The sequence below is a fragment of the Vogesella perlucida genome (assembly GCF_979366545.1).
The window spans coordinates 56,004-162,609 of record NZ_CEETRO010000005.1; the positions used below are offsets into that span (position 1 = coordinate 56,004).

Consider the following 106,606-nt stretch of genomic DNA (forward strand, 5'->3'; position numbering starts at 1 on the left):
CCGTCCTTGATGGCCACGGCCAGCGAGCTTTCAAGTACCTGTTTGCCCTGTACTTCGTAAAAGAACGGCTCGGTAATGGTGTCGCGGCCACGGGTTTTCGGCACGTAGTAAAAGTCACCCCAGCCCGGCTTGTCGTAGTCCGGTACGTATTCGGTGAGTTTGTCTTTCCATTCCGGAAACTTCTCGACCCGGTCTTTGGACATCATCACGTCTTGCGCCGCTTTGCCGTCTGCGCCCCGCGTCATGTAGGGGCTGTAGCGCCCGGACGGGTCGTGCCGTGGCCAATCCAGACGGAACTGGTCGTCTTTGCCATCCAGGGCATTGGGTTCGTACAACATCCACATGCCGATGATTTGTGGCTCGGCATCCAGCACGCTAAGGATGGTGTTATCGATGACTTTGCGGTCTACCACGCCGGCACGCTGCATGCCGGCTACCGCATCTGCCAGGTGTTTGGGCGTGGCAAAGCCGCGGCTCAGGTCCCCCGTGACGGCATCGGCAAAGCGCCCGGCTTGCTCGGACGCCAGCTGGTAGCCCTGGTTCTTGGCCGAGTCGTAGCTTTGCTTGGCGATGAGCCCGATCATGCTGCTGAAACCTACCGCAATTGCCACCCCGGCGACCAGGATAATGCGGTTGCCCAGGTGTCCCCACTTGGCTGTTTTTCCCATATGGCATTCCTTGTGCTGAGTCAGGGCGGTACTTGGCTTGAAGAATAGGAGCCCGCCGTAGGTATTTCTACGTATTCTTTTAGAAATACCTTACGCCTGACCGTTGCGGTTGGATAGAAAATGATCAGCACCGGGCGGGGCCGGGTGGACAATGCACATGAAATACAACAGACTTTGTCGGGTCTGCCCGTGCATTCGTCTGCGCAAAGTCTTAAATGAGACTTGGCATTACGTGCCGATGGCTTCGATAATTAACTACTGCGATGCAGGTAGCTGTTTCGGTTTGATGCCTGTAGCCTTGGCGACCCGTTTGGTGCGCCGCTTCACTCTTTTTATAGCTGCCAGTAATTAAATGATTAAGTGTATAGATGTCTCGGATCTGAAAGTCGGCATGTTCGTGCATGACCTGAACTGCGACTGGGCTTCTCACCCCTTTTTTCGCAAAAGCTTTTTGCTGAAGCAGGACAGTGAGATAGCCAAGATTATCGAAGCCGGCATCCATGAGGTGTATATCGACACCCAAAAGGGGCTGGACGTTCGGCACGCCCGTACCGAGCAGGAAGTCAAAGAAACACTGCAACAAGAGATGCTGGAGATCGCCAGCAAAGAGCCCTCGCCCATCATCCAGGTGTCTTTTGCTGACGAAATGGGCCGCGCCGCCCGCATCAAGACACAGGCGCAGACGCTGGTAAAAACAGTGATGCAGGACGTGCGCCTGGGCAAGGCGGTGGAGCTGGAGCAGGTGGACCCGATGATCGAGTCCATTACCGAGTCGGTACTGCGCAACGGCGGCGCACTGACGACCCTGCTGCGCATCAAGAACAAAGACGATTACACCTTTTTGCACTCGGTCAGTGTCGGCACGCTGATGATTGCCTTTTGCCGCTCGGTAGGTATGGACCGCGAAGCCATCCGCCAGGCGGGCCTGGGCGGCCTGCTGCACGATACCGGCAAGGCACTGGTGCCGGACGAGGTGCTGAACAAGCCCGGCCGGCTCACCGACGAAGAGTTCGATATCATCCGCCGCCACCCTGGCGATGGCCATGCCATTTTGTTGAAGACACCAGGTATTGGCGAGATTCCACTGGATATCACCTTGCATCACCACGAGCGGGTGGATGGCAGTGGCTACCCGCACAAGCTGCCGGGCGAGCAAATCACCACCATGGCCAAGATGGCCGCCATCGTGGACGTATACGACGCCATTACCGCCGACCGTTGCTACCACAAGGGCATGTCGGCTACCGACGGCCTGCGCAAGCTGTACGAGTGGAGCAAATACCATTTCGACCCCAAGCTGGTGCAGGCTTTCATGCGCTGTGTGGGGATCTATCCTGTAGGGACGCTGGTGTTGCTGGAGTCTGGCAAGCTGGGTGTGGTGGTGGAGCAGAATGAAGGCAACCTGCTGCAGCCGACGGTGAAAACCTTTTTCAGTACCCGCAGCGGCGTGTATCAGTCCCCCGAACTGGTGAACCTGGCCAAACCACTGGGCTTTGGCGGGGGCGACAAGATTGTCAGCCATGAAGACCCGGCAAAATGGAAGGTAAACCCGCTGCGCTTTTTATAAGCGCGCAATAGCGTTTGCCAAGACAATGCGGCCAACCTTGTTACCAGGGTTGGCCGCATTGTCTTGGGGCGTGCCGGCTTACAGTCTGACCAGCTCGCGGTCGTTGCCGCCACGGCGTTTGGCGCGGTACATGGCGCTATCGGCCTGGGTCAGGATATCGCGTGGCATGACACTGCCGCTGGTAAACAGGGTAATGCCCACCGAGGCGCTGACGCTGTTGGGCAGGCTTAGCCCCTCTACCGGGCCGGACAGCGTGGCGATGATCTTGCTGGCGACGGCGCGGGCGCCGCTCTCATTGGTGCTTTCCAGCAGGACGGCAAACTCGTCACCGCCTACACGGATCAGCAGGTCACTGGTGCGGACGACACCGCGCAGGCGCGCGGCCATGGTAGACAGCACGCGGTCGCCAATGACGTGACCGTGCACGTCGTTAATGGCTTTGAAACGATCCAGGTCCAGAAACAGCAAGGCGCACAGCCGTGATGCGGTGTCCTTGGCCAGGTTGTCCAGCTTCAGTTCCAGGTAACGACGGTTGGCCAGGCCGGTGAGCGAGTCACGGTGGGCCAGCTCGGTCAGGTGGCCTTGCAGCAGCTGCAGGCGCTGGGCTTCCTGGCGGCGGGCGGTGACATCGTGGTGCGTTTCCAGCAGGCCATCCAGCTCGCCTTGTGCATTGAATAGCGGCGCCAGGGTAATCTCAAAAAAGCGTTGCTGGCCAAAGCTGTCGGTACAGGTTTGTTCGGTGGTGACAGGTTTGCGCCATTCGATTACCTGCTGGCGCGGGCAGGGTTTGTCGTCGTCACAGGGTTGGCTGCTGCCGTGGATATAGTGATGGCATGGCCCGTGTTTTGGCTCGCCATACTGGCGACGGGCTTCGGCGTTGGCGTATTCCACGGTATGGTCTGGCCGGAACAGCATGACGGGATGGGGCAGTAAATCCAGGATTTGCTGCAGCCGTGCTGCGTCCGGGTGGAGCTGGCCGGTTGGCGGGGTAAGCGAGTGGTCAGATAGCGTCATGTCCGCTCAAGTGGCTGTCTACAAAAAGAAATAGGTTAACAGTTGCTTGAAATCGTCATGACTTGTGTTTTAAATTAAATGACAATTAGTGGCTATTTGGTAAAAAACAGCTGCATGCTTTTATAAAAAAGGCTGATCAATAGACCAGCCTTTTGTCATTTATGCAACACTGCTATTTGATCAGCTCGATACTGAGTGAGCCGTCGCCGTTATCGCTTGCCAGGGTGAGTTCCGGGTGGCGTGCCAGCACGGCGCGGGCACCGGCACCCGTACTAAAGCGCAGGCCGACACCGGCTACCGGCAAAATGCGCCAGTTGTTGTCGCGGCTGGGGTTCACGGTACCTTTACTGGCCAGGTAGCGCGCCAGTGCTTCACGGTTTTCATCTGGGGCATCAATGACGATTTGCTTGCCGTTGAGGCCGGCGAAGTTGCCACCGCCGCTGGCGCGGTAGTTGTTGGTGGCCACCAGGAAGGTCTGGTTGTCGTCCAGCGGCTGGCCGTTGTAGCGCAGGTTCACGATGCGGCGGGCTTCTGCCGCGACCAGCTTGCCATCCATGTCATAGCGCGAGGGCTGGGTGACGTCGATGTCGTAGCTCACGCCGTCGATGGTATCGAAGTTGTACGAGCGGAAGTCCGGGTTGATCAGCGCCTGGGTGGCCGGGCCTTGCGGGTTGATGCGGTTGAACTGGCCGGCGGAGCGTTCCAGCCATTCGCGTACGTCGCTGCCTTTTACCTTCACCACTTTCAGGGTGTTGGGGTAGATGTACAGGTCGGCCAGGTGCTTGATGGCCAGCGGGCCGGCCGGAATATCGGTGTAGTAGCCCCAGCCCTGGCGGCCACCCGCCTTGAACGGCGCGGCGGCAGACAGCAGCGGCAGCTTCTCGTATTCGGTGCCGCGTACGGCGTTTTGCACATACCACAGCTGGGCTTGCGACACGATCTGTACCGACGGGTCATCCGCTACCTGGGCAAAGTAGCTGTAGATGGGGGCGGTGCTCTCGGCCACGCGGCCGCGCACGTAGGTCAGGGTATCGTCGTGCACATGACCAATCAGCTCGCGCACCATGGGGTCGGCATCTACGGTGGGCTTTTTGGCTTTCTTGTCGAAGATGGGGCGCAGGCTGGCTTGCTGGTCGACCACTTTCCAGCTGCGGCCAACCTTGTCCAGGGTGAGGTCGATGACGCCCAGGTGGTCGCCCCAGCGGCCGGGCATGGTGGCGGCCACGCCGTTGATGGTGCCTTTGTCGATATTCACTTTGGGGTAGTCGGCAAACGCCTTGGATGGAAACTCGGCGTGGGCGTGGCCAAACAGGATGGCGTCAATGCCCGCTACCTCGGCCAGGCCGGCTACCGAGTTTTCGGCAAAACGCGGCTGTTCACCCTTCTCGAAGCCGGAGTGCGCCACCGCTACCACGATGTCGGCGCCCTTTTTCTTCATTTCCGGCACGTAGCGGCGGGCGCTGTCCAGGATGTCCTGCGCCTGCACGCGGCCTTCCAGGTTGGCTTTATCCCACATCAGGATCTGCGGCGGTACGAAGCCGATCACACCGATGGTCAGCGTGTGCGTCTTGCCGTCTTCGTCCTGTACCTTGCGCTTGAGCAGGGTGTAGGGCTGTACCAGCGGCTTGCCGGTTTTGGCGTCGGTGACGTTGGCCGACACATAGGGGAAGGCAGCACCTTTCAGCGCCTGCTTCAGGAAAGGCAGGCCGAAGTTGAACTCGTGGTTGCCGATATTGCCGGCGTCGTAGCGCAGCGCGTTCATCACGGTGTAGGCCGGGTGGGTTTCACCCTTTTTCAGCGGTTTGACCTTGGCCACCAGGTCGCCCATCGGGCTGCCCTGCAGCAGGTCGCCGTTGTCGATCAGTACGCTGTTTCTGGCTTCGCTACGCGCGGTCTTGATCAGGCTGACGGTTTTGGCCAGGCCAAAATCATCGGTGGCTTTGTCCTGGTAGTAGTCGTAGTTCACCAGGTTCATGTGGATATCGCTGGTTTCCAGCAGGCGCAGCTTCACCGGGGCGGCCCAGGTGGTGCTAACGGCCATGGCCAGCAGGCTGGCGGCAAACAGTTGGCGTGTCATGGTGTGCTTACTCGTGTTGGTAGCCGGTCGGGTGCCGGCTGATGGCGCGAGTGTGCAATAAGTGCCGCCTGCCTGACAACGCAGCTTTAGCCCAGTGCGCGGCTGCCGTCGGCCGGGTACTTGCGGGCGTTCTTCTGCAGCTTGTCTGCCACGGCGGCGTTCAGGTCTACGCCTGTCACATCGGCCAGTCGCACCAGGTACATCAGCACATCGGCCAGCTCTTCCTGCAAGTGGGTGTAGTCGGCTGGGTTGGCCGCAAGGTTGGCGGCCTCGGCGTCGGTTTTCCACTGGAAGATCTCGGCCAGCTCGCCGACTTCGCCGGTGAGCGCCAGCATCAGGTTGCGCGGGGTGTGAAACGGCTGCCAGTGGCGGGCGGTGGCAAACTCGCGCTGGGCGGCGATCAGGCCGTCTACGTTCACAAGGTGGGTCATGCGGTGTCCTTCATGGGGCGGGTACAAGGCAAAACGCCCTGCACAGGCAGGGCGTGGTGGTGTCGGCCAAGTTGGCCGCTTACAGCAGGCCTTCTTCCTTCATCGCTTGTTGCACTGCCGGGCGGGCAAAGATGCGGGCGCTGAACGCCTGCAGCGCCGGCCAGGCGTCCAGGTTGCGGCCAACGTATTTGGTCCACGACAGGCATACGAACAGGTAGCCGTCGGCCACGGTGTAGCTGTCGCCCAGCAGGTAGTCTTGCTGGCCCAGCGTGGCGTTGAGCGCGTCAAAGCGGGTGGTCAGGCGCTGCCAGGCGGCTTCTTTGACCGCCTCGTCCTGGCTGTAGAACATGGGCGAGAAGCCCTTGTGCACTTCGGTGGAAATGAAGTTCAACGCTTCTTGCAGGCGGTAGCGTGCCAGCGTGCCGTTGGCCGGAGCCAGGTTTTTCTCGGGGGCCTGGTCGGCAATGTACTGCACCAGCGCCGGGCCTTCGGTAAGGATCTCGCCGCTGTCCAGCTGTAGTGCCGGTACATAGCCCTTGCTGTTGATGGCGCGGAAGTCGGCGCCGCTTTCGGTGAGGCGTGGCTCGGCGCGCAGGTTCACTTTTTCGAACTGGTACGGCAGGCCGCTCTCGGCCAGGGCAATGTGCGGGGACAGCGAGCAGGCACCGGGGGAGTAGAACAGTTTCATCTTGTATCCTCAACGAAGGGGGCCGTATTGCCCTCCCGACCGGGCGGGCAATGGACTAACCCATCATGGTGATGGCTGTGGCCGATTTCAAGTCTCGTCCATCTCCACGTGGCGCAGGTCGTGGTATTCGTGCTCGGCCAGGCCTTGTTTCCAGTAGCCAACCAGCCGCGTACGGGCACGGCTCGTACGGCCGGCGGCGATGAAGTGCGCGCGGATGGCTTTTACCACGCCGGACTCGGCCGCGGTCCACAAGTAGGCATCTTGCCACTGGCTGGCGGGCAGCGCCGCCAGCGCCGGTAGCAGCGCGTCTACAGCGGGGTTCACTACCCATTGCACGGTAATACCGGCCGGGTGTTGCAGCGCGATGATCTCGTCCTCGGCCGGTACTGCCAGCAGCGCGTGGCCGCAGGTGTCGGCGGGCAGGCTTTCCAGCAGCGCGCTGGCCGCAGGCAGTGCGCACAGGTCGGCCAGCAGCAGTAGCTGCTGTTCGCCGGCCAGGTCCAGCGGTGCGCGCGGGCCCATCACCGACAGCGGGTCGCCGGGCTGGGCGTGGCGCGCCCAGTGCGAGGCGGCGCCGTCCGGTTCGTGCAGCAGGAAGTCGATGTCCAGCTCCAGCGCATCACGGCGAAAGTGGCGCACGGTATAGGCGCGCGAGGCGCGGCCGCCGCCGGGTAGCGCAAAGTACAGCTTGATGTTGGGGCCGTTTTCCACGTGAAACACGGCCAGTTCCGGGCAGCTTACCGTGATGCGGCGCATGCGCGGTGTGAGCTGCGCCACACGCAGCACGCGTGTATCAAAGTGGTACAGCGGCATGCTGTGGCTACTCATGGTGTGATCCTGTGCACGTCTGGCGTGGGCCTAGACGTCGTTCTTCTTGCCAAACAGCACGCGCGGCGCATTGCCCTGGCTGGTGTGTGTGCGTGGCGGGCGGGCGGGTTTGGGGGTTTTCAGCTGGATGTACAGCGCCTCGACTTCGGCTCGTGCCCATGGCGTGCGGCGCAGAAAGGTGAGGCTGGACTTGATGCTGGGGTCGCTGTTGAAGCAGCGGATTTTCACCAGCCTGCCCAGCTGCGGCCAATCATAGTGCGCCACCAGCTCGTTCAGCAGCGCTTCCAGGGTAACGCCTTGCAGCGGGTCTTTAGGGGCGGGTTTGTCGCTCATCAGGTGCTCCGGCGGCCGTGATTGGGGTTTTTGGTATAGGCGCAGTAGCCCGGGCGCGGGCCGACCTTGGGGTGGTTGCGGCAGGTGTTGGGGCGCAGTTCGTAGATGGTGCACAGCCGGGTTTTCTGGTCCAGGTACATGCAGTCGCCGTTGGCGCGGCGGCTGAGGGTGAATACTTCGTACTTGAAATTGAAATGCTGGATGATGCGCTGCTTTTCCAGACGTTTGGCGATGTTCTTCACCGGCTCTTGCAGCTCGAACTCGTCCACAATGCCCATGCGCACCAGGTCTGGCAGCTTTACCTCTACCGGCATGCTGCAACAGGATGCCATGCAGTCGCTGCACAGCCCGTTTTTGTATTTCACCCAGGTATCCAGGCGCTCGATATCAGACACACATCACCCTTAAAGCATTGAATTCAAAAAACAATCCGCCAGCTGGCGAAAGCTGCGCATTCTACGGGCTGGGGTGGCGGGTGGCAAGACGACGGGCTGGAGACCACCTGATAGTGGGGAAATCCCACATTGCTCATGGGGCATTTTCACCGTATTTCTGGCAGGGCTTGCACAATAAAAATCAGGCAATAGCCATTCCGGTGAGAGAAAACATGAAAATCGTATCAAAAATAATAGCTATTATTATCAGTAGTAGTCTGGCATTAGCACTAGTGGGTAGTTTGGGTGTCTGGAAAATCAATGAGGCCGAAAAACGCTTTGATTATTTTACAGACAATATCTTGCCCAGCATTCATATTCTTAATGATTCAAAAAATGATATCTGGCAAGTACGCGTATTGTTCTGGAAACACCTGGCAGAGCCTGATGTGAATAGAAAAAAGCAATACGAATCAGATATTTATGCACTGTTTGATGATATAGACAAAAACTTTTCGCAGTATGCCGCTTATGTGGTGGATGAGCAGGACAAAAACCTGTTCGAGCGCAGCAAAGCCATTTATGCAGTATATAAGGCGGAACTCAAACCCATGCTGGACTTATCACGCGCTGGCAACATGCAGGCGGCAGTGCAGATTGCCAGTGGTGGCCACGGGAATGACCTGATCAAGGTATGGGAAGAACATATTGCGTATAACGACCAGCTCAGCAAGCAGACCGACGATGCCAATGCCGATGCCACCCAGCGGGCAAAGCTGCAATTTGCCTTGATCGTGCTGGCGGCGATTGTGTTGCTGGCGACAGCGGGTGGTTTGCTGTCACGTTCCATTCGTCTTGGCTTGGCCCGCTTGCAAGGCGCGATCAGTGATATTAGCCGCGACCTGGATTTCCGCCGCCGTGTGGGCTGCGATGGTCGCGATGAGGTCAGCCTGGCGGCGGGTGATTTTGATGGCCTCACTGCCCGACTGCAGCAAAGCTTGCAAAGCCTGCAAAGCGGTATTGTGCAAGTCTCCGCAGCCTCGCAACAGTTGCAAGATGCTTCGCAGCAGGTGGCCAGTAGCGCCAGCCAGCAAAGCCATGCCTCAGCGCAGATGGCTGCCGCTGTAGAGGAAATGACGGTCAGCCTGAGCCACGTGGCAGACCGGGCCAGTGAAGCACAAGCCTTGTCTGCGGCTGGCGCGCAGCAAGCGAGCGAGGGCGAGCGCGCGATCGAGCAGGTAGTCAGCGATATCGGCACCATTGCCAGTACGGTGAGTGATACTGCCACGCAGATGACGGTTTTGGCCGAGCGTAGCCAGAATATTGCCTCGGTGGTCAGCGTGATTCGCGATGTCGCAGACCAGACCAACCTGTTGGCCTTGAACGCGGCGATCGAGGCTGCCCGCGCTGGCGAAAGCGGTCGCGGCTTTGCCGTGGTAGCGGATGAGGTGCGCAAGCTGGCGGAACGTACGGCGGCGTCTACGCAGGAAATCGGCCAGATAATCCAGGCAATTCAACAAGTCAGCGGTAATGTGGTGACACAGATGGACCAGGCAGTAACGCAGGTCGCACGCGGCCAACAGGGTGTGGTGTCGGCCCGCGTCAACATACTGCAGCTGCTGGAGGGCGCCCGTCAGAGTGCCTGTCTGGTCACGGACATCAGTAATGCCATCCTGGAGCAAAGTGCGGCGACCAATAGCATCGCCAGACAGGTCTAGCAGGTAGCACAGGGTGCTGAAAGCAATAGCGAGGCGGCGGGCAGGGCCGCAGGCCTGGCCGACACGCTGGGCACGGTGGCGGTGCAGATGCGCGAAGAGGCCAACCGCTACCGCGTGTAGTGTACGCAGCAGGCTGGTGGCGACTGGCCAGCCATATTGTTTCTCTTTCCACTCATCAGGCCGGTGCGCATGCACCGGCTTTTTCACGCCTACCTGCCTGGGTTGTTACGACGTAGTGTGCGTTGAAGCCACAACGGTCTGTCTGCTTAAATCTTTGAAAGAACAAGGTAAAAGCAGACGGGTGTGCTGCGGCGCTTCTTCACACACCTCTGCGCGCTGGCCACACCTGCATCTAGTTCGATAAATGAACACTTCATGACATGATATATTCCTTACGCTTTTTTGCGCCTTATAAGATATGCAATAAGAATCAATAGCCTATAGCGGCACATGGCGGCGCAAACAGGCAAACCTGTCGTATCTACTCAAGGGCACTGCAATGAAGATCGTATCGAAACTTATCCTGGCGTTTGTCTGTAGTTGTTGTGTGGTGATTGCGGTGGGGCTGGCTGGGGTATTCAAGCTGAACCAGGCTGACGAGCGCTTTGATTCTTTTACCGGCAACATCCTGCCCAGCGTTGAATTGCTGGGCAAAATCGGCAACCTCACCTGGTCTGCCCGCAATGAGGTGTGGAAGCATTTGGCTAACGCGGATGCTGACGCCAAGCTGAAGTCGGAGCAGGTCATCAACACGCGGCTGGATGAGGTGGAGCAATCGCTGAAAGCGTACGAGCCCATGGTGGTGGATGCCGAAGACAAGCGCCTGTTGGAACAAACCCGCCAGTCCCTGCGAGTCTATCGTGACGGCCTGGCGCCGACATTGGCGCTGTCGCGTAACGGCGAGCAGCAGGCAGCGGTGGCCCGTGCGCTGCAAGGGCGCGGTAATGCACTGGTAGCGGCACTGGACGAGCACGTAGCGTACAACCGCAAGCTGGCTGAACAGCTGCAACAAGCCAACCGCAATGATGCCCGCACAGCACTGATCCAGCTGGCCGTGGCGCTAGCGGTTGTGGTGGCTGCGATGGCTGTGGCTGGCACGCTGCTGTGTCGCAATATCTCCGGTGGCCTGGGCCGCATGCAGCAGGCGATTGAGGGGATTAGCCGTGACCTGGACTTTACCCGCCGTGTCAGCCTGAGTGGTCAAGATGAGATCGGTAGCGCAGCCAGTGCATTTAACCGCTTGCTGGAGCGTTTACAGCACAGCCTGCACACCGTTCAGGCTGGCATCAGCCAGGTGTCCGGCACCGCCGGCCAGTTGCAGCAAGCCTCCGGTAGCGTGGCCACCAGCGCTAGCCAGCAGAGCAGTGCTTCGTCGCATATGGCGGCCGCGGTAGAAGAAATGACGGTCAGCCTCAGCCATGTTGCTGACCGAGCACGTGAAGCCCACGCCCTGTCGGCAGAAGGGGCCAGCCAGGCTACCCAGGGTGGCCTGGCTATCCAGCAAGTGGTGAACGACATCGGCAGTATTGCCACCACGGTGAGCGATACCGCTGGCGAGATTAGCCAGCTGGTAGAGCGCAGCAAGAATATCGAGTCGGTGGTGAATGTGATTCGCGAGGTGGCCGAGCAGACCAACTTGCTGGCCTTGAATGCCGCGATCGAGGCTGCGCGTGCTGGCGAGAGTGGGCGCGGTTTTGCCGTGGTAGCTGACGAGGTACGCAAGCTGGCCGAGCGAACAGCGTCGTCTACCCAGGAAATCGGCCAGATCATCCAGTCTATCAGTCAGGTGACAGACAATGTCGTGAACCGCATGGACCAGGCTGTGGCGCAGGTAGCGCGTGGTCAGCAAGGTGTGGAGGCGGCGCAGCAAAACATCGCCCGCCTGTTGCAGGGGGCGCATGACAGCGCACAGGTGGTGCAGGAAATTGCCGAAGCCATCCGCGAGCAGAGCATGGCCACTAACAGCATTGCCCAGCAGGTCGAGCAGGTAGCACAAGGTGCCGAGGCCAACAGCAGCGCTGCTTGCCAGACTGCCAACCAGGCTGAGACGCTGGATCAGCTGGCAGCACGGATGCAGCAGGAAGTACGCGCCTACCGGGTGTAAGCGGGGGCAAACAAAAAAGCCGGCACGCGATGCCGGCTTTTTTGCGCCTGTGCCCTAGGCTTGGGGCTCGTCCGGGATTAGCCGCTTGCCCAGGCTGACCGCCTCGTCCTGCGCGTAGCCCAGCTGCCGGTAAAAGGCCAGTACGGCGGTGTTGCTGCTGCGGACCTGCAGGTTGAGCTTAGGGCAGCCGCGTGCCAGCAGTGCCGCTTCGATATGCGCCATCATGGCGCGACCGTAGCCCAGCCCCTGCGCGCCGGGTTGCACGGCCAGGTAGTTTACCCAGCCACGGTGGCCGTCGTAGCCGGCCATGGCGCTGGCCACCAGCCGGCCATCCGCCACACCTACCAGAAACAGCTCGCGCTGTACGGTGAGCTTGCGCTGGATGTCGCGCAGCGGGTCGTTCCACGGCCGTGTCAGGCCGCAGGCCTGCCACAGGGCGATGACGGCGTCGGTATCGGTGTCGGTAAACGGGCGAATCTGCATGGCGGTATCCCTGCGCTATGGATACGGCATCATGGCATGTGGGGCGGCGTGCGGCCAACCTTAGCCGATGGGGGCATCAAAGCGGCGGGCAAAGGTAAACGCGGTCGGGCCGGGGCCGTGTTGTGCCAGCTGCGCCAGTCGGTCGGCAGCTTCTGCCAGCGTGGGGCGGTGGCCGTGCGGTACCCACCACAGTACTTGGGCGGGGGTGTCCATGCGGGCAAACCACTCGCGGCGGCGGCGGAAGAAATCCACGTGTTCGCTGCGGTAGGCAAAGTCGGCCAGCGTATCGATGCTGTCCCACACCGACATATTCACGATGACCTCGTCGCCAAACGGGCGGAAGGCAGTAGCATCGCCGCCCTCGTCTTTCAGCCGCCACACAAAACCGGGCGAAGCCTCGCCCAGCGCATTGATGCGCTCAAGGTTGGCCACAAAGTCGTGCAGCGGCGGTGAATCGAGCGGTGCCAGCAAGGTGGCGATATTGAGCTGGGCGAGCTGGTAGGCGGGCATGGCAGTCTCCGGTGGGGGATGCCATGCAGATGATGCCGGGCGGGCAGGTTTCAAGTGCATCTGGCCAGCAAAATCAATGACCTGTACTGCATTGCCGCATCAGCCCGGCGCTTTGCTGCTTGTTGTGGCGCCGGCTTAGTCGTCGCGCGTCAGTACGCTGAGTAGCTCGATTTCGAACAGCAGGTTGCTGTTGGGCGGGATCATGTCGCCCACCTGGCGCTCGCCGTAGGCTAGCGCTGCCGGTACCCACAGCTTGCGCTTGCCGCCCACGCGCATGCCGGCCAGGCCGATGATCCAGCCCTGGATCACGCGTTTGTTGCTGAGGATGCACTCGAACGGCTGGCCCTTGCGCTGCGAGCTGTCGAACTCGGTGCCATCTTCCAGCCAGCCGGTGTAGTGCGCGGTAATCAGCGCGCCGCGCTCGGCGGCTTTGCCCTCGCCCACGATGATGTCTTCGATTGTTACGCTGTCGCTCATGGTGGCCTCCCGTTAAGTGAAGGCGGCATTTTAGGCGCAGTTGGCCGCGCTTTCACCTGCGGCGTGCCCGCTGCCGTGTTTCGCCACGCGCCTCGCGCTCGAACGGGTTATCCACGTATGGCCGCCGCCCGCGTAGCCACAGCCACAAGCTGGCCGCCGGGTAGGCCAATAGCAGTAGGCCGCCCCAGCGCTCGTACTGGCGCACATGGATATGCTCGTGTTGCCGCCAGTGCGCCAGCACCGCCGGGCTGATGCCCACGACCACATGGCCCAGGGTGATGGCGCAAAACGGCAGCCGGGCGAGCGGGCGCCACGGCGGGGCGGCTACCTCCAGCACGCCGTTTTCCCGCTGTGCGCGGCCGCCGGCCAGCAGCAGGGGCAGCGCCAGCAGCAGGCCGACGGCGCTGGCGGGGGCGGCCCACAGGTAGCGTGCAAGGCGGCGCATGCTTAGTAGCGCTCCACTGCCACCCGCCGCGCGGGCGGGTGGTAGTCTTCCGGCCACCAGTCTTCTATGCGCCAGATCAGGCCGTCTTTCAGCGTAAAAAAGGCGATGCCGGTCAGCGTGTGCTGTTCCACGTGGAACGCGGTGGAGGTCACGGCGCTGTCGCCGTCAGCGATCAGCCGGGTAAGGCTGACTGTCCAGTCTCCCGGGTAGGTGGCGTAAAAGGCGACGAAGGCGTCGATACCGCGTATCAGCTCGCGCGTTTGCGGCACGCGGTATTCGATGCCGGGGTGCAGTGTGCTGGCAAACGCCGCCCAGTCGCGAGCATTGGCCAGCGCCCAGTGGCGGGTGATCAGGTCTGCTGTGGATGACATGGTTTTTCTGTACAAGGTTGGCCGCAGCGGGCGCTGCGCCTTTGCGGCTTAATCGACAATAAACAGCGTGGCGCCCACCGGCGTGGACGAGCGGTGCGGCTCGGCGTGGTCGGCTACCTGGTAGCTGGTGCCCGGTGTCAGCATGTAGCGGCGGCCGTCTGCCAGCTCGGTGTGCAGCTCACCGCTCAGGCACAGCAGGATGTGGCCTTTGTGGCACCAGTGGTCGGCCAGGTAGCCGGGGCTGTATTCCACCATGCGCACGCGGATGGCGCCGAACTGTGCCGTACGCCACCAGGCGGTGCCGCTTTCGCCCGGGTGTTCGGTACGCGGGATGGCGGCCCAGTCGGTGGTGCCGAAGGGGATGTTGTCTAGTTGCATGTGGGTTCCTGGCTGGCTTGCGCGGCGTGGTTTTCGCGCAGGTGGAAGATATTGCCCTCCGGGTCGTGGCCGTTGCACACGGTAAAGCCCGGCCCCTGGTAGCGTTCGCGGTACAGCGCCCCGCCCTGTGCTGCGGCCAACTGTGCGGCATCGGCCAGGCTGGGCACGGTAAAGAACAGCTTGATGGCTTGTTCGCTACGCGGTTGCGGCGGGGTGTCGATGTGCACCTTGGCCGCAATTTGCGGCGGCATGGCGTGCACGATGAGCTGGAAGTCGGCGTTGGCCAGCACCTGGTGCTCGGCATCGCCGTGCAGCAGCTGCATCCCCAGTAGTTGCTGGTAGAAGGCGGCCAACTGTGGCAGATGGCGGGCGTAGATCAGCGCGCCGGCGCGGGCGGGACCTGGCATGGCAAGCTCCTGTCATGGGCAAGCCTGTACCCTACCCCAGTTGCACCGGCTTTGTCCTCTGCCGCGCAGGCCTAGGTGGCCACGCTGCCGGCGGTGGGTAGCGGCTGCTGGTAGCCCACCGGGGCGTCCAGCTCGGACAGCCACACCACCAGCATTAGCAGTAGCAGCACCAACAGCATTTGTAGCGGCCAGCGGGTGGCCGGGTCGCGCCACAGGCGTTGCCAAAGCTTGCGCATGACCGTGCCTATTTCAGCGGTGGCAGGCCGCGTGCCAGTCCGGCGGGCAGGCGTGGCAGCAAGGCGCGGCGGCAGTGTTGCCAAAAAGCAGACAAGGTGAGCAGGCCGCCACCGATCAGCAGGCCGGCCACGGCAAAGCCATCGGCTGCTAGGCCCGCGGTTTGCAGCAGGTGGCTAAAGGCGTACAGCACGTAAGCCAGGGCCGACACCATCAGCGCGCGGCGGTCGATGGCCAGCGATACCAGGGCAAACAGCCCGTACAGCCCCAGTACCACCACCAGTGCCGGCAGCCCGGCGGTGCCTTGCAAAATGCCCAGCATGTCAAAGAAAGAATGCACCATCAGCGGCGCAGCCAGCAGGTGCAGCCAGAAGGCCACGTCGGACTGGCGCTGCAGGCGCGCCGGGTCTTGTTGGTCCCAGTACATGGCCAGCACAAAGGTGGCCACGCCACCGGCCAGTATCATGGGCGCGGCGTACAGCCGCAGGCCCGGCATGGCGCTGATCAGCAGGCCAATGATCATCACCAGCAGTGCGCCGGTACCGGCGGCCACGGTGAGCGGTACGCGAAAGCGGCGCCAGTGCAGCCAGGCCGCCAGCGCGGCACTGCTGCCGCCGGCCAGCACCATCAGCTCGTCCGGCCGGTTTGCTTGCCCCAGCAGCGCGAGGATGGCCACCGGGCAGGCCGCCACAAACGCGCCCAGCAGGGCAATGGCCGGCAGCGCCATACGGCGGCGGCGGACAAAGTACTCGGCCAGCCCCCATGCCACGGCGGCTACCGCCACGGCACCGGCGGCGGGTGCCAGCAGGCTGCCCAGCCAGGCGACCGAGCCCAGCAGCAGGATGCAGGCGATCACCACAAAAATATCGTTAAAGCCGGACAGCAGGCGGAAGTGTTCTTCATCCGCCAGCACGGTGTGCTGGCGCTGTGCTACCAGGCTGCGGAAGTCGCGCACGGCATCCTGGCTGAAGATGCCGGCGTTTACGGCGGCGTTCAGGTCGTCATCGCTATACATGGAGGGGCCCGGGCGGCGTAGCCGCGTGATGGTGGGCACCCATTATTTGGCCAGCATGGCCTGGCGGCAAGCCTGTGTGCCGGTTCGATAGTGGCGGCTTGTCGTGGCAGGCCTGGCTGGCAAAGGTTGGCCGCAGGGGCGGCTTAGCCCAGGCCGGGTAGCCCGCCGGCCAGCTCCAGCAGGATGGCGATGCTCACCAGGCCAAACAGCAGTGCCGTCACCGCGTTGACTGCCCGCTGGCTGCGCGCCAGCAGAGCCTGTGCGCGCGGTGTGGACAGGCACAGCGCCAGCACGCCAAACCACAGTAGCGACAGCAGGCATAGCTCGGCGGCCAGCAGCGCCCGGCTGCCCATGCCGACCTGTGGCGACACCATGGCCGCCAGCAAGCCCATGAAATACACCAGGGCTTTGGGGTTCAGCAGGTTGGTTGCCAGCCCCATGCGCACCCCCTGCCCCAGGCTGCCCTGGCCACGGTGGCCGCCGTGCTGGCGGCTACCTGCGCCCGCCTGTACCGCCTGCAGCGCGCCCCAGGCCAGCCAGCCCAGGTACAGCGCGCCCGCCAGCTTGATGGCATTGAACAGCCACGGCGCACTGGCCACCAGCAGGCTGATGCCGGTGAGGCTCAGCAAGCTGTGCAGCAGGATCGCCAGCGCAATGCCTACTGCCGCACCCAGCGCCAGCGCGCGATCGTGGCAGGTACGCAGCATCAGCGCAAAGTCGGGGCCGGGGCTGGCCAGCATCACCAGGTGCAGCGCACCCAGGGTAAAAAACAGTTCGGCAGGCATGGTGTGTTCCACGGTTCAGTCAAGGTGCCCAGTGTGCAAGCCGCGTGGTGCCCTTGGCTTGTAAACCATTGCACGCTGGCCGCGGGCTTGTGTTGCCGCATGTTTCCGGTTGTATGCCAGGCAGACAAACTGCCGATACACCGGCGCTGCACACTGTCTGGCTGGCGATGCCGCAGGAGACTCATCATGAACGCCGTTTTACCCATGCTCTGGCCGGTAGCGCTGCTGGCCGCCTGCACTGCTACGGTACCGCCGCCTGCACGGGTACCCACGGTGAGCGTGATGCCGGGCAAGCGCCAAAGCTTCGAACAATTCTTGCTGGATGAACCACGCTGCCGCCGCCACGCCGCGGCTCAGGGCGGCCAGGCCGGCGCACCCGTATTGGCCGATAGCGCCGTAGCCGGCACGCTGATCGGTGCCGCAACCGGTGCGCTGCTAGGCGGCCACCGGCAAGCTGCGGCCAATGGTGCGGTGGCGGGTTTGCTGGCGGGTGTGGTGTCCGGGCAGCGCGCCAGCCAGGATGACGAGGTACGCCAGCAATACCAGTACAACCTGGCGTACCAGCAGTGCATGGTGGCCAAGGGCCATACCGTGGAAACCGCCTCGTCGGCGGCCTGGCGCAGCGGCCATGCCCCGCCGTGGTATGTGCAGCCAGCCGCCGCGCCAGCGCAACAGGGCTGGTATGTGTTACCTGTGGCGCCGGCCAACGCCCCGCCAGTGGCACCGGGCTGGGTCGTGGTACCCGTGCCCCCGCGTGCCCCGTTGCCGGGGTCGCATTAGGGCCGGCTGCCCGTCATCTGCTGGCGGAACTGTGCCGGGGTCAGGCCGTAGGCCAGGCGAAAGCCATGGTGAAAATGGCTCTGGTCAAAAAAGCCCACCGCCAGCGCCACCTCGCTCACCGGTAGGCCGCTGGCCAGCAGCTTTTTGCCCTGCTCCAGCCGCAGGCGTTTGAGCCAGGCATACGGGGTAATGCCGGTACGCTGTTTGAACTGGCGCAAGAAGGCAAAGCGGCTTAGCCCCAGCTGGGTGGCGAGGTCTTCCAGCGTGTGACGGGCGTCCAGCTGCGCCATCAGGTAGTCGCGCAGCTGGTGCAGCTGTGGCGTAGACAAACTGTGCGGCTGGCCCGGCAGGCTGAACAGCGTGGCCAGCAGGCGCAGTGCTTCTTCTTCGGCTTGCAGCGGGTCGGTGGCGGGCTGCTCCAGCCAGGTGTGCAGGCGGGCAAAGCCGGCGTACAGGTCGGGCCGGGCCAGTAGCGGTGTGGCAAAAAAACGGTTTTCCGCCTGCGGCAGCAGAGCGGCCAGCTGGGCTGGCGGCAGCGAAAACACGCGTACCTCGTAGCCTTCCGGCAGCAGGCTCAGGCCGTCGTGCACCTCGTCCGGGTTCACGGTGGACAACGTACCGGCTACCAGCGCGTGGCTATTGCCCTTGTGGATAAAGCGCTGGCCGCCGAACTGTACCAGGCCGATGTGGTAGTCCAGGTGCACGTGGCGGCCGTAGCTGAAATCCAGATGGCGCGCGCGGCATAGCTCCACCCCGGGCAGCAGCGGGGTTTGCCAGTAGCGGATGGTGGAGGCGGCGGTAGTCATGCCTTACTGATAGCGCAAATCACCGCCGTGCGCTTGTAGATTATTGCGGCCAACCCTGTGCCGGACCTTGCCCGCGCGCTTACAGCGGGGGGATCAGCATCAGCATGCGGATCAGGTCTGGCTGGCGGCTTTCCCCTGTTTTCTCCAGCACCTGGCGCAGCTGGGTGCGCACGGTATTCACCGATACGCAGTTGGCCGCAGCGTAGTGTTCTACTGTCTGGCCGCTGCCCAGCGCGTGTGCCAGCCGGGCTTCGGCGGGGCTGAGGCCAAACAGCTCGCGCAGCTGGCTGGCCGGGGCCACCCGTTGCTGGCGCGTATGGTTGAGGATAAGCAGATAGCGGGTGTGACAGCTTTCCCAGTCGGTTTCCGGTAGCCACATGACGCTGCGGCTCACCGGCAACAGCAGGCAGTGCAGTGCGCCACTGGCCTGTGGCTGACGGTAGCTCACGGCATGGCCCAGTAGCCGGCATTGTTGTAGCAGCCGGTACAGCTGCCCATCGCGCTGCAGGCCGCTGGGCCTGACGTCGTCTGCCAGCTGCGGTAGCAGGGCCTCGGCCTGGCGGTTGGCGTAGCGCAGCTCGCCCTCTTCGCCCAGCCCGGCCACGCCGTATTGCAGGTGCTCCAGGGCATGCAGGCCGATGGCAGCACGCTCGCGCAGCGCCTGGGTTTGTTCGCGCAGCTGCAGCATTTGCACCACGTGCGGTAACAGCAGTCTGATCACGGCCATTTTGTCCTGGTCAAACGGCTTGCGGCCCAGAAAGTGGTGAAACGCCAGGTGGGCATTCTGTTGCTGGTTACGCATCACGCAGCCACCACCCACGTAACGCCCGCCATGCGGAATCAGCCACTCTTGATAGAGGGCGCTGCGCGAGACAAAGGCATCATCAAAATATTCGGCGCAGCAGTACGCCTCGCCTACCGGTTTTTGGCGTAACAAGGCTTTGCGCGGGTCGATGCCGGAATAATGCTGCTCGTAGCTTTCGGCGGCTGGCAGGAAGGCGTCATTGGTATAGACATTAAATAGTGTGTGACGCTGATCGTTGCTGTTGATCATCAGGTGCACCAGATCTACATCCAGCAGCCGTTCCAGCTGGCGCAGGACCAAAGGCAGCGCTGCCGGGGTGGCGATGCTGGCATAGAGTTCGGCAATCAGGGGGGAAAGTTGTTCTAGCTGTAGACGAGCCATGGCGATGTGCGCAGTTTTTATCGCAGCATAGCTTAGCAAGCTCCCATTTGTAATTTTTTACAGCAAATTGCACTCATTTTGTATAAGTTGTGTTGGTTGGCTGACAAATCAGCCGGTGCCACGCGCTTACAGCGGGGGGATCAGCATCAGCATGCGGATCAGGTCGGGCTGACGGCTTTCCCCCGTTTTCTGCAGTACCTGGCTGAGCTGGGTGCGCACGGTGTTCACCGATACGCAGTTGGCCGCAGCGTAGTGTTCTACCGTTTGGCCGCAGCCCAGCGCGTGCGCCAGCCGGGCCTCGGCGGGGCTGAGGCCAAACAGCTCGCGCAGCTGGCTGGCCGGGGCCAGCCTGTGTTGGCGCGTATGGTTGAGGATAAGCAGATAACGGGTGTGGCAGCCGTTCCAGTCGGTTTCCGGTAGCCACATGACGCTGCGGCTCACCGGCAACAGCAGGCAGTGCAGTGCGCCACTGGCCTGTGGCTGACGGTAGCTCACGGCATGGCCCAGTAGCCGGCATTGTTGTAGCAGCCGGTACAGCTGCCCATCGCGCTGCAGGCCACTGGGCCTGACGTGGTCTGCCAGCTGCGGCAGCAGGGCCTCGGCCTGGCGGTTGGCATAGCGCAGCTCGCCCTCTTCGCCCAGCCCGGCCACGCCGTATTGCAGGTGCTCCAGGGCATGCAGGCCGATGGCAGCACGCTCGCGCAGCGCCTGGGTTTGTTCGCGCAGCTGCAGCATTTGCACCACGTGCGGTAACAGCAGTCTGATCACGGCCATTTTGTCCTGGTCAAACGGCTTGCGGCCCAGCATGTAGTGAAACGCCAGGTCGGCATTGTGTTGCTGGTTGCGCATCACGCAGCCGCCGGCCACGTAACGCCAGCCATGCGGAATCAGCCAATCCTGGTAGAGCGCGCTGCGCGAGACAAAGGCATCATCAAAATAATCGGCGCAGCAGTACGCCTCGCCTACCGGCTTTTGGCGTATCACGGCTTTGCGCGGGTCGATGGTGTAGTAGTGCTGATCGTAGCTTGCGAGCAGAGGCAGGACGGCAGGATTGGTATGGAGCTTGAGGATGGTCTGATGCTGGTTGTTGAAGATCCTCAGGTGCACCATATCCACGTCCAGCAGCTTTTCCAGCTGGCTGAGTGCCAAGGGCAGCGCTGCCGGGGTGGCGATGCTGGCATAGAGTTCGGCAATCAGGGGGGAAAGTTGTTCTAGCGGTAGGCGAGCCATGGCGGTGTGGGCGTTTTTTAGCGCAGCATAGCTTATAAAAATCCCAGGTGTAATTTTTTAGACCGAATATCATCCGATTTGCATGGGCTAACTGACAAACAAGTCGGTACCACACAGGGTGCAATAGTGCAGCTGCTGGCCGCAGCCCAGGCTACGTTTGGTCAGGCGGGAGCAATGGCAGTGGTAGCAGTGCACCACACCGCCGCGTACGGTGCCAGGGTGGCGCCAGGCATACGCCGTGCGGTCTGGTAGTGGCTGTGTATACCCCTGGCACAGGTTGCGTACCGCATAAGTGACGACCAGCAGCAACAGCAGGCCAGGTATCAGGAACAATAACAGGAGCGAGAGCAAGCTCATGGCTGTGCCCCGGCAAACAACAGCGTGGTGTGCATGACATATAGTGCAAAAATGGTGGTGAGCCCATGCTATGCAACTGCCTACGGCCTGACATCATTCATTTTGATGATTTTGGGCTCAGGCCAGCCACAGTGTCAGCCCTGCCGTGAGCCACAACATCAGCGCAAACAGCCGGCGCAGCTGCGCAGGTGGCAGGCGGTAGGCCAGCGCCACGCCGGGCGATACCGTCATCACACCGCCTAGCGCCAGCGCCAGGCCCAGCGGCCAGTCCACCTGCCCGGCCTGGCCATAGCTGCCCAGCGCTACCAGCGCCGCCGGTACCACCAGTGCCAGCGCCAGGCCCTGGGCCTCGGTCTGGCTTTTGCCAAAACCGCGCACCAGGATGGGGGCCGCCACAATGCCCGAGCCCACGCCAAAAAAACCGCCACACGCCCCACCGATCAGCCCTACCCCCGGCAGATAGCGCGCAGGCCACGGCGTGCTGTTGGCCGCCACCGCCTGCCCTGCCTCCCGCCAGAAATAGCACCCCAGCGCCAGCATGAAGGCGGCAAACACCTGGCGCAGCAGTACTTTATCCAGCCCCAGCGCCAGCTGTGCGGCCAACCAGGTGGCCACAATGGACAGCGCGCCAATGCGTACCGCTAACATCAGCGGAAACGGGCTGCGCTGGCGATAGCGCCAGAAGCCCAGCAGCACATTGGGTACCATCATCACCAGCGCCGTGCCCTGCGCCAGCGTCTGGCTCATGCCAAACAACCCGCCCAGCAGCGGTATGGCCAGAATGCCGCCACCGATACCCAGCAGGCCGCCCAGCCCGCCCAGTACAGCACCCAGGATGACCCCCTGTGCCAGTGCCCCCAGCGTGGTAAAGACATCCAGATGCATGACACAACCCGCCTTATAGCCCGAAAGCAGGCAGTGTATACCGGCTATGGCTGGCTATAATTTCGCCACCAACAAGCCATTATTAAGCTGAAAGCACGAATGGACCCCATCGCCGACCTGGCGTTTTTCTGCCGCCTGATGCAATGCGGCAGCCTCACCGCCACCGCTCAGCAGCTGGGGATTACCCCGCCAGCCGCTAGCCGCCGCTTGGCTGCCCTGGAGCGCCGCCTCGGCGTGCGCCTGCTCAACCGCACCACGCGCAGCCTGGCGCTCACACCGGAAGGCGAGCGCTACCTGGCGCGCGGCCAACCCCTGCTGGCGGAGCTAGGCGAGCTGGAAGGCGAGCTGATGGCCAGCAGCGGTGCGCCGCAGGGCCTGCTGCGGGTCAACGCCACGCTGGGTTTTGGCCGCCGCCACATTGCGCCGCTGGTGTCGGCCTTTGTGCGCCGCTATCCGCAAGTGGAGGTACAACTGCATCTGAGCGACCGCATGCCGGCGCTGAGCGAGGGCAGCTTTGACGTGAGCATCCGCTTTGGCCCGCCGCCAGATGCCCGCATCCACGCGCGGCGTATTGCGGCCAACCGCCGCATCCTGTGCGCCTCGCCCTTGTACCTGACGCAGCACCCTGCCCCGCAGCATCCCGCCGATTTGCGCGCGCACCAGTGCCTGGTGGTGCGCGAAAACGACGATACCTGGGGCAATTGGGTGCTGCACAGCGGCAGCCAGGTCCACACGGTAAAAGTGGCTGGCGTGCTGTCCAGCAATGATGGCGAAACGGTGGTGAACTGGGCGCTGGCGGGCCACGGCGTGCTGCTGCGTTCGCTATGGGACGTGACCCCCTACCTGCACAGCGGCCGCCTGCAGCGCCTGCTACCGGGCTGGCACGGCGCCCCGGCCGATATCTGGGCGCTGTACCCGCAGCGGCTGGGGCTGTCGGCCAAAGTGCGCTGTTTTGTCGATTTTCTGGGCGAGCATTTTGCCGATGGCGGCGGCTGGTTAGCATCGGACCTGCCCACACCGGACCAAGCTGGCTGAGGCGGCGCTAGGCCACGCCGTGTTGTTGCAAGAAGCCGCATACTGCGCCGGCTCGGCAAAGCCTTGGCCGCCACAATGCCTTCGCGCGTACGCGCCTCCACAAAGGCCTGCGCCGATTCCGGCACCACTGCCACACAGCCTGCTGCTTGCGCTGTGCGACTACGATCGGTGCCGGTAATGTCACATGCGGCCAAGGTTGGCCGCAGGCGCTGCCTGCTTACGATGTTGGCCGCTGTTTGAAGAAGGTGATCGGCGCGGTGGCGGGGATGTCGCTTGGCGGCGGGGTTTTCAGGATGTGCTTTTTCATCTTGCCCATCACGTGCATTTCGCACGGGCGGCATTCGAATTTCAGTGTGTAGGTATCGTCGCCGGATTTCAGCACCATGGGGTCGGCGCGTACCTGGCCCATCACGCCCTTCACGCCCTTGGCCTGCTTGGGGCACAGGTTGTAGGAGAAGCGCAGGCAGTGCTTGGTGATCATCAGGCTCACTTCGCCTTCTTCCTGATGCGCTTCGTAGGCCGGCTCGATTACTTCCACACCGTGCTTTTTGTAGAAGTCCCACGCCAGCGCGTTGTATACGTTGGCCAGGTAGCTCAGGTTTTGCTCGGGGAAGCGCGGTGCCGGCTGCAGCTCGGCTTTGCGCGGCGGGCGCGCCCATGCGGCCAACCTGGCGGCTTCCAGCTGTTCTACCGCGTCGCGGCGCAGGCCGTTGATGACCGAGGCCGGTACGAACCACGGCTGCGCCAGCTGCAGCGCCACGTCGTGGGCGTGGAACAGGGTGTTGCCCAGCTTGGCTACGGCGTCGCGCAGGCTGCTTTCGGCACGGGCTGGGTCTTTGGCCGGCTCCAGTGCTACGTTGGCCACAGCGGTGGCGCTACAGCCGTCTGCGTCGGTGAGGGTCAGCGTCAAGCCGTCTGCGGTGTCGGCCAGCGTGGCCCATACGCCGATGCGGCGCTCGGCGGATTTTTTCAGCAGCGCCAGTTCCCAGGCGTGGTCGCGGTTGCGGCTGATGTCGGTGCCGGGTTTCAGGCCGGCAAGCGTAGCCGGGTCGTTGGGGACGCAGCGCCATAGCAGCTGGCCGCCGGGTACGTGGCCCACTTGCTTGACGGTGTTGAGCTGCATGCCCACCACGTCGCGCTTTTTCATGAAGTTGATGCCGTCGCCGTTGGCCATCTGCTCGGGGGTGGCAATCTCCACCCAGCCGTCGCCCACTTTGTGTACGGTGCCCAGCTGTACGCCCACGAACTTGGGCGAGTCAAACGCGCCGATGTCGATCTTGCGGCCGGTGGCAAAGTAGTCGGTAGCGCCACGGTGGAAGGTTTTGTCCGGGTCGGGCGTAAAGAAGATTTCGCTGCTGCCGCTGGCGGCCGGGGCCAGCTCGGGGCGGCGCTCGAAGATTTCGTCCAGCAGCAGGCGGTAGTGGGCGGTGATGTTCTTCACGTAGCTCACGTCTTTGTAGCGGCCTTCGATCTTGAGCGAGCGCACGCCAGCGTCCAGCAGCGCTTCCAGGTTGGCGCTCTGGTTGTTGTCTTTCATCGACAGCAGGTGCTTGTCGAAGGCCACCACGCCGCCTTTTTCGTCGGTCAGCGTGTACGGCAGGCGGCAGGCTTGCGAGCAGTCGCCGCGGTTGGCGCTGCGGCCGGTGTCGGCGTGGCTGATGTAGCACTGGCCGGAAAACGCGACGCACAGCGCGCCGTGGATGAAGTATTCGATGGTGGCCGGGTCGGCGCCTTCGTTTACTACCTGTGAGATCTTGGCGATTTGCGGGATGGTCAGCTCGCGCGCCAGCACGATCTGGCTAAAGCCGGCGTCGGACAAGAAGCGGGCCTTGTCGGCGTCGCGGATGTCGCACTGGGTGGAGGCGTGCAGCTGGATGGGGGGCAGATCCATCTGCAGGATGCCCATATCCTGCACGATCAGCGCGTCCACGCCGGCGTCGTACAGCTGCCAGATCAGCGTGCGGGCGGCGTCCAGCTCGGCGTCGTGCAAAATGGTGTTCAGCGTGGTGAAGATGCGCGCGTGGTAGCGGTGGGCAAACTGCACCAGCTGGGCAATGTCGGCCACGCTGTTACAGGCGTTGTGCCGCGCGCCAAAGCTGGGGCCGCCAATGTACACGGCATCGGCGCCGTGCAGGATGGCTTCGCGGCCGATATCGATGTTTTTGGCGGGCGAGAGCAGCTCGACCTGGTGCGGCAACAGACTCATCTGGTACTTCCTGCGGTGGGTGGTGTGGCAAGGGGCGGAAGTATAGCGGAATCAGTCACTTGCGCAAATGCACTCAGGCTTGCTGCAGGCGGGCGGCCAGCGTGTCCACCAGCTCGGCCCAGTCGGCGTCGTCGTCCAGTGCCTGTTTCAGGAAAGCAGCTTGCGAGGCGCTCCAGAACGGCGCGTCTTCGATGGCGGTGTCGGCCGGTAACGGGTGGCTGGCGATGAAGGCGCGGATGTCGGCCGGGCTGTCCGGCAGGCCCAGCTGGGCAAACAGGGCGCACAGGGTGTGAAGGCTGGTGTCCATGGGCAAGGCTCCGGTGGGGGGAAAGGTCAGCATACACGCTGGTGGCCGGAACTGTGGCCACCGCGTCATACTCTATAAGGTGCTGCGGGTGCAGCCTTTGACGAACAGGAGACAGTAATGCGCAAGCTTTGGATTGTGCTGGCAGCCAGTGCCGGCCTGGTGGCGTGTAGTGCCGAGCAGGCCAGCAAGCTGCAGCAACAGGCGTCGGCGGCCATTGGCACCGCGCATCAGGTGGTACAAGACAGCAGCGCGCCGCTGGGCGAGCTGAAACAGCAGGCCAGCGCGGCAATGGGCAGTGCCGGCAAGTTGAAAGAACAAGCCAGTGCCGCACTGGGCGTGGCACAGCGCGTGGGGGCGGCGGCCGCCATTCTGAACCCGGAGCTGGGGCAGCAAATCGACGAGGCCAAACAGCAAGTGGATGCGGTGAAGCAAGCCGCCGATGCGCTGCAGGGCAAGTAACTTGTACCAGCGGTCCACGGCCACTGGCTTGTCAACGCCCCTGCTTTTGGCGGGGGCGTTTTGCTGCCGCTGTTACGGTGTTTTGCCTGTGTGGGGTAGCAGCTGTTGTTCCAGCTGGGCGTAGCGGCCGCTTTGCCGCAGCCGCTGCAGGCCACGGTTGAAGGCGGCCAACTGTACCGCTGCTTGCGGGCGCGCGCGTGACAGCATCAGGCGAAAGGGAACGATTTCGATGGGGGTGGGCAGCGTGGCGAGCTGGCTGCGTTCCTGAGCGGTGAGCTTGTTTTGGCGCAGGCTCTGGTACACGCTATTGGCCAGGGTCATGGCGGTCATGCGCCCGGCCAGAATCATGCGCAGGCCGTTTTCCGGGGTTTCTACGCGGTGGTATTCCACCCGCCCCTCGCGCTCAAGCCGCACCAGCTCGTGAAAGGTACGTGACCCCAGCGGCAGGGCCAGGTGTACGCCTTGCCACTGCTGGCGTAGCGGCCAGTCGGCCAATGGCTTGCGGGCGTGGTGAATCACCACTTCGCGGTCCTGGACGATGGGTTCGCTGAACAGCGCAAAGCTATCGCGCAGTGCGGTCTGGCTCCAGACCAGCGAGCCATCCACGTGGCCGCTGCGCACCATTTCTTCGGCGCGCTTCCACGGGTAGAACCCGTAGCGTACCTGCAGGCCACCCAGGGCGGCCGCCTCGCTGACCACTGCCGACGCAAAGCCAAAGCGTGGCAGATGGGCCGACTGGTAGGGGGGCCATTCGCCATTGGCCAGTTCCAGCGTCTGTGCGTGGCTGAGTGTGATGCTGGCGGCTAGCGTGGCCAGTGCGCAAACAATCGATTTCATCTTGTCGGACAATGCGTAGAGCTGGCCAGTATAAGCACGTTTTGCCTGCTATTCAGCGTGTCAGGCCGGTAACGTACCAATAAAAAGCGCCAGCTTGGCAGCTAGCGCTTTTTTTGCAGGATTATATTATCGAAATATCAATAATCCCGGTCCGGTACCAGCACGGTGCGGTTGCCGTTGCTTTCCATGGCCGACACGATACCGGCCGCTTCCATGTCTTCGATCAGCCGTGCTGCGCGGTTGTAGCCGATGCGTAGCTGGCGCTGTACCGACGAAATGGACGCCTTGCGCGTTTTCAGCACAATGCCTACCGCTTCGTCGTACAGCGGGTCTGTTTCGCTACCCGCTGCGGCGCGGCCTTTGGCCTCGGCCTGGTCGTCGTCGGCGGCAGACTCGCCGGTGAGCAGGCCTTCCACGTAGTCCGGCTCGCCCCACTGCTTCAGGTCCTCCACGATGGCGTGCACTTCTTCATCGGTGACAAACGCCCCGTGTACGCGCTGCGGGTAGCCGGTGCCCGGCGGCAGGAACAGCATGTCGCCCTGCCCCAGCAGGCTTTCGGCGCCCATCTGGTCCAGAATGGTACGGCTGTCGATCTTGCTGGACACCTGGAAGGCAATACGCGTGGGGATATTGGCCTTGATCAGGCCGGTAATCACGTCTACCGACGGGCGCTGTGTGGCCAGGATCAAATGGATGCCGGCAGCGCGGGCTTTTTGCGCCAGGCGGGCAATCAGCTCTTCGATCTTCTTGCCGGCCACCATCATCAGGTCGGCAAACTCGTCGACCACCACCACGATGAAGGGCAGCGTGGCCAGCGGTTCCGGTGTTTCCGGCGTCAGGCTGAACGGGTTGCTCAAACGTTGGCCGCGTGCCTCGGCGGCGCGCACCTTATCGTTGTAGCCGGCCAGGTTGCGCACGCCCAGATGGCTCATCAGGCGGTAGCGTTTTTCCATTTCGCCTACGCACCAGTTCAGCGCGTTGGCCGCCAGCTTCATGTCGGTGACCACCGGTGCCAGCAGGTGTGGAATGTCGTTGTACACCGACAGCTCCAGCATTTTGGGGTCGATCATGATGAAGCGCACTTCGTCCGGCGTGGCCTTGTACAGCATGGACAAGATCATGGCGTTCACGCCTACCGACTTGCCCGAGCCGGTGGTACCGGCTACCAGCAGGTGCGGCGCTTTGGCCAGGTCCATCACGACGGGGGCGCCGCTGATATCCTGCCCCAGTGCCAGCGTGAGCTTGGAGGCGTTTTGCTGGAACACGTCGGCGCTGAAGATTTCCGACAGGCGGATCATCTGGCGCTGCGGGTTGGGCAGCTCCAGCCCCATGCAGGTCTTGCCGGGGATGGTTTCCACCACGCGGATGGACGCCAGGCCCAGCGCGCGCGACAGGTCTTTGGCCAGGTTGACTACCTGGCTGCCACGCACCCCTACTGCCGGCTCGACTTCATAGCGGGTAATCACCGGGCCGGCGTAGGCGTCTACCACGGCCACTTTTACCTTGAACTCGGCGCATTTTTCTTCAATGAGAATGCCACGTTCTATCAGGTAGTCTTCGCTTTGCACCGCCTTGTGCGTGTCGGGCGGGCGCAGCAGGTCCAGCGATGGCAGGCAGGCGTCACCGTACACCACGGGAATGGCGTGCGGTTTGGGCTGCGCGGCGGTGGCCAGGGTGTGCAGCGCCTGGCTGATGTGCGCGGCGGGCACGCCGTTGTCTGCTGGCAGATGGGCTTCTGCGGCTGCCGGCGCATCTTCCAGCAGCTGCCATACCAGGCCAGGGTTGGCCGCAGCGGGCGCCACGGCGGGTTCGCTATCGGCTTCGTCGTCCAGCAGGTGCCACACGATGTCGCCACGCTGGGTGCTGTGGTAGCCGGCCTGCGGCGCAGCGGTGTTGTCGGCCACGGGCGGCAGGGCAGGCGTAGGCGCTGGCACGGCAGGCGGTTCGACTGTGGCGGCTGTGGTGACGGCTTGCCGCAGGCGTACGCCCTGCCATACTGGCGCGGCGGCGGGGGCGGCTACCGGCTGGCGCAGCTGTTGCCAGCGGGTAGGGGTGTCGGGTGTGCTGACGACCGCGGCTTCTGCCGCTGGCGGCGTTACTGGTGGGTGTGGCGTAGCCACGGCGGCGGGTTCGATGGCCTGCGCTGCTGTAGCAGCCTCGGCGGGCAGGGCAAAGTCGTCGTCCAGCGCGAAGCCATCATGCGGTTCGTCTGCTGCCAGGCTGCCCGGCCAGCTGTCGGCGTCTTCCTGGTGTGCTGCACTGCCGTACGTTGCCGGCGCCGGTGGTGCTGCAGGGGGGAGCCAGGACGGCGGTGCCCCTGCGGCGCGGGCTTCGGCGGCGTGGCTGGCACCGCGCCAGTCTGCCTGGATGTCGGCAGGCGCGGCGGCGGCGGGCCGTGGTGTCTGGGCGTCGGTTTTTGTCTGGGCAAAGCTGGATTGCGGGCCAAACAGCGCGGCGGCAGCGCGCTCGCGCGCTTGCTGTGCCAGCGGTGATGGCGGCAGCGGCGCGGGGGGGCCGGCTTTTTTCATCACCGGGGTGGGCTGCAGGATAACGGGTGGCAGCGGGGCGGTGCTGGCGGGCTGGCGATTACTGTGCAGCTGCTGCACATTAGCGCGCACTTCGCGCGGGTCGATCAGCGGCAGGTCGCGTGGCTGGGTGACCGGCTTGCCGTCGTAGGCAGCGATTTTTTCGCGCCGGTTCAGGTCGCGGCGCAGGTTGCGTTGTACGTCGTCCAGGCCGATGACCGGCAGCTTGTGCGGCGCGGCCTTGTTATGAGCGGGCGCCGCCTTGGGCTTGCGTTGGTAGCGTGGCAGCTCGCGCGGCAGCTTGTCGATGACTTCGGCTGGCGGGGTGGCGGGCCCGCTGGCTGGCTGGCGGGGCGGCGGGGTGACCGTGGGGGTGATGCCAGGGTTGGCCGCAGCCGCTGGCTGGTCGGCCAGCACACCCAGCGTGCGCCGTGGCGGCCGCGGTGTGATGGCGTCGGGGGTGTCGACAGGCGGCAAGGGGGCATCCTGCCCGTGGGGCGCATTATCGGCGCCGCCGTCTTCTTGCAGCACATGCTTGAGCTTGGTCAGCAGTTTGGAAAACTTCTCCATGGCATCACTCTTCCGCTTTAGCGGGTCTTGTTCCAGCCGGCGATGGCGTCTTTTTTGTTGTCGGCTTGCGGGCCGATGGCGCTGCAGGTGCCTTGCCCGGCGTAGCGGGTGCACTGCACCCAGAAGCGGCGCGAGCCTGCCTTGACCACTTCGGCCGGGGCGCCGCATTTGTTGCAGGGTTTCAGGCTGGTGGTATCGCTCATCATGGTATTCCGGCAGGGTTAATCACCGGATGATACCGCAATTGGCCATGGCAAATGCGCGCTAGCCACGCTGCTGGTGAGGGTGGTGTGACGGAGCGTAGGGCCTGACGTGGTGGTGTAAGGTGCGGCTTGCTGCTTAGGGCATGGCCAGCCAGGCGCGGTTGCGACCAGCGGCTTTGGCCTGGTACATGGCCGCATCGGCGCGGGCGATGAGGTGTTCGGTGGTCTCGCCAGCCATGTTCAGCGTGGCCACACCAATACTGGCGGTGATGAGCAGTAGCTCGCCATGCCATTGCAGGGGCAGCTGGGCCAGGGTGTGACACAGGCGCTGGGCGAGCTGGATGGCGTCTTCTTCCAGCTCTTGCGGCAGCAGGATGCAGAATTCTTCTCCACCCCAGCGGGCCAGGCTGTCGATTTCGCGCAGCGTACGCCGCAGCTGGCGGCTGACTTCTTTCAGCACATAGTCGCCCGCCGGGTGGCCCTGCTGGTCATTCAGCACCTTGAAGTGATCCAGGTCGAGTATCAGCAAGCTGAAGCGCTGCTGGTAGCGGCTAAAGCGTTGCTGGCTTTGCTGGCAGCGTTCCAGAAAGGCACGCCGGTTGAGCAGGCCGGTCAGCGGGTCGAGCGTGGCCTGGCGCGCCAGCTCGGCCTCGGCGGCCTGGCGGGCCAGCTCCAGGCCGCGGACGTGCAGCAGGTTGCCGATGCCGTCTGACAGGGTGGTGAGGTGGTCGACGATTTCCTGGTCAAACCCCCCTGCCCGATTGACCAGTACCAGCACACCCATGACTGACAGGTGGAAAAAACAGGGGATGATCAGCAGCGACTGGATGCCTGCCAGCTCGCCGCTGTCGTCGTACAGGGCGGGCTGGTTGATGACCAGTGGCTCGCCCTCGGCAATGGCGTGGCCGTAGATGTGGTCGAAGCCGTACAGGCGGTAGCTACGGTGGTGGTGGCTAAGCTGCGGCATGAGCCATTGCAGTGCCGTGGTGTCCAGATGGGTAATGCTGGGGATGTCCAGATAGCAGTTATCGCTGTCGTCTACCTGGCAGCTGGCAATAAAGCCCAGCGTGGTCTGGCTCATGGCGAGCAGCGAGTGCAGGATGGTGCTGCAGGCGGCGCCCAGGTCGCGGTCCAGCAGAAAGCTGCTTTGTGCCTGATTGATGGTGAGCAGCAGCTTGCTTTGCCGTTCGGTTTGCTGCAACAGCATGCGTTGGCGTATCAGCTCGCACAGGGTATCGGCCAGTTGTTGCAGCCGGGCCCGCTGGCGGGGCCCGAAGCGCCGCGGGCGCTGGTCCAGCAAGCAAAGCGTGCCGATAACGTGGTGCGTATCCAGGCGCAAGGGCGCACCGGCGTAAAAACGGATGGCCAGCTCCCCGGTGACCAGCGGGTTGTCGGCAAAGCGCGGGTCTTGCAAGGCGTTGTGCACCACCAGCATGTTGCCCTGCGATACCACATGGGTACAGAACGATATATCGCGTGTGGTCTGGCACAGGTCTGTCCCCACTTTGGCCTTGAACCATTGCCGCTCGCTGTCCACCAGCGAGATCAGGGCAACCGGGACGCCAAACAGCTGTGCCGCCAGCTGCACTACTCGGTCGAATGCTGCTTCGGGCGGTGTATCCAGCAAGGCGGTACGCGCCAGTAATGCCTGCCTGGCCTGCTCATGCGGTGGGGGTTCGGGTGTGTGCATGTGCCCCTCCAGGGCTGTGCTCAGGCGAATGCTGTGTGGGGGCGGGCTTGCCGCTGGCGGCGTGGACGCGCGACGTCATGGCGGGGTCTGCCAGTATTTATTGTTATATCGATACTGCATGCAACATAGCAAAAAGCCCGGCTGCGGCCAACCTTGCGGGTGGCGGCAGCCGGGCTTTTAGGCGGCGATGTGGCTTAAACGTGCAGCAACACCATTTTCAGCGGCGGGTTGCCGTCAAAAGTAGGGAAGTCTTCTTCCGGCGTGATCCATTCGGCGTCGCGCACGGTGCGGCCGGCTTTTTCGGCGCTGCGCTTGAGCTGGGCCAGCCAGGCATCGCGGTCTACCTGTGCGACATTGTTGCAGCAGATCAGTACGCCGCCTTCGGCAGTGGCCAGCAGGGCCGGCTTGAACAGCGCCGGGTAGTCGTTGATCAGGTCGACCACGCCGAACGGGCTCTTGGCGTAGCGTGGCGGGTCCAGGAAGACCAGGTCGAACTGGCGGGCTTCCAGCACCGGGAACGGGGGCATTTTTTTGCCGCGTACCATCTTGGGCTGGCCAATGCCGGACAGCTGGCGCAGCGCGGCAAAGCAGTCGCTTTCCACACAACGCGGGCGGGTGGCCAGGCTGTTGATCTTGGCGTTGGCACGCGCGACCTGCAGGCTGGATTCGGCAAAGTCCACGTTCATCACAAAGCTGGCACCGGCTTTGGCTGCGGCCACCCCCACACCACCGGTGTAGGCGAATAGGTTCAGCACGCTTTTGCCCTCGGCCAGCTGCATCACGCGGCGGCGGCCGGCGCGCAGGTCAAGGAACAGCCACGGGTCCTGGCCCTGGTGGCGTGCCTGGAAATGGTATTTCACGCCCAGCTCGCGGATGATGCGCGGGGTCTGGGCAGCTTCCAGCTGGTCTTCCGGCAGACGGTTGCCAACGCGCGAGTTGGCGCCGCTGCGGTCGTTGTACACCGCCGTGAGGCCCAGCGGGGCGTAGTGCGCCAGGATGGCCTGGTGCTCTTCTTCGCTTAGCGGGGTATGGAAGGTTTGCAGCAGCAGCACATCGCCGTAGCGGTCGATGGTGAGGCCCGGGCGGCCTTCGGCACTACCGTGAAACAGGCGGTAGGTATCGGTTTCTTCGCTGGCCAGGCGGGTGAGCAGCGCGGCGCGGTGCGCGTCGGCGGCTACAAGCAGTTCGGTCAGGGTGGACATGGTGTTCTCGCAGACAAAAGAAGGCGGCCGGCAGCACAGGGCTCCGGCCGAGATAGGGTAATTGTACGCGCTTGCCCGCAGCGGGCTGGTTTTTTTACGTTGGCTTGTAAGAAAACGCCGCCGTTTACGTCTAATTTCTATAGAAGCATCAGGAGAAAACATGGACCAAGCGCAGGCATTACTCAAGTCTTTGTATGTGATGGCCATGATGGTAGAGGCACGCGATGCCTATACCGGTGGCCATTTGTGGCGGGTGTCGCAGTTTGCCCGCCTGGTGGCCGAGCGCATGCAGCTGCCGCCAGATGAGGTGGCGCGCGTGGCGCTGGGTGGTTTTTTACACGACCTGGGCAAGGTGGGCATACCGGATGCGGTGTTGAACAAGCGCGACCGGCTTACCGACGAAGAGTACGCGGTGATCAAGACCCACCCGCAGGTCGGGGCCGATTTGCTGGCGGGCCACCCGCTGGCGGCGCTGGCCATGGATGCTGTATGGCTGCACCACGAAACGCCGGACGGCCGTGGCTACCCGCGTGGCTTGGCCGGGGCGGCTATCCCGCTGGTAGCGCGCATTGTCGGCGTGGTGGATGCGCTGGACGCGATGACCAGCTCGCGCCCCTACCGCGCCGGCATGCCGCTGGCCAAGGCACTGCAGATCATTGAAGACAACTTGGGTGGGCAGTTTGACGCTACGGTTGGCCGCATCTTGCTGGCACTGGGGCAGGAAGGGGCGCTGGATGCGGTGATCGGCCACAGCGCGCCGGGGCGGCCGTTGCAGCAGTGCGTGGCTTGCGGGCCCACGCTGGTGATGCATAGCGAGGTGCAGGACGGCGACACCGTGCATTGCCCATCGTGTGCGATGGGCTACCACGTGCGCCACCAAGCGGGGCGCTGGCAGGTGGCGGCCACGGGCGTGGCCAACCCGGTGGCGGCGCGTCAGCCCAGGGCGGACACGCCGCTGATCGATAGCCTGGTGCAGCCGGCGTACCGGCTGCTGCCCAGGCCCAAGCGCTGGCTGGGCTGGTTCGGCCCGTCGGCCTGAGCCTGCGGGCCGGCGGGGTTACAGCGGCAGCTGGCGGCGCAGCTCGTCGGCCCAGTTGCGGCTGGCAAAGTCCGGGCCCATGGCCAGCGAGCGGTAGAAGTCGCCACCAAAGCGCGAGTCGACCTCGATCAGTACGTGGGTTTCGTTGCCCCACGGCAGGAAGGTGAGCTCGATTTCCTGGATGCGGAAGTTGCCGCCACGCGGTTTGAGCTCCATTTCCTGATAGCAGCCCAAGGTGCTGGCCACGTTGCCGATGCGTGCGGTACCCACTTCGACATCGGTACTGTACAGGCCCCAGCCCAGCTGCTCGAATGCGGCCAACAAGGCGGCTACCTGCGGTGTGGGGTGTACTTCCAGCAGGTCGCGGTCGCTGGCGTCCACGGCCGAGGCTATGGCCAGGTCGGTGTGGATCCACACTGCCAGCGGGCGGCCGTAGTGGGCCAGCGCGTTGATGGGCGTCTCGGCCGGCAGCTGTAGCTGGAAGGGGAACTGGCGGGTTTCGCCGGCTTTTACCGTAAAGCGCTGGCTGACCAGAATGCTGCCCAGTGGTAGCGCGCCGCGGACTTCGTGGTCGCCAGATTCTTGTTCTGCTTCCACCATCAAGACCAGCTCGATCTTTTCGATGTCCTGGTCGGCATTGCCGCCTTGTACCACTACGCGGCCGGTCAGCATGTCGCCAGGGTGCAGGCGCGGGTTGTCCAGCTGGGTATCGACTTTGGCGCCACCGACGCCGATAGAGGCAAGCAGTTTCTTGAACATGATGTTTCCGTAGATAAGTGCGGTAAGTACGGGTGCCGCCTGTGGCCCCCTGGCGCTACAGACCAGCTGTGCCCGGCCGGGTTCCGGCTTGGCAGTGCCACAGGCAACAAAAGCAAAAAAAAACCGCAGCGCCAGGGCTGCGGTGGGGTGGGCAGTGCCGGTTTACTTTTTAACCGGTGCCGCTTCCGGTGCCACGGCAGCATTCAGCTGCGCCGATAGCTCGGTGATGGCCTGGCTGGCGGCGGCCTTCATCTTGCTGGCCTTGGTCGAGGTCTTGCCGGCTTTTTCCGGTTTGGCCGTTACCGGTGCATCGGTGCTGGCAGCGCTGACAGTTTTGTCGGCTACCTTGGCGGCAGCTTTACCGGCTTTGGCTGGGCGGCCAGCCAGTACCGGGCGTACATACACTACATAGCGTTCGATTTCAGCCAGCAGCTTGCCCGGCACGTTCATGCGGCGGGACAAGTCCTGCGCGCGCGCCAGCTGGGCGCGGCCCATGTCCTGTTCCAGCTGGGCCAGGTTGTTGGCTGCCAGGGTGTCGCCCTGGGCGCGGGCCAGGTTATGCAGGGCATAGGATACGGTGGCGTCTTTGGGGACGCCCTGGCCGTAGTAGTACATCACGCCCAGATTATTCAGGCCGCCGACGTTGTACTGTGCTGCGGCTTTGCGGTACCAGGCCACGGCTTCGTCGTTGCTCTGTTTCACGCCCTGGCCGTTCTCATACAGGCCACCCAGGCTGAACTGGGCATCGGCGTTACCGCTCTTGGCGGCTTTGCGGTACCAGTTGGCTGCTTGCTCGTAGCTTTGCTCGGTGCCTTGGCCGTTGTAGTACTGCGCGGCCAGGGCGACTTGTGCCGATACATTGTCTTGTGCAGCGGCTTGCTGGTTCAGGGCAAAGGCGCGTTTCGGGTCAAACGCTACGCCGCTGCCTTTCATGTGCAGTGCGGCCAGGCTGGCTTGTGCCTGGGCATCGCCTTGTGCGGCTGCCTTGGCGTACCAGCTGGCTGCCTGGGCGTAGTCCTGTGGCAGCTCGTTACCCTTTTCGTACAGCTGCGCCAGGCTGGTTTGCGCGCCAGCATGGCCCTGGTTGGCCGCTTTGTTGTACCACATGGCGGCGTCGGCCAGGTCTTGTGCAGTGCCTTGGCCTTTTTCCAGCATCTGGCCCAGGCTGTACTGCGCGTTGGCATCGCCCTGCTCTGCGGCTTTCACGAACCAGCTGGCGGCCAGCTGTTCGGTAGCGCGACGGTGCCATACGGCGGCTTGTGCCGGGTCTTTCGGTACGCCCAGCCCGCTTTGGTACAGGTTACCCAGGATGGCTTGGGCATTCGGGTGGCCCTGAACGGCGGCTTTGCGGAACCAGTTGGCCGCATTCACGTAATCCTGCTCTACACCACGGCCTTGCTGGTACATCTGGGCCAGGCTGAACTGGGCATCTGCGTCGCCTTGCTCGGCGGCCTTGGCAAACCAGTCGGCGGCGGCGGTGTAGTCTTGTGGTACACCCACGCCGTTATGGAACATGGTGGCCAGGCTGGCTTGTGCCTCTACATAGCCTTGCTCGGCGGCTTTGCGGAACCACTTGGCGGCTTCTACCGGGCTTTTTTCTACGCCACGGCCTTGCTGGTACTGCACACCCAGGTTGTACTGTGCCTGGGCGATGCCTTGCTCGGCAGCTTTGCGGTACAGGGTGGCGGCCTGAGCGGCGTTGGCGGGAATGCCGGCGCCGTTTTGTACCATGTCGGCCAGATTGGTTTGTGCCTGGGCGTTACCGCTCTTGGCGGCTTTGCGGTACCAGTAGGCGGCGCCGGTGACATCCAGCTGCTGTACGCGGCCGCTCTGGTACAGGGCAGCCAGGTTGGTTTGCGCAACGGTATTGCCCAGCTCTGCGGCTTTGCGGTACCAGCTGGCCGCAGCGGCCAGGTCTTGCGTGACGCCGTTACCCTTTTCGTACAGCTGGCCCAGATTCAGCTGCGCGTCAGCGTAGCCTTGCTCGGCAGCCTTGCGGTACCAGTTGGCCGCTTGCTCCAGGTTTACCGGTGTGCCCAGACCCTTGCGATACAGCTCGCCCAGTTGGTATTGCAGGCTGGCGTTGCCTTGCTCGGCTGCCGGCGTCCACTCGCGCAGTGCCGCGGCAAAGTCACCTTTGTTGAAGGCGGTCCTGCCTTCTTTGATACCGGCAAAGGCCGGTGCAGCAAGCATCAGGCTGGTAACAATGACAGTCGTTGCGAGGCGTTTTTTCATATGCGTTTCTTTGTGAGTTGGGCGCCATGCCGGGCTGGCGTATCAAGTCTGGCCTGTCGCAGTGAGTGGTGCGGCGGCCTGCACGTTGCGGAATTCTTTAAACGTTAATCATATCGTGTTGAAGCCGCAAAGACATGACCGTTTGACGAAAAATGTCTGGCAGCTAGCCACTTGCGCGTTTTTTGCAACCCTTACTTGCGTGGCGCCGCGTCTTTTTCTGCTTGCTGCAAGCGCTGGCGGGCGGTTTCCAGCAGCGCCCTGCCCTCACTTTCGCGCTGGCTGCTGATGTACAGCCAGCCCAAAGCTTGCAAGGTCACGGTGTAGGCGTGGTGCTGGCTGCCCAGGTTCAGTGCCAGCAGGTTCAGCGCTTGCTGGTAGCGGGTTTCTGCTTCGGCATAGTGCTGCTGGTAGTGGTAACAGTAGGCCAGCTCGCGCGTAATGATGGCGGCGTGCAGGCCGTCGGCGTTGCCACGCCGTGTTTCGCCTTCCAGCGCGTCTTGCAGTAAACCGATAGCGCGCTCGTACTGCTTCAACTGCTGTAGTGCAGCACCCAGCCGCGCTTGGGTGTAGAGCGTGTCCGGGTGGTCGGCTGGCAGCCTTTTCTGGCGTATGGCGAGCGCCCGCCCCAGCTGCTCGGCAGCTTTGTCGTCCTGTTTTTGCTGCTGGTAGAACAAACCCAGCGCGTGGCGCGACGCTGCGGCAGCCAGGCTTTCGCTACCGGCCAACTGGTCGCTGGTTTGCAGTGCCAGTCGCAGCAGTTTTTCTGCCGCAGCAGGCTGGTCATCCTTCGCCAGCAGGCGGGCGTAGGCTTGCTGCGATTCGGCTACCAGCAGGTGATGCGGGCCAAATGCCTGAATCCGCAGCGCCAGCGCCTGGCTGGCGGCTTCCAGTGCGGCGGTGGTTTGCTGGCGACTGCGTAGTACAAACTGTAGCCGGTGCAGGATATCGGCCTGCAGCGCCGGCTGGCTGGCCGGGGCGCGTGCCAGCAGCTCGCGCAGCTGCTGTTCCGATTCGCCCAGCCGGCCCTGCATGGCCGGGCGGGCGGTGTGTTCCAGCAGCGCCGGCCAGTCTTCCTGGCCGCTGTCAGGCGGGCTGGCTACTTGGCCCAGGGCCAGGGCGGGTAGCAGCAGGAACAGTGGCAAGATGGCGCGGGGCTGGGTCATGGCGGGCGTCTGGGTGGAATCCACCCATTTGACCCCGCCACCCGGCGCGAGGCAAGCGCCATGCGCAGGCGATTGTGCACGCCGGCTGCTGATGCAACGGGGTGTTGCCCGTTTGTGCGCCGTCCATAAGTACCTAGCTGGCAGGCGCGAAGGGCCGAATAAACACTAGAAGATAAAAAAGGTTGGCCGCATTACCTGCGGCCAACCTTTTTGTTTCACGTGAAGCAATCGCCGTATCAGGCCTTGTCGTACAGCTTGGCGCCGCCTTTGACGAACTCGATGGCTTTTACTTCCATGCCTTTTTGCAGCGCGTCCTGCTCGCTGATGCCTTGCTTGGCGGCGAACTCGCGCACGTCCTGGGTGATCTTCATGCTGCAGAAGTGCGGGCCGCACATGCTGCAGAAGTGGGCCACCTTGGCGCTGTCTTTTGGCAGGGTTTCGTCGTGGAATTCGCGCGCTTTGTCCGGGTCCAGCCCCAGGTTGAACTGGTCTTCCCAGCGGAACTCGAAGCGCGCCTTGGACAGCGCGTTGTCGCGGATCTGTGCGCCGGGGTGGCCTTTGGCCAGGTCGGCGGCGTGGGCGGCCAGCTTGTAGGTGATGATGCCTTCTTTTACGTCGTGCTTGTTGGGCAGGCCCAGGTGTTCTTTCTGGGTGACGTAGCACAGCATGGCGGTGCCGTACCAGCCGATTTGCGCGGCGCCGATGGCCGACGTGATGTGGTCGTAGCCGGGGGCGATGTCGGTGGTGAGCGGCCCCAGGGTGTAGAACGGCGCTTCGTGGCACCACTCCAGCTCTTTATCCATATTCTCTTTGATGAGCTGCATCGGTACGTGGCCGGGGCCTTCGATCATCACCTGCACGTCGTGCTGCCAGGCGATTTGCGTGAGCTCGCCCAAGGTTTTCAGTTCGCCCAGCTGCGCGGCGTCGTTGGCGTCCCAGGCGCTGCCGGGGCGCAGGCCGTCGCCCAGGCTGAAGGCCACGTCGTAGGCCTTCATGATCTCGCAGATGTCGGCAAAGTGGGTGTACAGGAAGTTTTCCTGGTGATGCGCCAGACACCATTTGGCCATGATGGAGCCGCCGCGCGACACGATGCCGGTCATGCGGCCGGCGGTCATCGGTACGTAGCGCAGCAGCACGCCGGCGTGGATGGTGAAGTAGTCCACGCCCTGCTCTGCCTGCTCGATCAGCGTGTCTTTGAAGATTTCCCAGGTCAGGTCTTCGGCCTTGCCGTTGACCTTTTCCAGCGCCTGGTAGATGGGCACGGTGCCGATGGGTACCGGGCTGTTGCGCAGGATCCACTCGCGGGTTTCGTGGATGTTTTTGCCGGTGGACAGGTCCATGATGGTGTCGGCGCCCCAGCGGATGCCCCAGGTCATTTTGTCCACTTCTTCGCTGATCGACGACGTTACCGCGCTATTGCCGATATTGCCGTTGATTTTTACCAGGAAGTTGCGGCCGATGATCATCGGCTCGCTTTCGGGGTGGTTGATGTTGTTGGGGATGATGGCGCGGCCGGCGGCGATTTCCTGGCGCACGAACTCGGGGGTGATGGCGTCGGGCAGCTGGGCACCAAAGCTGTGGCCGGCGTGCTGGCGGGTCATCAGCTCCAGCAGGCGGGTGTTGCCGGTGGCGTGCAGGCTGTCGATATAGGCCTGGCGGTTCAGGTTTTCGCGGATGGCGACGTATTCCATCTCTGGCGTGATGATGCCGCGGCGGGCGTAGTGCATCTGGGTCACGTTCAGGCCGGGCTTGGCGCGGCGTGGCTGGCGCGTCAGGTTGAAGCGCAGGTCGGCTAGCTTGGGGTCGGCTTCGCGCGCGCGGCCGTATTCGCTGGACAGGCCAGGTAGCAGCTGGGTGTCGTCGCGCTCGGCGATCCACGCGGCGCGCAGCGCCGGCAGGCCGGAGCGGATGTCGATGTGCGCTTGCGGGTCGGTGTAGGGGCCGCTGGTGTCGTATACATAGATGGGCGGGTTGGTCTCGCCGCCAAACTGTGTGGGCGTGTCGGCCTGGCTGATTTCGCGCATGGGCACGCGGATATCGGGGCGGCTGCCGCTTACGTGGATCTTGCGGGAATTGGGCAGGGGCTGGATGGCGGCGGAATCCACCACCATCTGGGTGTTCAGTGTTGCAGGCGCGTTCATCGGTGCGGGTTCTCCAAGGCGATGAAACGGCGCAAGGAGCGGCCCGGGCTGACCCGGCTGCCAGCTTGGCCGCATGCCGGGCGGAACAAGGCGCGGCGGGCGGTGTCTGGCAGATTACGCTTCCCTACGCCGGTATTATCCGGGTCAGGTTCGAAGGGTAACTCTCACCCACGGCGCTTATGCTGTTCGCAAATTGGTGCGAATGGTACACAAGCGCTGCAGGACCCCTAGCGATGCTGTGAAGGTAAGGTAAATGTGGGATAATCGCAAGTTGCCATCTGGTGGCCGATTGTGGAAGCAGGGTTGCCACAGCCCCGCTTTCAGAATCGCCCTTAGTCTATTTGTCTTGGATCCCCCGGAGTTTCCGAATGAATTTCGAACAAGCCCGTTTCAACATGGTTGAGCAGCAAATCCGTCCGTGGGATGTGCTCGACACCTCCATTCTCGACCTGCTGTTCCACGTGAAGCGCGAAGACTTCGTGCCGGTAGAAAAGCGCCAGCTGGCGTTTGTGGACATGCAGCTGCCACTGGAAAACGGCACCGCCATGCTGGAGCCGAAAGTCGAAGCCCGTCTGCTGCAAGACCTGCAAGTAAAAGCCAGCGACAAGGTACTGGAAGTGGGTACCGGTAGCGGCTACCTCACCGCCCTGCTGGCCGCCGTAAGCCAGCACGTGTACAGCGTGGACCTGGACGCCGAGCAAAGCGAACGCGCTGCGGCCAACCTGAAAACCGCCGGCATCCGCAACGTGACCCTCAGCGTGGGTAACGGTATCGAAGGCGTGCCAGGCCAAGCCCCGTTTGACGTGATCTGCGTGGGCGGCTCCACCCCGGTGGTGCCGGAAGCGCTGAAAGCCCAGCTGGCCGTAGGTGGCCGCCTGGCTGTGATCGTAGGCGACGCCCCGGTGATGGTGGCCAAGGTGATTACCCGCGTGGGCGAAAACGCCTACCAGGAAGCGGTAAGCTTTGACACCAACCTGCCGCGCCTGCAGCAGCTGGACGCCATCGAGCCGTCGCGCTTCAGCTTCTGATGATCCGCGAAATTACCGCCGTAGAGCTGGCGGCCTGGCTGGCAGACAGCAGCCGCCCGCAGCCCTACCTGCTGGACGTGCGCGAAGACTGGGAGCTGGCCTTGTGCCGCATTCCCGGTTCGCAGCAGATTGCCATGCACCTGATCCCGATGCGTCACAATGAGCTGCCGGACGACGCGCCCATCGTCACCATCTGCCACCACGGTGTGCGCAGTTTCCAGGTGGGCCTGTTCCTGCAGAACGCCGGTTTCGAGCAGGTGCTGAGCCTGCGTGGCGGCGTGGAAGCCTGGGCCAACGACGTTGACCCGAGCATGGCGCACTACTAAGCGCCTGCTGCCGCACCGCCAAGCCGCCCCTGCCGGGCGGCTTTGTTTTTGCCCCTTTTCTACTGGACACTTGCCATGCACTACCTCGCCCCCGCCCTGGCCACCCTGCCTGCCGCCTGGCAAACCGTGCTACAGCAGCCGGCTACTGCGGCCAACTTGCAGCAAATAGACGCCAAGCTCGCTGAACGTGCCACCGGCGGTGCCGTCATCTACCCACCTGCCAGCCAGATCTTCCATGCGCTACAGCACGTAGAGCCGGCCGCCGTGCGCGTGGTGATCCTGGGGCAAGACCCCTACCACGGTGCCGGCGAGGCGATGGGGCTGAGCTTCTCGGTGCCGGCCGGGGTGAAGATACCGCCCAGCCTGCGCAATATGTACAAGGAGCTGGCCAGCGACCTCGGCATCGCCCCGGCCAGCCACGGCGACCTCACCCACTGGGCGCAACAGGGCGTGCTGCTGCTGAATACCTCGCTGACGGTGGAGGCCGACTGCGCCGGCAGCCACGGCAAGTTCGGCTGGCAGGCAGTGACCGATGCCTTGATCGACGCGGTGAACGCGCACAACCCCGGCTGTGTGTTTTTGCTGTGGGGCAACTGGGCGCAGGGCAAGGCCGAGCGCATCGACGCCAGCCGCCACGGCGTGTTCAAAGCCGTGCACCCGTCGCCACTGTCGGCCAGCCGCGGCTTCTTCGGCTCGCGCCCGTTCTCGCAAGCCAACGCCTGGCTGCAAGCGCACGGCCGCGAGGCAATCGACTGGGCGCTGCCGGCACCGCAGGGTGGTTTGTTTTAAGGCTGAAGTGCTGTTTTAGCCACGAAAGCACACGAAAATCACGGAAAGTGCAGCAATTGGCACCGGTTTGGTCGTGTGTATCTGTCAGTCACCACTGTTTTTCCCTTCGGTGTCATCTGTGTGTTTCTGAGGAAAAAGACTTTTTTGGCCACGAAAACACACGAAAAGCACGGAAAATGCAGTAATTGGCACCGCTGCTAAATGTGTGCGAAGCATGCGCAGGCTGCCGGGTTGGCCATGTTCATCAGGTAGCCTAGGCTGCTTTCCCTTCCGTGTTTTCAGTGTGTTTCCGTGGCAAAAAGGCCGTTTTAGCCACGAAAGCACACGAAAAGCACGGAAAATGCAGTAATTGGCACCGCTGCTAAATGTGTGCGAAGCATGCGCAGGCTGCCGGGTTGGCCATGTTCATCAGGTAGCCTAGGCTGCTTTTCCTTTCGTGTTTTCAGTGTGTTTCCGTGGCAAAAATGATTTTCAGACAGGCATTGCCGCAGGCAGTTGGCCGCGTGCCACGCAGCGCTGTTCGATGCGGCCAACCTGTAGCGTCTGCTGCAGCACCGCCAGTGCGGCGGCGTGGGCGGTGCTGCCGCATAGAAACAGATCGACCGCCGCGTAGCCGTGTTCGGGCCAGGTGTGGATGCTGATGTGCGATTCGGCCAGCAGCAGCACGCCGGTCACGCCCAGGCCGGTGCCAAAGTGATGAAAGTGGCCGGCCAGCACGTGCGCCCCGGCGGCGCGGGCGGCGGCGTACAGTGCCTGCTCCACGGCGTCGGCGTCGGCCAGTGCGGTGGCCGGGCACTGGTACAGATCGGCCAGCAGGTGCTCGCCCAGGTGGCTCATTTGTGGCCGCCCGAGAAGCCGCCGCCACTGCCGCCGTAGTAGCCGCCGCTGCTGCGGTAGCTGCCGCCGTCGTCGCTATTGCTGGCGTAGTTGATGGCGGTGCTGACCGCGACGATGGCCAGGCAATACAGGATGTAGGTGAGGCGGCTCATGTCAGTTGTCCAGCGGTAGCCACAGGATCACTGTGGCAATAAAACACAGGGTAAGCGCACCGCCGCTGTCGCCGCCCAGGATCACCGGCGCATTGACCAGCCACAGCAGCACGCTGGCGGCGATGCCGACGGGGCGTAGCGCTGCTTTGCTGCTGGCGGTGGCTTGTGGTTTGAAGGCGGTGGCTACCGGGGCCGCCTTGCCAAACCAGCGCGCCAGCTCAGCCGGGGTTACGCTGCGGCTGCTGCTCCAGGTGAGCTCGCGCGGGCTTTGTTCGCAGGCCAGCACGGTGTTGCCGTCGCTGCTGATGTATTCGCGGATGCTGACGCGCTCGCCCACGCGGGCGCGCCACGGGAAGGCGCCGGCGGCGTAGGCAATGTGCGCGTCGTAGGCGGGGTAGCGCGCGGCAAAACGGTTTTTGCCCCAGCTGGCTTGCTGCGGGCCAGCCTGGTCTACCCAGATATCCATCAGCGTGCCCAGCCACCAGCCATTGCCGGTTTCGGTGAGCCAGCGCAGGCCCAGCTGCGGTTCGTACAGCAGGTATTCGTTCCAGCTGCTGTTGCGGTCTTCCACTTCTTGCCAGCCTAGCAGACCGATGATGGTCCACACCTTGCCGTCGATGGTGGCCTGGCTGCCGTTGGCCAGCGTGAAGCGTAGCGTGCTGATCTGCTGTGCCTTGTACTGGCCCAGTACCGTAGCTTGCTCGCCCTGGATGTCCACTTCGCTGCCGCAAGACGGGCAGTTCAGGTAGGTGGCGCTGCCGGCGCGGTAGTCCAGGCTGGCGCCGCATTGCGGGCAAGCCAGCTGCTGTACGCTGCCTGGCAGCTTACCGGTGGCGGCGGTGATGGCGCGCTCGTCGCGCAGGCGCTGCATGTTCAGTTGCTTGAGCGTGACCGCCTCGCCCAGGTACAGCTGCGGCGGTGTACTGTCGCTGTAATCCAGTGTGAGGAAGCGGCCACCGCAGCGCGCGTCGGCGACCGGGGCGTCGTAGCCGGGTTGTAGCTGGCGTGGTAGCTCGCCCTCCCCGGCCACGCAGCGCGCGCGGCGGATGTCGCTGAAGATGAAGCTGTCTTTGCCCTGCGGCCATACCTGGCCGGCCTGCAGGCTGTCGAACGCCGGGGCGCTATCGCACGGGCCTTGCGCGTGGGTGAGTACGTACTGGCCCAGGCTATCGGCCAGCCAGGCGCTTTCGCCGTCGTCGAACAGGATGTGCCACTCGTTCCACACGCCGGCGTCGTACTGCAGCTGGATGCGGCCAACCACGGTGAACTGGCGGCCGCGCCAGATGCCGCTGGCGGCGATTTGCAGCGGCGAGTAGTCGTTTAGCAGCGCGGCCATCTTGCCGATGTCTCGCACGCTGTCGGCGTCGCGCAGCAGTGTGCTCTGGCAATAGGGGCACACCGCCAGCACCGAGCTGGTGGCATGAAAGCGCACCTCGGCGCCGCAGGCGGGGCAGGCGACGCGGTACATCAGGCTGGGTTGGCCGCAGGCTGGGTGGTCATGTTCAGCCCACCAGTTTTTTCAGTACGTCGGCCTTGGCCGTGTCGTAGTCGGCCTGGGTGATCAGGCCGCCGTCCAGCAGGCTTTTGAGCTGCGCCAGCTTGGCCTGCGGGCTGTCGCTGGCATCGGCTGCCGGGGCCGGCGTGGCCAGGCTTTGCTGGATGGCTTGGCCCATGACCTGCCCTACGCCCAGGCCGGCAGACAGCGCCGCGCCCAGGCCGGCTAGGCCGCCTTCGTTCTGTGCGGCCAGCGGGATAGCCTCGGCGGCCTGGTAGCGGGTGTACTGGTTCAGGTCGCCAGCCATGCCAATAGCGATGCGCTTGTCGATGGCTTTTTGCAGCTCTTCCGGCAGCGAGATGCTTTCCACGGCAAAGCTGTCCAGCGCCAGGCCGTAGCGGGCAAAGGCCGGTGTCAGGGCGCTGTGGATGGTGTCGCCCATCAGGCCCTGGTTGGCCGCCATGTCCAGAAATGGCACGGCGCTGCCGCCCAGGGTGCTGGCCATGGTGGACACCACTAGGTTGCGTAACTGTTGTTCTACGTCGTCTACGGTGTAGCGTTCACGCGTGCCGCTGACCTCGGTGTAGAACAGCTTGGGGTCTGTGATGCGGTAGCTGTAGATGCCGAAAGCGCGCAGCCGCACCATGCCGAAGTCTTTATCGCGCAGCGTGACCGGCTGCGGCGTACCCCATTTGCGCCCCAGCTGCAGGCGGGTGCTGAAGAACACCAGGTCGGACTTGAAGGGCGACTCGAACAGCTTGTCCCAGTTTTTCAGGTAGGTCAGCACCGGCAGCGTCTGCGTGGTGAGCTTGTGCATGCCGGGGCCGAACACGTCGGCGATCTTGCCTTCGTTGATGAACACCGCCATTTGCGATTCGCGCACGGTCAGGCTGGCACCGTACTGGATTTCGTTATCCTGCATCGGGTAGCGCCAGGCCAGCACGCCGTCGCCCTCCTCCTGCCATTCCAGGATGTCGATGAACTGCTTGGAAATGAAGGAAAACAGACTCATGGCGAAGACTCCATCAAGGTTGGCCGCAGCCGGTACTTACACAAAAGATCACTCATCCGGCGCCCTGCGCCACCTTGTGTAGGGGGTGAAGGCTACCGGGGGCGAGCCGGTTTCAGGACAGGCTGCCGGCGTTCAGCACGCCCACGGCCAGCTGCACACTGCCGGCCAGCAGGCCCATGGCGGTGTTGTTGTCTTGCAGCGCTTGCTGCAAGTCGCGCACGCAGCGCGACAGCAGCATGTGTACGGCAATCTGCACCAGCAGCGCCAGCACGCCCCACAGCAGGAATTTTTCTACGGTATTGAGGTGCCAGGCGCTGGACGCTAGCGTCAGCGAAAAGCCCACCAGCGCGCCGCCAAACGACAGCGCCGCGGCCTCGTTGTGCTGGCGGATCAGCTGCATCTCGTCCAGCGGGGTCACGCGGCAGTACAGCAGGGTAAACAGCGCCAGCAGCAGCGCGCCGCTGCCCACGTAGGACAGGTAAGCCAACAGGGCTGGCAGGAAGGCGGTAGACATATGCGGCGTCCTTGGCAGGCTTGAGCAATAATGCAGGCCATTCTACCCACGTTTCATGAAAGCCTGCATGCGCGATCGTCTGCTTATCCTGTCGGTGTTTGTGGTGGCGTCCTGCGGCCTGGCTTACGAGCTGATCGCCGGGGCGCTGGCCAGCTACCTGCTGGGCGATTCGGTACTGCAGTTTTCGTCCATTATCGGCTGCTACCTGTTTGCCATGGGCGTGGGCTCGCACCTGTCGCAGTACGTGAAAGACGAGCGCGTGCTGGACACTTTCGTCGAGATCGAGCTGTTGGTGGCGCTGCTGGGTGGCCTGTCGGCCAGCGCACTGTTTGCCGTGTTTGCCTGGAGCGGCGAGTCGTTCCGCCTCACGCTGTACGCGCTGGTGTTTCTTACCGGCGCCATGGTGGGTATGGAGATTCCACTGGTGATGCGCCTGCTGCACCAGCGCGAGCAGCGCTTTGCCGAGCTGGTCAGCCGCGTGCTGACCTTTGACTACCTGGGCGCGCTGGCGGTGTCGCTGCTGTTTCCCATTGTGCTGGCGCCACGGTTGGGGCTGGCGCGCTCGGCGCTGCTGTTCGGCCTGAGTAATGTGGCGGTGGCGCTGTGGACCTGCCGCGTGTTCCGCGCCGAGCTGTTGCGGCCAACCGTGCAGTATTTGCGCAGCCTGCTGGTACTGCTGGTGCTGGGCGGGGGCTTTATTGCCGCCGATGAGCTGACGCGCTGGAACGAAAAAGCCATCTACGGCGACGACGTGATCCACGCCGAAACCACGCCCTATCAGCGCCTGGTGCTGACGCGCTGGAAAGGCGACCTGAGGCTGTACATCAATGGCAACCTGCAGTTTTCCAGCCGCGACGAACACCGCTACCACGAGGCGCTGGTGCACCCGGTCATGGGCGCGCTGCCGTGGGCGCGGCGGGTGCTGATCCTGGGCGGCGGCGATGGCCTGGCCGCGCGCGAGGTGCTGAAATACCCCCATGTGCAGCAGGTGACGCTGGTGGACCTGGACCCGGCGATGACCGGCCTGTTCAGCCGTAGCGCGCCGCTAGTGGCGCTGAATGGTGGTTCGCTAAGCAACCCGCGCCTGCGCGTGGTCAACGACGACGCTGCGCGCTGGCTGGAGCAGCACGCCGAGGTGTTTGACGCCATCATCGTGGATTTTCCCGACCCGTCCAGCTTTGCGCTGGGCAAGCTGTACTCGGTGCCGCTGTACCGGCTGCTGTCGCGCCACCTGGCCGACAACGGGCTGGCCGTGGTGCAGTCCACCTCGCCCTACCACGCGCCGCGTTCGTACTGGAGCATCAACGCCACCCTGCGCGCCGCCGGGCTGGCCACCACGCCCTACCACGCCTACGTGCCGTCGTTTGGCGAGTGGGGCTTTATTATCGCCGCCCATCGCGCCGGCTACACGCCGCCGCAGGCCTACCGCGTACCGCTGAAGTTTCTGGACCGCGAAGCCACGCGGCAGATGTTCTTCTTCCCGCCCGACATGCGGCCGTGGCAGGTAGAACCCAACCAGCTCAATGACCAGCGCCTGGTGCACTACTTCGAGCAGGACTGGTCGCAGGTGATTCGCTGATGCAGCGCCGCGACTTTCTGCGCACCGCCGCCGCGCTGGCCGGCCTGCCCTGGCTCACCGGCTGCCAGCAGCTGCTGGGCTGGGGCTTGCCGGTGGACGTGCTGCGCCCCGGCATGGCTACCGGCCACCGCCTGCGCGACGCCGCCACGCTGCCGCCGCCACGCAGCGAGCGGCGCGTGGACACCGTGATCGTGGGTAGCGGCGTGGCCGGCCTGTTTGCCGGCTGGCGGCTGGCGCGCGAAGGCTACCGCGATTTTGTGCTGCTGAACGGGCCGGAGCCGGACGGCAACGCCGCAGCAGGTGCCTTCGACGGCTGGCGTTACCCCACCGGCGCGCATTACCTGCCGCTGCCCTCGCCCGAGTCGGCGCACGTGCGCGCGTTGCTGGCCGACATGGGCGTTATCGAAGCCGGTAGCGACAGCCTGCGGCCAACCTTTGACGAACGCGTGCTGGTGCACGCGCCGGACGAACGGCTGTGGCGCGACGGCCAGTGGCACGATGGCCTGCTGCCGCGCGGCCTGGGCGCGGATGACGACGCGCAGCAACGGCGCTTTTTGCTTCACGTGAAACAATTGCAGCAACAGCACGGCGCCGACGGCCGCCGCGTGTTTACCGTACCCACCGCGCTGGCGTCGCAAGACCCGGCATGGCGCGCGCTGGATGCGCAAAGCTTTGCCAGCTGGCTGGCGGCGCACGGCTACACCGCGCCGGGCTTGCTTTGGTACCTGGACTACTGCTGCCGCGACGATTACGGCAGCACGCTGGCGCACACCTCGGCCTGGGCCGGCCTGCACTACTTTGCCGCCCGTGGCGGCCATGCGGCCAACGCCGAGGACGGCGCGGTGCTCACCTGGCCGGACGGGCTGAACCCGCTGCTGCGCCATATGCGCGCCCGCATTGGCCACGACAAGCACCTGGACGGCGCCGCCTGGCGCATCCGCCAGCAGGGCAAGCAGGTGCAGGTGGATTATGTGGACGCCGCCTGCGCGCAGCGGCTGCTGGCGCGGCGGGTCATCGTGGCCACGCCACTGCACGTGGCCTGGCACCTGCTGCCGCAGTTAGCCGGGCTGGGGTTTGCACGCGCCCACCTGCCGCCGCGCGCGCCGTGGCTGGTGGGTAATGTGCTGCTGGACCGCTTCCCCGCCGAGCCCGCCAGCCAGCCGCTGGCCTGGGATAATGTGGTGTACGGCAGCCGCAGCCTGGGCTATGTGGTGGCCACCCACCAGCTGATCCGCGCTGCGCTGCCGGAGCGCACCGTGTTTACCACTTATCACGCCTTTGCCGATGCGCCCGCCGCCGCCACGCGCCAATGGTTGGCCGCCGCCAGCGCCGATGCGCTGTTTGAGCAGGCCGCGGCCGACCTGTACGCCGTGTACGGGCCACGGCTGCGCCGCCACATGTTGGCCGCACGTCTCACCGTGCGCGCCCACGCCATGGCCAGCCCGCAGCCGGGCTTTCTGGCCAACCCCGGCCTGGCGGCGCTGCGCGCAGTAGACGACCCCATCCTGTTTGCCCACGCTGATTTGTCTGGCCTGTCGCTGTTTGAAGAAGCCGCCTGGTGGGGTGACATCGCCGCGCAGCGGGTGCTGGGCTGAGGTTTAACTGCCCCGTGTCGGCTGGGCTAGCAGGTAGTCCACCAGTACCCGTACCCGTGGCGCTAGCGTATTGCCCGCCGGGTACAGCAGCGAAAACGGACGGCTGCAGCCGCCGTAATCAGTGAGCACCTCCTGTAATTCGCCGCGTGCCAGCGCGTCGGCCACGATAAAGCGGTAGGTCTGCAGCAGGCCGCCGCCGTGGCGCGCCAGCGTCACGCAGCCCAGCAGGTCGTCGCTTACCATCAAGCCGCCGTGGGTTGGCCAGCTGGTTTCCACGCCGGCTAGCCGAAAGCGCCATGGCACCGGCTGGCCGCTGCTGGGCAGGCGGAACTGGATGCAGTCGTGGCCAGGCAGCGCGTCCGGGTGGGCCGGTATGCCGCGCACCTGCAGGTAGGCCGGGGCGGCGCACACCACCAGCTCGGCTTGCAGCAGCGGGCGCGCTACCAGGCGCGAATCGGGTGGCCTGCGGCCGCGGATGGCCAGGTCAAAGTTGTCGGCGATCAGGTCGGCGTTGTGGTTGCTCAGCTGCACCTCCAGCGTAATGTCGGGGTAGCGGGCGCGGAAGGCGGGCAGCAGCGGTAGCAGCCACAGCTGGCCCAGCGGCGTGGGCGCACTCAGACGCACGTGCCCGCTGGGGGTGCGCTGGGCATCTGCCAGGTCGCGCTCGGCGGCAGCCAGCAGGGCCAGCACGTCGCAGCACTGGCGGTAGTATTGCGCGCCCGCTTCGGTGAGCCGTATCTGGCGGGTGCTGCGCACAAACAGGCGCACGCCAAGCCGCGCTTCCAGCCGGGCAATGGCACGGCTGACTGCAGGCTGCGTCAGGCCTGCCTGGACGGCAGCAGCCGTAAAGCTGCCCAGGCGGGCCACCTGGCAGAACAGCGCGATGCTGCCCAGGTTATCGGCGGTAACAGCGCGGCTCATGCATGACTCCGGGTAATGACTGAAATGCATATTCCCGTATTTTTCAGCATGAATACAAGGCTTAAGGTAGCGCTGTCGCCGCCCGTTGCGGCCAACTTGCGGAGCATTGCCATGCAACTCTATTACTCGCCCAATGCCTGTTCCCTGGCCATCCATATCCTGCTGCGCGAAGCTAGCCTGCCATTCGGCCTGGTCCGGGTCGACCTCGCCAGCCATCGTACCGAGCATGGACAGGACTTCTACACCCTCAACCCCATGGGTCAGGTGCCGCTACTGCAACTGGACGATGGTCGCACCCTGGGTGAAGGTGCCGTCATTGCCCGTTACCTCGCGCAGCTGGCACCGGACGCGGGCTTGATGCCGGCGCCGGACAGCGAGGCGTACTGGAAAGTGGCACAGTGGCAGCACTTTGTGGCCACCGAGCTGCACAAGGGGTTTACTCCCCTGTTCAACCCGCAGCTGTCGGCGGAGGCCAAAGCGGTACTGCGCCCGGGACTGGCGGCCAAGTTTGCCCTGCTGGACAAGGTGCTGGCCGCCCAGCGCTGGCTGGGGGGCCAGCAGTTCAGCGTGGCGGATGCTTACCTGTTTACCGTAACGCGCTGGGCCGGGTTTGTCGGGCTATCGCTGGACGGCCTGGCAGGCGTGCAGCGTTTCATGCAAGACGCCGCCACCCGCCCGGCGGTGCAGGCGGCGTTGGCCGCCGAGGGGACGGCATGACGGCCTGGCAGGGTGGCCCGATGCAACGCCGGCTCGGGCTGCGTTACCCCATTGTGCAAGGGCCGTTTGGCGGCGGCTTGTCCAGCGCACGGCTGGTGGCGGTGGTGGCCGAGGCCGGGGGGCTGGGGTCGTTTGGCGTGCATCACCTCGACGGTGACGGCATTGCCCGCGTGGTGGCCGATATCCGCGCGCTGACATCCCGCCCGTTTGCTTTGAATCTGTGGTTGCCGTTCGAGGACAGCGAAGCCATCGCTGCCGATACCAGCCGCCACGCGGCTTACGCGGTGGCACTGGCGCCCTACTTTGCCGAGCTGGGCGTGGCACTGCCGGCTGCGCCCAGCCGCTATGCACCGGCGTTTGACGAGCAGCTAGAGGCGGTGCTGACGGCGCGCCCGGCGGTGCTGAGCTTTGTGTTCGGCGTGCCGTCGCCCGGCCTGCTGGCGCATTGCCGTGCCTTGGGCATCGTAACGATTGGCGCGGCGACAACGGTGGCCGAGGCGCAAGCACTGGAAGCCGCTGGCATCGACATGATCGTGGCCACCGGCTGCGAAGCCGGCGGGCACCGGGTGTCGTTTCTGGCGCCGCCAGAGCAGGTGCTGACCGGTACGCTGGCGCTGGTGCCGCAAGTGGTAGACGCCGTGCGGGTACCGGTGATTGCCGCCGGTGGCATGGCCGATGGCCGCGGGGTGGCGGCGGCCATGATGCTGGGGGCCGCCGGGGCACAGCTGGGCACGGCTTTTCTGGCGTGCGAGGAATCGGCAGCTGATGGCCTGCATCGGCAGGCACTGTTCAGTCCTGCTGCGGCAGATACCGCATTGACCCGCACTTTCAGCGGCCGGCTGGCGCGTGGCATACGTAATCGGCTATTGCGTGAGGGGGCTGCCCTGACGCCTGCGCCCTACCCGGTGCAAAACTGGCTGATGGGCGAGCTCAAGCGCGCGGCGTTTGCCGCTGGCCGCAGCGACCTGGGGTCGCTGTGGTGCGGGCAGGCCGCGCCGTTGTTGCAGCATCGCCATGCTGCTGCGCTGATGGCTGCCCTGGTGGCGCAAGCCGACTGCCTGCTGGGGCCGTCGTGCCAGCCTTTATAGCTGCCGCCGGTAGTGGTTGCGTATGTCCACCACGCCCTGTTCCAGTTTCTGGGTAAAGTCGATCAGCACATTGTGGCGGTTGGCACAGTCGGCGTAGGCGCTGCGGGCACGGTGGATTTCCTGCAGCAGCTGGCGGGTATTGGCGCTGCTGCCCAGCGCCAGAGGCGGCAGCGACTCACAGCGCAGCTTGCTGCCGGGCGGGGCCTGGGCGGGCAGCCTGGCATCCGGGTAGGGTATGAGCGTGGCGGATGGCGTCGGGCTGGCAGGCTGGCCCGGTGTGCTGGCGCAGCCTGCCAGTGCTAGCAGGCACAGTAGCGCCAGTGCGCAGGGGATGCGCGTCATGCGGTTCTCCTTTAGTAGTGAACCTGGCCACTTTCATTCAGCAGGCGGATTTCTTCTGCGTTGGGGGCCGCGTCGGCCGGGCGGCTGGCCAGTTGTTGTGCCAGCTGTTGCCGCCTGGCTTCGTTTGCGGCCTGTGTGGCTTGCAGGGCGGCTTCGGCGGCGGCCGGGTATGGCAGGCTGCTCAGGGTGCCATCTGCGCCGGGCTGGGCAGGCTGGGTGGGCAAGGTGCTGAGCACGGGGGGCGCGGGGGCGGGGCCGCTAGCCGCCTGGTAGGCGGCATGCACAGCGCCGCCACTTGCCAGCAATACGGCGGCTAGCGCCAGCAAGGTACGCAGGGGGTTTTTCTTTAGTTCTTCCAGAAAGCGTTTCAGTGCCACGGCTTCCTGCAGGTGCTCGAATAGCGGCAGCATGGTGGGCTCCTCTACCGCTGTGGGGTATGGCGGTGCAGCCATCATGCCGTGCCCGTGGGCTGGCGATAAAACCCTTCACGGCAGGCTGGCCGCGCGATGCGGCCAGTGCGGGTGCGGCTAGCCAAAAGGACAGCTTGTGCCAAACTGGTGGCATTATGGCTTTGTGTTAGAGTGCCATTTTGGCTGACTCGGCCATCTTCTCCCGATAGAAAGGCTGCCATGCGCACCAATCCACTGCTTGCTGAATGGGGCACGCCACAGCAGTTTCCCCCGTTCGACCAGATTGCCGCCGAGCATTTCGTCCCGGCCTTCGACGCCCTGTTTGCCACCCATCAGGCCGAGCTGGATACCATTGCGGCCAACCCTGCCGCCCCCGATTTTGCCAACACCGTGGAAGCGCTGGCCGACAGCGGCCTGCTGCTGGAGCGCGCCAGCCTGCTGCTGGACAACCTGTCTGCCTCGGTAGGCAGCGAGGCACTGCAGGCCGTGGAGCGCGATATGGCGCCGCGCCTGGCCGCCCACCACAGCAGCGTGTTCCTGAACGCCGCGCTGTTTGCCCGCCTGGACGCGGTGTACCGCGAGCGCGCCGCGCTAGGGCTGGACGAAGAACAACAGCGCCTGCTGGCGCGCCTGCACCGCAATTTCGTGCGTGCCGGTGCGCGGCTGGCTGGTGCGGCGCGTAGCCGCTTTGCCGCCATCGAATCGCGCCTGGCCGAGCTGCAAACCGCCTTCAGCCAGAACGTGCTGGCCGACGAAGGCGAATACGTGCTGCCGCTGGGCGAGAATGACATCGACGGTCTGCCCGGCTACGTGCTGGATGCGGCGCGTAACGCCGCCGCCGAGCGCGGGCTGGATGGCTATGCGCTGACGTTGTCGCGTTCGGCAGTGATCGGTTTTCTGACCTACTCCACGCGCCGCGACCTGCGCGAACAGCTGTGGCGTGCCTGGACCAGCCGTGGCGAAAACCCGGCCCGCGCCAACGCGCCGCTGGCGCGCGAGATCCTGGCGCTGCGTACCGAAAAAGCCGCGCTGCTGGGCTACGCCAGCTATGCCGACTACGCGCTGGAAGACCGCATGGCAGGCAAACCGCAAGCGGTATACGACTTGCTGGCGCAGGTATGGGAGCCGGCCAAACAGCGTTTTGCTGCCGAGAAAATCCTGCTGCAGCAAGAAGCTGCCCGCCAGGGCCTGCCGCAGGATATCCAGCCGTGGGACTGGTGGCTGCTGGCCGAAAAAGTGCGCGTGGCGCGCTACGCGCTGGACGACGCCCAGATCAAGCCTTACTTCAGCCTGCCGCGCATGCAGGCCGCCATGTTCGACGTGGCTGGCCGCCTGTTCGGCCTGCAGTTCACCCCGCGCGACGACCTGCCGCGCTACCACCCCGACGTGCAGGTATGGGAAGTGCGCCGCGGCGAGGTGGCCGTGGGGCTGTTTATCGGCGACAACTACGCCCGCCAGGGCAAGCGCGGTGGTGCGTGGATGCATTTGTTCCAGCAGCAAAGCGGCAAGGGCGACGCCCGCGTGCTGCCCATCGTCATCAACAACAACAACTTTGCCAAGGCTGGCAGTGGCCCTACCCTGCTGAGCTTTGACGACGTGCGCACGCTGTTCCACGAGTTTGGCCACGCGCTGCACGGTTTGTTGTCCGACGTGCGCTACCGCCTGCTGTCCGGCCCTAATACGCCGCAGGATTACGTGGAGCTGCCATCGCAGCTGCTGGAAAACTGGGCGCTGGTGCCCGAGGTGCTGGCCGAGCACGCGCGCCATGTGGACAGCGGCGAGCCGATACCGCCGGCGCTGGTGGCGGCCATCAAGGCGGCCAGCACCTTCAACCAGGGCTTCGAGACGGTACGCTACAGCGCATCCACGCTGATCGACTTGGCGCTGCACCAGCGTAACGATACGGACGGCGTGGACATCCTGGCGTTTGAAGCCGCCGAGCGCACGCGCCTGGGTGTACCGCCGGAAGCCGGCATGAACCACCGCCTGCCCCACTTTGGCCACGTGTTTTCCGACGACTACTACGCCGCCGGCTACTACGTGTACATGTGGGCCGAGGTGCTGGAAGCCGAGGCGTTTGCGGCGTTTGAAGAAGCCGGCAACCCGTTTGATGCGGCACTGGCCGACAAGCTGCAGCGCTACATCTACAGCGCGGGGGATGCGCGCGAGCAGCGGGCGGCGTTCCGCGCCTTCCGCGGGCACGACCCGCAGGCAGCGCCCATGCTGGAAAAACGCGGCCTGCTGACGGTGTAAGGTTGGCCGCATGGCACGTAGCAAGGCCGCCCGTGTGCTAATGCCAGTCAGTTAGCGCTGACTGGCATTTTTCATGTGGTAAGTGTTGTATCGGTGAACGTATGTGTGTCCGCTACGCGGACGATTTTTGAATGCCGGTTCCGCCCGGCAGGCAGGGCAAGGGGGCGGGTCGCCGCCCCCTTGCCAATCCCCTGCGCCCCGGGGCTGCTCGAAACCCCGTGCAAAACGGCACGCCCCAGGCGCCGCCGAACTCGCCGCGTGCTAACGTCACGCGGCTCAAACAAATCGGCGTCTTAAAACCTGGGGCATGCCATTGTGCCCGGCTCGCGCCAACGGGATTGGGTGCCTCACTCACGCCCTCCCATTTAATGGCCAAGCATATTCGCCTAACTAACAGGCATTAGCCCCGCCGGGCGGCCTTGTCTTGTGTGGCCGCTAGGCGGCGCTGATTTGCGCGTCCAGCATATAGCCCTCGCCGCGTACGGTGCGGATCAGGCTGGGCTTGCGCGGGTCGTCGCGCAGCTTGCCGCGCAGGCGCGAGATCAGGATATCAATGCTGCGGTCGAACACGTCCACCGTGCCGCCGCGGGTCAGGTCCAGCAGCAGCTCGCGGTCCAGTACCGTGTGCGGGCGCTGCACCAGTACCGACAGCAGGCGGAATTCGGCGCTGGAGAGCGGTATCACCGTGCCCTGCGGGTCGTGCAGCTGGCGCAGCGTGCTGTTGAGCAGCCAGTTGCCAAAGCGGATGCGCTGGTGGCCGGTGTCGGCCAGCGCCGGGGCGGCCTGGCTGCGGTTGCGGCGCAGCACCGAGTGCAGACGGGCCACCAGCTCGCGGGTATCAAACGGTTTGGACAGAAAATCATCAGCGCCGATTTCCAGGCTGATGATGCGCTCGGTCAGGTCGTTGCGTGCGCTCATCATCAGGATGGGGATATCCGACTGGCTGCGCAGGCGCTTGCACAGGCTCAGGCCGTTTTCGCCGGGCAGCATCAGGTCCAGCACGATGGCGTCAAAATGCTGGCGCGCCAGCCAGGCTTCCATTTCGCGGCCGTCTGCCGCGCCTTCTGCCGCCATGGCAAAACCGCCCAGATATTGGCAAATCAGCTCGCGTATGGCTTGGTCGTCGTCTACCACCAGAACGCGCAGGCTATCGCCTGCAAGATGGATCGGTGTCGCAGGGGCGTCTGTCATGTGCTGCATGGTGTATCCGTGTCATGCCCGGCTGGCCACAAGGGTGTTGCCGGGAGCGGCATAGCCGGCATGGGCGTTGCCGGGTGCGCCGTGTGTGGGAAAAGTGGCATCAGGTACAGCTTAATGGGGCAATGCAGCATCGATTTGTGCGCTTTGTATAAGTTTTCATACAAACTGGCCAAACGGTGGCAATACTGGCTCTCGTAGACTGCAGCAAATTACTGCTGCCGTTTTGCGGCCTGTTGCCATGTCCATTCGCCCGTTTTTACGCCCGGTGTTGCTCGGTTGCCTGGGCTTGCTGTCCGGCTGCATTACCGTACAAAACCTGCCTAGCCCAGCGCGTGATGTGTTTACCTTTTCGTTTTCCACGGCCAGCGAAATGCAGGCCATGGCGGAAAAGGCCGAGCAGAGCGCGGCTCGCCGCCCTGCGCCGTTCAAGAAAATCTGCATAGAGTGGAACGAGTCGGTAACGGTGCCGGACATGCTGACCGTGATCGAATCGGCCTTGCGCCGCCGCCGTATCGACACGCAGGTATACGGGCCGGGTACCGTGCCTACGGGCTGTGTCACCCTGGTGTACACGGCTACCCGCGCCTGGGAGCAGGATTTTTCCTACCTGAACTACGCCAGCATGGCATTACGGCAAGGCAGCACCACCCTGGGCAAGGTGGTGTACGAGCCGCGCATGCTGGGCTTCGACCGTTGGGCCAGCACCGAGGCCAAGCTGATTTTCCTGCTGGACGAGCTGATTTCCATCCCGCCGCGTTTGCCTCAGTAAAGCGTCACTGCGGCGCCAAACAGAAACTGCACCCAGGCCAGTACGCTGGCGTCCAGCGGCATGTTCTGGTTTACCTGGTCCAGCCTGGCGTTAATGACATAGCGCGAAGAAATGCTGTTATTTGGCTGCAGTTGTGCGCTGTTTATCACGCCGGAAAAGCGTAACGTGCTTTGCTTGCCGTTGAGCAATACCACTTTGTCGCCGCCTACCACCAGGTAGCCGTTGGGCAGCACGTCCAGCACCGACACCATCATGTTGCCGCTGATCTTGGTGCGGTTATTCATTTTGCTGTCTTCTTTATCCGCCAGCGAATAGCTGGAGTTCACGTCTACCTCAAACACTTCTTTGACCAAGCCAGGCAGCGTATGCAAGGCGCCAGGGCCTTTTACCGTATTGGCACCGGTGGCCTTGTCGTCCAGAGCACGGCTGGTGCTGCTGCTCATGTCCTCTTCTATGCTCACCGTCACGGCGTCGCCTACGTGGCGGGCGATTTGCGTTTCGAAAAACAGCCTGGCGGTGGCCGGGTTGAAAATGCCGCCGTCACCGGGTGAAGCCAGGATGGGTTTGAGCTGGGGATAGCTGCTGGTGGGCAGCTGCACCACGGAATGGGTAGTGCAGGCAGCAAGCAGGAGCACGGGGCAGAGCAAGGCTAGGCGGCGCATGGTACGGTTCCGGTTTGTGGTGTCCGGTATCATTCAAGCAGCCGTGTGTATCGGGCATATCGCGGCATGGTCGCCACTTTGTCCCGCACTGCAACAAGCCGTTTACAAAGCCGATACGCAGCCTGCCTGCCACGGCGCGGGTGGTTTGGCATACCATACCGGCTGTCATTCTGGCTTTCGGGAGCTTGTCATGCGTATTGGTACCCCTCTTTCTGCGTCGGCACGGCGCGTCATGCTGCTGGGCAGTGGTGAACTGGGCAAAGAAGTGGTGATTGCCCTGCAACGGCTGGGGGTGGAAACCATCGCGGTAGACCGCTACCCCGACGCGCCGGCGATGCAGGTGGCGCACCGCAGCCACGTCATCAACATGGCCGACCCGGCCGCGCTGCGCGCACTGGTGGAGGCTGAGCGCCCGCACCTGGTGGTGCCGGAAATCGAAGCCATTGCCACTGAAGAACTGTTGCGCATCGAGGCAGACGGCCTGGCCGAGGTGATCCCCACTGCGCGTGCGGCCAACCTCACCATGAACCGCGAAGGCATCCGCCGCCTGGCGGCCGAGGAACTGGGCCTGCCCACCTCGCCGTACGCGTTTGCCAGCAGCCTGGCGGAACTGCAGGCCGCTATCGACGCCGGTATCGGCTACCCCTGCCTCGTGAAGCCGGTGATGTCGTCCAGTGGCAAGGGGCAATCGCTGCTGAAGGGGCCTGGCGACGTGGCCGCCGCGTGGGACTACGCCGTGAGCGCAGGCCGCGTGGACAAGGGCCTGGTGATCGTGGAAGGTTTTATCGATTTTGATTACGAGATCACCCTGCTGACCGTGCGTGCCAACGATGGCTACGGTGGCGTGGCCACGCACTTCTGCGCCCCGGTGGGCCACCTGCAGCAGCGCGGCGACTACGTGGAAAGCTGGCAGCCGCAGGCCATGAGCCCGCTGGCGCAGCAGCGTGCGCAGGAGATGGCCGCCAAGGTCACTGCCGCGCTGGGTGGCCGTGGCCTGTTTGGCGTGGAGCTGTTTGTAAAGGGCGATAAAGTGTGGTTTTCCGAGGTCAGCCCGCGCCCGCACGACACCGGCCTGGTGACGCTGGCCAGCCAGCGCTTTAGCGAGTTCGAGCTGCATGCGCGCGCCATTCTGGGCCTGCCGGTGGACGTGAGCCTGCGCACCCCGGCGGCGTCGGCGGTGATCTATGGCCGCCTGGAAGCGGCGGGTATCGCGTTTGATGGCGTGGCCGAAGCGCTGGCAGTACCGGGCGCGGATATCCGCCTGTTCGGCAAGCCGGAAAGCTTCGAGCGCCGCCGCATGGGTGTGGCGGTAGCCTACGCCGACGACGTGGACAGCGCCCGCGAGCGCGCCCGTCTGGCTGCCGGCAAGGTGGTGCCGGTCGCCGGTAGCTGATGCTTGCGGCCAACGTTGGCCGTAGCCGGACCAAATGAACAAGGGCAAGCCGTATGGCTTGCCCTTGTTCGTATCTGTACCGGCCAGGCGTTTAATCTGGGCCGTCGCCGTCCTTGAACCACAGCGCATCCGGCAGCTGGCCGAATACCTCGCGCAGCCCCTCGCCCCAGCCTTGGCGTAGCTGCAGGAAATACGGGTCGTCTTCCGTCACGCGGTGGCGTGGCGGAAAGCGGAAGTCGTCACGCGGCTGCCACAGCAGGTCGATTGGCAGACCTACCGACAGGTTGGAGCGGATGGTGGAGTCGAACGAGATCAGCGTGCACTTGATGGCTTGCGCCAGCGGCGTGTTGTGGCGGATAACGCGGTCGATGATGGGTTTGCCGTACTTGGCCTCGCCTATCTGTAGATACGGCGTGTCCGGCGTGGCCTCGATAAAGTTGCCCTGCGGGTAGATCTGGAACAGCCGCGGCGCTTCGCCACGGATCTGCCCGCCCACCAGAAAGCTGCAGCTGTAGTCTACGCCCTGGCTTTGCGTATAGCCGCTGCCGTCGCGCGCCAGCACTTCGCGGATGGTGGCACCCACCAGCTCCGCGGCCTCGTACAGGTTTTTTACCGTGTGCAGGTTGGCCGCATCGTGCGTCAGCCGGCTTTTCAGCAGGCTGACCACACTTTGTGTGGTGGCCAGGTTACCCGCATTCAGCAGCACGATCTGGCGCTCGCCAGGCAAGCTGAAGACATTCATTTTGCGAAACGTGGCCACGTGGTCCACCCCCGCGTTGGTACGCGAGTCGGAGGCAAAAATCAGCCCCTCGTCCAGCACCATGCCTACACAATACGTCATTGCTGATCGGCCTCCGAGACCCTGGCGTGTGTTTGCAGGGCTTCGCTGCCGCCGCCGCGGCGCACGCCACGTACGGGGCTGGCGTCGCTGTAGTCCAGCCCCACGGCCAGTTTCAGGTGGTGGCGGTCGGGCTGCTGGCGGTTGCTGATATCGAAGCCCAGCCAGCTGTCTGCCGCGTAGACCTCGGCCCAGGCGTGGCTGGCCACGTGGGTGTCACGGTCGCTGAGCAGATAGCCGCTGACATAGCGCGCCGGCAGCCCCAGGCTGCGGCACGCCGCGATAAAGACATGGCTGTGATCCTGACACACCCCGGCGCCCAGTGCCAGTGCCTGGGCGGCGGTGGTGCCGGTGTGGGTGATGTCGGTGGTGTAGGGCATGGCGTCGGCCACCGCGTGCATCAGCGCCGTCAGCCCGGCCAGCGGGTTGGCCGCAATGGCGTCGGCGTGGGCAGCCGCCAGGGCGCGGATGGCGTCGCTGGCTTCGGTCAGCGGGCTGTCGCGCAGGAAGACAGGCGCCGGCAGCGTTTCCGGCTGCTCGGCCCAGCCATCGCTGGTTTCTACGACACCACGGGCTTTCAGGCGGATTTCACTATGCGGGGTATCCAGGGTCAGCACGTGCAGGATATTGCCAAAGGCGTCTACGCCCTCGCTGGCCACGCCGGGCAGGTCCAGTTGCCAGCTGATGATGTGCTGGTGGCCGCTGTTGCCGGGGGTCAGGCGCAGGTACTGGGTGCTATGGCTGACGATGTCGTCGTAGCGATAGACCGTTTCGTGGTCGATGGTCAGTTTCATGATGCCTCCACGAGATCGCGGGTAAGGGGGAGTTGCCAATAGGCCACGTCCAGCCAGCGGCCGAACTTGCGGCCAACCTGTTCGAAATGGGCGACCTGCCGGAAGCCCAGCGCACGGTGCAGGCCGTCGCTGGCGGGGTTGGGCTGGGCCACGCCGCCAATCACGGTGTGCAGCCCCAGCACGGCCAGGCGGCGGATCAGCTCGCGGTACAGCAGCTTGCCCACGCCCTGGCCGACGGTGGCCTGGCGCATGTAGATGCTGCTTTCCACCGCGTGGCGGTAGGCCGGGCGGGCGCGCCAGCGCGTGGCGTAGGCGTAGCCCAGCATGTCGCCGCTGGCTTCGGCCACCAGCCACGGCAGGCCCTGAGCCTGGGTGCTGGCGATGCGTTCAGCCATATCGCTGACCGCCACCGGTTTTTCCTCGAACGAGATGGTGGTGTACTCGATGTAGGGGTTGTAGATAGCGCAGATGGCCGCGGCGTCGTCCGGTGTGGCCTCGCGGATGCATAGCTCGCTCATGCTGCCTCCAGGTAGGCACCGTGAATGGCGTCGCCCAGGCCGTGAATCTGGTTGAGGAACTGGGTGAGGTAGGTGTGCAGGCCGTCATCCAGAATGCTGTCTATCTGCCCGTAGCTCATTTCGGCGTGCAAGGTGGCGGCCAGCCGTTTGGCGCGGTGGCCGGTGTCGCCCTTGATACGCGGCAGCAGCTCGGCGATTTCATCCACGCAGGCACGCAGCGAGCGCGGTACGTCGGGGCGCAGGATCAACAGCTCGGCCACGCGGCGTGAGCTGAGGGTGTCGCGGTACAGCTCGTGGTAGGCCTCGAAGGCGCCCAGTGAGCGCAGCAGCGCACCCCACAGGTAGAAGTCGGCCGCGCTGTCTTCCGCGGCATTGCCTACCAGGTGCGACTTCACATTGATCAGCCGTGCGGTGTTGTCGGCCCGCTCCATAAAGGTGCCCAGGCGGATGAAAGAGAAGGCGTCGTTGCGCTGGATGGTGCCGTAGGTGGTGCCGCGAAACAGGTGCGAGCGCTCTTTTACCCAGTCGAAAAAGCCGGCCAGCGGGCGGCCTTCCAGTGCCATCTGGCGTGCCTCCAGCCAGCTGGCGTTAATGCTCTCCCACATTTCGCCGGTGATCTTGCCGCGCACGGCGTGGGCATTCTCGCGGGCAAATTTCAGGCAGTTCACGATGCTGGCAGGGTTGGCCGCATCAAAGGTCATGAAGTGCATCACGTCGCCGGCGAGCAAATCCGGGTGGCGGGCGCGGCAGGCTTCCAGCGCACCGGTGGTGGCCAGTGCGGCGGTAATGTCGCTGCCGCCGCGTGATTGTGGCAGCAAGGACAGGCTGTGGGTCACGTCCAAGAGGCGCGCCAGGTTTTCGGCGCGTTCCATGTAACGGCTCATCCAGTACAACTGGGATGCGGTGCGCGAGAGCATCATGATTGGTCCTCCAGAATCCAGGTGTCCTTGGTGCCGCCGCCTTGCGACGAATTCACCACCAGCGAGCCTTCTTTCAGGGCCACTCGGGTCAGGCCGCCGGCCACCATGGTGATGTCACGCCCGGACAGCACAAAGGGGCGCAGGTCGATATGGCGCGGTGCGATGCCGGACTCCACAAAGGTGGGGCAGGACGACAGGCACAGCGTGGGCTGGGCAATGTAGTTGCTGGGGTCGGCAATGATGCGCTGGCGGAAGTCTTCGATCTCGGCTTTGCTGGCGGCCGGGCCGATCAGCATGCCGTAGCCGCCAGCACCGTGGACTTCTTTCACCACCAGCTCGTGCAGGTTGTTCAGCACGTGGTCCAGCTCGGCCGGGCGGCGGCACATCCAGGTGGGCACGTTTTGCAGCAGCGGCTCTTCGGACAGGTAAAAGCGGATCATGTCCGGCACGTAGGGGTAGATGGACTTGTCGTCGGCGACGCCGGTGCCGATGGCATTGGCCAGGATCACGCCGCCAGCACGGTACACCGATAGCAGGCCAGGTACGCCCAGCATGCTGTCGCCGCGGAAGGCCAGCGGGTCCAGGAAGGCGTCATCGATACGGCGGTAGATCACGTCTACCTGTTTGTTGCCCGCGGTGGTGCGCATGTAGACGCGGTGGTTTTTCACGAACAGGTCTTGCCCTTCCACCAGCTCCACACCCATTTGCTGCGCCAGGAAGGCGTGCTCGAAATAGGCGCTGTTATGGTGGCCGGGGGTCATGACCACCACGGTGGGGTTATCTACCGCGCTGGCGTGGCGCAGGGTGTTCAGCAGCAGCGTGGGGTAGTGCTGTACCGGCGCTACCGCGTGGCTGGCAAACAGCTCGGGGAACAGCCGCATCATCATTTTGCGGTTTTCCAGCATGTAGGACACGCCGGACGGCACGCGCAGGTTGTCTTCCAGCACGTAGAAGTTGCCGTCGCTGTGGCGGATCACGTCCACGCCGGTGATATGGGCGTAGATGCGGTGCGGCAGGTCCAGGCCCTGCATGGCCGGCTGGTACTGGCTATTGGAAAACACCTGCTCGGCGGGAATCAGCCCGGCTTTCACAATGTGCTGTTCGTGGTAGATGTCGTGCAGGAAGGCGTTCAGCGCGGTAACGCGCTGGCGCATGCCTTTTTCGAGCGTTTGCCAGTCGCTGGCGGGGATGATGCGCGGTACGGTGTCGAACGGGATCAGCCGCTCGGCGCCGGAGTCGTCGCCGTACACGGCAAAGGTAATGCCCACGCGGTGGAACATCAGGTCGGCCTCGGCGCGCTTGCGCGCCAGGGTTTCGGGTGGCTGCGAGTGCAGCCAGCGGGCAAAGTCGCGGTAGTGCGGGCGGATGCCGCCGCTGTCTAGCAGCATCTCATCGTAGTGGCCGGACTCGGGTAGGGTCAGGGCATGCATGGCACTCTCCTGCGGTAGATGTCTTGTATTGAACAGCAAGCCCTGTGCCAGTGCGCAGCGGGGGGTGTACGGGGGCTTTTGCCCCGAAATGACGCATGGAAAAGCCCCTTTGCGGGGTGCGCTTCATGCTGGTGCAATATGCCCCTGATTGGGCCGTCGTGTGGCTGGCGGGCGGCGCTTGCCGTGTCATATTCGCGAGTCGTATATTGCGAACGTCCACTTATCGAATTAAGCCTATGGGCCCCGCTCCTTCTGATGTTCCCACCCTGCCCCCGTCAGTTACGGCCGCCGCAGGGTGTTACCAGCCGCTACCGCTGGCTGTGTTGAGCGAGGCCGCTGGCCGCCCCCGCTGGCAGCTGGTATCGGCTTGGCTGCTCTCGCTCGTGGCCAGCCTGTGGCTGGGCGTGGTGCAGCTTGATGGTGGCTGGTATGGCTTTCAGGTACACGCCGGTGAGCTGTCTTTTGTGCTGAGCATTTATCCGCCGCTGACGATCAGTACGCTGTGGGTGTTGTGTATCGGCTATGCCTGGGGGGCATCGCTAGCCTACCTTACCACCTTCATGGTGGGCATGTTGTCCGGTTTGCCGCTGGGCTGGGCGCTGGTGTTTGCCTTTGCCAACCCTCTGGGCTTGCTGGTGATGGCGCAGGTTTACCAGCATGTGCAGGTCAGCTATCTGCCGCGCACCCTGCCCGCGCTGATGTTTTTCATCACCATCAGTTTCATTTCCGGCATTGCCAGTGCCACCGGCTCGTTTATCTGGAGCTACTACAACGACTTGTCTGCGCTGGGGGCGTTTCAGGCCTGGCAGGGCTGGTGGGCCGGTAACTTTCTGCAGACCGTGGTGACGTGCGCGCCATTGCTGTTGCTACTGGCGCCACGGGTGATGCGCTGGCGCCAGCAACACTGGCCCCATTTTGGCCAGGCGCCCGCCATGGACCAGCGTTGGGCGTGGCTGGTGGCGCTGTTGTCGCTGGCGGGGGTCATTGCCTTTTTGTGGTTGTCGTTCATGCTGGCAGACCGCAGTGTCATGGCCTTGCCCGGTAGTAGTGCGCAGCAGTGGCAGCAGCGTGCCATGCTGTATCGTGATTCGGCCATGTCGGTGTACTGGGTCATGTCCGTGTTGTTGTTCGCCATGGTGTTTCTGGGTTACCGCTTTTTTACCCAGCGCACGTTGCAGCTACGCCAGGCCGCCGAGCGGGTGGCCTACGAGCGGGATCTGGCCCTGCGCCGCCAGGGCGAGGCCGAGGTGGCGCGTAATGCTTTGCACCAGCTCAACCAGGAGCTGGCAGCCCGCATTCGCGAAGTCGAGCTGCTGCAAGCGCAGCTGCGCGAGCAGGCCCTGCGCGACCCGCTCACCGGCCTGCACAACCGCCGTTACCTGCATCAGCGTTTGCCAGCCTTGCTGCTGTCGGCACAAACCGCCGGCCCGCAGCTGTGTGTGGTGCTGCTGGACCTGGACCATTTCAAGCGGGTAAACGACCAGCATGGCCACGCCACCGGTGACGCGGTGCTGCGGCATTTTGCTGCCCTGCTGCTGGCGGCGGTACGCCCTGCCGACGCGGTGGTGCGCTACGGTGGCGAGGAGTTCTTGCTGCTACTGCGCGGTTACCCTACGGAGCAGGTCGATGCTTTGCTGCGCGGCGTGCAGGCTGCGTTTGCTGCCAGCAGTATTGCGGTGCCCGACGGCCAGCTAAGCGGGCTGAGCTTTTCCGCCGGCATCACTTTCAGCCAGGGGGTGAGCGATAGCGAGGATAACTTGCTGCAGCAGGCGGACGATGCGCTATACCAGGCCAAGGCAGCCGGGCGGCACACCTGGCGGCAGTACCAGCCTTAGATCAAGGCCTGCGGCCAGCTTGGCCCTGCCCTGCTGTTGGCGGCCAACTATCGCACGGGGTTAGCGCCGGAAATAAGTGCTGCTTTGTTCAGGCTGCCATATCGATTCTTGGCATTTCTGTATATGATTTGTATTGGACAAATCATATAGGTCACGGCCATGCACACCTTCTGGATTACCGGCGCCAGCGGCGCGATCGGCAGCGCGCTGGCTCGGCGGCTATCGCCCGGCCACCGTCTGGTATTGAGCGCCCGGCGCGAGCCCGAGCTGGCGGCGCTGGCTGCCAGCCTGCCCGGCGAGGTGCTGTTGCGGCCGCTGGATACGCTGGATGCAGCCGCCGTGCGCGACACGGTGGCAGGGTTGGCCGCAGACGGCGTGGCGCTGACCGGCCTGGCCCACTGCGTAGGCAGCACGCTGATCCGCCCCTTGCATCTGACAGCCGAAGACGACGCCTGGCAGCTGATGCAGCACAACTGGCTGAGCGCCGTACACGTGCTCAAGGCTTTTGTGGCTGCGGCGCTCAAGCACAAGCAGCCCGCCAGCGCGGTGCTGGTGGGCTCGCTGGTGGCGCAGGCCGGCTTTCCCAACCACGAGGCCATCGCCAGCGCCAAGGCAGCCGTGGCGGCACTGGCACAAAGCACCGCCGCCAGCTACGCCGACCGTGGTATCCGCGTGAACTGCGTGCACCCGGGGCTGACGGTATCCGCGCTGTCGGCACGGCTCACCGGCACGCCGGAAGCCATCGCCCGCAACGCGCAGGCCAACCCGATGCAGCGCGTGGGCCAGGGTGACGATACCGCCGCGCTGATCGCTTTTCTGCTGTCGCCCGAGGCCGGCTGGATGACCGGCCAGAGTATCGGTGTAGACGGCGGCCACAGCGTGATTCACCCCCTGCCCAAGGCATGAGCTATAGCGTTGTCTGGTTCAAGCGCGATCTGCGCCTGGCCGACCACGCCCCGCTATGCGCGGCCGCCGCGCGCGGCCCCGTGCTATGCCTGTACGTGGTAGAGCCGGGGCTGTGGCAGCAGCCGGACGCCTCGGCGCGGCAATATCATTTTCTGCGCGAAAGCCTGCACGACCTGGCTGCGCAGCTGCGCGAGCGCGGCCTGCGGCTGTACGTGGCGGTGGGTGACATGGCCCAAGTGCTGACCCAGTTGTACGCGCAAGCGCCGTTCGACGCGCTGTTTGCCCACGAGGAAACCGGTAACGACTGGACCTACCGCCGCGACATCGCCGTGGCGCGCTGGTGTGCGGCCAACCGTGTGCACTGGCGCGAGTGGCCACAGTTTGGCGTGGTGCGTGGCGGCCTGAACCGCGACCACTGGCAGCCGCAGTGGGAAGCCTTGATGGCCGCCCCGCTGCTGCCGGTACCGCCGCTGCAGCAAGTGGCGCTCAGTTGGCCACCCGTGCACCTGCCGGGTGCGGCGGCACTGGGTTTGGGCGACGGCGACGCGCCTGGCCGGCAGCCCGGTGGCCGCACGGCGGCGCTGGCGGTGCTGGAGGATTTCCTGCTGGATCGCGCCGCGCAGTACCGTGGCGGCATCTCGTCGCCGCTGTCGGCGCCCAGCGCCTGCTCGCGTTTGTCGCCGTATCTGGCGCTGGGCTGTTTGTCGATGCGCGAGGTGGTACAAGCCAGCCGCGCCATGCTGGCGCAGCTGCACGGTGACGCCAGTGCCAGCCGCCGCGTGGCGGGCATCCGTGCCTTTATCAGCCGCCTGTACTGGCACTGCCATTTCATCCAGAAGCTGGAAAGCGAGCCGGCACTGGAATGGCGCAACCTGCACCGCGGCTACGACGGCCTGCGTGAAAACGACTGGGACGAGGCGCGCTTTGCCGCCTGGCGCGACGGGCGCACCGGCTGGCCGCTGGTGGATGCCTGCATCGCCATGCTGCGCCACACCGGCTGGCTGAACTTTCGCATGCGCGCCATGCTGGTGTCGGTGGCGGCCTACCCGCTGTGGCTGCACTGGCGGCCGGTGGGGCTGTGGCTGGCGCAGCAGTTTGTCGATTACGAACCGGGCATTCACTGGAGCCAGCTGCAGATGCAGTCCGGCACCACCGGCATCAATGTGCCGCGCATCTACAACCCGCTGAAGCAGGCGCGCGAGCACGACCCGCACGGCCGCTTTGTGCGGCAATGGCTGCCGCCGCTGCGCCGCGTGCCCGATGTGTGGCTGTTCGAGCCGTGGCGCATGCCGCCCGATATCCAGGCGCGCTGTGGCGTAGAGGTTGGCCGCGATATTCCGCAGCCGCTGGTGGACGTGGAAGCCGCCACCCGCGAGGCCAAGGCGCGGCTGTTTGCGCTGCGTGGCCGGCCAGAAGTACGCGCCGGCAAAGCCGCCATCGTGACGCGGCATGGCTCGCGCAAGCGCGGTGAGGCGCGTGGCCGCCGCCAGCCGCCGGCCACGCCCGGCCAGCTCAGCCTGGACTGGTAGCGTGCGCCCCGCCCCGTTGGCCGCCTGCACAAAACAACACGGCCGCGCCCTGTTGCCAGGGGCGGCCGTGTCGGTTAGCGCAAAATGCTTAAGCAGCAGCGATGGCGGCTTCGGCGGCGGCCAGGGCAGCAGCCTTGGCGTCCGGGCCCATGGCCACGCCTTCAGCGCGCACGAAGGACACGTCGGTAATGCCCAGGAAGCCCAGTACGGTCTTCAGGTAGTCTTCCTGGAAGTCCATTTGCTGGCCTTGTTCGTTGCTGTACACGCCACCACGGGCCGACACCACGTACACCTTCTTGCCACCGGCCAGGCCAACCGGGCCGGTTTCGGTGTACTTGAAGGTGCGGCCGGCCACGGCCACGCGGTCGATCCACGCTTTCAGCTGCGACGGTACGCCAAAGTTGTACATCGGAGCGCCGATCACCAGCACGTCGGCGGCCAGGAATTCGGCGATCAGTGCGTCGCTGCGGGCAGCTTCCGCTTGTTGCAGTGCGCTCCAGTCGGCTTTGTCGGTAAAGGCGGCACCCAGGATTTCGCCGGACAGGTGCGGAATCTCGTTGGCGGCCAGGTCGTGGTAGGTTACCTGCGCGCCGGCGTGGCGGGCGGTCAGGGTGTTAACCAGTGCCTGGGTCAGGCCGCGGGATACCGAGTTGGTGGCGAGGATGCTGGAATCGAGGTGCAGGATGTTCATGGTGCGGCTCCGTTTGGGGTGTGTGCCGCACGCTGCGGCGATGGGTGTACTGTAAATCTGCTACCAATCACGCACTAGATGGCTAGAATCGGATTCATTGTTCCACTGGCGAGACAATGTGATGCGAGACCTGAACGATTTGTTGTTTTTTGCCAAGGTAGTCGAGCACGGCGGCTTCAACGCCGCCAGCCGCCAGCTGGGTGTGCCCAAGTCGCGGCTGTCACGCCGCGTGGCCGAGCTGGAAGCGCGCATCGGCGTGCGCCTGCTACAGCGCACCACACGGCGGCTGGCGCTCACCGACGTGGGCGCGCAGTACTACCGCCACTGCCAGGCCATGCTGGCCGAGGCCGAGGCGGCCGAAGAAACCATCGCCCGCCACACCGCCGAGCCGCGTGGCCTGGTGCGCGTGAGCTGCCCGGAGCTGCTGGCCAAGACACTGCTGGCGCCGCTGCTGCCAGCTTTCATGGCGCGTTACCCGCAGGTACGCATCACGCTGGAAGTGACCGGCCGCCGCGTGGACCTGATCAACGACGGCATCGACGTGGCACTGCGCGTGCGGCAGCGGCTGGAAGACAGCGCGAGCATCGTGGCGCGCCCGCTGGCGCAAAGCGAGAGCGCGCTGGTGGCCAGCCCGGCGCTGATTGCGGCGCAGGGTTGGCCGCAACACCCGGCCGCCCTTACCGCCTGGCCGGCGCTGGTGATGAGCCGCCCCGACGGCCGTGGCGAGTGGCCGCTGTTGGACGAAGTCGGCCAGCTCACCCGGCTGGACATCGCCGAGCCGCGGCTGATGACCGACGACCTGCTGGTGCTGCGTGAAGCCGCCATCGCCAGCTGCGGCGTGGCACTGCTGCCGCTGATGGTGTGCCACGACGCGCTGGCCGACGGCCGCCTGCAACGCGTGCTGCCCGGCTACCGCACACCGGACGGCATCCTGCACGCCGCGTTTACCGGGCGCCGCCACCTGATACCGGCGGTGCGTTGTTTTATCGATTTTCTGGTGGAGGCGCTGCCGCCACAGCTGGCGCGCTGCGAAGGGCACGGCCTGCCGCTGCCCGGCTGAGTCCGCGATCACGGCGCTACTACCGTTGCAAGGAGAGCAAGCATGAAAATGCGCAAGAAAGCTGACCTGCCCAGCAAGGTGTGCGCCGCCTGCGGCCGCCCGTTTAGCTGGCGCAAAAAATGGCAGGCGGTGTGGGACGAGGTGAAGTACTGCTCCGACCGCTGCCGCCACACGCGCCGGAGCGCGTCATGAGCGCCGTAGCGTACTGGTTCCGCCACGACCTGCGCCTGGGCGACAACCCGGCGCTATGCCAGGCGCTGGCGCAGGCCGACACCCTGCTGCCGGTGGTATGCCTCGACGACAGCTGGCAGCCGCACTCGCCGTGGCCGTTTGCCCGCCTGTCACCGGCGCGGCAGCGGGTGCGCGCCGACGCCCTCGCCGCGCTGGACGCCGCCTTGCAAGCACGCGGCAGCCGCCTGCTGGTGCTGCACGGCGCGCCGCAGCAGGTGTTGCCGCCGCTCTTGGCGCGCCATGGCGTGCAGCGCATCGTGGCCGAGGACATCGCCGCGCCCGAGGAGCAAGCGCAGGTGGCCGCCTTGCGCCAGGCCGGGCTAACGGTAGACACCGTGTGGCAGAGCACGCTGCTGGACCCGGCCCGCCTGCCGTTTGCCCCCGACGCGCTGCCGGCCAGCTTTACCGTCTTCCGCCAGCGGGTGGAGGCCGCCGCGGTACGCCCGCCGGCACCGTTGGCCGCACCGGCCCAGCTGCCACCGCCACCTGCCGGCGTGGACTGGCAGCCGCTGCCGTACGTTGCCGCTGAGCCCGACCCGCGCAGCAGCCTGCCTTGGCACCAGCCCGCAGCGCACGCTGGCGAGGCGGCTGGCCTGGCGCATCTGCAGCAATACCTGGCGCGTGACCTGCCGCGCACTTACAAAGCCACCCGCAACGGCCTGATCGGGCAGGATTACTCCAGCAAGTGGTCGCTGTGGTTGGCACTGGGCAGTGTGTCGGCGCGCACGCTGTACGCCGCGCTGCAGGGCTACGAGGCGCAGCACGGCACCAGCGACGGCAGCTACTGGCTGTGGTTCGAGCTGCTGTGGCGCGATTACTTCCGCCTGCTGCATCGGCAGTACGGCGCCCGGCTGTACCGGGGCGGCGGCCTGCACGGCCTGCCGCCCGCGCCGATGGCGGCCGAGGCGTTTGCGCGCTGGTGCGAAGGCCGCACCGGCCATGCTTTTATCGATGCCGGCATGCGCGAGCTGGCCGCAAGCGGCTATCTGTCCAACCGCCTGCGCCAGAACGTGGCCAGTTATCTGATTCATGACCTGGGGGGCGATTGGCGTGCCGGCGCAGCGTGGTTCGAAGCGCAGCTGGTGGATTACGACGTGTACAGCAACCAGGGCAACTGGCTGTACCTGGCCGGGCGCGGCACCGACCCGCGCGGCAGCCGCCGCTTCAACCCCGATAAGCAAGCCGCCGACTACGACGCCGACGGCGCCTATCGCCGGCTATGGGGCAAACGCTAGCCGCTGCGGCCAACCCTGGGCGCTGGCAATAAAACCACAACCCGCCAGCGGGCTGCTTGCGGTAATGGCGGTACTGAAAGTAATGTATCAAAACGATACGTTACTTAAAGGACTGTTATGCACAACCGCTTTGACCAGTTCCGCCAGACCGCACTAGGCCGCCAGCTGGAGGCGCTGATCGACCACCCGCAGCGCTACACCGAATACGCCGCGTTGTCGCGTGCCGGCCTGCCCGCAGTCACCGCCATCGTGCACACGCTGCAGCGCTGCTTTCCCGAGCTGGACGCCGACCAGAGCGCGCGCCAGTTCTGCGGCGCCATGGTGGGCGAGGTGATGCGCCGCCACGGCCACGCGCTGCTGCGGCCGCGTGGCCGCGTGCCTGGCGGCTACTTTAGCTATGGCGCGGTGTGGTCGCCGCTGCCGGTGGCGCGCGACTTTGCCACCCTGCTGGCCGAGCTGGCCGCCATGCCGCAGCGCGTGGCCGACAAGCTGGCGGCGATACCGGCGGCGCGGCGTAGCGAACGCCCGGCCGGCACGGCCTTTAGCGCGCTGGAGCACGCCTGCCACCTGCGCGATCTGGACCGCGACGCGTTTCTGCCGCGCATCCACGCCATGCTGGCCAGCCCGCTGGCCGAGCTGCACGGTGTGAACGGTAGCGAATGGGCGCAGCAGCGCGGCTATCAGCAACAGGACTTTGCCGCCGCGCTGGCCGGCTTTTCCGAGGCACGGACCGCGCTGCTGGCGCAGCTGCGCACCTGCGGCGAAGCGGAGCAGGCACGGGTGGCGGTGTGGGAAGGCCAGCGCCGGTTGACGCTGGCCGAGCTGGTGGCCGACATGGCCGACCACGACGCGACGCACTTGCTGGAAATCGACGAGCTGCTGCTGGCGCTGGACGGCGTGGCGGTGTGAGGCGTGCGGCCAACGTTGGCCGCATCCGTTCAGGCGTACAGTGTGGCCAGGGTAGCGGCGCGTTCGGCGATGCCGTCGCCGTCGAACAGGCCGCCGATCACGGCGATGGCGTCGGCACCGGCCGCCACGACCTGGCCGGCGTTGTCGGTGGTGATGCCGCCGATGGCCACGCGCGGTACGCCCAGGCTGGCGGCGTCGGCAAACAGCGAGAGCGGCGCGTGCACGGCACCGGGCTTGGTGCCCGATGCAAACACGGCACCAAAGGCCACGTAGCTGGCACCGGCGGCCACGGCGCTGCGTGCCAGGTCCAGGCTGTTGTAGCAGCTGGCGCCGATGATGGCACCGTCGCCCAGGCGGGCGCGGGCGGCGGCGATGGCGTCGTCGTCGCGCCCCAGGTGCACGCCGTCGGCGCGGATGGCTTCTGCCAGGGCGACGTCGTCGTTCACGATAAACAGCGCGCCGCGGCTTTGCGCCAGGCTTTTCAGGATATTGGCTTGCCACAGGCGGCGCACGGCGTCGCTGCCTTTGTTACGGTACTGCAGGATGCGTGCGCCGCCGTCCAGCGCGGCGCTGACTTGCTCGATCAGCTGTTCGCTGTTGTCGGTATCGGGGGTAATGGCGTACAGGCCGCGGATCATGGTGTCTCGGTGTCCTTGTTATCGTCTTCGCTGGCATCGTCGTTGGCCCAGAACAGGCGATCGGGAATGTACTGGCCCATGCCGGGGCGAAAGCCGTAGCGCAGCGCCTGCCAGGTGAAATCCTGTGCTTCTTTTACCGCCTCGGGCACGGCCAGGCCGCGTGCCACCAGGCCGGCAATGGCCGAGGCCAGCGTGCAGCCAGAGCCGTGGAAGCTGCCGTTCAGCCGTGGCCAGGTGTCGGCGCGAATCTCGCCGGCCAGGTCGTACAGGCGGTTTTCCACGTCGCGCGTGGCTTCGTGGGTGCCGGTGATGAACACGTAGTCGCAGCCCAGGCGGGTCAGGCGCTTGGCGCAGTCGGCAATGCTGAGGCTTTCTTCGTCTTCGTCATCGTTGGCCGCCAGCCGGCGGGCTTCCACGCTATTGGGCGTGAGCACGGTAACTTGCGGCAGCAGCACGTCGCGCAGGACGTGGATCAGCTCCTCGCGCGATAGCTCGTCGCCACGGCCGCTGGCCAGTACCGGGTCGTAGATCAGCGGGATGTCGGGGTAGTCGCTGGCCAGCTCGGCAATGGCCACAGCGTTGTCGATGCTGCCTATCATGCCCACCTTGAACGCCGCTACCGGCATGTCTTCCAGCACGGCGCGGGCCTGGTCCAGCACCCATTCGTCGTCGATGACCATGAAATCCTGCACCCCGCGCGTATCCTGCACGGTAATGGCGGTAATCACCGATAAAGGGTGGCAGCCCATGCTGGCCAGGGTAAGGATATCGGCCTGGATGCCGGCGCCACCGGTAGGGTCAGACCCGGCCAGGGTCAGCACGATGGGGGGGAGCGGGTTGTCAGGGCTCAAGGCTTGACCTCTTTTCTCGCAGCTGGATTTACAATAGGGGCAATGCGGTGTGCCGCGCGGCGATTGTAACGCGCCCCCATGACTTCATATTACTCTTTCAAAGGCTAACGCTATGCAAACCTGGATGTGTCTGATCTGCGGCTTTATCTACGACGAAGCGGCAGGCCGCCCCGAAGACGGTATCGCGCCGGGTACCAAGTGGGAAGACGTGCCCATGAACTGGACCTGCCCCGATTGTGACGCCCGCAAGGACGACTTTGAAATGATGGCTTTCTGAGCCCTCTGCAAGCTGAAAGGCAAACCACCATGAACAAGCTGGCTACCCGCACCGCTACCGCCCTGCTTCTGGCTGCTACGCTGGCAGGCTGTGTCAACACTACTTCCAGCGGCGAGGTAGGCGTCAAGCGCAAACAGTTCGTGCTGCTGTCGTCGCAAGAGGTAGACCAGCAGTCTGCCCTGGCCTATAGCCAGGAGCTGGCCAAGGCCAAACAGGCTGGTGCACTGAACGCCAATGCGGCGACCACGCGCCGTGTGCGCGCCATTTCCGACCGTCTGATCCGCCAGGTAGGTGCCTTCCGCCTGGACGCCATGAAATGGCAGTGGGAGGTAAACGTGGCCAGCGTGGACGAGCTGAACGCCTACTGCATGGCCGGTGGCAAGATCATGGTGTACACCGGCCTCATCGATAAGCTGAAAACCACCGACGACGAGCTGGCCACGGTGATTGGTCACGAGATTGCCCACGCCCTGCGCGAACACAGCCGCGAAGGCATGAGCGAGGCCTACGCCAAGCAGGCCGGCCTGAATATCGTGGGCCAGCTGGCCGGGCTGTCGCAGACGTCCATGCAGTTGGCCGCACTGGCGACCGACGTGGCGCTGTCCAAACCGCATAGCCGCGTGATGGAAACCGAAGCCGACACCATTGGCCTGGAGCTGATGGCGCGTGCCGGCTACAACCCGCAAGCCTCGGTATCGCTGTGGCAAAAGATGAAGCAAGCCGGTGGCGACAGCGGCCCGAGCTTCATGTCGACCCACCCGTCGGGCGACGCGCGTATTGGCGAGCTGCAGCGTCTGATCCCCAAAGTCATGCCGCTGTATCAGGCCGCCAAACGCTAAGGCTGCGTTTCACGTGAAACTTACCCCCGCCCGGCTGGCCGAACTGCAAGCTTGTGCGCTGGCGCTACCCGGTGCCCGCCGCGAGCTGCTGTGGGACGGCGTGACGGTACTGAAGGTGGAAGGCAAGATGTTTGCCACCTTCGTGGCCGACGTGCTGGCCTACAAGGTAGCCGATGCCGATTTCCTGGCGCTGTCCGGCCTGCCCGGCGTGCGCCCGGCCCCCTATCTGGCACGGGCGCACTGGATCAGCGTGGGCGATACCGCCGCGCTGAGCCTGGCCGATTTGCAGGCAGGGTTGGCCGCATCGCACCGGCTGGTGCTTTCCAAACTCCCCAAGAAAGTACGCACCGCGTACGGACTGTGACCATGGCCTACTTGTATATCAAGGCGTTTCACCTGTTTTTTGTCATCTCGTGGTTTGCCGGCCTGTTTTACCTGCCACGGCTGTTTGTGAACCTGGCCATGGCCGCGCCAGGTGCCGAGTACGACCGCCTGCTGCTGATGTCGCACAAGCTGCTGCGTTTCATGACCCCGCTGGGCGTGCTGGCCATGGCGCTGGGCCTGGTGCTGTGGCTGGGCTACGGCGTAAGCGGTGGCTGGCTGCACGCCAAGCTTGCGCTGGTGGCCGGCCTGATTGCCTATCACGGCTACTGCTTCAAGCTGCAGCGCGATTTTATCGCCCGGCAAAACACGCGCAGCCACGTGTGGTTCCGCTTCTTTAACGAGCTGCCGGTGCTGGTGCTGCTGGCGGTGCTGATTCTTGTGATCGTGAAACCGTTCTGATGAAACTGCTGCTTCCCGTAATACTGGCCACCCTGCTGGCCGGCTGCCAGCGCGACGACTGTACCGACGGCGTGTTTGTGCTGTCCGGCACTGACTGGGGCGATACCCCGGCCGCCACTACCGCCGCCCTGCCCGGCAAGCTGCTGCCCGGCCAGGTCCCCCCCGGCTTGCAGCGCGCCAGCGACGGCCACTACCCCGGCACCAAGGCTTACTGCAGCGTGCTGGCAGCGCGTAGCGACTACAGCGACGCGCTCAAAGGCGGCCGCCTGCAGCCAGGCCAGCCCTGGCATGTGTACCGGCTGGACGCCCGTTGGCCGCAAGACGTCTACCCTTACCGCGAGGCCGACTGGCGCCTGAAAGCCCCGGCCCGCCCCATCAAGAAAGAGGAATCCCATGGCAGTGGAAATTGAACGCCGTTACCGCGTGAACGGTGAGGCCTGGCGTGGCCTGGCCGAGGGCGTGCGCTACCGGCAGGGTTACCTGTCGGTAGAAAAAGAACGCACCGTGCGCGTGCGCGTGGTGGGCGATCAGGCCTGGCTCACGCTGAAAGGCCAGATCAGCGAGATCAGCCGCCACGAGTTCGAATACCCCATTCCGGTGGCCGAGGCGCAAACCATCATGGACGCCATGTGCCCGATGGTGGTGGACAAGCTGCGCTACCGCATCGACATGGGCGGCTTTGTATGGGAAGTGGACGAGTTCTTCGGTGAAAACGCCGGTCTGGTGCTGGCCGAGATCGAGCTGCCGTCGGAAGACACCGCATTCGACAAACCGGCCTGGCTGGGCGAAGAAGTTACCTTCGACGGCCGCTTTACCAACGCCTACCTGTCAAAGAATCCGTTTAGCCGCTGGTAAGCGGCTTTGGCAAACAGGCCGCCACCCCTGTGGGCTGGCGGCTTTTTCATGCCTGCTGTTCAGGCACAGGTTGGCCGATGGCGGCCAGGGCGCGGCCAAACAGCGTGGCCAGCGCGCGCGCCTGCGGGTGCTGGCTGCCCGGCGGCCGGTACACCGCCAGCGGCACGGTACCCAGCGCGGGCAGGCGCGGGTGGCGCAGTACGATGCTGTCTGGCGGCGCGGTGTCCGGCAGCAGGCCGGCCACGCCCAGGCCCGCGCGTACCGCCGCCTGTACCGCCGGCAGGCTGGCGCTTTCAAACACGATGCGCCATGGCTGGCCGGCCTGGTCCAGCGCCGCCAGCATGCGGTCGCGCCAGCTGCACGGCGGCGCAAACATCACCAGCGGTAGCGCGCCGTCCGGCAGCGTGAAATAGCGGTCGGCGTACCAGTGCAGCGGGCAGCCGTGGGTTTCGTCGGCCACCACCGCGGCCGGCTGCTGCGGCAATGGCGTACACACCATGATGTCCAGCTCGCCCTGCGCCAGCGCCGGGAACAGCCCCTTGCTCAGCCCTAGCTGCACCGATAGCCGCAGGCCGGGCTGGTGCGCGGCGAAATCGGCCAGCACCTGCGGCAAGCAGCTGCCGGCCAGGTCTTCCAGCAGGCCGATGCGTAGTGGCGCGCTGTCGGCGTCGGCGCTGGTGTAGTGGCCGGTCATGCCGTCGGTCAGCGCCAGCAGGCGGCGGGCGTGCGGCAGCAGGCGCTCGCCGGCGGCGGTCAGCACCACGCCGCGTGTGCTGCGCTGTAGCAGGCTATTGCCCAGCAGCTGTTCCAGCTTGCGTAGCTGCAAGCTCAGCGCCGGCTGGGTCTTGTTTAGCTGTTGCGCGGCGCGGTTGATGCTGCCGTGGTTCACGATGCTGACAAAGCTGCGCAGCAGGCTGGTGTCGAGGTCCATGGTTATAAGCCTTGCTTATGATTGTGCTCGAAAAAGGCAGTCTACCTATAGCCAGGGTTGGCCGCTAGCATGGGCCATCATCCCCCCTACTGGAGCGCACCATGTATCTGGCTGCCCTGTTGCTGGCCGTTGCCGGCTCGATTGTTTACCACCTGTCCATCAAGCAGATCCCGGCCGGGATCAACCCTTTCTTGACGCTGGCCATCAGCTATGGCCTGGCCATGCTGGTGTGCCTGGTGGCGCTGCCTTTTGTGGCCGGCAGCCGCCAGCTGGGCGCGCTGGACTGGAGCAGCGCCGGCGTGGCGCTGGGCATTCTCGGTATCGAGCTGGGTTTCCTGCTGGCTTACCGTGCGGGCGGCAGTATGGGCGTGGCCGGGCTGAGCAGCACGGCGCTGAGTACCTTGCTATTGCTGCCGCTGGGTTACTGGCTGTTTCGCGAAACCCTGTCCTGGCCACGGCTGGCCGGTGCCGGGCTGAGCCTGACCGGCTTGTGGCTGATGTTGCAGAAGTAGGCCGCAGCCTTGCGGCAGGGTTGGCCGCAGAGTGTGCAGGCGTGCATTGCCGCTGCCCCTGCGCTACCTTGTCGGCAGTCCCCTTTGCTGGAGCCCTACCATGCCTTATCTCGCCACCTATTCCCCCGATGCCCCCGAGCGCGCTGCGCTGGACGCCCTGCCCGGCCCTGTTTTGCTGGAGTTTGGCGCGGGCTGGTGCCCGCATTGCCAGGCGGCACAGCCGGCTATCGAACAGCTGGTGCAACAGGCGCCGCAGTGGCAACACATCAAGGTGGAAGACGGTGCCGGGCGCCGCCTGGGGCGTACTTTTCGCGTCAAGCTGTGGCCCACGCTGATCCTGCTGCACGGTGGCGTAGAGCTGGGCCGCGTGGTACAGCCAACCTCCAGCGCCGAGCTGGTGCCGCTGCTGGCCTTGCTGCCCGCCGCGGGCTAGGCCGCTAGCGCACCGAACGCTGCGTTTCTGCCCGGTGGTGGCCTTGCGCGCCGATTTGCCGGACAATCCTGCCCTAAGAGCCTGTTCAAAGTCTTTTCACGGCAGCGGCCAGTGACTACCGGATGCAGCGCCAGGAGAAGTGCCCGCCGCAGTGTCATTCACTGCCAGGGCGCTTCGACACCGCGATGCGCCGGTAGCCACCGGCCCCGCAGGGCTGGCCTGGCAAACCGCCATCTGCGGCGTTGGCCGCCTTGGCCTTGGAATGACCAAGGCCGGCAGCGTCCGCCTGGCATCTGACCCTTTGCCAGGCCAGCGCTGTCGCTAAAAGACCTTGAACAGGCTCTAACACAGACGCCCGTTGCAGGGCGCGGCGCCGCCATGGCCAGGACTGTGCTGCGGCGGCTGGATACAGGTCAACGTCTGCGCCGCGACGTTGCCGTATCCTGACCGACAGGATTTTGCCGGGTAGCGTGCGCTGCCCGATGCCCCATTAGCCCGTGCGGCGTGTGACGCCGCCAGAAAGGAATACGATGTCCCGCAATCTCGAGCTGTTTGAACGTGGCAAGCAGGTAATCCCCGGCGGCGTGAACTCGCCGGTGCGTGCCTTTGGTCAGGTAGGCGGTACCCCGCGCTTTGTGAAGCGCGCCGAAGGGGCCTACTTCTGGGACGCCGACGACAAGCAGTACCTGGACTACGTGGGCAGCTGGGGCCCGGCCATCCTGGGCCACGCCCACCCCGAGGTGGTGAAGGCAGTGCAGGATGCGGCCGTGGGCGGCCTGTCTTTTGGCGCGCCGACTGAAGGCGAGATCGAGATCGCCGAGGAAATCTGCAAGCTGCTGCCGTCGGTACAGCAGGTGCGCCTGGTCAGCTCGGGTACCGAAGCCACCATGAGCGCCATCCGCCTGGCGCGTGGCTTTACCGGCCGCGACCTGATCGTGAAATTCGAAGGCTGCTACCACGGCCACTCTGACAGCCTCCTGGTCAAAGCCGGCTCCGGCCTGCTGACCTTTGGCAACCCGTCGTCCGGCGGCGTACCGGCCGACTGCACCAAGCACACGCTGGTGCTGCAGTACAACGACGTGCAGCAGCTGGCCGACACCTTCAAGGAGCTGGGCGACAAGATTGCCTGCGTGATCCTGGAGCCGATCGCCGGCAATATGAACCTGATCAAGCCGTCGGCTGAGTTTGTGCAGGCGCTGCGCAGCCTCACCGAGCAGCACGGCGCGGTGCTGATTTACGACGAGGTGATGACCGGCTTCCGCGTGGGCCTGCAGTGCGCGCAAGGCCTGCACGGCATTACCCCGGACCTCACCACCCTGGGCAAGGTAGTGGGCGGCGGCATGCCGCTGGCGGCATTTGGCGGCCGCGCCGACATCATGGCCAAAATCGCCCCGCTGGGTAATGTGTACCAGGCCGGTACGCTGTCGGGTAACCCGCTGTCGGTGGCTGCGGGTCTGGCCACGCTGCGCCTGATCCAGCAGCCGGGTTTCCACGACACCTTGGGCCAGCGTAGCGCCAGGTTGGCCGCAGGCCTGGCCGACGCCGCCCGCGCCGCGGGCGTGCCGATGACCACCGACAGCGTGGGCGGCATGTTCGGCTTTTACTTTAGCGACCGTGTGCCCACCAGCTATGCCGAAGCCACGCAGTGCGATATCCCGCGCTTCAAGGCGTTTTTCCACGCCATGCTGGAAGAAGGCGTGTACCTGGCACCGTCCGCTTACGAAGCCGGCTTTACCTCGATTGCGCACACCGATGCCCTGATCGACGACACCATCGCCGCCGCCGCCCGCGCCTTGGCACGTATCTGATCGCGGCCCTGCGCTCAAGCGTCGTACCCAGACACCCCGCCCTGTCTCAGCGCGGGGTGTCTGTTTTGCTGCACCGCGCATTGGCCGTGGCAGGCCGCCCGCGCTTGCCGTAGTATTACGGGTTTGTCTAACCCGCAGGCGTGGCTGCACCTTGGCCGCCGTGCCTGTTTAATTTGAATAATGGCTGATAAAACAGCGCTGCCCGAATATGGCCTTTTACCGGTGGGCAGCCGCTTATTTCAGCCATTGTTTATCAGGCTTACATGACTGCGCTTTCCACCGACTTTACGCTGGACACCCTGCCCGCCCACACCATGGCTGTGCTGCACGCGCTGGCTCTGCTGCCCTCGGGCGAGTCCAAGGCGGCGCTGCTGGCCCTGCTGCAGCTGAACCTGATCCGCGACGAACACGGCAAAGCCGTCAATGGCGACAAGCTAGGGGTGATCCTGGGCGACCTGGAGCACCGCGGCGCCATTGTGCGTACCGCCGGCCTGCCCTACCGTATTGCCCCGCCCGCCCGTAACGCCGTATTGCTGCAGCTGATGGGCGAACAGGGTGAGCTGTCGGCCTGGGCCGAGCTGTTGTGCGAACACCTGCCGCTACCGCGTAACCAGTGGGACGTACCCAGCGCCACCGCCATCCAGCTGCGCCTGTGGCTGGCCATTTTGCAGGGCAAGGCCGAGCCTACCCAGCAGTGGCTGGCGCAGTACCAGCAGCTGATGCAGGCCGGTGGTGCCACCCCGCAGCCGCCGTTCAAGCGCCTGTTCGCCAACGCCGCCGGCCGCCAGCTGTTCGACCGCCTGGACGACGACATCCAGGTGCTGCTGCTGCAAGACTACCTGCCCGACGCCAACTGGCGGCTGGACCACTTTGCCGAAGGCTACCGCTATGCGCTGTCGCGGCTGGACGACGGCTACCGCGACTGGGACGACCTTACTGCCCAGCTGCTGCTGCAGGGCGTCTGGCGTGCCGATTTCGAGCTGGTACGCCAGCCGGGCGCCGAGGGCGACGGCCTGCCGGTAGCGCGCCTGTGCTACCTGCCGGTACTGCAAGGCCGCTTTGCCGAGGCGCTGTCCATGCTGGACGACTGGCTGGCCGATATCCGCGCGCAAACCAAAAAGCGCACGGTAGACCTGCCCGCGCCGCTGACCGCGTTTTACTGCCTGGCGCTGATCGGCAGCCAAGACAAGGCGCGCCAGCCGCAGCTCAAGCAGGCCATTGCCAGCGCCATCAAGCAGCGTTACGGCCATAGCTATTACGTGCTGCAGCATCTGCTGCTGCTGCAGGAAGGCGGCGCGCTATCGGCCAAGCTGCAGCTGCCGGACGCCAGCGCCCTGTCGGGCATGGATGGCCTGCTGCTGGCCCTGGGTGCGTTCTGGCTGGACGTGAACCAGGCGCGCACCCCGGCCTGGCAGGCGGCGCTGGCCAGCTTCCGCGACCAGATGTTCGAAGAAGGCTATGTCTGGGTGGCCGAAGAGTTGGCCGCTCTGCTGGAGCGCCAGTTTGGCGAACGCCGCGCCCACCCGCGCTGGCACGCCGAGCGTGGCCTGATACCGCTGGTGGCCGCCTACCAGCGCCAGGAAGCCTGGCAGCACGCGCTCAACGCGCTGAAGCTGCTGGGTGCCGGAAAATCCCCCGAAGGCAAGGCAAACGTGGATAGCAAACAAACCCGGCTGGCGTGGCTGCTCACGCTGGCCCCGCACGGCGCCCTGCTGGAGCCGCGCGAACAAAAGCTGGGGGCAAAGAGCCAGTGGAGCAAAGGCCGCGCCGTGGCGCTGCGCCGCCTGCTGGACGAGCCGGAAAGCTTTGATTACCTGCAAGAGCCAGACCGCCAGCTGCTGCGCTACATCCGCAGCCATCACGACCAGCACCACTATTCCAGCAACAGCGCCTGGGAGCTGGACGCCGAAAAGGCGCTGCCCTTCCTGATCGGCCACCCGGCCATGTTCTGGGGCGATGCGCCCGATGTGCACATCGACGTGGTCGCCGGCAGCGTGGCGCTGCAGCTGCAAGAGCGCGACGGGCAGATCCGCCTGCGCCTGTCGCCGGCCAAAATCACCGCCGACAGCGAAGTGGTGTGGGAAAAAGACACCCCCACCCGGCTGATGGTGTACAGCGTGAGCCGCGAGGTACGCCAGATCGCTGCCATTCTGGGGCGCGAGCTCACCGTGCCGGTAGCGGCCAAAGCGCAGCTGGTAGAAGCCGTGACCAGCATCGCCCCGCTGGTGCCCATCCATTCCGACCTGCCAGAGTTGGCCGCCAATGTGGACGCCGTGCCGGCCGATGGCACGCTGTACGCCCACCTGCTGCCGCTGGCGCAGGGCCTGCGCATGCAGCTCTTGGTGCGCCCGCTGCCTGGCGGTAGCTGGAGCCGCCCCGGCCAGGGCTTGGAAACCATCGTGGGCGAGCTGGACGGCCGTACCGTGCAGACCCAGCGCCGCCTGAAAGCCGAAAAAGCCGCGCTGCAAAAAGTGCTGGACGCCTGCCCCGGCCTGGCAGCCGCCGAAAGCGACGGCCAGGAATGGCAGCTGCCGGACCCGCAAAGCGCGCTGCAAGTGCTGTCCGAGCTGCAGGCGCTGGACGCCAGCCTGCTGGCCTGTGTGTGGCCGGAAGGCGAACGCATGCGCATCAAGGGCCGCCGTGGTCTGCCGCAGCTGGCCATGGGCCTGAAACAGCAAGGCGACTGGTTCGTGCTGAACGGCCAGCTCAAGCTGGACGATGGCCGCGTGCTGCAGCTTAAAGAGCTGCTGGCGCTGGTGCAAAACCAGCCGGGCCGCTTCCTGCAGCTGGGCGACGAAGACTGGCTGGCGCTGACCGACGTGATGAAAAAACGCCTGGACGAGCTGGCCCTGCTGGCCGACCACGTGGGCAAAGACGGCGTGTACCTGTCGGCCCTGAATGCCCCGCTGCTGGCCGAGCTGGCTGGCGAGGTGGGCGAGTTCGATGCCGACGACGCCTGGCAGCAACAGTTGGCCGCACTGGACAGCCTGCGCGACTACCAGCCGCAGGTGCCGTCCACGCTGCAAGCCACGCTGCGCGATTATCAGCAGGAAGGCTACGCCTGGATGTCGCGCCTGGCACGCTGGGGCGTGGGCGCCTGCCTGGCCGACGATATGGGCCTGGGCAAGACGGTGCAAACCCTGGCCCTGCTGCTGGAGCGTGCACCGGATGGCCCGCAGCTGGTGGTGGCGCCGACCTCGGTAGCACTGAACTGGATCGCCGAAGCCGCGCGCTTTGCCCCCACGCTGAAAGTGCGCGCCTACCAGCAGCAGCGCACGCTGGTGGGGCTGGACGCCATGGACCTGGTGATCGTCAGCTACGGCCTGCTGCAGCAAGACGCCGACGCCTTCGCCACCGTGCCGTGGCAAACCGTGGTGCTGGACGAGGCGCAAGCCATCAAGAATGCCGGCACCAAGCGCTCGCAAGCGGCGATGAACCTGCAGGCCGGCTTCCGTCTGGCCGCCAGCGGCACCCCGGTAGAAAACCACCTGGGCGAGCTGTGGAACCTGTTCCGCTTTGTGAACCCCGGCCTGCTGGGCAGCCAGGAACGCTTTGCCCAGCGCTTTGCCACACCGATAGAGCGCGGCGATAAAAACGCCCGCCGTGCGCTCAAACAGCTGATCCAGCCGTTCATCCTGCGCCGTACCAAGACCCAGGTGCTGGACGAGTTGCCACCGCGTACCGAAATCACCCGCAAGGTACCGCTGTCTGCCGACGAGCTGCACCTGTACGAAGCCATGCGCCAGCAAGCGGTAGAAAAGCTGGACGAGCTGCAAGGCGAGGACGGCAAGCAGATGCAGGTGCTGGCCGAGATCACCCGCCTGCGCCGCTTCTGTTGCCACCCCAAGCTGGCGTTGCCGGAATCCACGCTGTCCGGCAGCAAGCTGGCCGCCTTTGCCGACATCGCCGACGAGCTGCTGCAAAACGGCCACAAGGCGCTGGTGTTCAGCCAGTTTGTCGACCACCTGGCGATCGTGCGCCAGCTGCTGGACGAGCGCGGTGTGCGCTACCAGTACCTGGATGGTTCTACCCCGGCGCGCGAGCGCAAGGCGCGGGTGGATGCTTTCCAGAAAGGCGAAGGCGATATCTTCCTGATCAGCCTGAAAGCTGGCGGCACCGGCCTGAACCTGACCGCAGCCGACTACGTGATCCACCTGGACCCGTGGTGGAACCCGGCGGTGGAAGACCAGGCCAGCGACCGTGCCTACCGCATGGGCCAGCTGCGCCCGGTCACCATCTACCGTCTGGTGGCCGAGCACACCATCGAAGAACAGATCGTCGCCCTGCACCACGCCAAGCGCGACCTGGCCGACAGCTTGCTGTCCGGTGGCGATATCAGCGCCAAGCTGGACGCCGAGGCGCTGCTGGCACTGCTGAAAGGTGAAGCGGGCTAATCGCGACGTCACAGCCTGGCCTGCAAATCACCCCTGCCGCTCATTCTTCCGGATGGGCGGTATTTTTTTGCCTGTTATCCGGTAGGCGTGGCTACCCTCGATACGAGGCAAGCAGGCTGACCAACTCGTCACGAAATGGGCCGGCAGGTAACGCGAATACACACCAGGTTGGCCGCATTGTGTGACACCCAGCGTGGCCGCGGCGCCACCAGTAGCCACGCCAAGCGCGGCTTACAGCGGAAAAGCGCGTGTGTGATTTGTATGATTTATTTGCATGTTAATACATCGAGGAAGTAAAGGCACACATACCAATGTATGTTTTTGTGTGAGCAAATTGTATTATTGTGTGATGGCCCCGTATGTCGCACCGTCACCGCATGCTTAGCCTTTGTTGCGTATGGGTAATTGCCACGCCGTCGCGTGTGTGCCCGTAAGGGGTTGTGTGATTTGTTGCAAAACCCATACACACACATGATTGCGGTGTGTGTATTTATTGTATTAATACTGCGCCATCTGTATGATTGCTGTTTTTCGCCACCTGCCGGAGCCTGCCATGTCTGTATTGCCTGACTTTGAAAGTGCCGAATTCGCCCCCGCGCTGAAAGCCATCCGCAAACAGCTGCAGCTGTCCCGTACCGCCCTGGCCGCGCAGGTGGGCTTGTCTACCGCCGCTATCCAGCGCTACGAAGCACAGGATGGCAGCAATATCAAACCCAGCCGCGATGCCTACGAGCGGCTGTGCAAAGTGCTGGCCGATTTGCTCCAGCACAGCCCCGCGCCGGCCGCCGTCACCCCGCCTGCGGCCAGCCCCGTCACGCCTCTTGCATTACCCCCTGTTGTGCGCAGCGAGCCGCTGCTGGCCCCCGGTATTTTGCTGGCCGATGCCACGCTGGAGCAGCTGATTGCACGCGCCAAGTCCATGGGCGCCAAGAAAGTCACCATCGAGTTTTAACGCGCTGGCTGCCACACCGCAGGCCAGGCCATATTGTGTGACGCAAAGTGTGACAATTGTGTGTTTTCAGCGCTTTGTATGATTCGTGACGCCCTGTGTCACAAAATGAATCGTCCCGACCCAACCCGCAGTTTGCCCTGAATGGGCATGATGACTATGTCAAACGGGTTATCCGGCGGTAGACTGTCAGGTTTCTATAAGCCTGCCTGTGACCACGCTGCCGATGACTGACCCCTCATCTTCTACCGAAGACCTGATCCAGCAAGCCAATACCCTGCACGCTAGCGACCTGCTGCAGGCGCAGCGCTATGCCGAGCTGGCCGTGGTGCGTGCCGAAGGCCAGGCCTTGCTGCGCGCGCAGGCTTTGCAGATTCGTGGCCGCATCTACAGCTCGCGCGGTTTGCTGGGGCCGGCACTGGAAGATGCTCTGGCGGCCCGCCAGCTGTTTGCCCAGCTGGGCGATGATTTCAGTGTGGCGGTACAGGATGCACTGATCGGCAACGTGTATGTGCACGAAGGCCTGTTTACCGACGCCCTTACCCTCTACCTGCAAGCCCTGCCGCATATCGAGCAGTTGCCGTCCAGCGAGTGGCACACCCGGCTGCTGAATAACCTGGGCTACGCCTATGTGCAGATCAAGATGGCCGACAAGGCCGCGCCGTTTATCGAGCGCTGCGTGGCGCTGGCGCGGCAGCACGGGCACCAGCACACTCTGGCCATGGCGCTGGACAGCCTGGCGCGGGCCTATATGCAGCAAGGCAAGTTTGCCGAGGCACGCCAGCTGCTGGGCGAGGCGCTGTTTCTGTTTAGCGCCACCGATACCAAGGGTTACGAGTCGCTGTGCGAGCTGTACCTGAGCTACGCCAGCAGCGAAGCTGGCCTGGGCAACCTGCCCGAGGCCCTGCACCTGCTGGACAAGGTGCAAGCACTGGCGCGTGAACACGGTCGGCTGCGCCAGGAGGCCGACGCGCTCTACCGCGCCGGTGCGCTGTACCGCCAGCACGGCCGCTGCGAGGCGGCGCTGGGCAAGCTGATGCAGGCGCTGGCGCTGTTGTCGCTGCACGATATGCGCAGTGCGCTGCACGAATGCGACTACGAAGCTGCCATGTGCTACCAGGCGCTGGGCGATTACCAGCTGGCGTTCGAGCATTTCCAGCGCTTTCATCAGGGCCGTGAGCGGGTGTTTACCCAGCAGTTCGAGGCGCGCATGAAGCATGTGGAGTTGATGTTCCGCCTGCATCAGGCCGAGCGCGAGCGCGAGTACTACCGGGAAACCAGCCATAACCTGGCGCGCGAGGTGGAGCGGCGCAGTGCGCGCCTGCAGGCTGCCGAGCAGCAGGCCAACACCGATATGCTGACCGGCCTGCCCAACCGCCACCATTTCTGGCCGCGTGCCGATACCATCCTGAGCCAGGCGGCGCGCTGGAGCAGCCTGGTGCTGGTGGATGCCGACCATTTCAAGCGGGTAAACGACACCTTTGGTCACCTGGCTGGCGACCAGGTGCTGCGGCGTATTGGCGAGCTGTTGGCCGCACTGGCCCGCCCGCAAGACCTGTACTGCCGCTTTGGTGGTGAAGAGTTTGTGCTGCTGTTGCCCGACACCCGTGCGGCCGAGGCGGCGTTGCTGGCCGAACAGTTGCTGCAACAGTTGGCCGCAAGCGCCTTCAGCCTGCTGCCTGGCCATCAGGTCACACTCAGCGCCGGGGTGGCCGAGCTGTATGCCGATGGCGCATCGGGTGGCAAGCAGCGCTTGCGTGCCTTGCTGGGTGCGGCCGACCAGGCGCTGTACCGCGCCAAGGATGGCGGCCGGCACCAGGTGTGCCTGGCCAGCGTGCAGGGGGCTGGCCAGCCTTAGTGCGGCGGAGCCCTCCTGATGTTGCTGCCGTTTTGCCTGCTACCCGGCTTGGCTGCGTTGGTACGTGCTGGTGTTGCCGGGGTAGGGTATGTCGTGATGGCGATCAGGCGTGTGGAAAGCCGGGGTTCCACGCGACTTCCCACAAAAAACCGTCCGGGTCGCGAAAGTAGCCGCTGCGCCCGCCCCAGAACACGTCTTCTGCCGGTTTGACGATGCTGGCACCGCGTGCGGCCAACTCGGCCAGCAGCGTGTCTACCTGATGCTTTTCGTGCACATTGTGCGCCAGCGTAAAACCGGGAAACGCAGCGGGCGGGCTGTCCGCCACGGTGGCGTCTTCGGCCAGTGCTGCGCGCGGGTACAGCGATAGCCAGGTTGTGCCCAGCTTGAAAAATGCCACGCCCGCGTCGTCCGGCATGGGTACCTGCGGCAGCTGCAGCACATCGCGGTAAAACGCGGTGGCGCGGGCCAGGTCGGCCACGCCCAGGGTGACAAAGCTCAGTCTTGCTTCCATGGTGTTTCCTTTTCGGTCTGTTCAATGCCTGCTTGGGCGGTGGCCGCCTGCTGCCGCCTGCCGTGTGAAGGGAAGCGCCCGTCACCGTGTCATGCACTGCCGTGGCGCTGTTTCAGGGTTGGCCGCTGTCCTAGCGGTGCCACGGCTGGTGGGTTTCGCGGTGCAGGCGTGCACGGGCGGCGTCCCCCGCATCGCTGTGCTGCAAAAAGGCGTCCAGCGATACCTGAGCCGGCCACGTGGCTGTGCCGGGCTGTAGCCGGGCGATGCGATCGATGCGGAAGTGGCGATAATCGCCCCGTAGCAGGCACCAGGCGCCCAGGGTCCAGCGGTCGCCCCAGAAGAACAGCCCCAGCGGGGCCACCTCGCGCAAGGTGGCGTTGCCGGCTTCGTCGCGGTAGTGCAGCTGCAGGCAATGCCGGGCCTCGCAGGCGTGGCGCAGCGCTGGTAGCTGCGTGAGCGGGTAGCTGCCGGCGGGGGGCACAAACAGCGGCGCGGCGGTGAGCCCGGCGCTACCCAGCACGGCATGGATCTTGGCCAGCGCACTGGCGGCGGCCTGCGCGGTGGCGCTGTCGGCCCAGGCGCTGAGCATGCGCGCGCCCACTTCCAGTGCGGCCAGCTCGTCGGCGGCAAAGCTCAGCGGCGGCGGGGTAAAGCCGGCTTCCAGCCAGTAGCCTTCCCCGGCCTCGCCATTCACCGGTGCACCGCTGGCCAGCAGGTCGGCCATATCGCGGTACACCGTGCGCTGCGATACCTCCAGCCACTGCGCCAGTTGCGCGGCGGTGGTGCGCCGCCGTCCGCGCAGCAGCAACAGGATCTGCATCAGGCGGTCAGCGCGGCGCATCTTGCTTTGCCAGTGTCAGGATGGCGGCGATGCTGGCCCGTGCTTGCGGGCTGTTCTGCCAGCAGCGGCTGCGCAGCAGGCCGGCTATTTGCTGGCAGATGTCTTGCGCATCGGCCCCGGCTAGCTGCGCTAGCGAGGTATAGCCCAGCTGTGCCAGCCGGCTGATAACCGTCGGGCCCACGCCTTTCAGTGCCAGCATGGCGTCGTGTTCGTGTGCGGGGAACGGCATGGCGCTCTCTTGGGTCGTTGTGCTTGGCGGCAGTGTGATGCCCATGGCGTAGGCAATCAAGGCAAAATCATCGGCGCTGATGGCCAGGTGCCCATAGCGGAAAGGGTAGCCCCAACGCGCGGGGTTTTCTATAAATGAAAGCCGCAGTAGCAAGGGGCGGATAGCCGCCGGCTGGCCGGCCAGCCAGTGGATGTCGCGCCGCCACGGCACAAAGCCTTCGCCCATGGCGACCTGGTACGCGCCACCGTCGGCCACGTAGCCCAGCGCGGTGAACTGCTGGCACGGTTCGCGGCCCTGCAGGGTGTGCACTGGCGAGTAGTACACCAGGCCATCACCGGGCTGCATGCGCGCCAGCGGTGCCTGTTTGCCGTGGCAGAGCTGCGCAAAGCCGCCGGCCAGGCCGCGGCCAACGTGCTCGCTGCAGGCCACGCCTATCCAGTAGCGCGGCGGGCGGGGGGCGATGCCGCCCAGGACGCCCTGGCGGCTCATGGCGCTTGTTGCTGCCACGCCGCCTGCAGGTAGGCGGCCACCTGTTTGCGGCCAACCTCGTCCAGGCTGTGCAGCTTGATGTGGCGGCGCAGCTTGCCGCTGCCTTCCAGTACCTGGTGCGGGTCGGCCAGCGCTGCCCCGGCGCTGAATTCCAGCGACACGTGGGCACGGTAGGCAAACAGCCCGCAGAACGGTTGCTGGTCGGCAAACAGGATGCCGCCGTATTTGATGTCTTCCTGTATGCCGGGGGCGAGCGCCAGGATGTGCTGGCGTACTGCCAGCAGGATGGCGTGTTGCGCTGGCTGCTGCTGGCTGATATCGAGCAGCCATTGCTGTGTGCGGGAAACGGTGTGCGACATGACGGGTACCTGCGGTGTGGATCAGGGTTCGGTGTGCAAGCCGATGATATTGCCCTCGCTGTCGGTAAACAGCCCGATCTGGCCGTTGCCATCCGGCAGCGACATCTCGGGCAGCACCATCCGGCCGCCGTGCCGGCTGGCGCGGGTCAGCACGGTACTGACGTCGGGGCTGCCATCCAGGTAAATGCGTGTGCCATGGGCAGCAGGCTGCAGGCGCGGGCTGGCCATGATGCAACCGCTACTGTCGGGGAAGACGGCGATGCGGTCATCCATGAAGTGTTCTACTTTCAGTTCCACGTGAAACACCTGCTGGTAAAACGCGACGGCACGGTCAAAGTCGGTAGCGGGGATTTCAAACCAGTGAATCATCTTGCTCATGGGGTGTCTCCTGACAGGTTCGCCGGCTGGCTGTTGTCAGGCACTATGCTGCAGGCCTGCTGACAGCATTCTGTCAGCAGGCGGGTGATGGCGATTGTGCGGTGGCAAAACGGCAACAGCCAGTCGTACGGCGGCGCGCCATTTACCGGCGCGCTTTTTGCTTTTGCACTAAAGCGCGGCGCACTGGGTATGATCACCCGCTGCGTGCTCGCACGGCAGCACTGGGTTCAGGCTGCCAGCGCGCTGGCTAACTGGCTAAAAGGAAAACATTTTCTGTCTATGTGTGGCTACCAGACATGCTCACTGTCATGACTCAACCCGCCTCCCCGCGCCAAGGCGTGGCGCTACGGCGCCGCATCGCCCTGGCCTTGCGGCGCTCGCGGCACTGCCAGGACAGTGGCCAGCACCAGTCGGGCGTGCAGGCTGCCGAGGAGGCCTTATTGCTGTGCGAGCTGCCGCAGCACCGCCCGCAATGGCAGCAGGCCATGGTGCAGTTGGCTTTGCACCAGTTCCGGATGGGCCATTTTGCCGATGCGGTACGCAGCGGGCTGGAGGTGGCCGCCACACTGGATTTTGCTGCCGATGCCGCCCAGCGTGCGGAGGTCTTGTGCGTGGTCGCCATTGCCTGCAACGAAATGGGCCTGATGCAGGATGGGCTGAAATACGCGCTGGAAGCCCTGGCCGCCGCGCGCACCAGCAACGACACCGCGCAGATGATCAACGCATTGAACCGTGCCGGCGTGTGCACCTATGGCGCACTGGGCGATAGGGAGCAAGGCGAGCAGCTACTGCGCCAGGCCGCCGAGCAGGCCCGGCTGGCAGACCTGCCGGTGTTGCTGTTTGCCGCGCGAAACAACCTGGGTACCCTTTACAGTAGTGAGGGGCGCAAACAGCTAAAACTGGGCAAGCAGGCCGAAGCCCGCCATCTGTTGCAAAGCGCTTTGCAGCATTACCACGATGCCTGGCAAAGCGTGGCCCATGCAGGCAACCGCCACCAGTGGGCCATGCTGCAAACCAATCTGGCCGAAGCGTATGTGGACCTGGGCGAGTTCGACCACGCCCGCGCTGCGCTGGCCGAGCTGCGCCAGACGCTGGCCGGCAGCGACTTTCACTCGCTGCAGCGTAATGCCGACCTGATCGAAGCCACCCTGCTGCAACGTAGCGGCCGGGTAGCCGAGGCGGTGGCCGCGCTGCAGCAGATGCTGGCGTTGCCGGGCAATATGATCGAATTCGACATGCGCCACTTTGCGCAGGAAGAGCTGTACCGGCTGTACAAAGAGAGCGGCCAGTTCGAGCTGGCGCTGGCCCAGCTGGAAGCGATACGCCACAGCGAGCACGAACAAAACGAGCAGCGCAGCAGCACGCAGGGCTGGGCCATCCGCAAAGAGCTGGAAATCACCAGCGTGCAGCTGGCCGCCGAGCGCGAGCGGCTGCAGGCCGAGCGAGAACGCCTGCGTGCCGCGCAGCTGGAGGCAGAAAAAGTAGTGACCGAGGCGCGCATGAGCGAGCTGGAGCAAGCCGTGCTGATCGACCCGCTCACCGGGGTAGGGAACCGCCGCTGTCTGGATCAGCAAGGCCCGGCCAGGTTGGCCGCATTGGGCCCGCAGCTGCACGGCATGGCGGTGGTGGTGGTAGACCTGGACCATTTCAAATCCATCAACGACCGTTTTGGCCATGCGGTAGGCGATGAAGTACTGAAAAAAGTGTCGCAGATCATGGTGTTACGTACCCGGGGCAGCGACCTGACCGTACGTTTTGGCGGCGAAGAGTTTGTGCTGCTGCTCATGGAGCAGTCGCTGGACAGCGCGCTGGCCTGTTGCGAGCGGCTGCGCCTGGCCATCCTGGATTACAGCTGGCACGAGGTACACCCCTTGCTGCACGTTACCGCCAGCTTTGGCGTGCACTGGTGCCATGCTCCGCAGCCGTGGGCGCATGCGCTGCGCCAGGCCGACCTGGCCTTGTACCAGGCTAAACGCTACGGGCGGAACCGCCTGCAGCTGGCGAGCCTGGACTAACCCCGCTGGGTGCCACAATAAAAAAGCCGCCAGAGAATGGCGGCTTTTTTTTACGGGTGCGCGGTCAAGGCAGCAGGCGGAACTGATGCTGCCAGCGCAGCAGCCAGCGCTGGCGCGAGTGTGCGTCGGTTTGGTCTTCCTGCCATTCCAGCGATACCTGCTGGTGTTTGGCCGGCTGCCAACGCAGGCGCACGCCCAGGACTTCGGGCTGATGCTGGCTGCTAGCGATGCCGGCTTCCTTGGCCAGCATGGCGGCGTTGGTGCCGGTCAGCGTGTGCTGCAGGCGCAGGCGCTCGTAGCGTACGCTGGCATCCACCCCGGCCAGTAGCGGGGCCGCGGTGGTGGCTTCTACGGTTAGCCAGTCGGTACGGCCATCGTAGTCTACCTGCCCGGTAGCGCTGCCCAGTGTGCCTTGTTCTTGCCGGCTGCCTAGTGCGCCGCGCAGGGTCACACTGTAGAGTTGGCCGCGTGCGGCCAACTCCAGCCACTGGCCTTCGCCACTGAGGCAGGCCAGCGTGCGCTGGCAGCCGCTGGTGCCACCATGGCTATGGCTGTGGCCGTCGCCAGCCAGCGCGTTCTGGCGGCTGACACGCGGCGTATCTGCGGCGGTCAGACCCAATTGCAGCGGACCCAGGTCTTGTTCCAGCGCCAGCAGCCACAGGCCGGCCTGGGTGCCTGCGCGGCGGGTGCCGGGGTTGCTTTCGCCACGCAGTGCCGACAGCGTCAGGCGGCGGCCAGGCTGTTGCAGCTGCAGGGCCAGGCCGCTGTCGTGCCAGTGGTCGTGGCCACCGGTGAGCAGTGTATCGCGCAGGCTGCTGCGCCCCCACTCGTCGGCAGCCAGCGCTTGCGCCGGGCTAAAGCGGCCAGCTTGCAGCGCCAGGCTGCCGGGGATGGCGGCCCAGCGCAGCCAGGCCTGGTCGTTGGCCAGCTGTTCGCGTTCGCGGTCGTAGCTGACACCCCACTGTGTTTGCAGGCCTGGCAGCCAGTTGGCCTGCCAGGCGAGTGTGCTGCGGTCGGCATTCAGCTCGCGCAGGTTGGTGGCAGCCGGGTGGTCTATCTGCACCAGTGCCGCCGGGGCACTGTGGCTGCCACGGCCTTGGCGCAGGTCCAGATCCAGCGTGAGCTGCTGGGTTGGGGCCGCGCTATCGGTATCGGCATCATGGCTAAGGCCGTCGTGCGCCCAGCTGCCGGCACTACTGGCCAGCAGGGAAAGGATTGCTATAGCGCGGGCTGGTGAGGAGTGTGTCATCGGTAAGGGTCTTCAAAAAAGCAATAATGTCCTGCTTGTCCTGGGCGCTCAGGTTGATGCGCGTGATCAGGTCGCTCTTGTACGGGTTCAGGCGGCCATCGCCAGCGTGCGGGCCACTGCTGATGTTGCGCCCGCCAGCTGCGTAGAAATCCAGTACTTCTTCCAGCGAGGCGATGCTGCCGTCGTGCATATAGGGTGCCGTCTTGGCGATATTGCGCAGGCTGGAGGCGCGGAAGGCGCCCATGTCGGCCGGCAGGCTGGTGAACTCGAACAGGCCACGGTTGGGGAAGGGAAAGCCGCCTTGGCCGTCAATGTTGTACAGGCCGGTGTTATGGAAGGCGCGTTTGACTTCCGGGCTGCCCAGGTGGTTGGTCTGGTCGTTGAAGTTGAAGCTGCCATGGCAGTGGAAACACTCGGCGGTTTCACCCATGAACAGCTGCATGCCGCGCAGCTCTTCGGCGCTGAGGACGGTTTTTTTCTGCAGGTAGCGGTCGTATTTGCTGTCAAAGCTGAGCAGGCCGCGCTGGAAGGTGGCAATGGCTTTGATGATGTTCGGGAAGTTGATCGGCTCGCCATTACTGCCGAATACCTCGGCAAAGCGTTGGCGGTAGCCGGTGTCGGCCTTGAGGCGTGCCAGTACGGCGTCTTTGTTGTTGTCGTTGACGCCCATTTCCACCGGGCTATCGCCGAACAAAGGCACTTCCATCTGGCGCTCCAGCGTGACCAGTGCCGGGTTGGCCCAGGTGTAGGTGCTATGCCAGGCGCTGTTGGCCAGGTGCTGGGCATTGCGATGGGTCAGCTCGCCGGTACTGCCAGGTGATACCGCCAGGCCATCGGTAAAGGCCTTGTCCTGATGGTGGCAGCTGGCGCAGCTTTGCGTACCGTTACCGGACAGGCGTTTGTCGTAGAACAGCTGGCGGCCCAGCTGGAACTTGGCTTCGCTCATCGGGTTATCTGCGGGCACCACCGGGGTGGGTACGTCGGCCGGCAGATTCCATTGCCAGGCGGTCGTGTTGCGTGAGGGATCGTTGGTGGTGGTGCCGCCGCCGGCACCACCACCGCCCAGACAGCCACTGAGCAGTGCTGCACTTGCCAGGACGGTGATGGTGTTACGCATGGTTACAGCGCCTCGGTACGGAACAGGTTCTGGTTGCTGCCGTCGCCCTTGGGTTGGCCGGCATCGCCGTGGCCGGGTGCGCTTTCGGTCAGGTTCAGGTCAAACTGTTTGAAGATGGCAGCACATTCCGGGTCGGTTGTGCCGGCCATGCAGCCAGACGAGCCGCCCAGGTCTTTACTCAGGTCGGTTTCACTGAACAGTTTGGCCAGGTCGAGCACGACTTGCTGGGTAGCAGGGTTGAATGCCGGCAGTTTGATGGTGGCGCGGTTTGCGTTGGTGCAGCTGACGCTTTCGCCGTTGACCGGGTTGCCGGCGCAGCCGGTAGAGCCCATGTGCAGCATCCAGAAGGTGAGCGTGGATGCAGCCTTGTAGTTGGCGTCGCCGGGGTTACCTACTGCCGGGCGGGTGATGCCGCCTTGCGGTACCAGCTCGATGCGGCTGAAGCGGCGGCCTGCCTGCCAGCTCCAGGACATGCCGGCCAGGTTCAGCGGGGCCGGTGCCACGTCGTAGCTGCTGTGGTTCAGCGAAACGGTTTTGCCTTCGCTATCCAGTGCCGATACCGGTACGCCCATCTCGAACTGGATACCGGTGTAGGTGCCTGCCGGCACTTTGCCGGTGACCACTTTGTTCATGCTGGGGGTGCCGTAGCCGCAACCTTGTGTACCGCCGGTGCCATCCTCGAAGTCCAGCAAGGCGGTGTTCAGGTATTGCCACTGGTTCTGGTCCAGCTTCAGTTCGGTGGGGTTGCCCTGGCTGTCGATCAGCTTGACCTTGCTGATATAGAAACGGGCATCGGCCACGGTAGCATTACTGTTGCTGGTACCCAGCTGGGTCAGGGTGGACTGGCAGGTCACTGCCTGGCTGCCTGCCTTCATGGCAAAGCGAACGCTCACGGTCTGGCTATTGTCTGTTGTGCTGGTAGCCGGGGCAGCGCCGCCGCCACCGCCGCCGCCCAGCAGGCAGGCGCTCAGCAAAAGTGGCAGGGGCGCCAGTGGGAGCAAGTTTGTACGCATGTTGTGGTTCTCTCTTGTATCGATATTGAAACAAAAGAGAATTATCCAGAAACATGACGTATTGATAGTGCGGCAAATTGTCGCATTGCTGCGGCGATTTGCCGCAAAAACAGCGGATTTTTGACCAATATCAGGCGGATTACACCCCGTTAATCCGCTTTTCCATCATCAGGTAGGGCGTGCCACCCAGGCCGGACTGGGCAAAGCCCTCGCCCTGGTACAGGTTGCGGCCAACGTGGTTATCGGCGCGGACTTCCAGCGTGACTTTGGCGCAGCCACGGGCGCGGGCGGCGGCCTCTACCGCCTGCATCAGTGCCCTGCCCAGCCCCAGGCCGCGTGCGGCGGGCAGCACGGACAGGTCGTGCAGATTGCACACCGGGGCAGCGTAAAAGCTGGAAAACCCCAGCACACACAGTGCGTGGCCTACCGGCTGGCCGCCCTGCTCGGCAATCAGCGCAAACAGGCCGGGGTGCTGCGCCAGCGCGGCGGGCAGCTGTTGCCGGGCGTGCGCGGACAGCCCTTCGCCGCCGCCCATGGCGTCGCGGGCGTAGGCGTCGGTCAGTTGCATCAGCAGCTGGCAGTCACCGGCATCGGCCAGGTTGGCCGCACGGATGGCCAGGGTGCTCATGGCGCGCTGCTCGCGGCGGGCGGCGTGGTATTTTTGGGCAGATACAGCGGGCCTTTATAGCCGCAGGCGCTGACAGTGAGGGATAGCAGGGCAAGCAGGAGTGCAGTACGCATACGGAATCCGGGTGCTATGGCAAAATGGCAGTCTATCAGGCCGTTGCCGCACTGCCCAAGCAGTGCCGCGTGCGGCCAACCTTGAGACAGGATGACACCATGACCGAAAGTGATTTTCTGGGCCTGACCGATGGCCTTTTCCGCCGCATTGAAGACGCGCTGGAAGACGCCGGGCTGGATACCGACTGCCTGATCAACGGCAACGTAATGGAAATCGAGTTTGAGGACGGCACCAAGATCGTGGTGAACCGCCATGTGCCGAACCGTGAAATGTGGATTGCCGCCAAAAGTGGGGGGTTCCACTTTGCCCTGCGCGAAGATGGCCAGTGGCTGGCCGCGCGTGACGGTGCCGAGTTTGGCGCCACGCTGTCGCAGGTGGTGAGCGCGGCTAGCGGCGAAGCGTTTAGCTTTGTCGTATAAATGACAGAGCTGGCCCTGCTGGCTGGCCTGGCAGCGTCGGCTTTTTTGTCGGCCACGGTACTGCCGGGCAATTCCGAGCTGGCGCTTTCTGCCCTGTTCTATCAGCAGCCAGCTTTACTGTGGCCTGCCGTGCTGGTGGCCAGCGTCGCCAATACAGCGGGGAGTGCCACCAGCTTGTGGCTGGGGCGCCGCGCGCCGGCCAAGGCGCTGCCGGCGCGTACGGCGGGCTGGTTTGCCCGCTTTGGTCCGGCGGCCTTGTTTTTAAGCTGGGTACCCCTGCTGGGCGATGCGCTGCCGCTGGCGGCCGGCTGGCTGCGGCTGCCGTGGTGGCCCTGCCTGCTATGGTTGGCCGCAGGCAAGACGCTGCGTTATCTGTTGCTGGCCTGGGGCCTGCAGCAGTGGTTGTAAGGCGTGGTAGACGGCAGGGCGTACGCCACCAGCTGCCGTGTACGGAAATCCGGACGCACAGCCCGGCGGCGACACCGATACAATAGCGTTTTGCTGGCCTGCGCGGCCGTGCCGGTTTGTTGGCCGGTAGCGTGCGGGGCAACACCGATTTTGCAAGCTGCCACACCCTGGTCGGTGCGGGCGGCTTTCGTTTTTTGAAGAACTGAGCGTGCCATGAGCAAACATATTCCGCGCAAGCGTTTTGGGCAGAACTTTCTGCAGGACCAGCGCGTCATCGAAGACATCGTTAATGCCGTTGGCGCCCAGCGCAGTGATGTGGTGGTGGAAATCGGGCCGGGCCTGGGGGCGCTGACACGACCGCTGCTGCAGCGTCTAGACCACCTGCATGTGGTGGAAATCGACCGCGACATCATCAGCCGTCTGCGCGGCGAGATCTCGCCCAAGCGCCTCACCATTCACGAAGGCGACGCGCTGGCGTTTGATTTTGGCAGCGTATGCGAGGGCCAGTTCAAGCTGGTTGGCAACCTGCCGTACAACATTTCCACCCCGCTGCTGTTCCACCTGGCCTGCTATGGCAACCGTGTGACCGACATGCACTTCATGCTGCAAAAAGAGGTGATCGACCGCATGGTGGCGGAGCCTTCTACGCCTGATTACGGCCGTTTGACAGTCATGTTGCAGTATCGCTTCGATATGGAACAGATCTTGCTGGTACCACCAGGAGCGTTCTACCCGCCGCCAAAAGTCGATTCGGCGGTGGTACGGATGATTCCGGATGCGGGCCGTTGCGGCATAGCCGACAACGAAACCCTGCTGGAAGAGCTGGTGGCCCAGGCGTTTGCCCAGCGTCGCAAGACACTGCGCAATAACCTGAAAGGCCTGGTAAGCGACGAGGAGCTGGCATCGGTAGGCATCGATGCAGGCTGGCGTGCCGAAAATGTCAGCGTGGCGCAGTATGTCGCGCTGGCCAACCTGGTAGCCCGTCGCAGCTGAGCCGTGTTGCAGTGCGCCTTGTGCGCGCTGCCCGGCATGGACACAATCCGGAACATACCGGCCTGGCACAAGACTGCGCTACGCAGCGGCCGGGCCAACGCCAACAGGTGGAAAGAGAGAAACCATGATTCGTTTCAATAATGTACACAAGTGGTTCAAGGACCTGCACGTGCTGAATGGCATCAATCTGCAAGTGCAGCAAGGGGAAGTGGTGGTCGTTTGCGGGCCGTCCGGCTCGGGTAAGTCCACGCTGATCCGCACCGTGAACCAGCTGGAAAGCATCAACGAAGGGGAAATCTGGGTAGACGGCAAAAACGTGGCCGACCCCAAGACCAACCTGAATGCCCTGCGTGCCGAAGTCGGCTTTGTGTTTCAGCATTTCAACCTCTACCCCCACCTGTCAGTACTGGACAACATCACGCTGTCGCCTATGAAGGTAAAGGGCATGGACCGCGCCGCTGCCGACAAGCTGGCGGTAACGCTGCTGGAGCGCGTGGGCCTGGCGCACAAGAAAGACGCTTTCCCCGCCATGCTGTCCGGCGGGCAGCAGCAGCGCGTGGCGATTGCCCGTGGCCTGGCCATGGAACCTCGCGTGATGCTGTTTGACGAACCTACCTCGGCACTGGACCCGGAAATGATCGGCGAAGTACTGAAGGTCATGAAAGATTTGGCCGAGTCGGGCATGACCATGATGGTTGTCACCCACGAAATGGGCTTTGCCCGTGAAGTGGCCGACCGCGTGGTGTTTGTCGACCATGGCCAGATAATCGAAGAGGCGCACCCTGAGCACTTCTTTACCAACCCTCAGCACGATCGCGCCAAGCAGTTCCTGCGCCAGCTGCTGACACCGATGAACTGAATCGCAGTAAGCCGCACCGGTGCCGGCGCGGCCTGAATAAAAGCAACATCACTTGAGAAACTGGAGAAACTTATGCGTTTTACTACCCGTCTGCTGACCACTGCTGTCATCGCTTCCGCCTTTGCCGCCCCGGCTATGGCAAATACACTGGAAAAAATCAAGGATTCCGGCGTGATCGTGCTGGGTCACCGCGATGCCTCCATCCCGTTCAGCTACCTGGCTGACGGCCCGAACCCGATCGGCTACTCGCACGACCTGCAGCTGAAAGTGGTAGAAGCCGTGAAAAAACAGCTGAAAATGCCGAACCTGCAAGTGAAGTACAACCTGGTGACTTCCCAGACCCGTATCCCGCTGGTACAGAACGGTACCGTGGATCTGGAATGTGGTTCCACCACCAACAACCTGGAGCGTCAGAAGCAGGTGGCTTTCTCGGTAGGTATCTTTGAAATCGGTACCCGCCTGATGACTGCCAAGACCTCCGGCGTCAAAGACTTCCCGGACCTGAAAGGCAAGAACGTGGTGACCACTGCCGGTACCACTTCCGAGCGTCTGCTCAAAGCCATGAACGCCGAGAAGCAGATGGGCATGAACATCATCTCTGCCAAAGACCACGGCGAATCGTTCCTGATGCTGGAATCTGGCCGCGCCATCGCGTTCATGATGGACGATGCCCTGCTGTACGGCGAAATGGCCAAGGCCAAGAACCCGGCCAACTGGGTGGTAACCGGCAAGCCGCAGTCTTTCGAAATCTACGGCTGCATGCTGCGTAAAGACGACCCGGCCTTCAAGAAAGTGGTAGACGACGCCATCAAGGCGACCTTCAAGTCTGGCGAAGTGAACAAGATCTACAGCAAGTGGTTCATGAGCCCGGTGCCGCCAAAAGGCCTGAACCTGAACTTCCCGATGTCCGACGAATTCAAGGAACTGGTTGCCAAGCCGACCGACAAGTCCGCCGAGCAGATGTAATACCTGCATGAACGCCCAAGCGGGTTTGTTCAGGTTGCGGCCAACGTAACCGGGCCGGGGGCTTGCCCCCACCCGCTTGCGAAGGGGCGCGGCTTGCGCCCCTTTTTCTTTGGAGAAGTGTATGAATTACAACTGGGACTGGAACGTCTTTTTCAAGTCCACCGGTATCGGCAGCGAAATCTATCTGGACTGGTTCGTTTCCGGCCTGGGCTGGACCATCGCCGTAGCCTTGGTGGCGTGGATTGTGGCGCTGATCATCGGCAGTGTGCTGGGCGTGATGCGCACCCTGCCCAACAAGCTGTTGTCCGGTATTGCCACGGTCTACGTGGAGCTGTTCCGTAACGTACCGCTGCTGGTACAGCTGTTTATCTGGTATTTCATGGTGCCCGACTACCTGCCCGAATCCACGCAGGTATGGTTCAAGCAAGAGCTGAACCCGGCGACCTCCGCCTATATCTCGGTGGTCGTGTGCCTGGCGCTGTTTACCGCGGCCCGTGTGTGCGAGCAGGTACGCACCGGTATCCAGGCCTTGCCCAAAGGCCAGAGCGCAGCTGCGCTGGCAGTGGGCTTTACCCTGCCGCAAATGTATCGCCACGTGCTGTTGCCGCAGGCCTTCCGCATCATCATTCCGCCGCTGACCAGCGAATTTTTGAACATCTTCAAAAACTCGTCCGTGGCGTCGCTGATCGGCCTGATGGAGCTGCTGGCGCAAACCAAGCAAACTGCCGAATTTACCGCCAATATGTTTGAGGCCTTTACCCTGGCCACGCTGATCTACTTTGTACTGAACATGAGCCTGATGACGTTCATGAGCTGGGTAGAGAAAAAAGTGCGTATCCCGGGCATGATGGGAGGAGCCAAATAATGGATTTCAGCCAGATTATTCCTTCAATGCCGGGCCTGGTGGACGGCATGCTGATGACGCTGAAGCTGCTGGCCTTGTCGGTAGTGGGGGGCGTGGCGCTGGGTACGGTGCTGGCGCTGCTGCGCCTGTCCAGCAACCCGCTGCTGTCCGGTTTTGCCAAAGCCTATGTGAACTACTTCCGTTCCATTCCACTGCTGCTGGTGATCACCTGGTTCTACCTGGCGGTACCGATGCTGCTGAACTGGATCACCGGCACCTTCGTGTCGGTGGGTGCCTTCACTTCTTGCCTGGTGGCCTTCATGATGTTTGAAGCCGCCTACTACTGCGAGATCGTACGTGCCGGTATCCAGTCCATCTCCAAGGGCCAGGAAAACGCTGCCTACGCGCTGGGCATGAACTACGGCCAGGCCATGCGTCTGATCATCTTGCCGCAGGCTTTCCGCAAGATGATGCCGCTGCTGCTGCAGCAGTCCATCATCCTGTTCCAGGATACCTCGCTGGTGTACGCCGTGGGCCTGATGGACTTCCTGAACGCTGCCCGCTCCAAGGGCGATATCGTTGGTTTGCCGCATGAGTTCCTGATTTTTGCCGGTGCGGTGTACTTTGTGATCAGTTTCGGCGCGTCCCTGTCGGTGAAGCGCCTGCAAAAGAGGTTTGCGGTATGAGCATGATTTCCATCAAGAACGTCAGCAAATGGTACGGTGACTTCCAGGTGCTCACCGATTGCACCACCGACGTGAAAAAAGGCGAAGTGGTGGTGGTGTGCGGCCCGTCCGGCTCCGGCAAGTCCACACTGATCAAAACCGTTAACGCACTGGAGCCGTTCCAGAAGGGCGACATCATTGTGGACGGCACGTCGGTAGGCGACGCCAAGACCGACCTGCCCAAGCTGCGTAGCCGTGTGGGCATGGTGTTCCAGCATTTCGAGCTGTTCCCGCACCTGTCCATTACCGAAAACCTGACCATCGCACAGGAACGCGTACTGGGCCGCAGCAAGGACGAAGCCATGCAAAAAGGCCTGCACTATCTGGACCGTGTTGGCCTGAAAGCGCACGCGCACAAGTTCCCCGGCCAGCTGTCTGGCGGCCAGCAGCAGCGCGTGGCGATTGCCCGTGCGCTGGCCATGGACCCGATCGCCATGCTGTTCGACGAGCCAACGTCCGCGCTGGACCCGGAAATGGTGAACGAAGTGCTGGATGTGATGGTAGAGCTGGCGCAGGAAGGCATGACCATGATGTGCGTGACCCACGAAATGGGTTTTGCGCGCAAGGTCGCCCACCGTGTCATCTTTATGGACCGCGGCAGCATTGTGGAAGACTGCGCCAAGGAAGAGTTCTTCGGCAATATCGACGCCCGCTCCGAGCGCGCCCGCCAGTTTCTGTCCAAGATCCTGCAGCACTAAGCCGTATACGTTGGCCGCCGCTGTGCGGCCAACGTTTCACATGAAACGCGGTACGCGCTACGTCGCCCAGCCCTTCGCATTGCGAGGGGCTTTTTTATGGAATTTTGTAAGTAAACCGGCAAGTCGCGGCTTCAGCTTTTTAGCGATGAACGAGTGCTGGTGGGGTTTCTTCCACATGGGCAGGGGGGCTTACCCCAGGTAAAGAAAGTATTTTTTTATTGAATGCCACAAGTGAAATAAAGCGGTAAAACGATATCGCCTGATGGTGCAATAAATGTGCTGTCAGGGAGTGTTGTTCAGTCCGGGCTTGGGCTACCATCGACCCGTCAATACCCGAATGTCTGTCATGTATTCCACGATCTACCTTGGCCGCCAGCCTATCGTCGATGCGCAGCAAAAGCGCGTGGCCTACGAGCTGCTCTTTCGCTCCGGGCCAGAAAATCGCGCCCTGTTTCAGGACGACGTCAACGCTACGGCAGCGGTGATCCGCCATGCTTTTATCGACCTGGGCTTGTCCAGGGTGCTGGAAGGCTGCCCGGGGTTTGTGAATGTCAGTGAAAAGCTGCTGTTCAGCCCGGTGCTGGACTTGCTGCCGCCCGATACCATCATTCTGGAAATACTGGAAAGCGTGGAGCTGAACGCGTCGGTATACGAGCGCTGTGCGCAGCTGAAGGCGCGTGGCTACCAGCTGGCGCTGGACGATGTGTGCGACATTACCCCCGACATGTTGCCGCTGCTGCCGCTGGTGGACTATCTGAAGTTCGACCTGCAGCAAGTATCGTTGTCGGCCCTGCCCGGCCTGCTGCAGCGGCTGCAAGGCTTCCGCGGCCAACTGCTGGCGGAAAAAGTCGATACCTTCGAGCAATACGAGGCGTGCAAGCAGCTGGGTATCGGGCTGTTCCAGGGCTACTTCTTTGCCCGCCCTACCGTGATGAGCCATAACCGCGCGCACCCGCACCGCGCCCTGCTGCTGCGCCTCCTGGGCCTGGTGATGAAAGACGCGGATGTGGCCGAACTGGAGAGCGTGTTCAAGGCGGCGCCGGATATGGTGGTGGGCTTGCTCAAGCTGGTGAATGCCGCCGAATCGTACCGGCAGCCGGTGGGCTCCATTCGTGAAGCCATCATTACGCTGGGCTCATCCAGGCTCAAGCGCTGGGCGCTGATCATCCTGTTTGCTGCCGACTGCCGCCCGTCGCAAGGCCCCAGCCCGCTGCTGGAAATGGCGGTGGTGCGCGGCCGCATGATGGAGCTGTTGGCCGACGATGCCGGTATCGACCCCGACGAGGCCTTCATGACTGGCGTACTGTCGCTGGCAGACTCGCTGCTGGCGACGCCCATGGCCGAGCTGGTCAGCGGCCTGGCCTTAAGCCCGGACGTGCTGCAGGCTCTGCTGGCGCGTAGCGGGCCGCTGGGTCAGCTTTTGGCACTGGTGGTGCTGGGCGAGTGCCAGGAGCAAGGCTCGCCGCTACCGGATATGGATGCCGAGCGTTTTAATGCCTTGCAGTTGTCTGCCTTGGCGTGGGTGCGCGAAACCTGGCGCGATGATTTCCTCGGCTAAAGGTTGGCCGCAGGCAGCAGCAAACAGAAAAGCCGGCATTTGCCGGCTTTTTGCATGGCACGTATCACTTACACGATATCGAGGTGATCCAGCCCGTCCAGCGGGTTGTGTTGCTTGGCTTTTTCGCTGTAGAGCTTGATCTGCAGGCGCAGGTCGTTGATGGAGTCGGCGTTGCGCAGCGCGTCTTCGTAGCTCACCAGGCCGGCCTCGAACAGCTGGAACAGCGCCTGGTCGAAGGTTTGCATGCCGGACTCTTTCGAGCGGCCCATGACCTCCTTGATGCCGGCAATCTCGCCCTTGAAGATCATGTCCGAGATCAGCGGGCTGTTCAGCAGGATTTCTACCGCGGCGGTGCGGCCTTTGCTGCCTTTTAGCGGTACCAGACGTTGCGAGATGATAGCGCGCATATTCAGCGACAAATCCATCAGCACCTGCTGGTGGCGCTCTTCCGGGAAGAAGTTCAGGATGCGGTCCAGCGCCTGGTTGGCGTTGTTGGCGTGCAGCGTGGCCAGGCACAGGTGGCCGGTTTCGGCAAACTGCAGGCCGTACATCATGGACTCGCGGTCGCGGATCTCGCCCATCAGGATCACGTCTGGCGCCTGACGCAGCGTGTTTTTCAGCGCTACCTCCCAGCTTTCGGTATCTACACCGATCTCGCGCTGCGTGATGATGCTTTTCTTGTGGTTGTGTACGTACTCGATGGGGTCTTCGATGGTGATGATGTGGTCGGCCGTGGTGCTGTTGCGCCAGTCCACCAGCGCTGCCAGCGAGGTAGATTTACCCGAGCCGGTGCCACCGACAAAGATCACCAGGCCACGTTTGATCAGCGCAATGTCCTTCAGCACGTCCGGCAGGCCCAGGCCGTCCAGCGAGGGGATCTCGGTATTGATCTTGCGCAGCACCATGCCGGCGCTACCCTGCTGTACGTAGGCGCTGACACGAAAACGGCCGATACCCGGCGGGCTGATGGCAAAGTTGGCCTCGCGGGTGGATTCGAACTCCTCGGTCTGGCGGTCGTTCATCACCGAGCGCACCAGCTCCTTGGTGTGCTGGGCGGTCAGCGGCTGCGGCGCTACCGGGGTGATCTTGCCGTCGATCTTCATGGCCGGCGGGAAGTCGGCGCTGATGAAAATATCGGAGGCGTTCTTGCTGATGGCGTGTTTCAGCAGGTCGTGAATGAATTTTGATGCCTGGTCTTTTTCCATGGCCTACCCCGCTCAGAAAGCGTCCTTGTTACTGGCTTTGGTGCGGGCTTCCTGCACCGATACGTGGCCATGGCGCACCAGCTCTTGCAGGCACTGGTCCAGCGTCTGCATGCCGTGCTGCTGGCCGGTCTGGATCATGGAGTTGATCTGCGCGATCTTGTTTTCGCGGATCAGGTTACGGATGGCCGGGGTGCCGATCATGATCTCGTGCGCGGCAATACGGCCGCTTTCGTCTTTGGTTTTGAGCAGGCTCTGCGAGATCACCGCGCGCAGGCTTTCCGACAGCATGGAGCGCACCATTTCCTTTTCGCCGGCCGGGAACACGTCCACGATACGGTCGATGGTTTTGGCGGCACTGCTGGTGTGCAGGGTACCAAAGACCAAATGGCCGGTTTCGGCGGCCGACAGGGCCAGGCGGATGGTTTCCAGGTCGCGCATTTCACCGATCAGGATCACGTCCGGGTCTTCACGCAGCGCGCTGCGCAGCGCTGCCGAGAAGCTGCGCGTCTGCGAGCCCAGCTCACGCTGGTTCACCAGCGACTTTTTGCTTTCGTGCACGAATTCGATCGGGTCTTCTACCGTCAGGATGTGCGAGTAATGATTGGCGTTGATGTAGTCGATCATCGCCGCCAGGGTGGTGGATTTACCCGAGCCGGTGGGGCCGGTCACCAGCACGATACCGCGCGGGTAGTCGGCGATGTCCTTGAAAATGCGCGGCGCGCCCAGGTCTTCCAGGGTGAGCACGCGGGACGGAATCACACGGAAGACGGCGCCGATACCGCGGTTCTGCACGAACACGTTTACCCGGAAACGTGCTACGCCAGGCACTTCGAACGAGAAGTCTGCCTCGTAGGTGTCTTCAAAAATCTTGCGCTGATAGTCGTTCATGATGTCGTACACCATATCGTGTACATCATGGTGCGCCAGCGGCGGCAGGTTGATGCGGCGGATATCGCCGTGCACGCGTATCATCGGCGGCAAGCCGGCTGACAGATGCAGGTCAGACGCTTTGTTCTTGACCGTAAAGGCCAGAAGATCAGATATTTCCATAAATTTCTCCGGGGGGTGTACGGCATCCGCAAGGCATGTCGGGCGCATTGTACTCCCACCTAATGCTGCTGCCCACGCAGGCGCTAGCCCTGGCCGGGGCAGCAATGTCGGAAACGCACCATGTCCCAATTGACTCTAGCCCTGCACGCGGTGCAGGAGCAACTGGCCGAGGCGACCCGCCTGTCTGGCCGCGACGCTGGCGCAGTACAGCTGCTGGCGGTAAGCAAAACCTTCCCGGCGGCTGCCGTGCGCGAGGTTTACGCAGCCGGGCAGCGTGCCTTTGGCGAAAACTATGTGCAGGAGCTGCAAG

113 protein-coding genes and 1 riboswitch (2 of these 114 only partly in view) are annotated in these 106,606 nt (G+C 64.1%); of the genes, 48 read left to right on the forward strand and 65 right to left on the reverse strand.

Features of this window, described 5'->3' with window-relative positions; translation table 11 throughout:
- On the reverse strand, positions 1-668 hold the 5' end (the start) of the coding sequence (locus tag ACZ9XP_RS08680) for a methyl-accepting chemotaxis protein (RefSeq protein ID WP_147685360.1). It extends 1,411 nt beyond the left edge of the window; the window shows 668 of its 2,079 coding nt (coding positions 1-668); the start codon lies at positions 666-668; the stop codon falls past the left edge of the window.
- A 352-nt stretch (positions 669-1,020) separates the two neighbouring features.
- Between ACZ9XP_RS08680 and ACZ9XP_RS08685 the strand changes: the two genes are divergently transcribed.
- Complete coding sequence (locus ACZ9XP_RS08685; protein WP_147685358.1) at positions 1,021-2,235, forward strand: HD-GYP domain-containing protein; 1,215 nt, start codon at positions 1,021-1,023, stop codon at positions 2,233-2,235.
- Between the two features lie 78 nt (positions 2,236-2,313).
- Here ACZ9XP_RS08685 and ACZ9XP_RS08690 read toward each other — a convergent pair whose 3' ends face one another.
- The 7 genes from ACZ9XP_RS08690 to ACZ9XP_RS08720 form a co-directional block, all read right to left on the reverse strand.
- A complete protein-coding gene (locus ACZ9XP_RS08690) occupies positions 2,314-3,249 on the reverse strand; it encodes a diguanylate cyclase domain-containing protein (RefSeq protein WP_147685355.1) in 936 nt (311 codons plus the stop codon).
- A 172-nt stretch (positions 3,250-3,421) separates the two neighbouring features.
- Positions 3,422-5,326 carry a bifunctional 2',3'-cyclic-nucleotide 2'-phosphodiesterase/3'-nucleotidase gene (locus ACZ9XP_RS08695; RefSeq protein WP_147685353.1) on the reverse strand — a complete coding sequence of 635 codons (1,905 nt, stop codon included), beginning with the start codon at positions 5,324-5,326 and terminating at the stop codon, positions 3,422-3,424.
- A gap of 86 nt (positions 5,327-5,412) precedes the next feature.
- Positions 5,413-5,757, reverse strand: coding sequence for a nucleotide pyrophosphohydrolase (locus tag ACZ9XP_RS08700; protein ID WP_147685351.1), 345 nt, complete (start codon positions 5,755-5,757; stop codon positions 5,413-5,415).
- A 79-nt stretch (positions 5,758-5,836) separates the two neighbouring features.
- The gene (gstA, locus tag ACZ9XP_RS08705) at positions 5,837-6,445 is read right to left on the reverse strand and encodes a glutathione transferase GstA (RefSeq protein WP_147685348.1); all 609 of its coding nucleotides are present in this window, start codon (positions 6,443-6,445) and stop codon (positions 5,837-5,839) included.
- An 87-nt stretch (positions 6,446-6,532) separates the two neighbouring features.
- A complete protein-coding gene (locus ACZ9XP_RS08710) occupies positions 6,533-7,273 on the reverse strand; it encodes a siderophore-interacting protein (protein WP_147685346.1) in 741 nt (246 codons plus the stop codon).
- A gap of 30 nt (positions 7,274-7,303) precedes the next feature.
- Positions 7,304-7,606 carry a VF530 family protein gene (locus ACZ9XP_RS08715; RefSeq protein ID WP_147685344.1) on the reverse strand — a complete coding sequence of 101 codons (303 nt, stop codon included), beginning with the start codon at positions 7,604-7,606 and terminating at the stop codon, positions 7,304-7,306.
- A complete protein-coding gene (locus tag ACZ9XP_RS08720) occupies positions 7,606-8,001 on the reverse strand; it encodes a YkgJ family cysteine cluster protein (RefSeq protein WP_147685342.1) in 396 nt (131 codons plus the stop codon). The genes ACZ9XP_RS08715 and ACZ9XP_RS08720 overlap by 1 nt, the downstream gene beginning before the upstream one ends.
- Before the next feature lie 113 nt (positions 8,002-8,114).
- Between ACZ9XP_RS08720 and ACZ9XP_RS08725 the strand changes: the two genes are divergently transcribed.
- Positions 8,115-9,698: a methyl-accepting chemotaxis protein gene (locus ACZ9XP_RS08725; RefSeq protein WP_465188284.1), complete on the forward strand. Its 1,584-nt coding sequence runs from the start codon at positions 8,115-8,117 to the stop codon at positions 9,696-9,698.
- Positions 9,699-10,197: 499 nt separating this feature from the next.
- Positions 10,198-11,802: a HAMP domain-containing methyl-accepting chemotaxis protein gene (locus ACZ9XP_RS08730; protein ID WP_147685340.1), complete on the forward strand. Its 1,605-nt coding sequence runs from the start codon at positions 10,198-10,200 to the stop codon at positions 11,800-11,802.
- A gap of 54 nt (positions 11,803-11,856) precedes the next feature.
- Here ACZ9XP_RS08730 and ACZ9XP_RS08735 read toward each other — a convergent pair whose 3' ends face one another.
- From ACZ9XP_RS08735 to ACZ9XP_RS08780, 10 genes are all read right to left on the reverse strand, one after another.
- Positions 11,857-12,285: a GNAT family acetyltransferase gene (locus tag ACZ9XP_RS08735; protein ID WP_147685338.1), complete on the reverse strand. Its 429-nt coding sequence runs from the start codon at positions 12,283-12,285 to the stop codon at positions 11,857-11,859.
- Between the two features lie 60 nt (positions 12,286-12,345).
- Entirely contained in the window at positions 12,346-12,795 is a 450-nt protein-coding gene (locus tag ACZ9XP_RS08740; RefSeq protein WP_147685336.1) for a DUF3291 domain-containing protein, read from the reverse strand.
- A gap of 135 nt (positions 12,796-12,930) precedes the next feature.
- Positions 12,931-13,272: an FKBP-type peptidyl-prolyl cis-trans isomerase gene (locus ACZ9XP_RS08745; protein ID WP_147685334.1), complete on the reverse strand. Its 342-nt coding sequence runs from the start codon at positions 13,270-13,272 to the stop codon at positions 12,931-12,933.
- A 52-nt stretch (positions 13,273-13,324) separates the two neighbouring features.
- Positions 13,325-13,717: a hypothetical protein gene (locus tag ACZ9XP_RS08750; protein ID WP_147685331.1), complete on the reverse strand. Its 393-nt coding sequence runs from the start codon at positions 13,715-13,717 to the stop codon at positions 13,325-13,327.
- Positions 13,718-13,719: 2 nt separating this feature from the next.
- Positions 13,720-14,088: a nuclear transport factor 2 family protein gene (locus ACZ9XP_RS08755; RefSeq protein ID WP_206211250.1), complete on the reverse strand. Its 369-nt coding sequence runs from the start codon at positions 14,086-14,088 to the stop codon at positions 13,720-13,722.
- A 48-nt stretch (positions 14,089-14,136) separates the two neighbouring features.
- Positions 14,137-14,466, reverse strand: a complete 330-nt coding sequence (locus tag ACZ9XP_RS08760; protein WP_147685329.1) for a DHCW motif cupin fold protein — start codon at positions 14,464-14,466, stop codon at positions 14,137-14,139.
- A complete protein-coding gene (locus ACZ9XP_RS08765; protein WP_465188285.1) occupies positions 14,457-14,873 on the reverse strand; it encodes a VOC family protein in 417 nt (138 codons plus the stop codon). The genes ACZ9XP_RS08760 and ACZ9XP_RS08765 overlap by 10 nt, the downstream gene beginning before the upstream one ends.
- A gap of 71 nt (positions 14,874-14,944) precedes the next feature.
- Entirely contained in the window at positions 14,945-15,109 is a 165-nt protein-coding gene (locus ACZ9XP_RS08770; RefSeq protein ID WP_465188286.1) for a hypothetical protein, read from the reverse strand.
- An 8-nt stretch (positions 15,110-15,117) separates the two neighbouring features.
- Entirely contained in the window at positions 15,118-16,122 is a 1,005-nt protein-coding gene (locus tag ACZ9XP_RS08775) for a hypothetical protein (protein WP_465188287.1), read from the reverse strand.
- Positions 16,123-16,265: 143 nt separating this feature from the next.
- Positions 16,266-16,907 carry a LysE family transporter gene (locus tag ACZ9XP_RS08780; RefSeq protein WP_147685321.1) on the reverse strand — a complete coding sequence of 214 codons (642 nt, stop codon included), beginning with the start codon at positions 16,905-16,907 and terminating at the stop codon, positions 16,266-16,268.
- Between the two features lie 186 nt (positions 16,908-17,093).
- Here ACZ9XP_RS08780 and ACZ9XP_RS08785 point away from each other — a divergent pair, with 186 nt between their 5' ends.
- Positions 17,094-17,687, forward strand: a complete 594-nt coding sequence (locus ACZ9XP_RS08785) for a glycine zipper family protein (RefSeq protein ID WP_147685319.1) — start codon at positions 17,094-17,096, stop codon at positions 17,685-17,687.
- On the opposite strand, the gene ACZ9XP_RS08790 is transcribed toward ACZ9XP_RS08785, so the two are convergent.
- From ACZ9XP_RS08790 to ACZ9XP_RS08810, 5 genes are all read right to left on the reverse strand, one after another.
- The gene (locus ACZ9XP_RS08790; RefSeq protein WP_147685317.1) at positions 17,684-18,493 is read right to left on the reverse strand and encodes an AraC family transcriptional regulator; all 810 of its coding nucleotides are present in this window, start codon (positions 18,491-18,493) and stop codon (positions 17,684-17,686) included. The genes ACZ9XP_RS08785 and ACZ9XP_RS08790 overlap by 4 nt on opposite strands.
- Before the next feature lie 79 nt (positions 18,494-18,572).
- Positions 18,573-19,679 carry a helix-turn-helix domain-containing protein gene (locus tag ACZ9XP_RS08795; RefSeq protein ID WP_147685315.1) on the reverse strand — a complete coding sequence of 369 codons (1,107 nt, stop codon included), beginning with the start codon at positions 19,677-19,679 and terminating at the stop codon, positions 18,573-18,575.
- 126 nt (positions 19,680-19,805) lie between these two features.
- Complete coding sequence (locus tag ACZ9XP_RS08800; protein ID WP_465188288.1) at positions 19,806-20,909, reverse strand: helix-turn-helix transcriptional regulator; 1,104 nt, start codon at positions 20,907-20,909, stop codon at positions 19,806-19,808.
- An 87-nt stretch (positions 20,910-20,996) separates the two neighbouring features.
- On the reverse strand, positions 20,997-21,266 hold the full coding sequence (locus tag ACZ9XP_RS08805) for a hypothetical protein (RefSeq protein ID WP_147685311.1): 270 nt from the start codon (positions 21,264-21,266) through the stop codon (positions 20,997-20,999).
- A gap of 117 nt (positions 21,267-21,383) precedes the next feature.
- Positions 21,384-22,151 carry a sulfite exporter TauE/SafE family protein gene (locus ACZ9XP_RS08810; RefSeq protein ID WP_465188289.1) on the reverse strand — a complete coding sequence of 256 codons (768 nt, stop codon included), beginning with the start codon at positions 22,149-22,151 and terminating at the stop codon, positions 21,384-21,386.
- Between the two features lie 99 nt (positions 22,152-22,250).
- On the opposite strand from ACZ9XP_RS08810, the gene ACZ9XP_RS08815 reads away from it, so the two are divergent.
- Positions 22,251-23,186, forward strand: coding sequence for a LysR family transcriptional regulator (locus tag ACZ9XP_RS08815; RefSeq protein WP_465188290.1), 936 nt, complete (start codon positions 22,251-22,253; stop codon positions 23,184-23,186).
- A 217-nt stretch (positions 23,187-23,403) separates the two neighbouring features.
- Here ACZ9XP_RS08815 and ACZ9XP_RS08820 read toward each other — a convergent pair whose 3' ends face one another.
- Complete coding sequence (locus ACZ9XP_RS08820) at positions 23,404-25,392, reverse strand: peptidase U32 family protein (protein ID WP_465188291.1); 1,989 nt, start codon at positions 25,390-25,392, stop codon at positions 23,404-23,406.
- A 73-nt stretch (positions 25,393-25,465) separates the two neighbouring features.
- Complete coding sequence (locus tag ACZ9XP_RS08825) at positions 25,466-25,699, reverse strand: DUF2789 domain-containing protein (protein WP_147685302.1); 234 nt, start codon at positions 25,697-25,699, stop codon at positions 25,466-25,468.
- Positions 25,700-25,816: 117 nt separating this feature from the next.
- Between ACZ9XP_RS08825 and ACZ9XP_RS08830 the strand changes: the two genes are divergently transcribed.
- Entirely contained in the window at positions 25,817-26,158 is a 342-nt protein-coding gene (locus tag ACZ9XP_RS08830; protein WP_147685300.1) for a putative periplasmic lipoprotein, read from the forward strand.
- Between the two features lie 72 nt (positions 26,159-26,230).
- Here ACZ9XP_RS08830 and ACZ9XP_RS08835 read toward each other — a convergent pair whose 3' ends face one another.
- The 5 genes from ACZ9XP_RS08835 to ACZ9XP_RS08855 all read right to left on the reverse strand — a co-directional run bounded on the left by ACZ9XP_RS08835 (position 26,231) and on the right by ACZ9XP_RS08855 (position 33,185).
- Positions 26,231-26,995, reverse strand: a complete 765-nt coding sequence (locus ACZ9XP_RS08835) for a substrate-binding periplasmic protein (RefSeq protein ID WP_465188292.1) — start codon at positions 26,993-26,995, stop codon at positions 26,231-26,233.
- 137 nt (positions 26,996-27,132) lie between these two features.
- A complete protein-coding gene (locus ACZ9XP_RS08840) occupies positions 27,133-30,090 on the reverse strand; it encodes a DNA translocase FtsK (RefSeq protein WP_147685296.1) in 2,958 nt (985 codons plus the stop codon).
- Between the two features lie 17 nt (positions 30,091-30,107).
- Entirely contained in the window at positions 30,108-30,293 is a 186-nt protein-coding gene (locus ACZ9XP_RS08845) for a Lar family restriction alleviation protein (RefSeq protein ID WP_026107748.1), read from the reverse strand.
- 136 nt (positions 30,294-30,429) lie between these two features.
- Positions 30,430-31,983 (reverse strand): sensor domain-containing diguanylate cyclase, encoded by a 1,554-nt coding sequence (locus ACZ9XP_RS08850; RefSeq protein WP_465188293.1) that lies wholly within the window; start codon positions 31,981-31,983, stop codon positions 30,430-30,432.
- Between the two features lie 194 nt (positions 31,984-32,177).
- Positions 32,178-33,185: a class I SAM-dependent rRNA methyltransferase gene (locus ACZ9XP_RS08855; RefSeq protein WP_465188294.1), complete on the reverse strand. Its 1,008-nt coding sequence runs from the start codon at positions 33,183-33,185 to the stop codon at positions 32,178-32,180.
- Positions 33,186-33,345: 160 nt separating this feature from the next.
- Between ACZ9XP_RS08855 and ACZ9XP_RS08860 the strand changes: the two genes are divergently transcribed.
- Positions 33,346-34,224 (forward strand): HD-GYP domain-containing protein, encoded by an 879-nt coding sequence (locus tag ACZ9XP_RS08860; RefSeq protein WP_465188295.1) that lies wholly within the window; start codon positions 33,346-33,348, stop codon positions 34,222-34,224.
- An 18-nt stretch (positions 34,225-34,242) separates the two neighbouring features.
- Here the strand turns inward: ACZ9XP_RS08860 and ACZ9XP_RS08865 are convergent, their stop codons facing one another.
- From ACZ9XP_RS08865 to thiC, 4 genes are all read right to left on the reverse strand, one after another.
- Complete coding sequence (locus ACZ9XP_RS08865) at positions 34,243-34,983, reverse strand: sporulation protein (protein WP_147685287.1); 741 nt, start codon at positions 34,981-34,983, stop codon at positions 34,243-34,245.
- Between the two features lie 162 nt (positions 34,984-35,145).
- Positions 35,146-37,218 carry an SEL1-like repeat protein gene (locus tag ACZ9XP_RS08870; RefSeq protein ID WP_147685285.1) on the reverse strand — a complete coding sequence of 691 codons (2,073 nt, stop codon included), beginning with the start codon at positions 37,216-37,218 and terminating at the stop codon, positions 35,146-35,148.
- Positions 37,219-37,409: 191 nt separating this feature from the next.
- Positions 37,410-38,381: a tetratricopeptide repeat protein gene (locus tag ACZ9XP_RS08875; RefSeq protein WP_147685283.1), complete on the reverse strand. Its 972-nt coding sequence runs from the start codon at positions 38,379-38,381 to the stop codon at positions 37,410-37,412.
- 236 nt (positions 38,382-38,617) lie between these two features.
- Complete coding sequence (gene thiC, locus ACZ9XP_RS08880; RefSeq protein WP_147685281.1) at positions 38,618-40,522, reverse strand: phosphomethylpyrimidine synthase ThiC; 1,905 nt, start codon at positions 40,520-40,522, stop codon at positions 38,618-38,620.
- Between the two features lie 104 nt (positions 40,523-40,626).
- Positions 40,627-40,761, reverse strand: a riboswitch (TPP riboswitch).
- Between the two features lie 129 nt (positions 40,762-40,890).
- Here thiC and ACZ9XP_RS08885 point away from each other — a divergent pair.
- The 3 genes from ACZ9XP_RS08885 to ung all read left to right on the forward strand — a co-directional run bounded on the left by ACZ9XP_RS08885 (position 40,891) and on the right by ung (position 42,665).
- On the forward strand, positions 40,891-41,550 hold the full coding sequence (locus ACZ9XP_RS08885) for a protein-L-isoaspartate O-methyltransferase family protein (RefSeq protein ID WP_147685279.1): 660 nt from the start codon (positions 40,891-40,893) through the stop codon (positions 41,548-41,550).
- Positions 41,550-41,876, forward strand: coding sequence for a rhodanese-like domain-containing protein (locus ACZ9XP_RS08890; RefSeq protein WP_147685277.1), 327 nt, complete (start codon positions 41,550-41,552; stop codon positions 41,874-41,876). Before ACZ9XP_RS08885 ends, ACZ9XP_RS08890 begins: the two co-directional genes overlap by 1 nt.
- A 75-nt stretch (positions 41,877-41,951) precedes the next feature.
- On the forward strand, positions 41,952-42,665 hold the full coding sequence (gene ung / locus ACZ9XP_RS08895) for a uracil-DNA glycosylase (protein ID WP_147685274.1): 714 nt from the start codon (positions 41,952-41,954) through the stop codon (positions 42,663-42,665).
- A 471-nt stretch (positions 42,666-43,136) separates the two neighbouring features.
- On the opposite strand, the gene speD is transcribed toward ung, so the two are convergent.
- From speD to ACZ9XP_RS08920, 5 genes are all read right to left on the reverse strand, one after another.
- Entirely contained in the window at positions 43,137-43,502 is a 366-nt protein-coding gene (gene speD, locus ACZ9XP_RS08900; protein WP_147686484.1) for an adenosylmethionine decarboxylase, read from the reverse strand.
- Positions 43,499-43,654: a hypothetical protein gene (locus ACZ9XP_RS08905; RefSeq protein WP_170253689.1), complete on the reverse strand. Its 156-nt coding sequence runs from the start codon at positions 43,652-43,654 to the stop codon at positions 43,499-43,501. Before ACZ9XP_RS08905 ends, speD begins: the two co-directional genes overlap by 4 nt.
- Before the next feature lies 1 nt (position 43,655).
- Positions 43,656-45,122 carry a DUF4178 domain-containing protein gene (locus ACZ9XP_RS08910; RefSeq protein WP_465188296.1) on the reverse strand — a complete coding sequence of 489 codons (1,467 nt, stop codon included), beginning with the start codon at positions 45,120-45,122 and terminating at the stop codon, positions 43,656-43,658.
- A 34-nt stretch (positions 45,123-45,156) separates the two neighbouring features.
- A complete protein-coding gene (locus tag ACZ9XP_RS08915) occupies positions 45,157-46,155 on the reverse strand; it encodes an SPFH domain-containing protein (RefSeq protein ID WP_206211317.1) in 999 nt (332 codons plus the stop codon).
- A gap of 118 nt (positions 46,156-46,273) precedes the next feature.
- Complete coding sequence (locus ACZ9XP_RS08920; RefSeq protein WP_147686478.1) at positions 46,274-46,675, reverse strand: DUF350 domain-containing protein; 402 nt, start codon at positions 46,673-46,675, stop codon at positions 46,274-46,276.
- A 67-nt stretch (positions 46,676-46,742) separates the two neighbouring features.
- Here ACZ9XP_RS08920 and ACZ9XP_RS08925 point away from each other — a divergent pair, with 67 nt between their 5' ends.
- The gene (locus tag ACZ9XP_RS08925; RefSeq protein WP_147686476.1) at positions 46,743-48,254 is read left to right on the forward strand and encodes a polyamine aminopropyltransferase; all 1,512 of its coding nucleotides are present in this window, start codon (positions 46,743-46,745) and stop codon (positions 48,252-48,254) included.
- Positions 48,254-49,849: an NAD(P)-binding protein gene (locus tag ACZ9XP_RS08930; RefSeq protein WP_465188297.1), complete on the forward strand. Its 1,596-nt coding sequence runs from the start codon at positions 48,254-48,256 to the stop codon at positions 49,847-49,849. Before ACZ9XP_RS08925 ends, ACZ9XP_RS08930 begins: the two co-directional genes overlap by 1 nt.
- A 3-nt stretch (positions 49,850-49,852) precedes the next feature.
- Here the strand turns inward: ACZ9XP_RS08930 and ACZ9XP_RS08935 are convergent, their stop codons facing one another.
- The gene (locus ACZ9XP_RS08935) at positions 49,853-50,770 is read right to left on the reverse strand and encodes a LysR family transcriptional regulator (RefSeq protein WP_147686472.1); all 918 of its coding nucleotides are present in this window, start codon (positions 50,768-50,770) and stop codon (positions 49,853-49,855) included.
- Between the two features lie 111 nt (positions 50,771-50,881).
- Between ACZ9XP_RS08935 and gstA (ACZ9XP_RS08940) the strand changes: the two genes are divergently transcribed.
- Positions 50,882-51,487 (forward strand): glutathione transferase GstA, encoded by a 606-nt coding sequence (gene gstA, locus ACZ9XP_RS08940; protein ID WP_147686470.1) that lies wholly within the window; start codon positions 50,882-50,884, stop codon positions 51,485-51,487.
- Complete coding sequence (locus ACZ9XP_RS08945) at positions 51,484-52,575, forward strand: NAD(P)H-dependent flavin oxidoreductase (protein ID WP_465188298.1); 1,092 nt, start codon at positions 51,484-51,486, stop codon at positions 52,573-52,575. The genes gstA (ACZ9XP_RS08940) and ACZ9XP_RS08945 overlap by 4 nt, the downstream gene beginning before the upstream one ends.
- Here ACZ9XP_RS08945 and ACZ9XP_RS08950 read toward each other — a convergent pair.
- A complete protein-coding gene (locus tag ACZ9XP_RS08950; protein WP_147686466.1) occupies positions 52,570-52,917 on the reverse strand; it encodes a hypothetical protein in 348 nt (115 codons plus the stop codon). The genes ACZ9XP_RS08945 and ACZ9XP_RS08950 overlap by 6 nt on opposite strands.
- An 11-nt stretch (positions 52,918-52,928) precedes the next feature.
- Positions 52,929-53,327, reverse strand: coding sequence for a hypothetical protein (locus ACZ9XP_RS08955; protein ID WP_147686464.1), 399 nt, complete (start codon positions 53,325-53,327; stop codon positions 52,929-52,931).
- Positions 53,328-53,546: 219 nt separating this feature from the next.
- Here ACZ9XP_RS08955 and ACZ9XP_RS08960 point away from each other — a divergent pair, with 219 nt between their 5' ends.
- The gene (locus tag ACZ9XP_RS08960; protein ID WP_465188299.1) at positions 53,547-55,580 is read left to right on the forward strand and encodes a M3 family metallopeptidase; all 2,034 of its coding nucleotides are present in this window, start codon (positions 53,547-53,549) and stop codon (positions 55,578-55,580) included.
- 435 nt (positions 55,581-56,015) lie between these two features.
- On the opposite strand, the gene ACZ9XP_RS08965 is transcribed toward ACZ9XP_RS08960, so the two are convergent.
- On the reverse strand, positions 56,016-56,780 hold the full coding sequence (locus ACZ9XP_RS08965) for a response regulator (protein WP_147686460.1): 765 nt from the start codon (positions 56,778-56,780) through the stop codon (positions 56,016-56,018).
- A 238-nt stretch (positions 56,781-57,018) separates the two neighbouring features.
- Between ACZ9XP_RS08965 and ACZ9XP_RS08970 the strand changes: the two genes are divergently transcribed.
- Positions 57,019-57,549: a hypothetical protein gene (locus ACZ9XP_RS08970; protein ID WP_465188300.1), complete on the forward strand. Its 531-nt coding sequence runs from the start codon at positions 57,019-57,021 to the stop codon at positions 57,547-57,549.
- On the opposite strand, the gene ACZ9XP_RS08975 is transcribed toward ACZ9XP_RS08970, so the two are convergent.
- Complete coding sequence (locus ACZ9XP_RS08975; RefSeq protein WP_465188301.1) at positions 57,543-58,211, reverse strand: flagellar basal body L-ring protein FlgH; 669 nt, start codon at positions 58,209-58,211, stop codon at positions 57,543-57,545. The genes ACZ9XP_RS08970 and ACZ9XP_RS08975 overlap by 7 nt on opposite strands.
- Positions 58,212-58,401: 190 nt before the next feature.
- Here ACZ9XP_RS08975 and purT point away from each other — a divergent pair, with 190 nt between their 5' ends.
- Positions 58,402-59,604 (forward strand): formate-dependent phosphoribosylglycinamide formyltransferase, encoded by a 1,203-nt coding sequence (gene purT / locus ACZ9XP_RS08980; RefSeq protein ID WP_465188302.1) that lies wholly within the window; start codon positions 58,402-58,404, stop codon positions 59,602-59,604.
- A gap of 91 nt (positions 59,605-59,695) precedes the next feature.
- On the opposite strand, the gene ACZ9XP_RS08985 is transcribed toward purT, so the two are convergent.
- From ACZ9XP_RS08985 to ACZ9XP_RS09005, 5 genes are read right to left on the reverse strand one after another with little or no spacing between them, the layout of a single operon-like run.
- Positions 59,696-60,445, reverse strand: coding sequence for a proteasome-type protease (locus tag ACZ9XP_RS08985; RefSeq protein ID WP_147686452.1), 750 nt, complete (start codon positions 60,443-60,445; stop codon positions 59,696-59,698).
- The gene (locus tag ACZ9XP_RS08990) at positions 60,442-61,236 is read right to left on the reverse strand and encodes a transglutaminase-like domain-containing protein (protein ID WP_147686450.1); all 795 of its coding nucleotides are present in this window, start codon (positions 61,234-61,236) and stop codon (positions 60,442-60,444) included. The genes ACZ9XP_RS08985 and ACZ9XP_RS08990 overlap by 4 nt, the downstream gene beginning before the upstream one ends.
- Positions 61,233-61,754: an arsinothricin resistance N-acetyltransferase ArsN1 family B gene (locus tag ACZ9XP_RS08995; RefSeq protein WP_147686448.1), complete on the reverse strand. Its 522-nt coding sequence runs from the start codon at positions 61,752-61,754 to the stop codon at positions 61,233-61,235. Before ACZ9XP_RS08995 ends, ACZ9XP_RS08990 begins: the two co-directional genes overlap by 4 nt.
- The gene (locus tag ACZ9XP_RS09000) at positions 61,751-62,674 is read right to left on the reverse strand and encodes an alpha-E domain-containing protein (RefSeq protein ID WP_147686446.1); all 924 of its coding nucleotides are present in this window, start codon (positions 62,672-62,674) and stop codon (positions 61,751-61,753) included. Before ACZ9XP_RS09000 ends, ACZ9XP_RS08995 begins: the two co-directional genes overlap by 4 nt.
- Positions 62,671-64,104: a circularly permuted type 2 ATP-grasp protein gene (locus tag ACZ9XP_RS09005; protein WP_147686444.1), complete on the reverse strand. Its 1,434-nt coding sequence runs from the start codon at positions 64,102-64,104 to the stop codon at positions 62,671-62,673. Before ACZ9XP_RS09005 ends, ACZ9XP_RS09000 begins: the two co-directional genes overlap by 4 nt.
- Positions 64,105-64,427: 323 nt before the next feature.
- Here ACZ9XP_RS09005 and ACZ9XP_RS09010 point away from each other — a divergent pair, with 323 nt between their 5' ends.
- From ACZ9XP_RS09010 to ACZ9XP_RS09020, 3 genes are all read left to right on the forward strand, one after another.
- Positions 64,428-65,939: a diguanylate cyclase gene (locus ACZ9XP_RS09010; RefSeq protein WP_170253687.1), complete on the forward strand. Its 1,512-nt coding sequence runs from the start codon at positions 64,428-64,430 to the stop codon at positions 65,937-65,939.
- 159 nt (positions 65,940-66,098) lie between these two features.
- Positions 66,099-66,845, forward strand: a complete 747-nt coding sequence (locus tag ACZ9XP_RS09015) for an SDR family oxidoreductase (RefSeq protein ID WP_147686440.1) — start codon at positions 66,099-66,101, stop codon at positions 66,843-66,845.
- Positions 66,842-68,374 (forward strand): cryptochrome/photolyase family protein, encoded by a 1,533-nt coding sequence (locus tag ACZ9XP_RS09020; RefSeq protein ID WP_147686437.1) that lies wholly within the window; start codon positions 66,842-66,844, stop codon positions 68,372-68,374. The genes ACZ9XP_RS09015 and ACZ9XP_RS09020 overlap by 4 nt, the downstream gene beginning before the upstream one ends.
- An 88-nt stretch (positions 68,375-68,462) precedes the next feature.
- Here ACZ9XP_RS09020 and ACZ9XP_RS09025 read toward each other — a convergent pair whose 3' ends face one another.
- Complete coding sequence (locus ACZ9XP_RS09025) at positions 68,463-69,065, reverse strand: FMN-dependent NADH-azoreductase (protein WP_147686435.1); 603 nt, start codon at positions 69,063-69,065, stop codon at positions 68,463-68,465.
- Positions 69,066-69,186: 121 nt separating this feature from the next.
- Here ACZ9XP_RS09025 and ACZ9XP_RS09030 point away from each other — a divergent pair, with 121 nt between their 5' ends.
- From ACZ9XP_RS09030 to ACZ9XP_RS09045, 4 genes are all read left to right on the forward strand, one after another.
- The gene (locus ACZ9XP_RS09030; RefSeq protein ID WP_147686433.1) at positions 69,187-70,125 is read left to right on the forward strand and encodes a LysR substrate-binding domain-containing protein; all 939 of its coding nucleotides are present in this window, start codon (positions 69,187-69,189) and stop codon (positions 70,123-70,125) included.
- A 42-nt stretch (positions 70,126-70,167) separates the two neighbouring features.
- Complete coding sequence (locus ACZ9XP_RS09035; protein WP_017507755.1) at positions 70,168-70,317, forward strand: DUF2256 domain-containing protein; 150 nt, start codon at positions 70,168-70,170, stop codon at positions 70,315-70,317.
- Complete coding sequence (locus ACZ9XP_RS09040; RefSeq protein ID WP_147686430.1) at positions 70,314-71,591, forward strand: DASH family cryptochrome; 1,278 nt, start codon at positions 70,314-70,316, stop codon at positions 71,589-71,591. Before ACZ9XP_RS09035 ends, ACZ9XP_RS09040 begins: the two co-directional genes overlap by 4 nt.
- Positions 71,592-71,708: 117 nt before the next feature.
- On the forward strand, positions 71,709-72,500 hold the full coding sequence (locus ACZ9XP_RS09045; protein ID WP_147686428.1) for a DinB family protein: 792 nt from the start codon (positions 71,709-71,711) through the stop codon (positions 72,498-72,500).
- A 29-nt stretch (positions 72,501-72,529) separates the two neighbouring features.
- On the opposite strand, the gene thiE is transcribed toward ACZ9XP_RS09045, so the two are convergent.
- Positions 72,530-73,138 carry a thiamine phosphate synthase gene (gene thiE / locus ACZ9XP_RS09050; protein WP_147686426.1) on the reverse strand — a complete coding sequence of 203 codons (609 nt, stop codon included), beginning with the start codon at positions 73,136-73,138 and terminating at the stop codon, positions 72,530-72,532.
- A complete protein-coding gene (gene thiD, locus ACZ9XP_RS09055; protein WP_147686424.1) occupies positions 73,135-73,989 on the reverse strand; it encodes a bifunctional hydroxymethylpyrimidine kinase/phosphomethylpyrimidine kinase in 855 nt (284 codons plus the stop codon). Before thiD ends, thiE begins: the two co-directional genes overlap by 4 nt.
- A 112-nt stretch (positions 73,990-74,101) precedes the next feature.
- On the opposite strand from thiD, the gene ACZ9XP_RS09060 reads away from it, so the two are divergent.
- The 6 genes from ACZ9XP_RS09060 to ACZ9XP_RS09085 are packed head-to-tail and all read left to right on the forward strand — an operon-like array spanning position 74,102 to position 76,743.
- The gene (locus ACZ9XP_RS09060; protein ID WP_026107757.1) at positions 74,102-74,266 is read left to right on the forward strand and encodes a rubredoxin; all 165 of its coding nucleotides are present in this window, start codon (positions 74,102-74,104) and stop codon (positions 74,264-74,266) included.
- A 29-nt stretch (positions 74,267-74,295) separates the two neighbouring features.
- Positions 74,296-75,105, forward strand: coding sequence for a M48 family metallopeptidase (locus tag ACZ9XP_RS09065; protein ID WP_147686422.1), 810 nt, complete (start codon positions 74,296-74,298; stop codon positions 75,103-75,105).
- Positions 75,106-75,118: 13 nt separating this feature from the next.
- Entirely contained in the window at positions 75,119-75,469 is a 351-nt protein-coding gene (locus ACZ9XP_RS09070) for an MmcQ/YjbR family DNA-binding protein (protein ID WP_465188303.1), read from the forward strand.
- A 2-nt stretch (positions 75,470-75,471) separates the two neighbouring features.
- Complete coding sequence (locus ACZ9XP_RS09075; protein WP_147686418.1) at positions 75,472-75,888, forward strand: CopD family protein; 417 nt, start codon at positions 75,472-75,474, stop codon at positions 75,886-75,888.
- A complete protein-coding gene (locus ACZ9XP_RS09080) occupies positions 75,888-76,298 on the forward strand; it encodes a DVU_2496 family lipoprotein (RefSeq protein ID WP_147686416.1) in 411 nt (136 codons plus the stop codon). The genes ACZ9XP_RS09075 and ACZ9XP_RS09080 overlap by 1 nt, the downstream gene beginning before the upstream one ends.
- Positions 76,282-76,743 (forward strand): CYTH domain-containing protein, encoded by a 462-nt coding sequence (locus tag ACZ9XP_RS09085; RefSeq protein ID WP_147686414.1) that lies wholly within the window; start codon positions 76,282-76,284, stop codon positions 76,741-76,743. Before ACZ9XP_RS09080 ends, ACZ9XP_RS09085 begins: the two co-directional genes overlap by 17 nt.
- Positions 76,744-76,789: 46 nt before the next feature.
- Here ACZ9XP_RS09085 and ACZ9XP_RS09090 read toward each other — a convergent pair whose 3' ends face one another.
- Positions 76,790-77,674: a LysR substrate-binding domain-containing protein gene (locus ACZ9XP_RS09090; RefSeq protein ID WP_147686412.1), complete on the reverse strand. Its 885-nt coding sequence runs from the start codon at positions 77,672-77,674 to the stop codon at positions 76,790-76,792.
- A gap of 101 nt (positions 77,675-77,775) precedes the next feature.
- On the opposite strand from ACZ9XP_RS09090, the gene ACZ9XP_RS09095 reads away from it, so the two are divergent.
- The 6 genes from ACZ9XP_RS09095 to ACZ9XP_RS09120 all read left to right on the forward strand — a co-directional run bounded on the left by ACZ9XP_RS09095 (position 77,776) and on the right by ACZ9XP_RS09120 (position 87,628).
- Complete coding sequence (locus ACZ9XP_RS09095; RefSeq protein ID WP_147686410.1) at positions 77,776-78,186, forward strand: EamA family transporter; 411 nt, start codon at positions 77,776-77,778, stop codon at positions 78,184-78,186.
- Between the two features lie 100 nt (positions 78,187-78,286).
- Positions 78,287-78,619 carry a thioredoxin family protein gene (locus ACZ9XP_RS09100; protein WP_147686407.1) on the forward strand — a complete coding sequence of 111 codons (333 nt, stop codon included), beginning with the start codon at positions 78,287-78,289 and terminating at the stop codon, positions 78,617-78,619.
- Between the two features lie 530 nt (positions 78,620-79,149).
- Complete coding sequence (gene hemL / locus ACZ9XP_RS09105) at positions 79,150-80,427, forward strand: glutamate-1-semialdehyde 2,1-aminomutase (RefSeq protein WP_147686405.1); 1,278 nt, start codon at positions 79,150-79,152, stop codon at positions 80,425-80,427.
- Between the two features lie 263 nt (positions 80,428-80,690).
- Positions 80,691-84,821 carry a DEAD/DEAH box helicase gene (locus tag ACZ9XP_RS09110; protein ID WP_465188304.1) on the forward strand — a complete coding sequence of 1,377 codons (4,131 nt, stop codon included), beginning with the start codon at positions 80,691-80,693 and terminating at the stop codon, positions 84,819-84,821.
- Between the two features lie 553 nt (positions 84,822-85,374).
- A complete protein-coding gene (locus ACZ9XP_RS09115) occupies positions 85,375-85,773 on the forward strand; it encodes a helix-turn-helix domain-containing protein (protein ID WP_147686401.1) in 399 nt (132 codons plus the stop codon).
- A gap of 223 nt (positions 85,774-85,996) precedes the next feature.
- A complete protein-coding gene (locus ACZ9XP_RS09120; protein ID WP_465188305.1) occupies positions 85,997-87,628 on the forward strand; it encodes a diguanylate cyclase in 1,632 nt (543 codons plus the stop codon).
- 103 nt (positions 87,629-87,731) lie between these two features.
- On the opposite strand, the gene ACZ9XP_RS09125 is transcribed toward ACZ9XP_RS09120, so the two are convergent.
- The 5 genes from ACZ9XP_RS09125 to ACZ9XP_RS09145 all read right to left on the reverse strand — a co-directional run bounded on the left by ACZ9XP_RS09125 (position 87,732) and on the right by ACZ9XP_RS09145 (position 90,435).
- On the reverse strand, positions 87,732-88,139 hold the full coding sequence (locus tag ACZ9XP_RS09125; protein WP_465188306.1) for a VOC family protein: 408 nt from the start codon (positions 88,137-88,139) through the stop codon (positions 87,732-87,734).
- A gap of 130 nt (positions 88,140-88,269) precedes the next feature.
- The gene (locus ACZ9XP_RS09130; RefSeq protein WP_465188307.1) at positions 88,270-88,980 is read right to left on the reverse strand and encodes a helix-turn-helix transcriptional regulator; all 711 of its coding nucleotides are present in this window, start codon (positions 88,978-88,980) and stop codon (positions 88,270-88,272) included.
- A complete protein-coding gene (locus ACZ9XP_RS09135; RefSeq protein WP_465188308.1) occupies positions 88,967-89,698 on the reverse strand; it encodes an EVE domain-containing protein in 732 nt (243 codons plus the stop codon). Before ACZ9XP_RS09135 ends, ACZ9XP_RS09130 begins: the two co-directional genes overlap by 14 nt.
- Entirely contained in the window at positions 89,695-90,057 is a 363-nt protein-coding gene (locus ACZ9XP_RS09140; protein ID WP_147686389.1) for a DUF1801 domain-containing protein, read from the reverse strand. Before ACZ9XP_RS09140 ends, ACZ9XP_RS09135 begins: the two co-directional genes overlap by 4 nt.
- A gap of 21 nt (positions 90,058-90,078) precedes the next feature.
- Positions 90,079-90,435: a VOC family protein gene (locus ACZ9XP_RS09145; protein WP_465188309.1), complete on the reverse strand. Its 357-nt coding sequence runs from the start codon at positions 90,433-90,435 to the stop codon at positions 90,079-90,081.
- An 87-nt stretch (positions 90,436-90,522) separates the two neighbouring features.
- On the opposite strand from ACZ9XP_RS09145, the gene ACZ9XP_RS09150 reads away from it, so the two are divergent.
- Complete coding sequence (locus tag ACZ9XP_RS09150) at positions 90,523-90,747, forward strand: hypothetical protein (protein WP_465188310.1); 225 nt, start codon at positions 90,523-90,525, stop codon at positions 90,745-90,747.
- On the forward strand, positions 90,744-92,450 hold the full coding sequence (locus ACZ9XP_RS09155) for a GGDEF domain-containing protein (RefSeq protein WP_465188311.1): 1,707 nt from the start codon (positions 90,744-90,746) through the stop codon (positions 92,448-92,450). Before ACZ9XP_RS09150 ends, ACZ9XP_RS09155 begins: the two co-directional genes overlap by 4 nt.
- A 64-nt stretch (positions 92,451-92,514) precedes the next feature.
- Here the strand turns inward: ACZ9XP_RS09155 and ACZ9XP_RS09160 are convergent, their stop codons facing one another.
- From ACZ9XP_RS09160 to lptM, 5 genes are all read right to left on the reverse strand, one after another.
- The gene (locus tag ACZ9XP_RS09160) at positions 92,515-93,699 is read right to left on the reverse strand and encodes a hypothetical protein (protein WP_147686383.1); all 1,185 of its coding nucleotides are present in this window, start codon (positions 93,697-93,699) and stop codon (positions 92,515-92,517) included.
- The gene (locus ACZ9XP_RS09165; protein WP_147686381.1) at positions 93,644-94,816 is read right to left on the reverse strand and encodes a methanobactin export MATE transporter MbnM; all 1,173 of its coding nucleotides are present in this window, start codon (positions 94,814-94,816) and stop codon (positions 93,644-93,646) included. Before ACZ9XP_RS09165 ends, ACZ9XP_RS09160 begins: the two co-directional genes overlap by 56 nt.
- Before the next feature lie 2 nt (positions 94,817-94,818).
- Positions 94,819-95,829 carry an MbnP family copper-binding protein gene (locus ACZ9XP_RS09170; RefSeq protein WP_147686379.1) on the reverse strand — a complete coding sequence of 337 codons (1,011 nt, stop codon included), beginning with the start codon at positions 95,827-95,829 and terminating at the stop codon, positions 94,819-94,821.
- Positions 95,830-95,968: 139 nt separating this feature from the next.
- A complete protein-coding gene (locus tag ACZ9XP_RS09175) occupies positions 95,969-96,457 on the reverse strand; it encodes a GNAT family N-acetyltransferase (RefSeq protein WP_147686377.1) in 489 nt (162 codons plus the stop codon).
- Complete coding sequence (lptM, locus tag ACZ9XP_RS09180; RefSeq protein ID WP_147686375.1) at positions 96,454-96,570, reverse strand: LPS translocon maturation chaperone LptM; 117 nt, start codon at positions 96,568-96,570, stop codon at positions 96,454-96,456. The genes ACZ9XP_RS09175 and lptM overlap by 4 nt, the downstream gene beginning before the upstream one ends.
- A 99-nt stretch (positions 96,571-96,669) precedes the next feature.
- Between lptM and cyaY the strand changes: the two genes are divergently transcribed.
- From cyaY to ACZ9XP_RS09225, 9 genes are all read left to right on the forward strand, one after another.
- Entirely contained in the window at positions 96,670-96,990 is a 321-nt protein-coding gene (gene cyaY / locus ACZ9XP_RS09185) for an iron donor protein CyaY (RefSeq protein WP_017507788.1), read from the forward strand.
- Positions 96,991-97,398, forward strand: a complete 408-nt coding sequence (locus ACZ9XP_RS09190) for a YqaA family protein (RefSeq protein WP_147686373.1) — start codon at positions 96,991-96,993, stop codon at positions 97,396-97,398.
- Between the two features lie 213 nt (positions 97,399-97,611).
- Complete coding sequence (rsmA, locus tag ACZ9XP_RS09195; protein ID WP_465188312.1) at positions 97,612-98,391, forward strand: 16S rRNA (adenine(1518)-N(6)/adenine(1519)-N(6))-dimethyltransferase RsmA; 780 nt, start codon at positions 97,612-97,614, stop codon at positions 98,389-98,391.
- Between the two features lie 124 nt (positions 98,392-98,515).
- Positions 98,516-99,250 carry an amino acid ABC transporter ATP-binding protein gene (locus ACZ9XP_RS09200; RefSeq protein WP_147686369.1) on the forward strand — a complete coding sequence of 245 codons (735 nt, stop codon included), beginning with the start codon at positions 98,516-98,518 and terminating at the stop codon, positions 99,248-99,250.
- Between the two features lie 72 nt (positions 99,251-99,322).
- Entirely contained in the window at positions 99,323-100,216 is an 894-nt protein-coding gene (locus ACZ9XP_RS09205; protein ID WP_147686368.1) for a glutamate/aspartate ABC transporter substrate-binding protein, read from the forward strand.
- Between the two features lie 121 nt (positions 100,217-100,337).
- A complete protein-coding gene (locus ACZ9XP_RS09210) occupies positions 100,338-101,081 on the forward strand; it encodes an amino acid ABC transporter permease (protein ID WP_147686366.1) in 744 nt (247 codons plus the stop codon).
- Positions 101,081-101,746, forward strand: coding sequence for an amino acid ABC transporter permease (locus ACZ9XP_RS09215; RefSeq protein ID WP_147686364.1), 666 nt, complete (start codon positions 101,081-101,083; stop codon positions 101,744-101,746). Before ACZ9XP_RS09210 ends, ACZ9XP_RS09215 begins: the two co-directional genes overlap by 1 nt.
- Before the next feature lie 2 nt (positions 101,747-101,748).
- The gene (locus ACZ9XP_RS09220) at positions 101,749-102,483 is read left to right on the forward strand and encodes an amino acid ABC transporter ATP-binding protein (RefSeq protein WP_147686534.1); all 735 of its coding nucleotides are present in this window, start codon (positions 101,749-101,751) and stop codon (positions 102,481-102,483) included.
- 346 nt (positions 102,484-102,829) lie between these two features.
- Positions 102,830-104,041, forward strand: coding sequence for an EAL and HDOD domain-containing protein (locus tag ACZ9XP_RS09225; RefSeq protein WP_170253685.1), 1,212 nt, complete (start codon positions 102,830-102,832; stop codon positions 104,039-104,041).
- Positions 104,042-104,109: 68 nt separating this feature from the next.
- Here the strand turns inward: ACZ9XP_RS09225 and ACZ9XP_RS09230 are convergent, their stop codons facing one another.
- Together ACZ9XP_RS09230 and ACZ9XP_RS09235 are read right to left on the reverse strand one after the other, a co-directional pair.
- A complete protein-coding gene (locus ACZ9XP_RS09230) occupies positions 104,110-105,246 on the reverse strand; it encodes a PilT/PilU family type 4a pilus ATPase (RefSeq protein ID WP_147686360.1) in 1,137 nt (378 codons plus the stop codon).
- 12 nt (positions 105,247-105,258) lie between these two features.
- On the reverse strand, positions 105,259-106,296 hold the full coding sequence (locus tag ACZ9XP_RS09235) for a type IV pilus twitching motility protein PilT (RefSeq protein ID WP_147686357.1): 1,038 nt from the start codon (positions 106,294-106,296) through the stop codon (positions 105,259-105,261).
- Positions 106,297-106,416: 120 nt separating this feature from the next.
- Here ACZ9XP_RS09235 and ACZ9XP_RS09240 point away from each other — a divergent pair, with 120 nt between their 5' ends.
- A protein-coding gene (locus tag ACZ9XP_RS09240) for a YggS family pyridoxal phosphate-dependent enzyme (RefSeq protein WP_147686355.1) crosses the window boundary here: on the forward strand, positions 106,417-106,606 show its 5' portion. The gene runs 503 nt beyond the window's last position; the window shows 190 of its 693 coding nt (coding positions 1-190); its start codon is at positions 106,417-106,419; its stop codon lies beyond the right edge, outside the window.

What these genes read in the sequence shown, in the direction of transcription:
- ACZ9XP_RS08685 (WP_147685358.1), top strand. Translation starts at nt 1,021, where the DNA reads ATGATTAAGTGTATAGATGTCTCGGATCTGAAAGTCGGCATGTTCGTG.
- ACZ9XP_RS08690 (WP_147685355.1), bottom strand. Translation starts at nt 3,249, where the DNA reads ATGACGCTATCTGACCACTCGCTTACCCCGCCAACCGGCCAGCTCCAC.
- ACZ9XP_RS08695 (WP_147685353.1), bottom strand. Translation starts at nt 5,326, where the DNA reads ATGACACGCCAACTGTTTGCCGCCAGCCTGCTGGCCATGGCCGTTAGC.
- ACZ9XP_RS08700 (WP_147685351.1), bottom strand. Translation starts at nt 5,757, where the DNA reads ATGACCCACCTTGTGAACGTAGACGGCCTGATCGCCGCCCAGCGCGAG.
- gstA (WP_147685348.1), bottom strand. Translation starts at nt 6,445, where the DNA reads ATGAAACTGTTCTACTCCCCCGGTGCCTGCTCGCTGTCCCCGCACATT.
- ACZ9XP_RS08710 (WP_147685346.1), bottom strand. Translation starts at nt 7,273, where the DNA reads ATGAGTAGCCACAGCATGCCGCTGTACCACTTTGATACACGCGTGCTG.
- ACZ9XP_RS08715 (WP_147685344.1), bottom strand. Translation starts at nt 7,606, where the DNA reads ATGAGCGACAAACCCGCCCCTAAAGACCCGCTGCAAGGCGTTACCCTG.
- ACZ9XP_RS08730 (WP_147685340.1), top strand. Translation starts at nt 10,198, where the DNA reads ATGAAGATCGTATCGAAACTTATCCTGGCGTTTGTCTGTAGTTGTTGT.
- ACZ9XP_RS08735 (WP_147685338.1), bottom strand. Translation starts at nt 12,285, where the DNA reads ATGCAGATTCGCCCGTTTACCGACACCGATACCGACGCCGTCATCGCC.
- ACZ9XP_RS08740 (WP_147685336.1), bottom strand. Translation starts at nt 12,795, where the DNA reads ATGCCCGCCTACCAGCTCGCCCAGCTCAATATCGCCACCTTGCTGGCA.
- ACZ9XP_RS08745 (WP_147685334.1), bottom strand. Translation starts at nt 13,272, where the DNA reads ATGAGCGACAGCGTAACAATCGAAGACATCATCGTGGGCGAGGGCAAA.
- ACZ9XP_RS08750 (WP_147685331.1), bottom strand. Translation starts at nt 13,717, where the DNA reads ATGCGCCGCCTTGCACGCTACCTGTGGGCCGCCCCCGCCAGCGCCGTC.
- ACZ9XP_RS08755 (WP_206211250.1), bottom strand. Translation starts at nt 14,088, where the DNA reads ATGTCATCCACAGCAGACCTGATCACCCGCCACTGGGCGCTGGCCAAT.
- ACZ9XP_RS08760 (WP_147685329.1), bottom strand. Translation starts at nt 14,466, where the DNA reads ATGCAACTAGACAACATCCCCTTCGGCACCACCGACTGGGCCGCCATC.
- ACZ9XP_RS08765 (WP_465188285.1), bottom strand. Translation starts at nt 14,873, where the DNA reads ATGCCAGGTCCCGCCCGCGCCGGCGCGCTGATCTACGCCCGCCATCTG.
- ACZ9XP_RS08770 (WP_465188286.1), bottom strand. Translation starts at nt 15,109, where the DNA reads ATGCGCAAGCTTTGGCAACGCCTGTGGCGCGACCCGGCCACCCGCTGG.
- ACZ9XP_RS08775 (WP_465188287.1), bottom strand. Translation starts at nt 16,122, where the DNA reads ATGTATAGCGATGACGACCTGAACGCCGCCGTAAACGCCGGCATCTTC.
- ACZ9XP_RS08780 (WP_147685321.1), bottom strand. Translation starts at nt 16,907, where the DNA reads ATGCCTGCCGAACTGTTTTTTACCCTGGGTGCGCTGCACCTGGTGATG.
- ACZ9XP_RS08785 (WP_147685319.1), top strand. Translation starts at nt 17,094, where the DNA reads ATGAACGCCGTTTTACCCATGCTCTGGCCGGTAGCGCTGCTGGCCGCC.
- ACZ9XP_RS08790 (WP_147685317.1), bottom strand. Translation starts at nt 18,493, where the DNA reads ATGACTACCGCCGCCTCCACCATCCGCTACTGGCAAACCCCGCTGCTG.
- ACZ9XP_RS08795 (WP_147685315.1), bottom strand. Translation starts at nt 19,679, where the DNA reads ATGGCTCGTCTACAGCTAGAACAACTTTCCCCCCTGATTGCCGAACTC.
- ACZ9XP_RS08800 (WP_465188288.1), bottom strand. Translation starts at nt 20,909, where the DNA reads ATGGCTCGCCTACCGCTAGAACAACTTTCCCCCCTGATTGCCGAACTC.
- ACZ9XP_RS08805 (WP_147685311.1), bottom strand. Translation starts at nt 21,266, where the DNA reads ATGAGCTTGCTCTCGCTCCTGTTATTGTTCCTGATACCTGGCCTGCTG.
- ACZ9XP_RS08810 (WP_465188289.1), bottom strand. Translation starts at nt 22,151, where the DNA reads ATGCATCTGGATGTCTTTACCACGCTGGGGGCACTGGCACAGGGGGTC.
- ACZ9XP_RS08815 (WP_465188290.1), top strand. Translation starts at nt 22,251, where the DNA reads ATGGACCCCATCGCCGACCTGGCGTTTTTCTGCCGCCTGATGCAATGC.
- ACZ9XP_RS08820 (WP_465188291.1), bottom strand. Translation starts at nt 25,392, where the DNA reads ATGAGTCTGTTGCCGCACCAGGTCGAGCTGCTCTCGCCCGCCAAAAAC.
- ACZ9XP_RS08825 (WP_147685302.1), bottom strand. Translation starts at nt 25,699, where the DNA reads ATGGACACCAGCCTTCACACCCTGTGCGCCCTGTTTGCCCAGCTGGGC.
- ACZ9XP_RS08830 (WP_147685300.1), top strand. Translation starts at nt 25,817, where the DNA reads ATGCGCAAGCTTTGGATTGTGCTGGCAGCCAGTGCCGGCCTGGTGGCG.
- ACZ9XP_RS08835 (WP_465188292.1), bottom strand. Translation starts at nt 26,995, where the DNA reads ATGAAATCGATTGTTTGCGCACTGGCCACGCTAGCCGCCAGCATCACA.
- ACZ9XP_RS08840 (WP_147685296.1), bottom strand. Translation starts at nt 30,090, where the DNA reads ATGGAGAAGTTTTCCAAACTGCTGACCAAGCTCAAGCATGTGCTGCAA.
- ACZ9XP_RS08845 (WP_026107748.1), bottom strand. Translation starts at nt 30,293, where the DNA reads ATGAGCGATACCACCAGCCTGAAACCCTGCAACAAATGCGGCGCCCCG.
- ACZ9XP_RS08850 (WP_465188293.1), bottom strand. Translation starts at nt 31,983, where the DNA reads ATGCACACACCCGAACCCCCACCGCATGAGCAGGCCAGGCAGGCATTA.
- ACZ9XP_RS08855 (WP_465188294.1), bottom strand. Translation starts at nt 33,185, where the DNA reads ATGTCCACCCTGACCGAACTGCTTGTAGCCGCCGACGCGCACCGCGCC.
- ACZ9XP_RS08860 (WP_465188295.1), top strand. Translation starts at nt 33,346, where the DNA reads ATGGACCAAGCGCAGGCATTACTCAAGTCTTTGTATGTGATGGCCATG.
- ACZ9XP_RS08865 (WP_147685287.1), bottom strand. Translation starts at nt 34,983, where the DNA reads ATGTTCAAGAAACTGCTTGCCTCTATCGGCGTCGGTGGCGCCAAAGTC.
- ACZ9XP_RS08870 (WP_147685285.1), bottom strand. Translation starts at nt 37,218, where the DNA reads ATGAAAAAACGCCTCGCAACGACTGTCATTGTTACCAGCCTGATGCTT.
- ACZ9XP_RS08875 (WP_147685283.1), bottom strand. Translation starts at nt 38,381, where the DNA reads ATGACCCAGCCCCGCGCCATCTTGCCACTGTTCCTGCTGCTACCCGCC.
- thiC (WP_147685281.1), bottom strand. Translation starts at nt 40,522, where the DNA reads ATGAACGCGCCTGCAACACTGAACACCCAGATGGTGGTGGATTCCGCC.
- ACZ9XP_RS08885 (WP_147685279.1), top strand. Translation starts at nt 40,891, where the DNA reads ATGAATTTCGAACAAGCCCGTTTCAACATGGTTGAGCAGCAAATCCGT.
- ACZ9XP_RS08890 (WP_147685277.1), top strand. Translation starts at nt 41,550, where the DNA reads ATGATCCGCGAAATTACCGCCGTAGAGCTGGCGGCCTGGCTGGCAGAC.
- ung (WP_147685274.1), top strand. Translation starts at nt 41,952, where the DNA reads ATGCACTACCTCGCCCCCGCCCTGGCCACCCTGCCTGCCGCCTGGCAA.
- speD (WP_147686484.1), bottom strand. Translation starts at nt 43,502, where the DNA reads ATGAGCCACCTGGGCGAGCACCTGCTGGCCGATCTGTACCAGTGCCCG.
- ACZ9XP_RS08905 (WP_170253689.1), bottom strand. Translation starts at nt 43,654, where the DNA reads ATGAGCCGCCTCACCTACATCCTGTATTGCCTGGCCATCGTCGCGGTC.
- ACZ9XP_RS08910 (WP_465188296.1), bottom strand. Translation starts at nt 45,122, where the DNA reads ATGTACCGCGTCGCCTGCCCCGCCTGCGGCGCCGAGGTGCGCTTTCAT.
- ACZ9XP_RS08920 (WP_147686478.1), bottom strand. Translation starts at nt 46,675, where the DNA reads ATGTCTACCGCCTTCCTGCCAGCCCTGTTGGCTTACCTGTCCTACGTG.
- ACZ9XP_RS08925 (WP_147686476.1), top strand. Translation starts at nt 46,743, where the DNA reads ATGCGCGATCGTCTGCTTATCCTGTCGGTGTTTGTGGTGGCGTCCTGC.
- ACZ9XP_RS08930 (WP_465188297.1), top strand. Translation starts at nt 48,254, where the DNA reads ATGCAGCGCCGCGACTTTCTGCGCACCGCCGCCGCGCTGGCCGGCCTG.
- ACZ9XP_RS08935 (WP_147686472.1), bottom strand. Translation starts at nt 50,770, where the DNA reads ATGAGCCGCGCTGTTACCGCCGATAACCTGGGCAGCATCGCGCTGTTC.
- gstA (WP_147686470.1), top strand. Translation starts at nt 50,882, where the DNA reads ATGCAACTCTATTACTCGCCCAATGCCTGTTCCCTGGCCATCCATATC.
- ACZ9XP_RS08945 (WP_465188298.1), top strand. Translation starts at nt 51,484, where the DNA reads ATGACGGCCTGGCAGGGTGGCCCGATGCAACGCCGGCTCGGGCTGCGT.
- ACZ9XP_RS08950 (WP_147686466.1), bottom strand. Translation starts at nt 52,917, where the DNA reads ATGACGCGCATCCCCTGCGCACTGGCGCTACTGTGCCTGCTAGCACTG.
- ACZ9XP_RS08955 (WP_147686464.1), bottom strand. Translation starts at nt 53,327, where the DNA reads ATGCTGCCGCTATTCGAGCACCTGCAGGAAGCCGTGGCACTGAAACGC.
- ACZ9XP_RS08960 (WP_465188299.1), top strand. Translation starts at nt 53,547, where the DNA reads ATGCGCACCAATCCACTGCTTGCTGAATGGGGCACGCCACAGCAGTTT.
- ACZ9XP_RS08965 (WP_147686460.1), bottom strand. Translation starts at nt 56,780, where the DNA reads ATGCAGCACATGACAGACGCCCCTGCGACACCGATCCATCTTGCAGGC.
- ACZ9XP_RS08970 (WP_465188300.1), top strand. Translation starts at nt 57,019, where the DNA reads ATGTCCATTCGCCCGTTTTTACGCCCGGTGTTGCTCGGTTGCCTGGGC.
- ACZ9XP_RS08975 (WP_465188301.1), bottom strand. Translation starts at nt 58,211, where the DNA reads ATGCGCCGCCTAGCCTTGCTCTGCCCCGTGCTCCTGCTTGCTGCCTGC.
- purT (WP_465188302.1), top strand. Translation starts at nt 58,402, where the DNA reads ATGCGTATTGGTACCCCTCTTTCTGCGTCGGCACGGCGCGTCATGCTG.
- ACZ9XP_RS08985 (WP_147686452.1), bottom strand. Translation starts at nt 60,445, where the DNA reads ATGACGTATTGTGTAGGCATGGTGCTGGACGAGGGGCTGATTTTTGCC.
- ACZ9XP_RS08990 (WP_147686450.1), bottom strand. Translation starts at nt 61,236, where the DNA reads ATGAAACTGACCATCGACCACGAAACGGTCTATCGCTACGACGACATC.
- ACZ9XP_RS08995 (WP_147686448.1), bottom strand. Translation starts at nt 61,754, where the DNA reads ATGAGCGAGCTATGCATCCGCGAGGCCACACCGGACGACGCCGCGGCC.
- ACZ9XP_RS09000 (WP_147686446.1), bottom strand. Translation starts at nt 62,674, where the DNA reads ATGATGCTCTCGCGCACCGCATCCCAGTTGTACTGGATGAGCCGTTAC.
- ACZ9XP_RS09005 (WP_147686444.1), bottom strand. Translation starts at nt 64,104, where the DNA reads ATGCATGCCCTGACCCTACCCGAGTCCGGCCACTACGATGAGATGCTG.
- ACZ9XP_RS09015 (WP_147686440.1), top strand. Translation starts at nt 66,099, where the DNA reads ATGCACACCTTCTGGATTACCGGCGCCAGCGGCGCGATCGGCAGCGCG.
- ACZ9XP_RS09020 (WP_147686437.1), top strand. Translation starts at nt 66,842, where the DNA reads ATGAGCTATAGCGTTGTCTGGTTCAAGCGCGATCTGCGCCTGGCCGAC.
- ACZ9XP_RS09025 (WP_147686435.1), bottom strand. Translation starts at nt 69,065, where the DNA reads ATGAACATCCTGCACCTCGATTCCAGCATCCTCGCCACCAACTCGGTA.
- ACZ9XP_RS09030 (WP_147686433.1), top strand. Translation starts at nt 69,187, where the DNA reads ATGCGAGACCTGAACGATTTGTTGTTTTTTGCCAAGGTAGTCGAGCAC.
- ACZ9XP_RS09035 (WP_017507755.1), top strand. Translation starts at nt 70,168, where the DNA reads ATGAAAATGCGCAAGAAAGCTGACCTGCCCAGCAAGGTGTGCGCCGCC.
- ACZ9XP_RS09040 (WP_147686430.1), top strand. Translation starts at nt 70,314, where the DNA reads ATGAGCGCCGTAGCGTACTGGTTCCGCCACGACCTGCGCCTGGGCGAC.
- ACZ9XP_RS09045 (WP_147686428.1), top strand. Translation starts at nt 71,709, where the DNA reads ATGCACAACCGCTTTGACCAGTTCCGCCAGACCGCACTAGGCCGCCAG.
- thiE (WP_147686426.1), bottom strand. Translation starts at nt 73,138, where the DNA reads ATGATCCGCGGCCTGTACGCCATTACCCCCGATACCGACAACAGCGAA.
- ACZ9XP_RS09060 (WP_026107757.1), top strand. Translation starts at nt 74,102, where the DNA reads ATGCAAACCTGGATGTGTCTGATCTGCGGCTTTATCTACGACGAAGCG.
- ACZ9XP_RS09065 (WP_147686422.1), top strand. Translation starts at nt 74,296, where the DNA reads ATGAACAAGCTGGCTACCCGCACCGCTACCGCCCTGCTTCTGGCTGCT.
- ACZ9XP_RS09075 (WP_147686418.1), top strand. Translation starts at nt 75,472, where the DNA reads ATGGCCTACTTGTATATCAAGGCGTTTCACCTGTTTTTTGTCATCTCG.
- ACZ9XP_RS09080 (WP_147686416.1), top strand. Translation starts at nt 75,888, where the DNA reads ATGAAACTGCTGCTTCCCGTAATACTGGCCACCCTGCTGGCCGGCTGC.
- ACZ9XP_RS09085 (WP_147686414.1), top strand. Translation starts at nt 76,282, where the DNA reads ATGGCAGTGGAAATTGAACGCCGTTACCGCGTGAACGGTGAGGCCTGG.
- ACZ9XP_RS09090 (WP_147686412.1), bottom strand. Translation starts at nt 77,674, where the DNA reads ATGGACCTCGACACCAGCCTGCTGCGCAGCTTTGTCAGCATCGTGAAC.
- ACZ9XP_RS09095 (WP_147686410.1), top strand. Translation starts at nt 77,776, where the DNA reads ATGTATCTGGCTGCCCTGTTGCTGGCCGTTGCCGGCTCGATTGTTTAC.
- ACZ9XP_RS09100 (WP_147686407.1), top strand. Translation starts at nt 78,287, where the DNA reads ATGCCTTATCTCGCCACCTATTCCCCCGATGCCCCCGAGCGCGCTGCG.
- hemL (WP_147686405.1), top strand. Translation starts at nt 79,150, where the DNA reads ATGTCCCGCAATCTCGAGCTGTTTGAACGTGGCAAGCAGGTAATCCCC.
- ACZ9XP_RS09110 (WP_465188304.1), top strand. Translation starts at nt 80,691, where the DNA reads ATGACTGCGCTTTCCACCGACTTTACGCTGGACACCCTGCCCGCCCAC.
- ACZ9XP_RS09115 (WP_147686401.1), top strand. Translation starts at nt 85,375, where the DNA reads ATGTCTGTATTGCCTGACTTTGAAAGTGCCGAATTCGCCCCCGCGCTG.
- ACZ9XP_RS09120 (WP_465188305.1), top strand. Translation starts at nt 85,997, where the DNA reads ATGACTGACCCCTCATCTTCTACCGAAGACCTGATCCAGCAAGCCAAT.
- ACZ9XP_RS09125 (WP_465188306.1), bottom strand. Translation starts at nt 88,139, where the DNA reads ATGGAAGCAAGACTGAGCTTTGTCACCCTGGGCGTGGCCGACCTGGCC.
- ACZ9XP_RS09130 (WP_465188307.1), bottom strand. Translation starts at nt 88,980, where the DNA reads ATGCGCCGCGCTGACCGCCTGATGCAGATCCTGTTGCTGCTGCGCGGA.
- ACZ9XP_RS09135 (WP_465188308.1), bottom strand. Translation starts at nt 89,698, where the DNA reads ATGAGCCGCCAGGGCGTCCTGGGCGGCATCGCCCCCCGCCCGCCGCGC.
- ACZ9XP_RS09140 (WP_147686389.1), bottom strand. Translation starts at nt 90,057, where the DNA reads ATGTCGCACACCGTTTCCCGCACACAGCAATGGCTGCTCGATATCAGC.
- ACZ9XP_RS09145 (WP_465188309.1), bottom strand. Translation starts at nt 90,435, where the DNA reads ATGAGCAAGATGATTCACTGGTTTGAAATCCCCGCTACCGACTTTGAC.
- ACZ9XP_RS09150 (WP_465188310.1), top strand. Translation starts at nt 90,523, where the DNA reads ATGGCGATTGTGCGGTGGCAAAACGGCAACAGCCAGTCGTACGGCGGC.
- ACZ9XP_RS09155 (WP_465188311.1), top strand. Translation starts at nt 90,744, where the DNA reads ATGACTCAACCCGCCTCCCCGCGCCAAGGCGTGGCGCTACGGCGCCGC.
- ACZ9XP_RS09160 (WP_147686383.1), bottom strand. Translation starts at nt 93,699, where the DNA reads ATGACACACTCCTCACCAGCCCGCGCTATAGCAATCCTTTCCCTGCTG.
- ACZ9XP_RS09165 (WP_147686381.1), bottom strand. Translation starts at nt 94,816, where the DNA reads ATGCGTAACACCATCACCGTCCTGGCAAGTGCAGCACTGCTCAGTGGC.
- ACZ9XP_RS09170 (WP_147686379.1), bottom strand. Translation starts at nt 95,829, where the DNA reads ATGCGTACAAACTTGCTCCCACTGGCGCCCCTGCCACTTTTGCTGAGC.
- ACZ9XP_RS09175 (WP_147686377.1), bottom strand. Translation starts at nt 96,457, where the DNA reads ATGAGCACCCTGGCCATCCGTGCGGCCAACCTGGCCGATGCCGGTGAC.
- lptM (WP_147686375.1), bottom strand. Translation starts at nt 96,570, where the DNA reads ATGCGTACTGCACTCCTGCTTGCCCTGCTATCCCTCACTGTCAGCGCC.
- cyaY (WP_017507788.1), top strand. Translation starts at nt 96,670, where the DNA reads ATGACCGAAAGTGATTTTCTGGGCCTGACCGATGGCCTTTTCCGCCGC.
- ACZ9XP_RS09190 (WP_147686373.1), top strand. Translation starts at nt 96,991, where the DNA reads ATGACAGAGCTGGCCCTGCTGGCTGGCCTGGCAGCGTCGGCTTTTTTG.
- rsmA (WP_465188312.1), top strand. Translation starts at nt 97,612, where the DNA reads ATGAGCAAACATATTCCGCGCAAGCGTTTTGGGCAGAACTTTCTGCAG.
- ACZ9XP_RS09200 (WP_147686369.1), top strand. Translation starts at nt 98,516, where the DNA reads ATGATTCGTTTCAATAATGTACACAAGTGGTTCAAGGACCTGCACGTG.
- ACZ9XP_RS09205 (WP_147686368.1), top strand. Translation starts at nt 99,323, where the DNA reads ATGCGTTTTACTACCCGTCTGCTGACCACTGCTGTCATCGCTTCCGCC.
- ACZ9XP_RS09210 (WP_147686366.1), top strand. Translation starts at nt 100,338, where the DNA reads ATGAATTACAACTGGGACTGGAACGTCTTTTTCAAGTCCACCGGTATC.
- ACZ9XP_RS09215 (WP_147686364.1), top strand. Translation starts at nt 101,081, where the DNA reads ATGGATTTCAGCCAGATTATTCCTTCAATGCCGGGCCTGGTGGACGGC.
- ACZ9XP_RS09220 (WP_147686534.1), top strand. Translation starts at nt 101,749, where the DNA reads ATGATTTCCATCAAGAACGTCAGCAAATGGTACGGTGACTTCCAGGTG.
- ACZ9XP_RS09225 (WP_170253685.1), top strand. Translation starts at nt 102,830, where the DNA reads ATGTATTCCACGATCTACCTTGGCCGCCAGCCTATCGTCGATGCGCAG.
- ACZ9XP_RS09230 (WP_147686360.1), bottom strand. Translation starts at nt 105,246, where the DNA reads ATGGAAAAAGACCAGGCATCAAAATTCATTCACGACCTGCTGAAACAC.
- ACZ9XP_RS09235 (WP_147686357.1), bottom strand. Translation starts at nt 106,296, where the DNA reads ATGGAAATATCTGATCTTCTGGCCTTTACGGTCAAGAACAAAGCGTCT.